The organism is Pseudomonas sp. CLCA07 (assembly GCF_053615335.1).
The window spans coordinates 6,528,419-6,643,305 of record NZ_CM132131.1 but is presented as its reverse complement, the minus strand read 5'-3'; the positions used below and the strand labels follow the sequence as shown (position 1 = coordinate 6,643,305).

Annotated in this window: 99 protein-coding genes (2 of these 99 running past the window's edge); 40 read left to right on the top strand and 59 right to left on the bottom strand. The window is 58.3% G+C overall.

Annotated features, from left to right (window positions below; all coding sequences use genetic code 11):
* Positions 1 to 866: the 5' portion of an aldo/keto reductase gene (locus ACWGZX_RS30395; RefSeq protein ID WP_452626711.1), read on the bottom strand. 148 nt of this gene lie to the left of the window's left edge; 866 of the gene's 1,014 nt are visible here — the first part of the coding sequence; the start codon lies at positions 864 to 866; the stop codon falls past the left edge of the window.
* A gap of 237 nt (positions 867 to 1,103) precedes the next feature.
* On the opposite strand from ACWGZX_RS30395, the gene ACWGZX_RS30390 reads away from it, so the two are divergent.
* Together ACWGZX_RS30390 and ACWGZX_RS30385 are read left to right on the top strand one after the other, a co-directional pair.
* Complete coding sequence (locus ACWGZX_RS30390) at positions 1,104 to 3,056, top strand: Ig-like domain-containing protein (RefSeq protein WP_452626710.1); 1,953 nt, start codon at positions 1,104 to 1,106, stop codon at positions 3,054 to 3,056.
* Positions 3,057 to 3,626: 570 nt separating this feature from the next.
* Positions 3,627 to 3,992: a DUF6124 family protein gene (locus ACWGZX_RS30385; RefSeq protein WP_452626709.1), complete on the top strand. Its 366-nt coding sequence runs from the start codon at positions 3,627 to 3,629 to the stop codon at positions 3,990 to 3,992.
* A gap of 249 nt (positions 3,993 to 4,241) precedes the next feature.
* Here ACWGZX_RS30385 and ACWGZX_RS30380 read toward each other — a convergent pair whose 3' ends face one another.
* Positions 4,242 to 5,552 carry an MFS transporter gene (locus tag ACWGZX_RS30380; protein WP_452626708.1) on the bottom strand — a complete coding sequence of 437 codons (1,311 nt, stop codon included), beginning with the start codon at positions 5,550 to 5,552 and terminating at the stop codon, positions 4,242 to 4,244.
* 168 nt (positions 5,553 to 5,720) lie between these two features.
* On the opposite strand from ACWGZX_RS30380, the gene ACWGZX_RS30375 reads away from it, so the two are divergent.
* From ACWGZX_RS30375 to ACWGZX_RS30365, 3 genes are all read left to right on the top strand, one after another.
* Positions 5,721 to 6,833 (top strand): sugar diacid recognition domain-containing protein, encoded by a 1,113-nt coding sequence (locus ACWGZX_RS30375; RefSeq protein ID WP_452626707.1) that lies wholly within the window; start codon positions 5,721 to 5,723, stop codon positions 6,831 to 6,833.
* Positions 6,834 to 7,121: 288 nt separating this feature from the next.
* A complete protein-coding gene (locus ACWGZX_RS30370) occupies positions 7,122 to 8,258 on the top strand; it encodes a glycerate kinase (protein WP_452626706.1) in 1,137 nt (378 codons plus the stop codon).
* Positions 8,259 to 8,438: 180 nt separating this feature from the next.
* Positions 8,439 to 9,626: a pyridoxal phosphate-dependent aminotransferase gene (locus tag ACWGZX_RS30365; RefSeq protein WP_452626705.1), complete on the top strand. Its 1,188-nt coding sequence runs from the start codon at positions 8,439 to 8,441 to the stop codon at positions 9,624 to 9,626.
* 127 nt (positions 9,627 to 9,753) lie between these two features.
* Here ACWGZX_RS30365 and ACWGZX_RS30360 read toward each other — a convergent pair whose 3' ends face one another.
* The 5 genes from ACWGZX_RS30360 to ACWGZX_RS30340 form a co-directional block, all read right to left on the bottom strand.
* Positions 9,754 to 10,731, bottom strand: coding sequence for an NAD(P)-dependent oxidoreductase (locus ACWGZX_RS30360; protein WP_452626704.1), 978 nt, complete (start codon positions 10,729 to 10,731; stop codon positions 9,754 to 9,756).
* Positions 10,732 to 10,752: 21 nt separating this feature from the next.
* On the bottom strand, positions 10,753 to 12,051 hold the full coding sequence (locus tag ACWGZX_RS30355; RefSeq protein WP_452626703.1) for an MFS transporter: 1,299 nt from the start codon (positions 12,049 to 12,051) through the stop codon (positions 10,753 to 10,755).
* A gap of 94 nt (positions 12,052 to 12,145) precedes the next feature.
* Complete coding sequence (locus ACWGZX_RS30350) at positions 12,146 to 13,123, bottom strand: sugar kinase (RefSeq protein WP_452626702.1); 978 nt, start codon at positions 13,121 to 13,123, stop codon at positions 12,146 to 12,148.
* A complete protein-coding gene (locus tag ACWGZX_RS30345) occupies positions 13,116 to 13,898 on the bottom strand; it encodes a sugar phosphate isomerase/epimerase family protein (RefSeq protein WP_452626701.1) in 783 nt (260 codons plus the stop codon). The genes ACWGZX_RS30350 and ACWGZX_RS30345 overlap by 8 nt, the downstream gene beginning before the upstream one ends.
* A 156-nt stretch (positions 13,899 to 14,054) precedes the next feature.
* Complete coding sequence (locus tag ACWGZX_RS30340) at positions 14,055 to 15,080, bottom strand: LacI family DNA-binding transcriptional regulator (RefSeq protein WP_452626700.1); 1,026 nt, start codon at positions 15,078 to 15,080, stop codon at positions 14,055 to 14,057.
* A 248-nt stretch (positions 15,081 to 15,328) separates the two neighbouring features.
* On the opposite strand from ACWGZX_RS30340, the gene ACWGZX_RS30335 reads away from it, so the two are divergent.
* The 3 genes from ACWGZX_RS30335 (at position 15,329) to ACWGZX_RS30325 (ending at position 20,714) form a co-directional block, all read left to right on the top strand.
* Complete coding sequence (locus tag ACWGZX_RS30335; protein WP_452626699.1) at positions 15,329 to 16,150, top strand: hypothetical protein; 822 nt, start codon at positions 15,329 to 15,331, stop codon at positions 16,148 to 16,150.
* Positions 16,151 to 16,243: 93 nt separating this feature from the next.
* Positions 16,244 to 18,238: a hypothetical protein gene (locus tag ACWGZX_RS30330; protein ID WP_452626698.1), complete on the top strand. Its 1,995-nt coding sequence runs from the start codon at positions 16,244 to 16,246 to the stop codon at positions 18,236 to 18,238.
* Positions 18,239 to 18,464: 226 nt separating this feature from the next.
* Positions 18,465 to 20,714, top strand: a complete 2,250-nt coding sequence (locus tag ACWGZX_RS30325; RefSeq protein WP_452626697.1) for an autotransporter outer membrane beta-barrel domain-containing protein — start codon at positions 18,465 to 18,467, stop codon at positions 20,712 to 20,714.
* A gap of 74 nt (positions 20,715 to 20,788) precedes the next feature.
* Here ACWGZX_RS30325 and ACWGZX_RS30320 read toward each other — a convergent pair whose 3' ends face one another.
* The 5 genes from ACWGZX_RS30320 to ACWGZX_RS30300 all read right to left on the bottom strand — a co-directional run bounded on the left by ACWGZX_RS30320 (position 20,789) and on the right by ACWGZX_RS30300 (position 27,702).
* Positions 20,789 to 21,289, bottom strand: coding sequence for a hypothetical protein (locus ACWGZX_RS30320; protein ID WP_452626696.1), 501 nt, complete (start codon positions 21,287 to 21,289; stop codon positions 20,789 to 20,791).
* Positions 21,290 to 21,576: 287 nt separating this feature from the next.
* Positions 21,577 to 22,446 (bottom strand): hypothetical protein, encoded by an 870-nt coding sequence (locus tag ACWGZX_RS30315; protein WP_452626695.1) that lies wholly within the window; start codon positions 22,444 to 22,446, stop codon positions 21,577 to 21,579.
* Positions 22,447 to 22,584: 138 nt separating this feature from the next.
* Positions 22,585 to 23,223 carry a DUF1345 domain-containing protein gene (locus ACWGZX_RS30310; RefSeq protein WP_452626694.1) on the bottom strand — a complete coding sequence of 213 codons (639 nt, stop codon included), beginning with the start codon at positions 23,221 to 23,223 and terminating at the stop codon, positions 22,585 to 22,587.
* Between the two features lie 207 nt (positions 23,224 to 23,430).
* A complete protein-coding gene (locus ACWGZX_RS30305; RefSeq protein WP_452626693.1) occupies positions 23,431 to 26,529 on the bottom strand; it encodes a multidrug efflux RND transporter permease subunit in 3,099 nt (1,032 codons plus the stop codon).
* Between the two features lie 15 nt (positions 26,530 to 26,544).
* Complete coding sequence (locus ACWGZX_RS30300; protein ID WP_452626692.1) at positions 26,545 to 27,702, bottom strand: efflux RND transporter periplasmic adaptor subunit; 1,158 nt, start codon at positions 27,700 to 27,702, stop codon at positions 26,545 to 26,547.
* Positions 27,703 to 28,007: 305 nt separating this feature from the next.
* Between ACWGZX_RS30300 and ACWGZX_RS30295 the strand changes: the two genes are divergently transcribed.
* Together ACWGZX_RS30295 and ACWGZX_RS30290 are read left to right on the top strand one after the other, a co-directional pair.
* Positions 28,008 to 28,709: a response regulator gene (locus tag ACWGZX_RS30295; RefSeq protein WP_452626691.1), complete on the top strand. Its 702-nt coding sequence runs from the start codon at positions 28,008 to 28,010 to the stop codon at positions 28,707 to 28,709.
* 4 nt (positions 28,710 to 28,713) lie between these two features.
* Complete coding sequence (locus tag ACWGZX_RS30290) at positions 28,714 to 30,015, top strand: ATP-binding protein (RefSeq protein WP_452626690.1); 1,302 nt, start codon at positions 28,714 to 28,716, stop codon at positions 30,013 to 30,015.
* A gap of 159 nt (positions 30,016 to 30,174) precedes the next feature.
* On the opposite strand, the gene ACWGZX_RS30285 is transcribed toward ACWGZX_RS30290, so the two are convergent.
* The 3 genes from ACWGZX_RS30285 to ACWGZX_RS30275 are packed head-to-tail and all read right to left on the bottom strand — an operon-like array spanning position 30,175 to position 32,033.
* Positions 30,175 to 30,942 (bottom strand): anti-sigma factor family protein, encoded by a 768-nt coding sequence (locus ACWGZX_RS30285; protein WP_452626689.1) that lies wholly within the window; start codon positions 30,940 to 30,942, stop codon positions 30,175 to 30,177.
* A complete protein-coding gene (locus tag ACWGZX_RS30280; protein ID WP_223513891.1) occupies positions 30,939 to 31,436 on the bottom strand; it encodes an RNA polymerase sigma factor in 498 nt (165 codons plus the stop codon). Before ACWGZX_RS30280 ends, ACWGZX_RS30285 begins: the two co-directional genes overlap by 4 nt.
* A gap of 54 nt (positions 31,437 to 31,490) precedes the next feature.
* Positions 31,491 to 32,033, bottom strand: coding sequence for a tetratricopeptide repeat protein (locus ACWGZX_RS30275; protein WP_452626688.1), 543 nt, complete (start codon positions 32,031 to 32,033; stop codon positions 31,491 to 31,493).
* A gap of 396 nt (positions 32,034 to 32,429) precedes the next feature.
* Here ACWGZX_RS30275 and ACWGZX_RS30270 point away from each other — a divergent pair, with 396 nt between their 5' ends.
* Positions 32,430 to 33,242 carry a crotonase/enoyl-CoA hydratase family protein gene (locus ACWGZX_RS30270; protein ID WP_452626687.1) on the top strand — a complete coding sequence of 271 codons (813 nt, stop codon included), beginning with the start codon at positions 32,430 to 32,432 and terminating at the stop codon, positions 33,240 to 33,242.
* A 6-nt stretch (positions 33,243 to 33,248) separates the two neighbouring features.
* A complete protein-coding gene (gene nudC / locus ACWGZX_RS30265; protein WP_452626686.1) occupies positions 33,249 to 34,079 on the top strand; it encodes an NAD(+) diphosphatase in 831 nt (276 codons plus the stop codon).
* Here the strand turns inward: nudC and ACWGZX_RS30260 are convergent.
* The 3 genes from ACWGZX_RS30260 to ACWGZX_RS30250 form a co-directional block, all read right to left on the bottom strand.
* Positions 34,047 to 34,826: a TSUP family transporter gene (locus ACWGZX_RS30260; protein WP_223513583.1), complete on the bottom strand. Its 780-nt coding sequence runs from the start codon at positions 34,824 to 34,826 to the stop codon at positions 34,047 to 34,049. The two genes, nudC and ACWGZX_RS30260, sit on opposite strands and share 33 nt — an antisense overlap.
* A 251-nt stretch (positions 34,827 to 35,077) precedes the next feature.
* On the bottom strand, positions 35,078 to 35,554 hold the full coding sequence (locus tag ACWGZX_RS30255) for a nuclear transport factor 2 family protein (RefSeq protein ID WP_452626685.1): 477 nt from the start codon (positions 35,552 to 35,554) through the stop codon (positions 35,078 to 35,080).
* A 56-nt stretch (positions 35,555 to 35,610) separates the two neighbouring features.
* Positions 35,611 to 36,174, bottom strand: a complete 564-nt coding sequence (locus ACWGZX_RS30250) for a TetR/AcrR family transcriptional regulator (protein ID WP_452626684.1) — start codon at positions 36,172 to 36,174, stop codon at positions 35,611 to 35,613.
* A 230-nt stretch (positions 36,175 to 36,404) separates the two neighbouring features.
* Here ACWGZX_RS30250 and pssA point away from each other — a divergent pair, with 230 nt between their 5' ends.
* The gene (gene pssA / locus ACWGZX_RS30245; RefSeq protein WP_452626683.1) at positions 36,405 to 37,748 is read left to right on the top strand and encodes a CDP-diacylglycerol--serine O-phosphatidyltransferase; all 1,344 of its coding nucleotides are present in this window, start codon (positions 36,405 to 36,407) and stop codon (positions 37,746 to 37,748) included.
* Here pssA and ACWGZX_RS30240 read toward each other — a convergent pair.
* Positions 37,705 to 38,922: an MFS transporter gene (locus ACWGZX_RS30240; protein WP_452626682.1), complete on the bottom strand. Its 1,218-nt coding sequence runs from the start codon at positions 38,920 to 38,922 to the stop codon at positions 37,705 to 37,707. The genes pssA and ACWGZX_RS30240 overlap by 44 nt on opposite strands.
* 323 nt (positions 38,923 to 39,245) lie before the next feature.
* Here ACWGZX_RS30240 and ACWGZX_RS30235 point away from each other — a divergent pair, with 323 nt between their 5' ends.
* From ACWGZX_RS30235 to ACWGZX_RS30210, 6 genes are all read left to right on the top strand, one after another.
* Positions 39,246 to 40,262 carry an AraC family transcriptional regulator gene (locus ACWGZX_RS30235; protein ID WP_452629089.1) on the top strand — a complete coding sequence of 339 codons (1,017 nt, stop codon included), beginning with the start codon at positions 39,246 to 39,248 and terminating at the stop codon, positions 40,260 to 40,262.
* 254 nt (positions 40,263 to 40,516) lie between these two features.
* A complete protein-coding gene (locus tag ACWGZX_RS30230) occupies positions 40,517 to 42,181 on the top strand; it encodes an AMP-binding protein (RefSeq protein ID WP_223513588.1) in 1,665 nt (554 codons plus the stop codon).
* Positions 42,182 to 42,197: 16 nt separating this feature from the next.
* Positions 42,198 to 42,959 carry an SDR family NAD(P)-dependent oxidoreductase gene (locus ACWGZX_RS30225; RefSeq protein WP_452626681.1) on the top strand — a complete coding sequence of 254 codons (762 nt, stop codon included), beginning with the start codon at positions 42,198 to 42,200 and terminating at the stop codon, positions 42,957 to 42,959.
* Positions 42,960 to 42,970: 11 nt separating this feature from the next.
* Positions 42,971 to 44,164 (top strand): acetyl-CoA C-acyltransferase, encoded by a 1,194-nt coding sequence (locus ACWGZX_RS30220; protein WP_452626680.1) that lies wholly within the window; start codon positions 42,971 to 42,973, stop codon positions 44,162 to 44,164.
* Positions 44,165 to 44,326: 162 nt separating this feature from the next.
* Positions 44,327 to 45,454, top strand: a complete 1,128-nt coding sequence (locus tag ACWGZX_RS30215; RefSeq protein ID WP_452626679.1) for an acyl-CoA dehydrogenase — start codon at positions 44,327 to 44,329, stop codon at positions 45,452 to 45,454.
* A gap of 14 nt (positions 45,455 to 45,468) precedes the next feature.
* Positions 45,469 to 46,242, top strand: coding sequence for an enoyl-CoA hydratase (locus tag ACWGZX_RS30210; protein WP_452626678.1), 774 nt, complete (start codon positions 45,469 to 45,471; stop codon positions 46,240 to 46,242).
* Between the two features lie 126 nt (positions 46,243 to 46,368).
* On the opposite strand, the gene ACWGZX_RS30205 is transcribed toward ACWGZX_RS30210, so the two are convergent.
* Positions 46,369 to 47,520, bottom strand: coding sequence for an acyl-CoA dehydrogenase family protein (locus tag ACWGZX_RS30205; protein WP_452626677.1), 1,152 nt, complete (start codon positions 47,518 to 47,520; stop codon positions 46,369 to 46,371).
* 3 nt (positions 47,521 to 47,523) lie between these two features.
* Positions 47,524 to 48,630 carry an enoyl-CoA hydratase/isomerase family protein gene (locus ACWGZX_RS30200; protein ID WP_452626676.1) on the bottom strand — a complete coding sequence of 369 codons (1,107 nt, stop codon included), beginning with the start codon at positions 48,628 to 48,630 and terminating at the stop codon, positions 47,524 to 47,526.
* Positions 48,631 to 49,120: 490 nt separating this feature from the next.
* Here ACWGZX_RS30200 and ACWGZX_RS30195 point away from each other — a divergent pair, with 490 nt between their 5' ends.
* From ACWGZX_RS30195 to astA, 7 genes are all read left to right on the top strand, one after another.
* Positions 49,121 to 49,900, top strand: a complete 780-nt coding sequence (locus ACWGZX_RS30195; protein WP_452626675.1) for a transporter substrate-binding domain-containing protein — start codon at positions 49,121 to 49,123, stop codon at positions 49,898 to 49,900.
* Between the two features lie 62 nt (positions 49,901 to 49,962).
* The gene (locus tag ACWGZX_RS30190; RefSeq protein WP_223513609.1) at positions 49,963 to 50,688 is read left to right on the top strand and encodes an ABC transporter permease; all 726 of its coding nucleotides are present in this window, start codon (positions 49,963 to 49,965) and stop codon (positions 50,686 to 50,688) included.
* Positions 50,685 to 51,395 carry an ABC transporter permease gene (locus ACWGZX_RS30185; RefSeq protein WP_452626674.1) on the top strand — a complete coding sequence of 237 codons (711 nt, stop codon included), beginning with the start codon at positions 50,685 to 50,687 and terminating at the stop codon, positions 51,393 to 51,395. Before ACWGZX_RS30190 ends, ACWGZX_RS30185 begins: the two co-directional genes overlap by 4 nt.
* Before the next feature lie 62 nt (positions 51,396 to 51,457).
* A complete protein-coding gene (locus ACWGZX_RS30180; protein ID WP_223513615.1) occupies positions 51,458 to 52,219 on the top strand; it encodes an ABC transporter ATP-binding protein in 762 nt (253 codons plus the stop codon).
* 12 nt (positions 52,220 to 52,231) lie between these two features.
* Complete coding sequence (locus tag ACWGZX_RS30175; protein WP_223513617.1) at positions 52,232 to 52,711, top strand: Lrp/AsnC family transcriptional regulator; 480 nt, start codon at positions 52,232 to 52,234, stop codon at positions 52,709 to 52,711.
* 287 nt (positions 52,712 to 52,998) lie between these two features.
* Complete coding sequence (ctlX, locus tag ACWGZX_RS30170; RefSeq protein ID WP_452626673.1) at positions 52,999 to 53,937, top strand: citrulline utilization hydrolase CtlX; 939 nt, start codon at positions 52,999 to 53,001, stop codon at positions 53,935 to 53,937.
* On the top strand, positions 53,934 to 54,968 hold the full coding sequence (gene astA, locus ACWGZX_RS30165; RefSeq protein WP_452626672.1) for an arginine N-succinyltransferase: 1,035 nt from the start codon (positions 53,934 to 53,936) through the stop codon (positions 54,966 to 54,968). Before ctlX ends, astA begins: the two co-directional genes overlap by 4 nt.
* Positions 54,969 to 55,087: 119 nt before the next feature.
* Here astA and ACWGZX_RS30160 read toward each other — a convergent pair whose 3' ends face one another.
* From ACWGZX_RS30160 to argH, 9 genes are all read right to left on the bottom strand, one after another.
* Positions 55,088 to 55,795 (bottom strand): HPP family protein, encoded by a 708-nt coding sequence (locus ACWGZX_RS30160; RefSeq protein ID WP_452626671.1) that lies wholly within the window; start codon positions 55,793 to 55,795, stop codon positions 55,088 to 55,090.
* A gap of 161 nt (positions 55,796 to 55,956) precedes the next feature.
* On the bottom strand, positions 55,957 to 57,135 hold the full coding sequence (locus ACWGZX_RS30155) for an MFS transporter (RefSeq protein WP_452626670.1): 1,179 nt from the start codon (positions 57,133 to 57,135) through the stop codon (positions 55,957 to 55,959).
* A 166-nt stretch (positions 57,136 to 57,301) separates the two neighbouring features.
* Positions 57,302 to 58,651 (bottom strand): MmgE/PrpD family protein, encoded by a 1,350-nt coding sequence (locus ACWGZX_RS30150; RefSeq protein WP_452626669.1) that lies wholly within the window; start codon positions 58,649 to 58,651, stop codon positions 57,302 to 57,304.
* A complete protein-coding gene (locus ACWGZX_RS30145) occupies positions 58,648 to 59,535 on the bottom strand; it encodes a polysaccharide deacetylase family protein (RefSeq protein WP_452626668.1) in 888 nt (295 codons plus the stop codon). The genes ACWGZX_RS30150 and ACWGZX_RS30145 overlap by 4 nt, the downstream gene beginning before the upstream one ends.
* Positions 59,528 to 60,376 carry a polysaccharide deacetylase family protein gene (locus tag ACWGZX_RS30140; RefSeq protein WP_452626667.1) on the bottom strand — a complete coding sequence of 283 codons (849 nt, stop codon included), beginning with the start codon at positions 60,374 to 60,376 and terminating at the stop codon, positions 59,528 to 59,530. Before ACWGZX_RS30140 ends, ACWGZX_RS30145 begins: the two co-directional genes overlap by 8 nt.
* Positions 60,377 to 60,494: 118 nt before the next feature.
* Positions 60,495 to 61,319 (bottom strand): ABC transporter substrate-binding protein, encoded by an 825-nt coding sequence (locus ACWGZX_RS30135; RefSeq protein WP_452626666.1) that lies wholly within the window; start codon positions 61,317 to 61,319, stop codon positions 60,495 to 60,497.
* Positions 61,320 to 61,371: 52 nt separating this feature from the next.
* A complete protein-coding gene (locus tag ACWGZX_RS30130; protein ID WP_223513642.1) occupies positions 61,372 to 62,136 on the bottom strand; it encodes an amino acid ABC transporter ATP-binding protein in 765 nt (254 codons plus the stop codon).
* 10 nt (positions 62,137 to 62,146) lie between these two features.
* Positions 62,147 to 63,025 (bottom strand): amino acid ABC transporter permease, encoded by an 879-nt coding sequence (locus tag ACWGZX_RS30125; protein WP_452626665.1) that lies wholly within the window; start codon positions 63,023 to 63,025, stop codon positions 62,147 to 62,149.
* Positions 63,026 to 63,176: 151 nt separating this feature from the next.
* Positions 63,177 to 64,604, bottom strand: coding sequence for an argininosuccinate lyase (gene argH / locus ACWGZX_RS30120; protein WP_452626664.1), 1,428 nt, complete (start codon positions 64,602 to 64,604; stop codon positions 63,177 to 63,179).
* 308 nt (positions 64,605 to 64,912) lie between these two features.
* Between argH and ACWGZX_RS30115 the strand changes: the two genes are divergently transcribed.
* Complete coding sequence (locus ACWGZX_RS30115) at positions 64,913 to 65,878, top strand: LysR family transcriptional regulator (RefSeq protein WP_452626663.1); 966 nt, start codon at positions 64,913 to 64,915, stop codon at positions 65,876 to 65,878.
* A 252-nt stretch (positions 65,879 to 66,130) separates the two neighbouring features.
* Here the strand turns inward: ACWGZX_RS30115 and ACWGZX_RS30110 are convergent, their stop codons facing one another.
* The 12 genes from ACWGZX_RS30110 to arnB form a co-directional block, all read right to left on the bottom strand.
* On the bottom strand, positions 66,131 to 66,436 hold the full coding sequence (locus ACWGZX_RS30110) for a hypothetical protein (RefSeq protein WP_452626662.1): 306 nt from the start codon (positions 66,434 to 66,436) through the stop codon (positions 66,131 to 66,133).
* The gene (locus ACWGZX_RS30105) at positions 66,433 to 67,146 is read right to left on the bottom strand and encodes a DUF4225 domain-containing protein (RefSeq protein WP_452626661.1); all 714 of its coding nucleotides are present in this window, start codon (positions 67,144 to 67,146) and stop codon (positions 66,433 to 66,435) included. Before ACWGZX_RS30105 ends, ACWGZX_RS30110 begins: the two co-directional genes overlap by 4 nt.
* Entirely contained in the window at positions 67,134 to 67,628 is a 495-nt protein-coding gene (locus tag ACWGZX_RS30100; RefSeq protein ID WP_452626660.1) for an Hcp family type VI secretion system effector, read from the bottom strand. The genes ACWGZX_RS30105 and ACWGZX_RS30100 overlap by 13 nt, the downstream gene beginning before the upstream one ends.
* A 116-nt stretch (positions 67,629 to 67,744) precedes the next feature.
* Positions 67,745 to 69,280 (bottom strand): ArnT family glycosyltransferase, encoded by a 1,536-nt coding sequence (locus tag ACWGZX_RS30095; RefSeq protein ID WP_452629088.1) that lies wholly within the window; start codon positions 69,278 to 69,280, stop codon positions 67,745 to 67,747.
* 53 nt (positions 69,281 to 69,333) lie between these two features.
* Positions 69,334 to 70,713 (bottom strand): UDP-glucose dehydrogenase family protein, encoded by a 1,380-nt coding sequence (locus ACWGZX_RS30090; protein ID WP_452626659.1) that lies wholly within the window; start codon positions 70,711 to 70,713, stop codon positions 69,334 to 69,336.
* Positions 70,710 to 71,111 carry a 4-amino-4-deoxy-L-arabinose-phosphoundecaprenol flippase subunit ArnF gene (arnF, locus tag ACWGZX_RS30085; RefSeq protein ID WP_452626658.1) on the bottom strand — a complete coding sequence of 134 codons (402 nt, stop codon included), beginning with the start codon at positions 71,109 to 71,111 and terminating at the stop codon, positions 70,710 to 70,712. Before arnF ends, ACWGZX_RS30090 begins: the two co-directional genes overlap by 4 nt.
* Positions 71,108 to 71,452 carry a 4-amino-4-deoxy-L-arabinose-phosphoundecaprenol flippase subunit ArnE gene (arnE, locus tag ACWGZX_RS30080; protein WP_452626657.1) on the bottom strand — a complete coding sequence of 115 codons (345 nt, stop codon included), beginning with the start codon at positions 71,450 to 71,452 and terminating at the stop codon, positions 71,108 to 71,110. The genes arnF and arnE overlap by 4 nt, the downstream gene beginning before the upstream one ends.
* Positions 71,449 to 73,098 carry a lipid IV(A) 4-amino-4-deoxy-L-arabinosyltransferase gene (gene arnT / locus ACWGZX_RS30075; RefSeq protein ID WP_452626656.1) on the bottom strand — a complete coding sequence of 550 codons (1,650 nt, stop codon included), beginning with the start codon at positions 73,096 to 73,098 and terminating at the stop codon, positions 71,449 to 71,451. The genes arnE and arnT (ACWGZX_RS30075) overlap by 4 nt, the downstream gene beginning before the upstream one ends.
* Complete coding sequence (gene arnD / locus ACWGZX_RS30070) at positions 73,095 to 73,979, bottom strand: 4-deoxy-4-formamido-L-arabinose-phosphoundecaprenol deformylase (protein ID WP_452626655.1); 885 nt, start codon at positions 73,977 to 73,979, stop codon at positions 73,095 to 73,097. The genes arnT (ACWGZX_RS30075) and arnD overlap by 4 nt, the downstream gene beginning before the upstream one ends.
* Complete coding sequence (gene arnA / locus ACWGZX_RS30065) at positions 73,979 to 75,970, bottom strand: bifunctional UDP-4-amino-4-deoxy-L-arabinose formyltransferase/UDP-glucuronic acid oxidase ArnA (protein ID WP_452626654.1); 1,992 nt, start codon at positions 75,968 to 75,970, stop codon at positions 73,979 to 73,981. The genes arnD and arnA overlap by 1 nt, the downstream gene beginning before the upstream one ends.
* On the bottom strand, positions 75,967 to 76,986 hold the full coding sequence (arnC, locus tag ACWGZX_RS30060; RefSeq protein WP_452626653.1) for an undecaprenyl-phosphate 4-deoxy-4-formamido-L-arabinose transferase: 1,020 nt from the start codon (positions 76,984 to 76,986) through the stop codon (positions 75,967 to 75,969). Before arnC ends, arnA begins: the two co-directional genes overlap by 4 nt.
* Complete coding sequence (arnB, locus tag ACWGZX_RS30055) at positions 76,983 to 78,131, bottom strand: UDP-4-amino-4-deoxy-L-arabinose aminotransferase (RefSeq protein WP_452626652.1); 1,149 nt, start codon at positions 78,129 to 78,131, stop codon at positions 76,983 to 76,985. Before arnB ends, arnC begins: the two co-directional genes overlap by 4 nt.
* Positions 78,132 to 78,609: 478 nt before the next feature.
* On the opposite strand from arnB, the gene ACWGZX_RS30050 reads away from it, so the two are divergent.
* On the top strand, positions 78,610 to 79,455 hold the full coding sequence (locus ACWGZX_RS30050) for a site-specific integrase (protein ID WP_452629087.1): 846 nt from the start codon (positions 78,610 to 78,612) through the stop codon (positions 79,453 to 79,455).
* A 2-nt stretch (positions 79,456 to 79,457) separates the two neighbouring features.
* Here ACWGZX_RS30050 and ACWGZX_RS30045 read toward each other — a convergent pair whose 3' ends face one another.
* The 9 genes from ACWGZX_RS30045 to ACWGZX_RS30005 all read right to left on the bottom strand — a co-directional run bounded on the left by ACWGZX_RS30045 (position 79,458) and on the right by ACWGZX_RS30005 (position 89,882).
* Positions 79,458 to 80,528, bottom strand: coding sequence for an ABC transporter ATP-binding protein (locus ACWGZX_RS30045; protein ID WP_452626651.1), 1,071 nt, complete (start codon positions 80,526 to 80,528; stop codon positions 79,458 to 79,460).
* Positions 80,525 to 82,123, bottom strand: coding sequence for an ABC transporter permease (locus ACWGZX_RS30040; RefSeq protein ID WP_452626650.1), 1,599 nt, complete (start codon positions 82,121 to 82,123; stop codon positions 80,525 to 80,527). Before ACWGZX_RS30040 ends, ACWGZX_RS30045 begins: the two co-directional genes overlap by 4 nt.
* Before the next feature lie 3 nt (positions 82,124 to 82,126).
* The gene (locus tag ACWGZX_RS30035; RefSeq protein WP_452626649.1) at positions 82,127 to 83,140 is read right to left on the bottom strand and encodes an iron ABC transporter substrate-binding protein; all 1,014 of its coding nucleotides are present in this window, start codon (positions 83,138 to 83,140) and stop codon (positions 82,127 to 82,129) included.
* A gap of 526 nt (positions 83,141 to 83,666) precedes the next feature.
* Positions 83,667 to 85,412, bottom strand: coding sequence for a lipid IV(A) 4-amino-4-deoxy-L-arabinosyltransferase (gene arnT, locus ACWGZX_RS30030; RefSeq protein ID WP_452626648.1), 1,746 nt, complete (start codon positions 85,410 to 85,412; stop codon positions 83,667 to 83,669).
* Positions 85,413 to 85,529: 117 nt separating this feature from the next.
* Positions 85,530 to 86,153 (bottom strand): lipopolysaccharide core heptose(II)-phosphate phosphatase PmrG, encoded by a 624-nt coding sequence (gene pmrG, locus ACWGZX_RS30025; RefSeq protein ID WP_223513902.1) that lies wholly within the window; start codon positions 86,151 to 86,153, stop codon positions 85,530 to 85,532.
* A gap of 247 nt (positions 86,154 to 86,400) precedes the next feature.
* Positions 86,401 to 86,961: a PqiC family protein gene (locus tag ACWGZX_RS30020; protein ID WP_223513905.1), complete on the bottom strand. Its 561-nt coding sequence runs from the start codon at positions 86,959 to 86,961 to the stop codon at positions 86,401 to 86,403.
* 29 nt (positions 86,962 to 86,990) lie between these two features.
* The gene (locus tag ACWGZX_RS30015; RefSeq protein WP_223513686.1) at positions 86,991 to 88,652 is read right to left on the bottom strand and encodes a PqiB family protein; all 1,662 of its coding nucleotides are present in this window, start codon (positions 88,650 to 88,652) and stop codon (positions 86,991 to 86,993) included.
* Positions 88,633 to 89,289, bottom strand: a complete 657-nt coding sequence (locus ACWGZX_RS30010) for a paraquat-inducible protein A (RefSeq protein ID WP_452626647.1) — start codon at positions 89,287 to 89,289, stop codon at positions 88,633 to 88,635. Before ACWGZX_RS30010 ends, ACWGZX_RS30015 begins: the two co-directional genes overlap by 20 nt.
* Entirely contained in the window at positions 89,286 to 89,882 is a 597-nt protein-coding gene (locus ACWGZX_RS30005) for a paraquat-inducible protein A (protein ID WP_223513692.1), read from the bottom strand. Before ACWGZX_RS30005 ends, ACWGZX_RS30010 begins: the two co-directional genes overlap by 4 nt.
* Positions 89,883 to 90,125: 243 nt before the next feature.
* Between ACWGZX_RS30005 and ACWGZX_RS30000 the strand changes: the two genes are divergently transcribed.
* The 6 genes from ACWGZX_RS30000 to ACWGZX_RS29975 all read left to right on the top strand — a co-directional run bounded on the left by ACWGZX_RS30000 (position 90,126) and on the right by ACWGZX_RS29975 (position 97,520).
* Complete coding sequence (locus ACWGZX_RS30000) at positions 90,126 to 90,407, top strand: YtcA family lipoprotein (RefSeq protein WP_452626646.1); 282 nt, start codon at positions 90,126 to 90,128, stop codon at positions 90,405 to 90,407.
* Positions 90,408 to 90,423: 16 nt separating this feature from the next.
* Positions 90,424 to 91,476 carry a multidrug transporter subunit MdtN gene (gene mdtN, locus ACWGZX_RS29995; protein ID WP_452626645.1) on the top strand — a complete coding sequence of 351 codons (1,053 nt, stop codon included), beginning with the start codon at positions 90,424 to 90,426 and terminating at the stop codon, positions 91,474 to 91,476.
* Positions 91,473 to 93,518, top strand: coding sequence for an FUSC family protein (locus ACWGZX_RS29990; RefSeq protein ID WP_452626644.1), 2,046 nt, complete (start codon positions 91,473 to 91,475; stop codon positions 93,516 to 93,518). The genes mdtN and ACWGZX_RS29990 overlap by 4 nt, the downstream gene beginning before the upstream one ends.
* Positions 93,515 to 94,984, top strand: a complete 1,470-nt coding sequence (locus ACWGZX_RS29985; protein WP_452626643.1) for an efflux transporter outer membrane subunit — start codon at positions 93,515 to 93,517, stop codon at positions 94,982 to 94,984. Before ACWGZX_RS29990 ends, ACWGZX_RS29985 begins: the two co-directional genes overlap by 4 nt.
* A 142-nt stretch (positions 94,985 to 95,126) precedes the next feature.
* On the top strand, positions 95,127 to 95,744 hold the full coding sequence (locus ACWGZX_RS29980) for a dihydrofolate reductase family protein (RefSeq protein WP_452626642.1): 618 nt from the start codon (positions 95,127 to 95,129) through the stop codon (positions 95,742 to 95,744).
* A gap of 222 nt (positions 95,745 to 95,966) precedes the next feature.
* Entirely contained in the window at positions 95,967 to 97,520 is a 1,554-nt protein-coding gene (locus ACWGZX_RS29975) for a phospholipase D-like domain-containing protein (protein ID WP_452626641.1), read from the top strand.
* Positions 97,521 to 97,537: 17 nt separating this feature from the next.
* Here the strand turns inward: ACWGZX_RS29975 and ACWGZX_RS29970 are convergent, their stop codons facing one another.
* The gene (locus ACWGZX_RS29970) at positions 97,538 to 98,209 is read right to left on the bottom strand and encodes a class I SAM-dependent methyltransferase (protein ID WP_452629086.1); all 672 of its coding nucleotides are present in this window, start codon (positions 98,207 to 98,209) and stop codon (positions 97,538 to 97,540) included.
* 35 nt (positions 98,210 to 98,244) lie between these two features.
* Positions 98,245 to 99,660 carry a DUF2252 domain-containing protein gene (locus ACWGZX_RS29965; protein WP_452626640.1) on the bottom strand — a complete coding sequence of 472 codons (1,416 nt, stop codon included), beginning with the start codon at positions 99,658 to 99,660 and terminating at the stop codon, positions 98,245 to 98,247.
* A 493-nt stretch (positions 99,661 to 100,153) separates the two neighbouring features.
* On the opposite strand from ACWGZX_RS29965, the gene ACWGZX_RS29960 reads away from it, so the two are divergent.
* Positions 100,154 to 100,588: a hypothetical protein gene (locus tag ACWGZX_RS29960; protein ID WP_452626639.1), complete on the top strand. Its 435-nt coding sequence runs from the start codon at positions 100,154 to 100,156 to the stop codon at positions 100,586 to 100,588.
* A 544-nt stretch (positions 100,589 to 101,132) separates the two neighbouring features.
* Positions 101,133 to 102,524 (top strand): MFS transporter, encoded by a 1,392-nt coding sequence (locus tag ACWGZX_RS29955; protein ID WP_452626638.1) that lies wholly within the window; start codon positions 101,133 to 101,135, stop codon positions 102,522 to 102,524.
* Positions 102,525 to 102,678: 154 nt separating this feature from the next.
* On the opposite strand, the gene ACWGZX_RS29950 is transcribed toward ACWGZX_RS29955, so the two are convergent.
* Together ACWGZX_RS29950 and ACWGZX_RS29945 are read right to left on the bottom strand one after the other, a co-directional pair.
* Positions 102,679 to 103,113, bottom strand: coding sequence for a VOC family protein (locus ACWGZX_RS29950; RefSeq protein WP_452626637.1), 435 nt, complete (start codon positions 103,111 to 103,113; stop codon positions 102,679 to 102,681).
* A gap of 50 nt (positions 103,114 to 103,163) precedes the next feature.
* Positions 103,164 to 103,979 carry a helix-turn-helix transcriptional regulator gene (locus tag ACWGZX_RS29945; protein ID WP_452629085.1) on the bottom strand — a complete coding sequence of 272 codons (816 nt, stop codon included), beginning with the start codon at positions 103,977 to 103,979 and terminating at the stop codon, positions 103,164 to 103,166.
* Between the two features lie 96 nt (positions 103,980 to 104,075).
* Here ACWGZX_RS29945 and ACWGZX_RS29940 point away from each other — a divergent pair, with 96 nt between their 5' ends.
* Positions 104,076 to 105,032, top strand: a complete 957-nt coding sequence (locus ACWGZX_RS29940) for a threonine dehydratase (RefSeq protein ID WP_452626636.1) — start codon at positions 104,076 to 104,078, stop codon at positions 105,030 to 105,032.
* A 17-nt stretch (positions 105,033 to 105,049) separates the two neighbouring features.
* On the opposite strand, the gene ACWGZX_RS29935 is transcribed toward ACWGZX_RS29940, so the two are convergent.
* Together ACWGZX_RS29935 and gltS are read right to left on the bottom strand one after the other, a co-directional pair.
* Entirely contained in the window at positions 105,050 to 105,508 is a 459-nt protein-coding gene (locus ACWGZX_RS29935; protein WP_452626635.1) for a response regulator, read from the bottom strand.
* A 193-nt stretch (positions 105,509 to 105,701) separates the two neighbouring features.
* Positions 105,702 to 106,916, bottom strand: coding sequence for a sodium/glutamate symporter (gene gltS, locus ACWGZX_RS29930; RefSeq protein WP_452626634.1), 1,215 nt, complete (start codon positions 106,914 to 106,916; stop codon positions 105,702 to 105,704).
* 266 nt (positions 106,917 to 107,182) lie between these two features.
* Here gltS and nspC point away from each other — a divergent pair, with 266 nt between their 5' ends.
* From nspC to ACWGZX_RS29915, 3 genes are all read left to right on the top strand, one after another.
* Positions 107,183 to 108,280 (top strand): carboxynorspermidine decarboxylase, encoded by a 1,098-nt coding sequence (nspC, locus tag ACWGZX_RS29925; protein WP_452626633.1) that lies wholly within the window; start codon positions 107,183 to 107,185, stop codon positions 108,278 to 108,280.
* A 26-nt stretch (positions 108,281 to 108,306) separates the two neighbouring features.
* On the top strand, positions 108,307 to 109,551 hold the full coding sequence (locus tag ACWGZX_RS29920) for a saccharopine dehydrogenase family protein (RefSeq protein ID WP_223513740.1): 1,245 nt from the start codon (positions 108,307 to 108,309) through the stop codon (positions 109,549 to 109,551).
* A 200-nt stretch (positions 109,552 to 109,751) separates the two neighbouring features.
* Entirely contained in the window at positions 109,752 to 112,658 is a 2,907-nt protein-coding gene (locus ACWGZX_RS29915) for a sensor domain-containing phosphodiesterase (RefSeq protein ID WP_452626632.1), read from the top strand.
* Between the two features lie 36 nt (positions 112,659 to 112,694).
* Here ACWGZX_RS29915 and ACWGZX_RS29910 read toward each other — a convergent pair whose 3' ends face one another.
* Entirely contained in the window at positions 112,695 to 114,260 is a 1,566-nt protein-coding gene (locus ACWGZX_RS29910; protein ID WP_452626631.1) for a methyl-accepting chemotaxis protein, read from the bottom strand.
* Positions 114,261 to 114,630: 370 nt separating this feature from the next.
* On the bottom strand, positions 114,631 to 114,887 hold the end of the coding sequence (locus ACWGZX_RS29905) for an NAD(P)/FAD-dependent oxidoreductase (RefSeq protein ID WP_452626630.1). Its footprint extends 1,045 nt past the window's final position; the window shows 257 of its 1,302 coding nt (coding positions 1,046–1,302); its start codon lies off the right edge, out of view; the stop codon is at positions 114,631 to 114,633.

Below are 114,887 nucleotides of genomic sequence, written 5' to 3'. Positions count from 1 at the left end.
CACTGTTCCTCGGTACGCGGCCCGACAATGGCTGAAGTGACGGCGCTGTTGTTCAACACCCAGGCAATCGCAAACTCGACAATCCCCACGCCACGGTCCAGCGTGTACTGCTGGATTTGCTGGGCAATGCGCAACGACTCAACCCGCCATTCGGTTTCCAGAATGCGTTTGTCTGCCCGTCCTGCGCGGCTGTTGGCGTCCGGTTTCGCGTCCGGCGCGTATTTACCGCTGAGTACTCCGCGCGCCAACGGGCTGTAAGGCACCACGCCCAGACCATAGTTTTGCGCAGCGGTAATTTGCTCGGTTTCCACCTGACGGTTGACGATGTTGTACAGCGGCTGGCTGATCACCGGCCGGTCGATACCCAGTTGATCGGCCACCCGAATCACCTCGGCGATGCGCCAGCCACGGTAGTTCGACAACCCCCAATAACGAACCTTGCCCTGACGAATCAAATCGCCCATCGCCGACACCGTAACTTCCAGCGGCGTGTTGTGGTCTTCGCGGTGCAGGTAATAGATGTCGAGATAGTCAGTGCCCAAACGCGTCAGGCTGGCCTCGATGCCATTAAAAATGTGCTTGCGGCTCAGGCCGCTGCGGTTCGGCACCCCGTCCACCGGACCGAAGCCGACTTTGGTTGCCAGCACCCATTCGTGGCGATTGCGGGCAATCGCCTCGCCGACGATTTCTTCGGAACGACCGCCGGTATAAACGTCGGCGGTGTCGATGAAATTGATGCCCTGGTCCCAGGCCTTGTCGATGATTCGCAGGGAATCTTCGGTGCTGGTCTGTTCGCCGAACATCATGGTGCCCAGGGTGAGAGTCGAGACCTGTAGACCCGAATGACCCAGCGTGCGATAGCTCATGAGGAAATCCTTTTGCCGGTGGGGGAAAGGCTCAATCAAATAACAGAACCGATGCGCGGGGCAATCTGATTTGTGGCGGGATTTGCGAATGTGTACTGAGAACCCAGAGGCGTCAATGGGTAACCGCGTGTCGCTACTGTTAGATATGACAGTAGCCGGAGGTTGGCTAATCAGATGTGATGCAGTCCAGTGGCCTGAAAAATAGCCGCTACCGTCATTCGTATCTGGAGTGTTGCCATGAGCATTGAACAACTCGATGAAGCATCGCCTGACAATGCAGTATTAGTGTTGTATCCACCGGATCTAGTGGACAGCAACAAGTCGGTAGCCGGTGCAGATTGTGGAATAGCCATCAATTTTTATGACCTGACGCCTATGGGGGCGAAGGTGAGAGTTGATCCTTATTTTGACCAAGCACCGCTTGACACAGTTGCACTCCTTTTGAACGGGAAATTAGTTGCTAGCACACAAACGCAATCAACAAATGATGCCGTCATACTTTACATCCCGAAAAACGAGCTGAAGGCCGAGCCAGGTTTCGTCAACTACCTTGCCTATAGCGTGACCCGAGGCAGCCAGAATCAAGGCACTTCCGAACCACCGCTGGGAATCTTGTACAACGATATCCGTCCCGGCATTGAAGATCGTGTCCAAGGTGATGACGGGCACTCCGAACTCGAGCTGATCTTGCCTCAAGACGTACTTGAGGACGGTATAGACGCAGACCGTGCGGCGCAGGGCGTGCTTATCTGTTTTTCTTATCCGTATTGCCGGCCCTACGACAAAATTCATTTGAACTGCAATGGTCACGACGTTTACCGCGATGTGACAGCCGATGAAGCACCCTCCGTTCCGACCTCAGAGCCGACCAGGATTTGCCTCACGCTCGACAAAGCCGTCTTCGAACGTGCCGGCGACCACCCACAATTCGTGTTTAACTTTACGGTTTCCGATCAGATAGGAAACGGCGCGGACCCGGATTCGCCATGGTCAGCCTCAACGCTGGTAGAGGTTGATCTGAATGGCGTACGTTTGGTCGCGCCGGATGTCGCCGAAGACCCGGATGACCCCAACGATGCACCGGACACCATCGACCTCAACAAACTGGGTAGCAAAGACCTGACCGTGCAGGTGCACGCGTTCTCACCGGTATGGAGCGCCGACGACGTCATTCGCGTGAAATACATCGCGACCCCTTACGCTGGGGGGGCAGCGGTAGAGCACAGTGTCGAAACGACCGTTAACCGGATTCCCTTCACCTATAAACTGATGATCCCCAACGCCAAGGTCATTGCGGATAGCCAGGTCAAGGTGAGTTATGAACAAGTTCGGGGTGGGGAGGTTTTTGCAAAGTCCAAAGCCGCAAGAGCGCGAGTTATTTTGGCGCCGGTGATTACGTCGGTTAAAAATTCGGCGGGTGGTGAAATAGCAAATGGCGGGGATGTTTCTGACAATAAAGTCATGTTGATGGGCTCTGCGCTTGCAGGCACTACCTTGCGGATTTTTGATGGTGAGACGTTCGTTGAGGAGGTTCAAACGGGCGCGAACTATAAATGGCAGAGCACATTAATCCCCATTGTTGTGGGGCAGCATAGTTTCACAGCGCGCGAAAAAAGCGGTGAACAGCTTGTCTCTGGACCTTGGTCGGTTAAGCGGCTGGCTTTCTCTATCGACCGTACTCAAATGAACTTGAACGGGTTCTCGGTCAAGATTCCGCAATGGCCGAAGACGGGAGAGGACTCGGTCGGTAATACCGCCACCCGTAATCCAGTCGGGGGTGTTCCGCGTTACGAGTATGCGTCATCTGATCCGTCCACTGCTCCCGTGACAGCGACGGGGAAAGTGACTGGTCTGAAAAACGGGGTGGTCACTATTTATGTAACCGATCAGGAAGGTACAACCCTTACCTATCTGGTGGCCGTCACCAATGTTTTCAAACTGCAGATTAGCGATCAGGTGTTCACTTTTCTTGACGCCGAAAAATGGATGAACTCGTTAGGAGGACGCCATACCTATGACTATGTATTCCGGAATGACATTGTTCGGGTTTACTTGGTTCCAGCTCGTGAAACCAATACATGGACGTGTGCAATTTTCGGGGCATGGAGGGGGTACATTTTTCCCAACAATACTTTCCAGACTACGCGTGGTAACCCCGCGTTGACTTCATGGTGTCTGACCGCAATCTGATTCGCGGAGGTTAAGGAGGTTAAGGAGGTTAAGGAGGTTAAGGAGCTTAAGGGGGCGCATATATTTATCCGTTGCCGGGAGCCATCGAAAAATCAGCTCAATGATGGAGCCTGTGTAGGAGTGAGCCTGCTCGCGATGGCGGTGTGTCAGTAAGGGCAAAATTGACTGACACACCGCCATCGCGAGCAGGCTCACTCCTACAGGGAATTATGGTAATAAACAGTAATGTTTAAATGGTCTGGATGGATGGGGCTAGAGGCTACATAACCTTGCGCCGTTGCCTACGACTGCGCCAGAATCCGCCGGCTTGTGCGCCTTGGGGCTGGGCTCTATCGTTTGCTCGCCGCTGAAAAACAGCGGTCGGGTTTGGTAGCCCGGTTACCTGTCGCTACATGCACATGATGCAGAGATTCATTTCGTCCTCTGTATTTATGGCGGTCATGCGCAGGGCATCCTCGGATGCGCCGGGTCTTGCACCAGGTAACCGGTCTACCAACCTGCGTATGGCCGCCACCCTTCGTTTGGTAGCGAGGGTGATGGCTCCTTAATGTCTTACCTGGAGCATCATCTATGTTCAAGATCACACCCAACCCGCCAGAAACCGACACCGACGACGTTTCCCCGTACGAATCCACCGATCCCAAAAAACTCAACACCGCCGCCGACCGCGCCCTCGATTACTACCTCAAACCGGTCATCCCCAAAGACACCCCGCGCAAACCCAGCACTATCTACTTCGCCGCCCCCGACACCGATAACGAAACCCTGCTGGTGAACGCCTGCGAGTCATTGGCATCAGCGAGTGTCATGTTGAGCGATTTCGCCGGGCAACTGAACGGTACACAGCGCCACACCCTGCTCGGCATTCAACATTCCGTCATGCTGGGTGAACTGGCGGTGAACCGGATGCTCGACAACGTCGACCCGCATAGCTAAAGCGGCTCTATGGCAAGACCCTAACCTAGGGTGAGAAGGCTTTTCTGTGGCGAGGGGGCTTGCCCCCGTTCGGCTGCGCAGCAGTCGTCATTCAGATAAATGCGGTTTAACTGGAAGACCGAGGTGTATGGATATCGGGGCCGCTTCGCAACCCAACGGGGGCAAGCCCCCTCGCCACAAAAGCAGGCCTGAGCCAGAAACAGAAAACGGCCCGAAAGGGCCGTTTTTGTCGGTGCTAAATGTTAAGGCTTACACCCGCAATGTCCGCGTCATCCGCAGTGCCAGCAAGCTCCCACACACGATCACACCCGCCAGCAAATACAACGCCGCATCGGTCGAGCCGGTACTGTCCTTGACCCAGCCCACGAGATAAGGGCTGAGGAAACCCGCCATCTGCCCCATGGAGTTGATCAACGCCAGACCACCCGCCGCCGCACCTGCGCTCAGCAGCGCCGTCGGCACCGGCCAGAACATTGGCAGGCCGGTGAGGGCGCCCATGGTGGCGATGGTCAGGCCTAGAATCGCAATGGCCGGCGTCGTCGCAAAGTTCACCGCGATCAGCAGGCCGACCGCGCCCATCAGCATTGGCACCACTAAGTGCCAGCGGCGTTCTTTGCGAAGGTCCGCCGAGCGGCCGACCATCAACATGAACACTGCAGCAAGCAGGTACGGAATCGCACTCAACCAGCCAATCACCAGGTTATCGCTGAAACCCAGGTTCTTGATGATCGACGGCAACCAGAAGTTGATCGCGTACACACCGCTCTGGATGCAGAAGTAGATCAGACCGAACGCCCAGATCGCCGGGTTCTTGAACACCGCCAACAGTGAGTCGGTGGTGGTTTTCGGTTTGTTGGCCAGGTCTTCCGCATGATCCTCTTCCAGCACCGAGCGCTCAAACGGGGTCAGCCATTTGGCGTTGGCATAGCTGTCGCTCAGCAGGAAATAGGCGAGAGCACCAAGGATGACGGTCGGAATACCTTGCAGCAGGAACATCCACTGCCAACCCGCCAGGCCCGCTTGGCCGGCGCCAAAGTGGTTGAGGATCCAGCCGGAAAACGGGCTGCCGAGCAGGCCGGACACCGGGATCGCCGACATGAACAGCGCCATGATGCGGCCACGGCGGAAGGTCGGGAACCACTGCGAAAGATACAGCACCACGCCCGGGAAGAACCCTGCTTCAGCCGCGCCAGTGAACAGGCGCAAGGTGTAGAACTCGGTCGGGGTGGTGACGAACAGCAGACAGGTCGAGAGCGTGCCCCAGACGATCATCATCAACGCGATCCAGCGCCGCGGGCCGAATTTGGTCAGGGCCAGGTTGCTCGGCACGCCGCACAGCACGTAGCCGATAAAGAAAATCCCGGCGCCGAGGCCGTACACGGTTTCGCTGAATTTCAGCGCGTCGAGCATCTGCAGTTTGGCAAATCCAACGTTCACCCGGTCGAGGTAGTTGAACAGGTAGCAGATGAAGATGAAGGGGATCAAACGCAGGGTAATGCGCTTGTAGACGGCGTTTTTCTCGTCAACGATGGCCTGGGTAGCGGCGGCGCTCTGTGACATGGCGGCTCTCTCTTTATTATGATTTTTTGCGATGCAAGGGTAACGTTGATCGCCCAGAGAGTCTCAGCCACGCTCCTGCTTGTTGTCTTTGTGCCTGAGCACAGGGTTTTAGACCCAGGCCTGTGCGGGTGAACAACCCGTCCCACACCGTTTTCAAGGACCCCCGTTATGTTCGAACTCGATCACGACCTGGCCCAGGACATCGTCGACCGGGCGATGGCCATCCTGCCGTACAACGTCAACGTCATGGACAGTCAGGGATTGATTCTTGGCAGCGGCGAGCCGGAGCGCATCAATACCCGCCATGAAGGGGCGCAACTGGTGCTGGCCAACGGTCGTGTGGTGGAGATCGACGCGCAAACCGCGATTCATCTCAAAGGTGTGCAACCGGGCATCAACCTTCCGCTGCTGCTCGATGGGCGCTTGATTGGCGTGCTCGGCATAACTGGCGCGCCTGAGGCACTGCGCACTTACGCCGAATTGGTGCGAATGACCGCAGAGATGCTGGTCGGCCAGCGCAATCAGCAGGCCGAGCAGCAATGGCGGCGCCAGCGTTGCGATGATCTGCTGGCGTTGCTGCTGAGCGAGGCGGGGGATTCGCCACGATTGCTCGACGAAGCGCAGCAGTTGGGGCTCAAACCACAGATGACGCGGGTGCCTTATCTGTTTGAATTGGGCATGGAACACGGCCCGGCGCAAACCGTTGAAGCGCTGAGTGCCTGGCTGACCTCGCGTTACCCGGACAGTTGGTGCGTGAGTTCGGCGAAGTCGTCGTTGCTGTGGTGCCGACCGGCCTCGCAAACTATCGAAAATGAACGGCTGCTGGAAAAACTCGACGGCCTCGGCTGGAATATTTTGCGCATTGCCGTGGGCGGGCAGGCCGAGGGATTGTCGGGGCTGCGGCGCTGCTACCGCCGTGTCGGCGACTTGCTGGCATACGGGCGCGATGTGTTGCCGCGTTCGCGCTTGCTGACGCTCACCCGTTACCGATTACCGGTGATGCTCTGGCGGCATCGCAACGACGATGCGCTGGACGAATTGCTTAAACCGCTGCGCAAAGTCATCGCCAAGGACGGCAACGGCCAACTGTTGGCGACCTTGCGCAGTTGGTGTGATCACGATGGGCAGAGCCAGGCGTGTGCCGATGCACTGGGGATTCATCGAAACAGCTTGCGGTATCGGATGGAGCGGATTGCCGAGCTGAGTGGTGTTGATCCACTCAAGCTGGATGGGATGCTTGCGCTCTATCTTGGCGTCCAACTCCTGCCGCAATCAGACTGACCGAACACCCGTCCCGTAGCAGCTGCCGAGCCCGCGAGGCTACGTTCGGCTGCGCAGCAGTCGTAAAATAATGCACTGCGGTGTGTCAGGGAAATTGTGCTTGCCGGGTTTACGACGGCTTCGCCGCCGAACGCAACCTCGCGGGCTCGGCAGCTGCTACAACAAGTGTGTAGGTCGGTAGGATTTTGTGAAAATGAACAATAAACGCCATGCCTACTTGTGCAGCGGCCTGGCGTTATTGTCCGGGGCTACTGGCAGCATGGAACGCATTGGAACTGGAGAATTCGCATGAAAATCGTCATCGCCCCCGATTCGTTCAAGGACAGCCTCAGCGCCCAAGGCGTGGCCGACGCTATTGCGCTGGGTCTGGCAGACGTCTGGCCTGATGCGCAACTGCTCAAGTGCCCGATGGCCGACGGCGGCGAAGGCACGGTCGAGTCGATTCTGGCGGCCTGCGAGGGCGAATTGCGCCGCACCAATGTACGTGGTCCGCTCGGTGCAACGGTCAATGCCGCGTGGGGCTGGTTGCCGCACAACCACACCGCGATCATCGAAATGGCAGAAGCCAGCGGTTTGCAGTTGGTTCCGCCGGGCAAGCGCGATGCATGCATCAGCAGCACCTTCGGCACCGGCGAACTGATTCGCGCGGCCCTCGACGTCGGGGCGCAACGGGTGATTCTGGCGATTGGCGGCAGCGCCACCAACGATGGCGGCGCCGGAGCGATGCAGGCGCTGGGCATCAAATTGCTGGATGCGCAGGGGCAAACCGTGGCGCCGGGCGGTTTGGCGTTGGCACAACTGGATCGCATCGATCTCAGTGACTTCGACCCACGTCTGGCCGAGGTGCGCTTCGACATCGCTGCCGACGTTAACAATCCACTGTGCGGGCCTCACGGCGCTTCAGCCATTTTCGGCCCACAAAAAGGCGCATCGCCCGAGCAAGTGCAGCTACTGGATAACGCGCTTGGGCACTTTGCCGAACTGTGCGCCCATTCGTTGGGTCACGACGTAAAGGACGAACCGGGCAGCGGCGCGGCGGGCGGTCTTGGTTTTGCCGCGAAGGCATTTCTCGGCGCGCAATTTCAGGCTGGCGTGGAAGTGGTTGCCGAACTGGTCGGTTTGGCAGAAGCGGTGCAGGGTGCTGACCTGGTGATCACTGGCGAAGGGCGATTCGATGCCCAGACCTTGCGTGGCAAGACGCCGTTCGGCGTGGCGCGCATTGCCCGGCAGCACGGCGTGCCGGTGATCGTGATCGCCGGCACCTTGGGCGAGGGTTATCAGGCGTTGTACGAACACGGCATCGATGCCGCGTTTGCCTTGGCGAGCGGGCCGATAACGCTGGAACAGGCGTGCGCTGAAGCGCCACGATTGTTGCGTGATCGCGCCAGTGACATCGCACGGGTCTGGCGAATCGCCAAAGCCTGACGCAAAACTCGTAGCAGCTGCCGAGCCTGCGAGGCTGCGTCCGACTGCGCAGCAGTCGCAGGATTTAAACCGCCACCCATAAACTGTCGCGTCTGGCAGTGGATTTGAATGCCATGGTGGCGCGTTTCGTGATTTGAGATAGGGTGATGGCTGGGAGTCCGCGCACGACAGGAGAATCACATGCGCTATTCAGCCTTGACCAAACGAATTGCCGGAGACGGAGCGGCAGCCTGGCAGATTCATGACCGAGCGCTGGAAATGCGCGAGCAGGGTGTCGATGTCTTGCTGCTGTCGATTGGTGATCCAGACTTCGACACGCCACAACCCATTGTCCAGGCCGCCATCGACAGCTTGCAGGCCGGCGACACCCATTACCCGGAGGTGCGCGGCAGTCGAGGGCTGCGCAGCAGCATTGCTCGACGCCATCGCCAGCGCAGTGGTCAGGGCGTGGACGCCGACCATGTCATTGTGTTTCCAGGGGCGCAATGCGCGGTGTACTCGGTCGCGCAATGCCTGCTCGATCCGGGCGATGAAGTGATCGTCGCCGAGCCAATGTATGTGACCTATGAGGGCGTGTTCGGCGCCTGCGCCGCTAAAGTGGTGCCGGTGGCGGTGCGTCCGGAGAACGGCTTTCGTGTCGATCCGGCGGATATCGCGGCACTGATTACTCCGAAAACCCGGGTCATCCTGCTCAACAGTCCGAACAATCCGTCCGGCGCCAGTTTGCCGCTACACACTTGGCAAGAGCTCGCCGAATTGTGCCTGCGCCATGACCTGTGGCTGATCAGCGATGAGGTCTACAGCGACCTGTTGTTCGAGGGCGAGCACACCAGCCCGGCGAGTCTGCCGGGCATGGCCGAGCGCACTGCGACCATCAACAGCTTGTCCAAGTCCCACGCCATGAGTGGCTGGCGGGTCGGCTGGGTGATTGGCCCGAAACCCATGGCCGAGCATCTGGTGAATCTGTCGTTGTGCATGCTGTTCGGGATTCCGGACTTCATCCAGAACGCGGCCCAATTGGCGCTGGATCAAAACCTGCCGGAAGTGGCGTTGATGCGCGAGGAATATCGCCAGCGCCGGGATCTGGTGTGCGCGCGGTTGAGCGGTTGCCCCGGCATCAGGCCTGTGCGGCCGGATGGCGGGATGTTTGTGATGGTGGATGTGCGCCAGACCGGGCTGGGTGCCCAGGGTTTTGCCGAGCGGTTGCTGGAGGGCTATGGCGTGTCAGTGCTGGCGGGGGAGGCGTTTGGGCCGAGCGCAGCGGGACATATCCGGATCGGGTTGGTTGTGGATCAGGTGCAACTGGCGGATGCGTGTCGGCGGATTGCGCTGTGTGCGGCGGATCTTCTGGACGCGCGCCGGGCCTGAAAGATTTGCGCTGAGTTTGATGGCCCCTTCGCGAGCAGGCTCGCTCCCACAGGAGATTTGTGAACGCCACAGATCCAATGTGGGAGCGAGCCTGCTCGCGAAGGCTGACCAACAAACGACGAAAGATTCAGCCACGCCACGCCGATGCATTCACCAAATTCCTCGGTCGCTCACCCGCCAACGCCATCAGCAAATTATCCACCGCGCACGTGGCCATCGCCTCTCGCGTCTCATGCGTCGCCGACCCCATGTGCGGCGTCGCTACCACGTTGTTCAACGTCAACAGCGGCGAATCCACCTCCAGCGGCTCACGCTCAAACACATCCAGCCCCGCACCCCGAATCTGTCCCGCGCGCAGCGCTGCAATCAGCGCAGCTTCGTCCACCACCTTGCCCCGGGAAATGTTGATGAAAATGCTCTCCGGGCGCATCAAGGCGAACTCTTCAGCGCCAATCAACCCCTCGGTTTCAGCCGTCAGCGGCAAGGTCAGGCAAATGAAATCTGCCTCCTGCAACAACGCTGTCAGGTTGCGGTACTGCGCGTTGAAACGCTGTTCCACCGCCGGTTTCGGCGAATGGCTGTGATAGATCACCGGCATGCCGAACCCGAAATGCCCGCGTTGCGCCAAGGCCTCGCCGATGCGTCCCATGCCGATGATGCCCAGCGTCTTGCCATGCACATCGGTGCCGAAATGCTGCGGGCCGATGTTGCGTTTCCACTGGCCGTTGCGAACCATGTTCGCCAGTTCCACCACACGCCGGGCGGTCGCCAGAATCAGCGCGAAACCGGTGTCCGCGGTCGTTTCAGTCAGCACGTCCGGCGTGTTGCTGAGCAGGATGCGGCGCTCGGTGAGGTAATCGATGTCGTAGTTGTCGACGCCGACGGAGACGCTGGCGATGGCTTCGAGATTCGGCGCCAGGTCCAATAACTCCGCGTCCAGTTTCAGGCTCGCGCCGAGCAAACCGTGGGCGCGGGGCAGGGCCTCACGCAATTGCGCGAGGCCCTGCGGGTTGAGGTTGTCGATCAGCGTCACCTCGGTGTGCTCATGCAGGCGAGCCATGAGCAACGGCGAGAGTTTCTTGTACAGCACAACCTGCTTTTTCATCGTCATGTTCTCAATTTCAAATCAAGGGTGAGCAGCCGCTGGACGTTGTGCAGCAATCTTCTCCACGACCCGGTCACTGGCACCGGGCTTGAGGAAAATCGTCAGCACCACTGAGAGCATCAACGCGCCGCTCATCAGCAAATACGAAGCCCCCGGCGATCCGGTGCTGCTGTTTAAGTAGCCGACCAGATACGAGCCGCCAAACGATCCCAGCGCGCCCATGCTGTTGATCAGCGCCATGGCGCCGCCGGCGACGTTGGCCGGAAGAATCTCCGGGATGATCGCGAAAAACGGCCCGTAAGGCGCATACATGCAGGCGCCGGCAATCACCAGCAGGGTGTAGGACCACCAGAAATGTTCGGCGCCCAACGCGTAGGAACCGTAGAACGCGATGGAGGCGATCAGCAGCGGCGGCCAGACGAAGCGTTTACGCTTCTGCAATTTGTCCGAACTCCAGGACACCAACAGCATGCCAATCACAGCGGCCAGATACGGCAGCGCCGACAGCCAACCCGCCTCGATCATGTCCATCTGCGCGCCAGCCTTGAGGATCGACGGCAGCCACAACACGAAGCCATAAACCCCAATGCTCCAGCAGAAAAACTGCAAGGCGAGGATGATCACCTTCGGCGAGCGAAAGGCTTCAGCGTAATTTTTCACCGCTTTAATGCCGACCTGTTCGGCGGCGAGGGCGCTTTCCAGGTCCTGCTTCTCTTGATCACTGAGCCACGTGGCTTGTGCCGGACGGTCATCGGCCAGACGCCACCAGATAAACGCCCAGAGTACCGCCGGCAACCCTTCGATGATGAACATCCAGCGCCAGCTGAAATGCTGCACCAGATAACCCGACACCACTGACATCCAGAGCATGGTCACCGGGTTGCCGAGGATCAGGAAGGTGTTGGCGCGCGAGCGTTCGGCACGGGTAAACCAGTGGCACAGATAGATCAGCATCGCCGGCATGACGGCGGCTTCGACCACGCCGAGCATGAAGCGGATGACAATCAGCCAGTAGGCGTTGGAGACGATCCCGGTCAGCGTCGCGAGGCCGCCCCAGAGAATCAGGCTGACGAAAATCAGTTTCTTGACGCTGTGCTTCTGCGCATAGATTGCGCCCGGCACCTGAAAGAAAAAGTAACCGAGAAAAAACAGCGCGCCGAGCATCGACGACAGGCCGGGCGTGATCATCAGGTCGGCGGCCATGCCCGAGGCAGCGGCGAACCCGTAGTTGGCGCGGTCCAGATACGCCAGGCTATAGGTGATGAACACGATGGGCATGATGTACCACCAGCGGCGGGTGGGGAGTGAAGCTGTTTTCATGATGGTGCTCCTGAGCTTGTTGTTTTTGTCGCAGCAGGTAACGGGTTAAATCTTTAGTGACTGCAAGGGCGTCAATCGCGGGCAAGCCTTGCTCCTACAGGACCTGTAGGAGCAGAGCTTGCTCGCGATTGACGCCCTCAAATTCAGCGGACATTTCGAACCGGGTCGGCAAACCCTCCATATCCCCCCGACTCTGCACCGCGCGGCTACCAATCCAGTTGGCCCGCCGCACCGCGTCGGCAACGCTGTGGTTTTCCAGGAGCGCGCTGATCATGCCGACGGCAAAACCATCACCAGCGCCGACCGTATCGACCACGGTTGCCACCGGCACACCGGCGACAAATCCCTGATCTACAGGTGTGCGGTAATACGCGCCTTGTGGGCCCAACTTGATCGCCACCGCTTCAGCACCGAGATCAAGGTAAAACGCCGCAATATCCGCTGGGTCCTCAAAACCGGTCAGCAAGCGACCTTCACTCAACCCCGGCAGCACCCAATGGGCGAGGGCGGCAAGGCGGTTTATCTCGGTGATCATCAACCGCTCGCTGGCCCACAGGCTTGGGCGCAGGTTTGGGTCGAAGGACACACTGCGCCCGGCATGACGCATGCGGGTCATCAACTCAAAGGACATTTCCCGTGCGGATGCGGACAAGGCTGGCGGAATGCCGGTGGCGTGTAGGTGCCGGGCGCCGAGCAGTGGCGGGGCAATCGACTGCACCGACAAATGACTGGCCGCCGAACCGCGACGGAAATATTCCACCGCCGGATCGCCGCCATCGTCAGTGCGGGACTTGAGCTGAAACCCGGTCGGGTGCGCCGGGTCGATGGCGACATGGTCGCAATCCAGGCCTTCTTTGCGCAGCGTATCGAAAACAAATCGCCCCAACGAATCGGCGCCCACCCGGCTCAACCACGCCACGTTGAATCCAAGCCGTGAAAGGCCAATCGCTACGTTGCTGTCCGCCCCGGCAATACGTTTGTGGAACTGGCCGATGTCGGCCAGATCACCGCTTTGCTCGGCGACAAACATTGCCATGGTTTCGCCGAACGACAGGATATCGAACTCAGACATGAGCACTCTCCAACCGGGGTTGACCAAGGTGGGCGAGGGTGGCGACGTGTTCCCGGGTCAGTTGCACCAGGTCATCGCCTTGCAGCGGGTATTCCGCCGCGCGCATAACGCCTTGGGTCATGTGCCGCAACAGTTGTTCCCACAGTTGCACGTCGCTGGGCGTCGGCGGGATGGCAACCAGTTTGCCGTCGGCGCGGCGTGTCACGGCTTTGCAGTGCACGTAACCGACATGCCGACCGAGCAACCGCGCGGCGCTGGCGGCGGACTGGTCTTGCCATTGCCAATTGCCGATGTCGAAGGTCATTTTGATCGGCAATTGGTGTTGTTCGACCTCGCCGAAGAAGCGTTGAAACGGTTCGATACGGCCGCCGTGCAAGGTCTGGTCGTTTTCCACCAGCAACTGCACTGGGCTCTGAGCGAGGACGCGGCTCAATGTCTGCAGATCATTGTTGTCGGTGAAGTAACCCAGGGAGACCTTCAGCCATTTGGCGCCGAACGATTCGGCACGCTCAAGCGTGGTGAGCAGTTCGGGATTGGGTTTGGACTGACCGGCCAGCCACAGTTCCATCGGCGCGGAGTAGATGCATTCCAGACCTTGGGATCGGCTGTCGTCAGCCAGTTGCAGCGGGTTTTCATCCGTCAGCAATTCTTCGCGCCATTCAATTTGCGTGGCGCCGGCAGCGGCCAATATGTCGATAAAACTGCCTTGGCCGCGTTGGCGCACAAGGTCTGCGCCGTAGCTGGACAAGCTGATGGAAACGGGTGGTTTATTCATTGTTCTACACCTCTGAAACCGGTTTCATTTTTGTTCAAAAAAATGGCTGATTGGTTGATGTGTTGCTTTTTAGGGCCCCTTCGCGGGCAAGCCCGCTCCTACAGTTGAACGCATTCCAATGTGGGAGCGGGCTTGCCCGCGAAGGGGCCATAACAATCACCGCAAATTTCCAAGGGTCGACCCCCGCACAATCAACCGCGCCGAAAAATCCAGGGTCCGCACTGCACCGACATCCCCGCGCAACCGCTTGAGCAAACACTCAAACGCGCTCGCGCCAATTTCTTCCGTCGGCTGAGCAAGCGCGGTAATCCCGCTGCCTACCAACGGATACCAATCCAGATCATCCAGTGCGATCACCCCCACGTCCGCAAACAGATTGCATTGCAATTCACGCAGCGAATGAGTACTGGCCAGCGCGGCAATGCCATTGGCACAGAACACTGCTTTCGGGCCAGGGCCTGAGGTATTCAAGAATGTTTTCAACTGCGTGGTCAGCTCGCTGCCAGTCTCGACCACCGCACCTCTGAATGCCGGGCGCTGTGCGATCTGCGCCTTGAAACTGCTCACCCGCTCGATCCGCGCGCTGGTGCCGTCAAGCGGTTCCGTCACCATCAGCACATCGCGATAACCGCGTTCCTGCAAATGGGCGAGGGCCATTTCCACCGCCGCCGGGTTGTCCAGCCCGACCAGATCGCTCTCCAGCTGTTCGACCTTGCGGTCCACCAACACCAACGGCATTTCGCGATGCAGTTCGCGCAGCTCGTTGAGGTGATGGCCTAGGGTGTTCACGATCAAACCTTCGATGTTGTACGAGCGCAGCAGCGCCAGGTGCTGACGCTCCTGCTCGTCATCGCGGTCGGTGTTGCACACCACCAGGCTGTAGCCGTGTTGACGGCAAGCGGTTTCCACCCCGTGCATCACGGCGATCGAATAAGGGTTACGGATATCGGCCACCAGCATGCCGATCAGACGAGTACGCCCGCGTTTAAGACCGCGGGCCATCTGGTTGGGGCGGTAGCCGAGTGCGGCAATCGCCTGCTCGATGCGCAGGGCGGTGGCATCGGAGAGCAAGGCGCGGTCGTCGCCGATGAAGCGCGAGACGCTAGCCTTGGAGACACCGGCGTGTTCGGCGACGTCGAGCATGGTGACGCGACTGCGTTGGGCGGCGGAGAAATCGTTCATTCAAGCGACCTTGTTGTTGGAGTGGTTCGCATGTTGAAACTGAAACCTATGAAACCGGTTTCAGAAAACATCATTACCTGACGTTCGTCAAGGATGACGTAGCCAGTCGGCATAGGGATAACAGACGAACGGTAGCGGGACCTGTCAGATATGACAGTAGTCAGCCTTGCTCGCGCGGCGCTTAATTTACTTAACTCATGACACCCACCCGACGAACAATGCGCTACGGCCCGATGAGGATTTGTTAGATGCCTTCCCGCCAACCGCTTACTTACGACCCGCCGAAAGTAATTGGCGTCGCCGATCCTGACGTTGATCCGGCGGGACACATCCCTTTTGAGTTACTGGCCCGGGGGATTGATGTGGTTGTTAAGCTTTGGGATAACCCCGCCAAAGAGGATGGAGAGCGGGACATCTTGCGTGTTTATTTTGAACAGCCTGGACAGCCGCTGGTAATGATAGAAAATATCTACTATCCGGCAGATATAAAGCCAGAATTCATTATCCATATTGGACCGGAGTATTTGAAAGTAAACGGGCCCGGTAACTTATGGTATGTGCAATTTAACACGGCTGATAACCCGGCCCCCTCTTTTCGTCGAACACTCACCATCGATCATTCGCCAATCATTAAGGATCTTCCTGAGGCCGGTTTTCCCGACGCGAATGGTTGGGGATATATCAATTGCCAGACTGATCCGCCAATGTGGGATGGAATTAAAGTAAAAATTCCACCGCTCAAGGGGTTTGAAGTGGGAGATCGGTGTGAAATTGTATGGCGTGCTTATATAAGTCCGAACGGCAGCAGTATTCAGTTTCGTCGGGCTTATAAGAAAATCGAGCGACTTGTTATAAGTGTTCAAGATATTAAGGAAGGGTTTGTGGTGGTAATAGAACCCTATGATGTGCATATCAAACCTATGGAAGATAAAGCTTCCGCTCTAGTCAATTACATCATGTATCGCGGCAGAAAAAAACTAGGGCAGTCGACAACAGCGTTGCTCAGAGTAGACAGGGTTATTCCGGGTAATGGTCTATGTGGACCTGAATCGCGTAGTAAGCATAAGTAAAATGTCGAAATAAAGTGAATAATTGCGCACGACGTGGTCGGCTTACTGCTTGGTTTGTTGCGCTATCGATGCGGATAGATGGAGATCATATAAATGAACGCAAAAGTTGAGCTTGGCAATCGGACGAGAGCAGCATTCCTGCAGCAACAATACTCCAGGCCTGAGGGGGTGCTTGCGGATCCCCCACCTGCGTCTACGATTACACAACAAACGCTGTTGCCTGATTTGCGGATACCAATAGAACATTTGACAGCGCCATTGGAATACACCATTCCAAAGCCAACGGCTGAAGCTGTAGGAGATCTCATAGAGCTGTTTATCCGTAAGAAGGGTGCAGCTGATTGGACTGAGCTTGAGGATATGATAGCGCTTGATGACAATATTCCTACTCGGCAATGGCCATTACCACTATTAGTTCGGGTAAGTTTTCTAAAGGAAGAACTTGACCCGGAAACCCCAACCGAATATGAATTGCAGTATGTTTATTGGGCTGGCGGGACGAATGATGGACATTCTTTAATTACCACTTTCGCGGTGGATCTCACTGCTCCGTATAAAATAAAATCTTCAAACACAAACCTAACGCCAGCCGCGCCTACATGGCCTGTAGATCTGGAGCCGACTGACCCGATCGATGAGGATTTTCTCATCAGATATACAGATGGCGTCCCCGTTAAAACGGCTGCTTACGCCAATTATCATGCTACTGATGTGGTGAAATTTTTCTGGGGGGTAGCGCCTGATACGGAGCGTGATGAGCCAGTGTTTGAGGGGCCATTGCCCTCAACCTATGAAGTGAAGATCGCCACTGATGTATTCCGGAACGGGGATGAAGGCAGGAATTTGCTTGTCTATGTAGTGACCGATCTTGCTGGTAACAAAGGGAAAAGATCAAATGCCAGCACGCGGGAGGTTGTGTTTTTGCCGGAAATTGATCCAACGACGATTCATCCGCCAGTTCTTCCCCTGGCAAATGGTGTCGGTGGCGACAATTTAATTGATCTCGCCGACAGCCAAATCGCAACTGTTGTAGTTCAGGTGCCCAAGCCAAGTGCGCGTAAAGACTCTATTGTCGTCTATTGGGGCGGAACGCCAATTACTCCGGAGCAAGAGGTGGGGGCTAACACGGAACTGACCTTTACCATTCCGTACAACGTTATAAAAAGTGTTTATGGCAACACCGATGGGGAGGTGGAAACGAAAGTTAGCTATAAAATGTTTCGCCCTGGCAAAGGCGAAATTGCTACGCACTTTAAAGATATAAAAGTTGATATTTCATTTATTGGTCCTGATCCGATTCTGATTGGCCTTGAGGCTCCAACGCTTAAAACCACGAAAGGCAATGATGATAAAATATTGGAAGAGGATTATGGTGATAACGGCATTAAGGTCTCGATTAAACTCTTCGACACACCCTCTACAGAGGAAGGATGGCAGATAGATGTTTTGTATGATGATATCAAGGTTGGCGCGACCATTCCGTTAACGACGGGCCAGGAAGGCACAACGCTGAGCGTCGACCTTCCATGGCAGATTGTGCTAGATCAGCAAAGCGGAACCAAGGTTTTACGCTATGTGTTGTTTACAGCTACCGGTAATAACCCAACCCGCTCTCGTACAAAAGATATCGTTGTTGAAGAGTTTCCAATCGAAATGGCCGCGCCTGAAGTATTAAAGTTGGCAGGGCCAGCAAAACGTATTGGCTGTCCTACTTTGAACTTTGGATCGTCAGGGGACGGTGCCAATAGGCGAAACCTGCAAGTACTTATTCATAAAAATCAATTCACTGTGGATGGGGAAACCATTACGTTGACGTGGAAAGGAGTTACCTCTGACACTCCCCCCGTTGATATTAAAACTACCGCTACGTTTGACATAGATGGCGACTTTCCTGATGGCGGCAAAGTTATTGAGATAGGCGATTATTTGACCCACTTCAAACCATTGCATGGGGCGGATGGAATACTTACCTATTCGATTACCCGCGACGGAGGCGCTGATACACCAGATTCTCTACCGGCGACCCATCGCGTGTTTTTAACAAACAGTGAGTTGCAGTATTGCGAAGAGGTGGACCCTTTACCCTGAAATTTTGGTGTTGCAACAATGCGGCAGGCTATAACGCCTGCCGAATTGTTGCACCGTAATACTCATCTGTACTTAGCCTACATATGGAGCGATTTTACCTGCGTAAAAAAAGGATTAATCCTACAGAACTTTGTGCAGCGTCCAGATAGCCTAGCGACCCTCAAAAAGCAGGCTTGCTCGTGTTCGAGTGCGCCAGCCAAGTGCTATATCAAGGTAGGTGTGAATTATGCGAGGCAAATCTTCATTCATTTTCAAGCAACCGTCGCGGCGAGTATTACTGTGCCCTTCGTTATTGGCACTATTTACTTCGTTTTCAACGGCGGCGCCTGTCGTTGGAGGAAATGAAACAGTCAATGGCGGCACACCGGAAACCTGGTCCCTGAGCCAAAATGCCACGCTGACGGTCAATGCCAAAACATTAAGTATCACTTCTAATAATTCAACACTTAACGTAAATCCCGGCGGTGTCACGCAACAGATTTCTGCCAATAATGGTTCAAACGTCAACTTGAAAGGCGCGACGGTAACGGGTGTTGGCGGTCTTGCCGCAGTGCTGTTGAGCAATAGTAATGCTGTAATCGACAACAGCACGATTACCGGTAATCGACTCGGGTTGCAGGTCGTTCGAAACTCCGCCACTCAGACAGGCTCAACCGCTGTAGTGACCGGCAACAGCATCATCAGTGGTGTGTTGGGCGGTACATTGGTCAGTGCTTACAGCGCGCTGGATGTCACCGATTCCACTCTTCAAGGAACCGGCGCTACCAGCTATGGGTTGCAGTTGCAGAGTGGGCACGCAAACGCTACTAACAGCACCATTGTCGGAGGGCAAAATGGTGTGCTCATCCGACTTGACCCGAACGAAGTACAACCCGCGGTGCTTAACCTCGCCAACACGACTGTGCAGGGTACAAGCGGCCCGGCAATCCTTGTGGATTTCGCTAATGCCTCTACATCCACGGCGGCCATCACACTGAGTAACTCACGGTTAATCGCAGGAAACGACACGTTGCTTGATGTAAGAGGCGGTGCCAACACGACGATGGTGGTCAATGGCAGCACCTTGTCGGGAAATATAGTTAGTGACCAGAACAGTACGACTCGTCTGACGCTGCAAAACGATTCGGTGTTAACCGGTCGACTGGAAAACGTGAACAGCGCAACCATCAATGACAGTTCTAAATGGGTGCTGGTGGACAACAGCCAGGTTGAAAATCTGATTCTCAATAATGGCGGTTCTGTTGTTTTCGGTGCTGATAACGCGTTCTACCAATTGAATGTCACCAACCTCTCGGGCGATGGCCGGTTTGTGATGGGTACAGACTTCGCCACCGGGCAGACTGATCGGCTGGTTGTTTCGGGAAACGCCAGTGGGAACCATGAGTTGCTGATTTCCAGCAGCGGTGTGGACCCAGCGGCTGGCCAGCCTATTCGTGTGGTCGAAACCGCCGGTGGTGATGCCCGATTCTCTTTGTTCAATGGTGCGGTCGACCTGGGGGCCTTTTCCTATGGGCTGGCGAAAAGTGGTAATGACTGGATCCTCGATCCGACTACCCGGACGGTCAGCCCGGGCGCGCGCTCGGTGCTCGCACTCTTCAATACCGCCTCAACGGTTTGGTTAGGCGAGCTGACATCTTTACGCTCCCGCATGGGGGAACTTCGATACAGAAGTGGTAGCGCGGGCGCTTGGGGTCGTACGTATGGCAACAAGTACAATATCGCCGATGGCTCGGGTGTCGGTTATCAGCAAACCCAGCAAGGTTTCACATTGGGCGTAGACGCACCGTTACCCATCGGGGACGGTCATTGGCTGATAGGCGTGATGGCGGGGCAAAGCAAATCCGACCTGAACCTGGACGCCGGCACCTCGGGAGATGTGCAGAGCTACTACCTGGGTACCTATTTGACCTGGATTGATCCAGAAACCGGTCTCTATTTCGACGGTGTCCTCAAGGTCAATCGTTTTCGCAATGAAGCGAAAGTCAGTTTGAGCGATGGCACCCGTGCCAAAGGCGACTATGACAATACGGGGCTGGGTGGTTCGGTGGAGGTCGGGAAACATATAACCTTCGCCAACGGAAACTTCCTTGAACCCTTCACCCAATGGTCTGCGGTGGTCATTGAAGGCAAGAACTATTCCCTGGATAACGATTTACAGGCCGAAGGTGATCGTACCCGTTCCTTTATCGGTAAGGTCGGCGTGACCGCTGGGCGAAATATCGAGTTGAAGAATGGCGCTATGATTCAGCCCTACCTGCGGGCAGCATGGGCTCACGAGTTTTCGAAAAACAATGAGGTCCAGGTTAACAACAACGTGTTTAATAATGATTTGTCCGGTTCTCGTGCCGAGCTAGGTACAGGGGTTGCTGTGGCTGTGACAAAAAAATTACATATGCATGCTGACTTCGACTACAGCAACGGTAAAAATTTCGAGCAGCCTTTCGGGGTCAACGTTGGTGTTCGATATGAGTTTTAAATAATCCAGTTTGCTGATGAATTAAAAAAGGAAGCTTCGGCTTCCTTTTCTATTATCCTGGTTATTTGAAAAGTCTACGCAGCGACGGATCGTGTGCGAGAACGACTGGGCATTGCAGTATTCTTGTAAGCTGAAAACGTCATGTCTAATGTTAGTGTTTTGTGCACGTCATCGTCGTGGTTTTCAACAACAACGCTTGTTAGCTTTCCGGAAAAAACACCGGTGGTGACATCGTAGGCCAATTCGGCCTTCCCCCCTCTTTGGGTGTAAATAACCGGTTTGACCGGGTCGCTGAAGTCAGCAAAAGTGATGCGGACAATGTGTGTGTCGGGTGTCACGTCATAGGTGCCATTGGGCTGCGTCTTGGAAAAAGACAGCATGATTTCCTTTGTCGTGTGAGGGGGGAGAGTGGTGCGTTGCCGGGCAAGCATGACGTAAGCGGCATTATGAAGAGGTGGGTAGGTGTACTCGTATAGCGTAACCAGGCCTGCTTCATACACGTCACTAGTGTTAATCGTTCCGACACAGGTCCCGGCCATTACTGCCTGCCTGGTTGCTGGTGTATTCATCTTCATTTATGCGTTCTCCACAGTCATGACAATAGATATCCCGCTATTAAAGGCAGATTCCGGGATAGCGTATGAAAGCGCTTATTGGACGCCGCTGTAAACTGTCAAACATGACAGTTTACAGCGGCGTGCTAGTGTGTTTTTTATTGCAGTTTAAATAGCGGCATAACACTTTTATTAGCCGGCCCATACACTTAGCCACGCAGAACATGCCAGGAGTAACCCCATGGACCGATTGAGATTTCGACACCAAGCCAGCTGCGGGTCTACCAAGGGATGGCACTGATGGATAGTTAAACAAGCCAACGAAACGTGCCTTCTTTCACGGAAACCTTTTTATCGGGATCGCCTACGCCTTCGGCGTCGAACGAAAGACGGCCTTCAAGGTGCGTGACGGTAGGGTCGGATGCGAGGTAAAGCTCCCCACTGATCGCTGTAAAAACCTCGGGAGACTGATTGGGTGTGACGTAAGCGGCGCGGATAAGTGCTTTGTCCTCGGCGAAACTGTACCGCCCTGCTTTTACGCCGTCCTTGATGAAGAGGGTGATACGGTGCTGCCTGGTTGGGAGCGGTTCCCAAACGAAATGATCCGCAGTGAGTGCCAGCTCTTGATCGACTTGATTGACATTCATTGCGTCAGACACGAATTCCTGGCTGATACCACCTGCCAGGGTTGCGGTGAGTTGACCTTGTTTAGTCCGTGGGGGGAGATGTTTAGCATTCGTGATGCCGGTCAAGTCAAAGTTCGCATCGGTGATAGTGATGTTTTCACTTCCGAAACTCGCTGTGCAGTCGAAGCTGCCTTTCATTCTTTGCTCGACAGCATAATATTCCACCGTGCCCCCCCCTTTGATTGAGGTATACGGTGAACTCCCTCCGTTTTCGTAGCGCCAATACCTTGCCTTGGTCTCGTAGGGTTCCTCGAATTTGAAAGAGCGGGGTTGACCGTCTCCGGGAATGTCGCCTGGCAAATACAGATCAATACCCTTGAACTCGGTCGGCTGGGAACCAAGCCGCTGAGTGGCCCCCAAGTACCAAAGGCCTTTGTCTTTGTACAACTGCATTTCTAGTGGGGCACCCACGAAATCACCATCGACGTCACTTTTGGCTGTAAACGTGCCGGTTGTAGAATGTTTTGATGCATCAAGTTTTGTAGAAGGCATGATGTTGCTCCTTGGCCATGTAACCGGCAGGAAAAGGTTTCCTGCCTGCCCAAAACTAAGCCAGGCGCAATCGTAGCGAAACTGTCAAAGATGACAGGTATAAAGGAATGGTCTGCTATCGCGCTTCGAAATCAATCATCAGAAAAGCCCCGCAGCGATGTTGATCGAAAACCCGAGAATCGCTGTATTGAACACAAAGCCGATCAGCGACTGCGCCAGCACAATTTTGCGCATCTCCCGCGTTGCCACGCTGACATCCGAGGTCTGCACCGCGACGCCGATGGTGAACGAGAAGTACAGGAAGTCCCAGTAATCAGGGTTATCCAGCCCCTCCGCAAAGCGTAACGCCAAGTCTTTGCCATCCCATGTGTAAAACAAACGGGCGTAGTGCACGCTGAAAATCACCCCGATCAGCAGCCACGAGCCGATGACGCTTAGCGCAGTAAAGCCGTAATGCAGCCATTTGCGGGTGGCGTCCAGGTCTGTGCTGCCAGCCAGTTCGTAGGTGATGGTGGCAAGGCTGGCAAGCGCTGCGATGCACACCACAAACAGGACCAGCCCGGCGTTTTCGTCTTCGATCTCGGCGATGCGCTTCACGTCTGGCGCCTTGGCGCGGACTGCGAGCCACAGCATCAGGATCAAATAAGTCCAGACCCCGACATTCCAGCCGACGAGAATTTTACCAACGACCGTATCGGCAGGAACCAGAATGACTGTCGCAACTCCCAAGGCGGTGGCGGCAGACAGGCGAGGGTGGGTGCGGGCGAGGAAGGGCATGGAGGCTCGATGCGTCAGGGCTTTGCAAATACCTTAGCCCAGTGCAGTCGGTTGTGACCACAAAGGTCAGTGCAACATGACCCCATGTGGGAGCGAGCCTGCTCGCGATGAGGCCATCAGACATCACAATGATGTTGACTGAAAGACCGCTATCGTCGGAACGCCGCCCGGAGCCGGCTCGCTCCCACAGTTAGTCCGTGTTGTGGGTTAGTGATCTTTGTGGCGCTTGCGCACCAACTTCATCACCACCACAAAAAACACCGGCACAAACACCACCGCCAGCGTCGCCGTGATCATCCCGCCAATCACCCCCGTACCAATCGCTTGCTGACTCGCCGAGCTGGCCCCGGTGGCAATTGCCAATGGCACCACGCCGAGGATAAACGCCAGCGACGTCATCACAATCGGCCGCAGTCGCAAGCGCGCGGCTTGCAGTGTTGCATCGATCAGATCATGACCTTCGTCGTACAGGCTCTTGGCGAATTCAATGATCAGGATCGCGTTCTTCGCCGACAGGCCGATGATGGTGATCAGCCCGACCTTGAAGAACACGTCGTTGGGCATCCCGCGTAAGGTCACGGCCAACACCGCGCCGAGCACACCCAGCGGCACCACCAACAGCACCGAGGTCGGAATCGACCAGCTCTCATACAAAGCCGCCAGGCACAGGAACACGATAAGCAGCGACAGGCCGAGCAGAATCGGCGCCTGACTGCCGGACAAGCGTTCCTGCAACGACAACCCCGTCCATTCCTGACCCAATCCCGCCGGGCCAAGCGCAACCAGCCGCTCGATTTCCGCCATGGCTTCGCCGGTGCTGTGGCCCGGTGACGGTTCTCCGGAAATGGCGATGGCCGGGTAGCCGTTGTAGCGGGTCAGTTGCGCTGGACCTTGGGTCCATTTGGCCTGGACGAAAGCCGACAAAGGCACCATTTTTCCGGCGTTGTTGCGCACGTGCATCTTCAGCAGGTCAGCCACCTGGCTACGCTGATCGCCTTCGGCCTGCACCACCACCCGCTGCATGCGGCCCTGATTGGGGAAGTCGTTGATGTAGGCCGAACCGACGGTAGTGGACAGCACGTTACCGATGTCGGCAAACGAAACGCCCAGCGCATTGGCTTGCTTGCGGTCGACTTCCAGTTGCACTTGCGGCGCTTCGGCCAGGGCGCTTTCGCGCACGTTCATCAGGATCGGGCTTTTCTCGGCTGCGGCGAGCAGTTCACTGCGTGCCTGCATCAGCGTGGCATGACCGAGGCCGCCACGGTCCTGCAAGCGGAACTCGAACCCGCTGGAAGTGCCGAGGCCGTCAACCGGCGGTGGCAGAACGGAAAAAACCACGGCGTCCTTGATTTGACTCAGCGCGCCGTTGGCCCGGTCGGCAATCGAACTCGCTGAATCGTCACTGTCGCGTTCAGACCAGTCCTTGAGTGTGGCAAAAGCCAGCGCGGCGTTCTGCCCGCTGCCCGAAAAGCTGAAGCCAAGAATGATGGTGCTGTCGCCAATGCCCGGTTCCGTGGCGTTGTGCGCTTCAATCTGCTCTACCACCTGCACCGTCCGATTCTTGCTTGCACCGGGTGGCAGTTGAATGTCGGTGATGGTGTAACCCTGGTCCTCGACCGGCAGGAATGAAGAGGGCAGGCGACTGAAACACACCGCCAGACCGATCAGCAGCACGCCATAGATCAACAAGAAACGCCCGCTGCGTTTCAGTGCGTAGGCAACCCAACCTTGATAGCGTTCGGTCACGCGGTCAAAACCCCGATTGAACCAGCCAAAGAACCCGGACTTTTCGTGATGTTCATCCTTGGCAAGCGGCTTCAGCAGCGTCGCGCACAACGCCGGAGTCAACGTCAGCGCCAGGAACGCCGAGAACAGGATCGAAGTGGCCATGGACAACGAGAACTGCCGGTAAATCACCCCGACAGAACCTTGCATGAACGCCATCGGAATAAACACCGCCACCAGTACCAGCGTGATGCCGATGATCGCTCCGGTGATCTGCTTCATGGCCTTGCGCGTCGCCTCCTTGGGCGACAAGCCTTCGGTGGCCATGATGCGCTCGACGTTCTCCACTACCACAATGGCGTCGTCCACCAGAATACCGATGGCCAACACCATGCCGAACATGGTCAGCACGTTGATCGAGAACCCCAGCGCCAACATGGTCGCGAACGTACCCATCAGCGCCACCGGCACCACAAGCGTCGGGATCAGCGTATAGCGGATGTTTTGCAAGAACAGAAACATCACCGCAAACACCAACAGCATCGCCTCGCCAAGGGTGTAAACCACTTTGGTGATCGAGACTTTGACGAAGGGTGAGGTGTCGTAAGGGATCTTGTATTCCACGCCGGCCGGGAAGTAGCGCGACAGTTCGTCCATCTTCGCGCGCACCAACGTGGCGGTGCTCAGGGCATTGGCACCCGGCGCCAGTTGCACGCTGACGGCGGTCGACGGCTTGCCGTTCAGGCGGGTGGAAAAGTTGTATTCCTGGCTGCCGATCTCGACCCGCGCGACATCGCCGATGCGTACGGTAGAACCGTTGGGGTTGGCCTTGAGGACGATGTCGGCAAATTCTTGCGGCGTCGACAACTGGCCCTTCACCAATATGGTCGCGGTGATTTCCTGTGTGGTGCGGGTCGGCAGGTCGCCGATGCTACCGGCGGACACCTGGGCGTTCTGCGCGACAATGGCGGCATTGACATCCGCTGGGGTCAGGTTGAAACCGATCAGCTTCTGCGGATCGATCCAGATGCGCATGGCCCGTTCGGCGCCATACAACTGCGCCTTGCCGACGCCGTCCAGGCGCTTGATTTCGTTCATCACGTTGCGCGCCAGGTAATCGCTGAGCGCCACGTCGTCGAGCTTGCCGTCGCTGGAGGTGAGGGTGACCAGCAGCAGGAAACCGGCGGAGACTTTTTCTACTTGCAGGCCTTGCTGAATGACCGCTTGCGGCAGCCGCGATTCCACTACCTTGAGGCGGTTTTGCACATCGACCTGAGCCATTTCCGGGTCGGTGCCCGGTTGAAAGGTCGCTTTGATCGTAGCGCTGCCGAGGCTGCTCTGGGATTCGAAATACAGCAAATGATCGGCGCCGTTGAGTTCTTCCTCGATCAGGCTGACCACGCTCTCGTCCACGGTCTGCGCCGAAGCGCCAGGGTACACGGCGTAAATTTCGATTTGCGGCGGCGCGACGTCGGGGTACTGCGCCACCGGCAACTGCGGAATGGCCAGTGCGCCGGCCAGCAGGATGAACAAGGCAACCACCCAGGCAAATACCGGGCGATCAATAAAGAACTGCGGCATAAAAAAGCGTCCTGCTTACTGACCAGAAACCTGGGCAAGTGGAAGAGGGGTACTGTCGATCTGGACCTGCTCACCGGGGCGCGCGTGTTGCAGGCCTTCGATGACAATGCGGTCGCCAGGCTTGAGACCGCCGGTGACGATCCAGCGATCGTCCTGCACCGCGCCCAGTTCAACCGGTTGCAAGCCAACGCGCTCTTCGGCGTCGAGCAGCAACACTTGCGCAATACCGGCACTGTCACGCTGGATCGCCCGTTGCGGCACGCTGATGCCTTGCTGGTTCACCGCTTGTTCCAAACGTACACGCACGAAACTACCGGGTAGCAAGTCGAGGTCCGGGTTGGGGAACTCGCTACGCAGGATGATCTGGCCAGTGCCGGGGTCCACGGTAATGTCGGTGAACAGCAGCTTGCCCGGTAGCGGGTAGAGGCTGCCGTCGTCCTGAATCAACGTGGCTTTGGCTTGACCCTGACCGACTTGTTGCAACTGGCCGGAGCGGAAGGCCCTGCGCAGGTCGTTGAGTTCGCGGGTCGACTGGGTCAGGTCGGCATGAATGGGGTTGAGTTGCTGAATCAGCGCCAGAGGCGTGGTTTCGTTCTGCCCGACCAGCGCGCCTTCGGTGACTAGCGCGCGGCCGATGCGACCGGAAATCGGTGCGGTGACCGTGGCGTAACCGAGGTTGAGTTTCGCCCGCTCCACGGCCGCTTTGTTGGCGGCGACATCCGCTGCGGTTTGCCGCACGTTGGCACGGGCGTTGTCGTAATCCTGGCCGCTGATGGCATTGCCTTCGATCAACTGGGCATAACGCTGCTCTTGCAGACGGGCCTGGAACGCATTGGCCTCGGCTTTGCGCAACGCGGCTTCGGCGCTGTCCAGGTCAGCCTTGAACGGGGCCGGATCGATACGGAACAGCACGTCGCCTTTTTTCACATCGCTGCCTTCATTGAAGGTGCGTTGCAACACGACGCCGGCGACACGGGCGCGGACTTCGGCCATCCGCGGCGCAGCAATCCGCCCGCTCAATTCGCTGGTGATCGACAGCGGTCGGGCTTCGATGGTTTCGATACGCACGGTGGCCAGCGGTGCCTGTTCTTCGGCGTTGGAGGACTTGTCACAGGCGCTAAGCGTCAGCGCCAGTGCAAGCAGGCCGAACGCGGCAAGCAGATTCTTTGACATGGAAATACCCCAATATTGACCCCCCGCATCCTACGGGGAGCCGACGAGGGTAGCGGTGAAGCTTTGTTGGTGCTGTGTGAAATTGTGTAAGGGTTTTGCTCAGGCGGGGGTGAGGGCGTATATCCTTCGCAGCTTGAAACTTTTTGCGACGGTCAGGCCGCTTTCGCCGGCAAGCCGGTCTCGCTCCCACAGGTGATTGGGGCTGTTCACAGAATCTGTGTTCACACCAAATCCCTTGTGGGAGCGAGACCGGCTTGCCGGCGAAAGCGGACTATCAGTCGCCACTGCACTTTCTGGAAACACCCATGCCCAACATCCTCTTGGTCGAAGACGACACCGCGCTCTCCGAACTGATCGCCAGCTACCTGGAACGCAACGGCTATTCAGTCAGCGTGATCAGCCGTGGCGACCACGTGCGTGAGCGCGCGCGGGTCAATCCCCCGGACCTGGTGATCCTCGACCTGATGCTGCCGGGCCTCGACGGTCTGCAAGTCTGCCGCTTGCTGCGCGCAGATTCGGCCACGCTGCCGATCCTGATGCTCACCGCCCGCGACGACAGCCACGATCAAGTCCTGGGCCTGGAAATGGGCGCCGACGATTACGTCACCAAGCCCTGCGAGCCCCGTGTTTTGCTGGCCCGCGTACGCACACTATTGCGCCGCAGCAGTCTTGGCGAGCCGCAAGCCGTCAACGACCGTATCCTCATGGGCAACCTGTGCATCGACCTGTCCGAGCGCACCGTGACGTGGCGCGAGCAACTGGTCGAGCTGTCCAGCGGCGAGTACAACCTTTTAGTGGTACTGGCCCGACATGCCGGCGAAGTGCTGAGCCGCGACCAGATCCTGCAACGCCTGCGCGGCATCGAATTCAACGGTACCGACCGCTCGGTGGACGTGGCGATTTCCAAGTTGCGACGCAAATTCGACGACAACGCGGGCGAGGCGCGCAAGATCAAAACCGTGTGGGGCAAGGGTTACCTGTTCAGCCGTTCAGAGTGGGAATGCTGAGACGATGTTCAGGATTCTGTTTCGCCTGTACCTGGTGACCATCGTTTCGTTCAGCGCGGCGATTTACCTGGTGCCAGACTTGGTGGTCAAGGTCTTCCATGAGCGCTTCGTCACCTACAACCTCGACTATTCGCGCGGCTTGCAAACCCTCATCGTCAAACAATTCCACGCCGTGCCCGAAGCTCAATGGCCGGCAATGGCGGTCGAGATGGACAAGGATTTCGCCCCGCTACACATCGTGTTGACGCGCAATGATGATCCCGATTTCACCCTGTTCGAGCGCGAAAGCCTGCAGCGAGGCGAGAACGTGGTGCGCATCGGCGACTGGGGCTGGCGCACTTTGGCCGTGGCGCCGCTGAACGAGCAATTGGTCGTACAAATGGTTGTGCCGCCGGACCCAATGGACGTCAGCCTGTTGTACTGGAGCATCAACGTGCTGATCGGTGCGACCATGCTCGCGTGCCTGCTGCTGTGGCTGCGTCCGCACTGGCGCGATCTGGAACGCCTCAAACGCACCGCCGAACGCTTCGGCAAAGGCCTCTTGAGCGAGCGCACGCAGATTTCCCGACACTCCAACATCGGCAGCCTGGCCAATGTCTTTGACACCATGGCCGGTGACATCGAAAACCTGCTCAACCAGCAGCGCGACTTGCTCAACGCGGTATCCCACGAACTGCGCACGCCGCTGACCCGTCTGGATTTCGGCCTGGCCCTGGCGCTGTCCGACGATTTGCCCGCGGCCAGTCGCGAGCGCTTGCAAGCGTTGGTCGCGCACATCCGCGAACTCGATGAGTTGGTCCTGGAGTTGCTGTCCTACAGCCGCTTGCAAAACCCGGCACAGTTGCCGGAGCAGGTTGAAGTGTCGCTGGATGAGTTTATCGACAGCATCCTGGGGAGCGTTGATGAAGAACTGGAGTCGCCGCACGTCGTGATGGACGTGCGGCTTCACGGCCAACTCGAACGCTTCACGCTTGACCCGCGCCTGACCGCCCGCGCCATTCAGAACCTGCTGCGCAATGCCATGCGCTATTGCGAAAAGCGCATTCAGATTAGTGTGCAAGTGTGCGCGAAGGGCTGTGAGATTTGGGTGGATGACGATGGGATCGGTATTCCGGATGACGAGCGGGAGCGGATTTTCGAACCGTTTTATCGGCTGGATCGCAGTCGGGATCGGGCGACGGGTGGTTTTGGCCTGGGACTGGCGATCAGCCGTCGGGCGCTGGAAGCGCAAGGTGGCACACTGACAGTCGAACCGTCGCCGCTAGGCGGCGCGCGGTTCCGTTTGTGGTTACCCACTCAACCCTGACGCTTTCTTTGTAGCAGCTGCCGAGCCTGCGAGGCTGCGTTCGAGGACACAGTCCTCGTAAAATCAGGCAACCGGTTATTTCAGAAAAACCACACAACCCCGATTCGCGAGGACTACGTCCTCGAACGCAGCCTCGCGGGCTCGGCAGCTGCTACAGAACTATGTGCCAAGCCGGGTTCGCAACACTTTGGCCATGTCTTCGAGCTCCGATGCCGGGTTGTGTCCGATCAGCATCCAGGCGTGTTCCATGTCTGCCCAGTACACGACGTTCATGCCATGCCGGCGTTCACGGGCGAAGTGTCGACTGCCGCTGTTGGAACGGGTCGCGCACAGCGCAATCGGGCCATGCACCGGGTCCAGGTAGGTAATCTGCGCAATGGGCACACCCTCGTATTCAAGGATTTGCGCGCGCCGGAATTCGGACCGTGGCAGGACCAGTTTTGCCGGCGACAGGTTCAGGCCCAGGCGCGTATCGATGACTTGCAGTTGCGCCCTTTGCGTGGATTCATCACTGGGCAGATGCTCCAGGGTTTCTGGTACGTAGAGTGACATGTAATCCGCCACCAGCCCGCGCCAATTGGGCTTTTGCTGGCTCGATTGCCAACTGAGGAACAAACGGTCCGCCACCACGCTGCCGACCACCAGACTGGCCGCGGCCGCGAGAAACCAGCGGCGATTCATCGACGGGCGCTCAGGGGACGGTAATCTGTCGAGCATGAACTGCAATCGGTCCAGGGGCGCCTGTTGGCCCATTTCGGCATAAGCCTCCTTGAACGGCAGGCTGCTGCGGGCCAGCCATTGCAGGCGCAGGTTGAGCGTCGAGTCTTCGGCGAGGGCCGTGTCGATGCGAGTGCGTTGTTCGACATCGAGTTGGTCGTCGAGATAGGCCACGAGTTGCTCGTCTGAGGGTGTGGCGCGATCGTTCATCGACGTTCTCCCGTGAAAGGGTTCGGTACGGCATGCAGCGGTGGATATTCGGCCAGTTTTACCCGTGCAGCGGCCAGCCGGCTCATGACCGTGCCAATAGGCACTTGCAGCACCTCGGCGACTTCGCGGTACGACAAACCTTCGACGTACGCCAGGTACACCGTTTCGCGTTGGGTTTCGGGCAACGCGTCCACTCGCCGGATCACTTGAGCCGCGCGCACATGGGTTTGCGCCGCGTGCTCGCCGTCAAACGACAACTGGCTTTCGGCATCCACCAATCCCTGACCCTGGCGTACCCTTCGGGAGCGCACTTCGTTGAGCCAGATCGAATGCAGAATGCTCAGCAGCCAGCGGTCCATGCGCGTCTCGGGGTCAAACTGCCCGGCACGCTCAAGCGCCCGCACGCAGGTCGACTGCACCAAGTCTTCGGCCACATGCCGTTGCCGGGACAACAACAAGCCATAGCGCCACAAACGCGCTAAATGCTGGCCCAGTTCGGCCTTGATTGTTTGATCGCTGGCGATGGCGACCTCCGTCTGTACCAGGTGTCAGGTTTTCGATGAATCGTTAATGGCTTCGGCCAGGTCCTGGTATTCATCACAGGTGCTGCCGCAGATCGATTTGATGTGCTGCAACTGTTCTTGAGCCAGGTCCAGCCGTCCTTTGATCACATACGCTTCGCCGAGGTATTCGCGCACTTGCGCATACCGCGGATCGAGTTTGACCGATTGCAGGTAGTAACCGATGCCTTCGTCGGTGCGCCCCAGTTTACGCGTGGCGTAACCGCGATAGTTCAAGGCTTTGGCAGTATTCGGTTCTTTTAGCGTATCGAGCAGGGCCAAGGCTTCTTCGTAACGACCGTCCTTGGCCAGACGATAGGCATAATTGGTGCGGTCGTCATCCGGCACCAGACTGCTGGTTTGTTTGAGGCATTTTTGCGATCTGGAGTCGAAGACCTGGCCTTTAGGGCAGTTGGGTTTGGCGGGCGCGTCATCGTCGCCATGGGCCACGGCCAGCGAACTGGTCAGCGCAGCCGTCAGACAACCGGCAAGCAGCAGCGGGGCGGTGAAAACAGCAAAGCGCACGTTCATGGGCAAGGCTCCAAGGGTTACGGGTTTCGGTTAAAACCACGATCGTTTTGGGTCATGTAATAAGAACACCGCAGTGAGAACAATTATTCATTTCTATCTGGCGATTTTTGCAAGGAAAACGCAAACCTTGGCGCTGTGTTCGACAGCATTACTACCGCAGTGCCTTCGTTGGCGTTTGTGGGGGGGAAGGGCCGTTAAATCAGCGGTGTGGCCTTCGCGAGCAGGCTCGCTCCCACACAAATCCCCTGTGGGAGCGAGCCTGCTCGCGAAAGGGCCGGCCCAGACACCACAAAACCCTGCCGAGTCCCGCTTTTGGCCGAACCACTGCCTTACTCACCCCACCCATGCCTTGTTATAGTCCGGGCCTCATTTTTTGCCCGGTAAAAGGATCACTGCATGTCTCAGTACACTGCGTTCACCGTCGAACTCGCCGACAACATCGCCCATGTGCAGATCAACCGCCCGGAAAAGATCAACTCGATGAACGCCGCGTTCTGGAGCGAGATCATCGAGATTTTCCAGTGGATCGACGACACCGACGAAGTTCGCGTGGTGGTCCTCAGCGGCGCCGGCAAGCATTTCTCCTCCGGCATCGACCTGATGATGCTGGCCGGCGTAGCCAATGAACTGGGCAAGGATGTCGGCCGCAACGCGCGCCTGCTGCGCCGCAAGATCCTCGCCCTGCAAGCCTCCTTCAACGCTGTCGATAATTGCCGAAAACCGGTGCTGGCCGCAATTCAGGGCTATTGCCTGGGTGGCGCGATTGACCTGATCGCCGCGTGTGACATGCGTTACGCCGCCGAAGACGCGCAATTTTCCATCAAGGAAATCGACATCGGCATGGCGGCCGACGTCGGTACGTTGCAACGCTTGCCGCGCATCATCGGTGACGGCATGCTGCGTGAACTGGCTTACACTGGTCGCACCTTTGGCGCCGACGAAGCGCGCAACATCGGCCTGGTCAATCGCGTCTACAGCGACAGCGCCAGCCTGCTGGATGGCGTCATGAGCATTGCCTGGCAAATCGCCAGCAAGTCACCGATTGCGGTCACCGGTACCAAGGAGATGATCAGTTACATGCGCGACCATCGCATCGACGACGGCCTCGAATACGTCGCCACCTGGAACGCTGCCATGCTGCAATCCACTGACTTGCGCGTGGCCATGGCTGCCCATATGAGCAAACAGAAGCCCGAATTTCTGGATTGATTAAAAATGACTTCACGCTGGACCACCGCAGTACTGGACACCGATCAACCCGGCGGCTGGGCCGTGGCCCGCAGCCCGGAAGGCTTCCTGTTCGATGACAATGGCGCACTGTTTCCGCGCGAATGGCTCAAGCGTCAGGACCTTTCGATTCTCGCCGAGCATGGCATTGGCCATCTGGACGGAGAGGCGGTCTATCTGCTGGAACTGCGCAGTTCCAGCGACGTTGCGGGTTGCAATTGGAAAGGTCTGCGGGCGTTCATGCTTGAAGGCGATCACACGGTGTACAAGGTGCTTGGCTACGCCGCACAGATTGGCACCTGGTACCGTGAGCATCGCTTTTGTGGCAACTGCGGTCAGGCGGCAATGCAAGTTCCGCGTGAGCGGGCGATGTACTGCGAACCGTGTGATTTGCGCTATTACCCGCGCATTTCGCCGAGCATGATCGTGCTGGTGACCCGTGGTGATGAAGTGTTGCTGGCCCGTTCGCCGCGTTTCGTCAGTGGGGTCTACAGCACGCTGGCCGGGTTTGCCGAGCCGGGTGAGTCGGCCGAGGACTGCCTGATTCGCGAGGTTCGCGAGGAAGTGCAGATCGAGGTCAAGAACATCCAGTATCTGGGCAGCCAGTGCTGGCCGTTCCCGCATTCGATGATGCTGGGTTTCCATGCCGAGTACGCCGGTGGCGAGATTGTCTGTCAGGAAGACGAAATCGAAGACGCCCAGTGGTTCAACGTTCACGCGCTGCCGCCGTTGCCGGCGTCGCGCTCGATTGCCCGTTACCTGATTGATGTCTATGTGGCGCGGCGCTTAGGCCACGCTGAACCAGTGCTGCCAGGCTAAGCGCACGGTCAAGCCCAACACCACGGTGATGAACACCGGTCGAATGAACTTCGCGCCGCCACTGATGGCGGTGCGAGCCCCGAAGAACGCACCGACCATCACCGACAGGCCCATGCTCAGGCCGATGATCCAGTCCACCTGCCCGGAAAACACAAATACCGACAGCGCCGCAATGTTGCTGACGAAGTTCATGCTGCGCGCCACGCCGCTGGCCTTCACCAGATCGATGGGGTACATCAGCAGGCTGCTGACGGTCCAGAACGCACCCGTGCCGGGACCGGCCACGCCGTCGTAGAAACCGAGGCTGAAACCTTGGGTCGATTGCCACTTTTTCTTGATCGGTGCATCGCTGTCCAGCGGTGCCTTGGGTGTGCCGCCGAATAACAGATACACGCCGCAGGCGAAGACGATCACCGGGAGCATTTTGTTCAGCCACTCGGCCGGCAAGTAATGCGCGACCACGGCACCGGTTAATGCGCCGATCAGTGTGCCGACGATGGCGTGCACCCACTGCCGGGGATGGAATAGCTTGCGACGGTAGAAGGTAAAACTGGCGGTGGCCGAGCCGAAGGTCGAACTCAACTTGTTGGTACCCAGCACCAGATGCGGCGGCAGGCCGGCGGTCAGCAGTGCCGGGGTGGTCAGCAGACCGCCACCCCCGGCAATCGCGTCGATGAAACCGGCAATAAAGGCAACAACGGCCAAAATGGCCAAAGTGGTGAGGTCAACGCTGAGTTCGAAAGGCATGGAATCGGCTTATTCGGCGGGGTGCAGGAAAGGGCTGCGGGGAAGGGCCGGTATCTTACCTAGATCCGACTTCTGCGGCGACCCGTCTGGATCCCACATTGGATCTATGCCTCACCCGAATCCCTGTAGGAGCCGGCGGTGCGGCGATCCGACTTGCCCGCGATAGCGGTAACACATTCAACACTTCAGTTACTTGTGACATCGCTATCGCGGGCAAGTCGGATCGCCGCACCGCCGGCTCCTACAGGGTGCTATAGGCCGAGGTCAGACAGCCCTGGGTGATCATCCGGCCGGCGCCCCAGCGGCCAGTGGTATTTGCGCTCGCTTTCCTTGATCGGCAGGTCGTTGATGCTGGCAAACCGATTGGCCATCAGTCCGTTCTCGTCGAACTCCCAGTTTTCGTTGCCGTAGGAACGGAACCAGTTGCCCGAGTCGTCGTGCCATTCATAGGCATAACGCACGGCGATGCGGTTGCCGGTGAAGGCCCAGAGTTCCTTGATCAAGCGATAATCCAGTTCCTTGGCCCATTTGCGGGTCAGGAAACCTTTGGCTCCTTCACGGTTGTTGGCGAACTCGGCGCGGTTACGCCATTTGGTGTCCAGGGTGTAAGCCAGCGACACGCGTACCGGGTCGCGAGAGTTCCAGCCGTCTTCGGCCAAGCGAACTTTTTCGATGGCCGATTCACGGGTGAAGGGCGGTAATGGAGGACGAACTTCAGCGTTAGACATGTATAGTCTCCCAGTAAAATTAAAGTTCAAACACGTTGTCGGGCTTATATGAAGTGTTACAAGTCCAATAACTTTCGTGCCATGCATTGCGCATTATCGGCAGCACTGTGATCACCCATGACAAGCGCCACGGTAATGGCACCGTCGATCAGGATCAGCAGCTGTTTGGCCAACATGTCCGGGTCGGTAGCGCCATGTTCGGTGCAGAGCTCGCGCACGTAGTCGAGCAGCTTTTGTTTGTGCTCTTTGGCGACTAGGCGAACCGGGTCTTGCGGGTCGCCGGTTTCGCCGCTGGTGTTAATGAAGGCGCAACCGCGGAAGCCTTCCGAGGTGAACCAGCCCTTGAGCACGGTAAACAGGTTGAGCAGCCGGTCGGCGGGTGTTTCAGCCTGATCGACGGCGTTCTTGTACCAGTGCATCCAGCGCACATCGCGGCGTTGCAGGGCCGCGACGGTCAGTTCTTCCTTGTTGGCGAAGTAGCGGTAAATACTTTTTCTGGAGACGCCAGCGGTTTTCACCAGAAGGTCCATGCCGGTGGCCGCGATGCCACTTTTGTAGATCAACTTTTCGGTGACATCCAGAATGATGTCGCGTGTGTCGTTGCTGGTTAATTCGTTCATGTTGCGAACAGTAGAACGATCGTTCTCCATGGTCAACCTGAATTTTTAGTCGCCAGTTATGGCCCCTTCGCGGGCAAGTCGAATCGTCGCACCGCCACTCCTACAGGGGATCGCATTTCAAATGTGGGAGCGAGCCTGCTCGCGAAGGGGCCCTGAACAACACCGGAAGACCCGAACCGATCCATGGTGTAAGCTCATGAATTCTCCGGATTCGACCCACTGCGAGCCCTATGCCGTCGCTTTTCAAACGCTCTCTGCTGCCCAAACTGCGCAGTTTTCCGCTGACCGCCGATGCCGTCACCATCCTTTCCGGCGCTGCCGAGTTTCGTCGTTGCCTGCTGGAGAAAATCGCCCAGGCCACGCACCGTATCTATATCGTCGCGCTGTATCTGCAACAGGATGAGGCCGGCCAGGAAATTCTCGATGCCTTGCACGCCGCCAAACTCGCGCGTCCGGAACTGGACGTAGTCGTGGTGGTGGACTGGCTGCGCGCCCAGCGCGGCTTGATTGGTGCCGGCAAGCAACCGGGCAACTCGGCGTGGTATCAGGAAGCGACCCGCACCCACGCAAGTGAAGTGCCGGTGTATGGCGTGCCGGTGCAGACGCGCGAACTGTTCGGCGTGCTGCATTTGAAGGGCTTCGTGATCGATGATTGCGTGATTTACAGCGGTGCGAGCCTGAACAACGTTTATCTTCACAAGTTCGATAAATACCGATTCGACCGATATCACGTACTGCAGAACCAGGCGCTGGCCAATTCGATGCAGCATCTGATCCAGCACGGCTTCATTGCGTCCAAGGCCGTGCACCGTCTCGATTTGCCGAACCTGCCGACCACCCGTAGCCTGCGCCACGACATCGGCGACTTGCGTAGCCGACTCAAGCACGCGACGTACGACACCACGGCGGGCACCACGCTGAAGGGCGGTTTGTCGGTTAGCCCGTTGCTTGGAGTTGGCAAGAACAATCCATTGAATCGGGTGATTTGCGAGTTGATCGCCAGTGCCCAGCACCAACTGACCATCTGCACGCCGTACTTCAACCTGCCGTTGGCGGTGACCCGGGAAATCAACCGGGCGCTGGGTCGGGGCGTGAAGGTCGACATTGTGGTTGGCGACAAGACCGCCAACGACTTCTACATTCCGCCGAGCGAGCCGTTCAAGGTGATCGCAGCGCTGCCGTATCTGTACGAGATCAGCCTGCGACGCTTTGCCAAAAAGCATCAGCACAGCATCGACAGCGGCAAACTGAACCTGCATTTGTGGCGTGATGGCGACAACACCTATCACCTCAAAGGCATGTGGATCGACCAGCGTTATACCTTGCTGACCGGCAACAACCTCAACCCGCGGGCCTTCCGTCTTGATTTGGAAAACGCGCTGCTGATCGATGACCCGAAGGGCGAATTGCTTGAGCCACGCGAGGCCGAACTGGTCGAAATTTTCCAGAACACCAGCCGCATCGAGCGTTACCAAGACCTCGAAACGCTGCTGGACTACCCGCCGGCCGTGGCCAAGTTCCTTACGCGCGTCAGTCGGGTGCGGATTGAGCGTTTGCTCTATCGGATTCTGTAACGCTTAACGCTGCCGGGGGCTTTGGCCACAGGGCCACCAATAGCAGCAGCGCGGCGGCCACCAGGTAGGGCAGGCGTGGTTCGAGGTCATAGATCAACGTGGCCGCCAACGGCCCGATGACCACGCCAAACCCTTGCGCCGCGCCAATGGAGCCTGCGGTCGCGCCTTGCTCCGAGGCGTCCACGGCATTCGCTGCCAGTGCGGCGAATGACGGAAAAACCAGCCCCATCCCGCCCGCCGAAACGAAAAAGCACAGCCACAACCCCCACGCGGTATTCGCAAGGATGCTGCCAGCAAATCCCAGGGACGCCACCAGCGCACCGGCGCGGATCAACCGAAGCGGCGGCCATTCGAGACGGCGCACCAGCAATTGCGCAAAGATCAATGCAAAACCGACCATGGTCAGCGCAATGCCCGCCGTTTGCGCGGCGTCGGCCGGGCTCATGCCGAGCCGGTCCAGGGCGAAGAAACCGACGGTGATCTGCGCGATCGACACACACAGCATCGCCACAAATGCGACCGCCATAGGCCGGCGCAGGCGTGGGTCGTTCAGGCGCACCTTGCGCGGTGCTTGCCGCAGGTGCAGTTCCTGACCCTTGAGTTTGAAGCGCAACACCAGAAAGGCCAACAACGGCAGGACGGCCATGGCATAGAACGGCAGGCTCAAACTGAAACGCGACAGCAACGCGGCGATGGCCGGCCCGATCACCAGGCCGCAGGCGTTGGCGGCGCCCAAAGCCGCCATGGCCTTGGCACGGTGTTGCGGTTCGATGTTGTCAGCAATCAATGCGTTGCCACCTACCGGGATCGCTGCGTAGAACACGCCGATCAATCCGCGCCCGATCATCAAGCCGATAAACCCCAGCAGTGCCGACGGCAGTAAGCGCAAGGACGCGTCGATGAACAGGCACAAGGCCCAATAGGCGAGGGTGAAGCCAGCTGTGGCGATCAATAGAATACGTCGCCGACCATAGCGGTCACTGGCCTGGCCCCAAGGGCGGGCGAGCAGCATCCAGATCACCCCGGACACCGTCACCGCCGCACCGGCCTGCCAGGTGGCAAGGCCTAGTACCCGGGCAATCGGGCCGATCAGCGAGACGAACGCCATCATCGACATGGAGCAGGCCATGTTGGCGACCATTAAGGGGCGCAGGTCGAAGGCGGGGGTAGTCATGGGTGAGTCTTCCGTGAGCTTTTATAGTTTGCGGGGGATGGTAGCGCGGGTTAGGTGCAAGCTGGAGGAATATCGGTGGCAGTGATAATGCCATCGCGGGCAAGCCCGGCTCCTACAGTTGATCTCCAGTGTTCACACATCCCCTGTAGCAGCCGGGCTTGCCCGCGAAGGGGTCCTGTCAGTCACAATTGAAGTTGAATGACACACCGCTTTCGCGAGCAAGCTCGCTCCTACAAGGGTTCTGGCCCACAGCGGATCTCCCGCAGGGAGCTGCGTGCGGTAAGATGCCCGCACTCAAAAAACAACAAGGCTCACCGCGCTCAATGTCGGAAAAAGACACCATCTCCATTCAACTGGTGCGCGAAGCGCTGCTGCAGAGTTGCACCCCCGGCCAGGCCACCGAAGAGGTGTTGAACAAGGTCGGTATCGAACCAGCGCTGCTGCAAAACGCCAATGCCCGCGTCCCGGCCACCGCGTATGCGCGGCTCTGGCGCTTACTGGCCCGGCGAGGCGACGACGAGTTTTTTGGCATGGACCCGCGCAAGCTCAAATCCGGCAGCCTGGAGTTTCTGTGCCGCTGTTCGATGGTCCAGCCGAGCCTTGGCGCCGGGCTGACGTCAGGCCTGAGCTTTCTGTCGTTAATGCTTGAACACATGCCCGCGCAACTGGTTCGCCAACAAAGCCTGGCCGAAATCGTGCTGCTGGAAGACGACCAGGACCCGCGCCGCGCCTTCACCTATTTCACCTATTGGATGATCGTTCATGGCGTTGCCTGCTGGCTCGCGGGACGGCGGATACCGATTCTGGCGGTGGAATTACGCTGTGCGGCGCCGGATTTTTGCGATGACTATCAGGTGATGTTCTCCGAGAACCTGCGCTTCGACCGGCCGCGCACCCGGATGATTTTCTCGGCCGACTGCCTGGATTTGCCGATCAAGCGCAGCGCTGAAGAACTCAAGCGCTTTCTGGCCCATGCACCGGCCAATATTCTGGTCAAGTACCGTGATCCAGAGAGCCTGGCAAGCCGGATCAAACACGATTTGCGGCAACTCCCCGCCGCACAGTGGCCGGAAACCGAGCCGCTGGCGCAGCAACTGTGCATGTCGGCCTCGACCTTACGCCGGCGCCTGGCGGAGGAAGGGCAGACCTATCAAGGGCTCAAGGACAGCGTGCGCAAGGAACTGGCCATTGTCTGGCTGGCGGAGCCGAATATCAGCTTTGCCGAGATCGCCACGCGGTTGGGGTTTGCTGATGCCAGTTCGTTCTACAAGGCGTTTCGCAAGTGGTCGGGGTCTAATCCGGGGCATTACCGGAGTTTGATTCTGAACGAGGCGCACTGATCCGCCGTTGTCGTGCTTGTGCCGACGCCATCGCTGGCAAGCCAGGCTCCTACAAGATTTTTGGTGTGGCTTCTGTAGGAGCCTGGCTTGCCAGCGATGGCGTCCGCCCAGGCGATACATCCTTCAAACCTTGGCCAAACCAGTCAAGCAACTTGATAACTTTGACCATTGCCCAGTTCTGCCCACAGAGCGAGTATTTCTCTGGTTTTTTACGGTTCCCCCCAGCCTAATAAAAATACAAAGGGATTCTGGCAATGCGCGATTATCTGTCTGCTTCATCACAGTTCAATTATCAGCACACCGTCGACGCCGCGCTCAGCGGTTCCCTGCAAGCCCTCAACGCCTGCGTCGAGTGTTGTGACCGACATGCTTTGCCAGGGCGCATCGCGCTGTTCTGGGAAGGTCGCGACGGCGCCAGCGCCACGTACACCTTCAGCGACTTGCAGGACAAAGCCGCGCGCTTTGCCAATTTCCTGCTGGCCCAAGGGGTGAAGAAGGGCGACAAGGTCGCCGGTCTCCTGCCACGCAATATCGAATTATTGATCACCGTGTTCGCCACCTGGCGCATCGGCGCGGTGTATCAGCCGCTGTTTACCGCTTTCGGCCCGAAAGCCATCGAACACCGCCTCGGCAGCTCGGCTGCCAAAGTCGTGGTGACCGACGCGGTCAATCGCTCGAAACTCGCTGAAGTGGCCGACTGCCCGACCATCGTTACCGTCGGCGGCGCAAAAGGCCAAGGCATCGTCCGTGGCGATTACAGCTTCTGGGCCGAGCTGGCCAATTATTCCCCAGATTGCGAACCGGTGCTGCTGACCGGCGAAGACCCGTTCCTGCTGATGTTCACCTCGGGCACCACCGGCCCGTCGAAAGCGTTGTCGGTGCCGCTCAAAGCCATCGTCGCGTTCCAGAGCTACACCCGCGACGCCGTGGATTTGCGCCCCGAAGACGCGTTCTGGAACGTTGCCGATCCGGGCTGGGCCTACGGCATCTATTTCGGCGTGACCGGGCCGATGGCGATGGGGCATCCGATCACCTTTTACGATGGTCCGTTCACCCTCGAAAGCACCTGCCGGGTGATCAATAAATACGGGATCACCAACCTTACCGGTTCACCAACGGCTTACCGTCTGCTGATCGCTGGCGGCGACGAGTTCGCCAAATCGATCAAGGGCAAGCTGCGCATCGTCAGCAGCGCCGGCGAGCCGCTTAACCCGGAAGTGATCCGCTGGTTTGCCGACAATCTTGGCGTGGTCATCCACGACCATTACGGTCAGACCGAACTGGGCATGGTCCTGTGCAACCACCACGCATTGGAGCACCCGGTCCATGTCGGCGCCGCCGGTTTTGCTTCACCTGGCCACCGCATCGTGGTGCTGGACGACCAATACAAAGAACTTGGCGTCGGCCAGCCAGGCATTCTGGCCATCGACCGCACACAGTCGCCAATGTGCTGGTTCAACGGCTACGAAGGCGCGCCGACCAAAGCGTTCGTCGGCGACTATTATTTAAGTGGGGATACCGTGGAGTGGAACCCGGACGGCAGCATCAGCTTCGTCGGTCGCAGTGATGACGTGATCACCACATCCGGCTACCGCGTCGGCCCTTTCGACGTGGAAAGTGCGTTGATCGAGCATCCGGCCGTGATCGAGGCGGCTGTGGTTGGCAAACCCGATCCGGAGCGCACCGAACTGGTCAAGGCCTTCGTCGTGATTTGCGAGCAATACCGCGCCACACCGGAGCTGGCCGAGGAGCTGCGCCAACATGTGCGCAAGCGTCTGGCGGCGCATTCCTATCCCCGTGAAATTGAATTTGTCAGCGAGTTGCCGAAAACCCCAAGCGGCAAATTGCAGCGCTTTATCTTGCGCAACCAGGAAATCGCCAAGGCTCAAGAGGCCGCAGCGAAGAACGTTTCAGCTTGAATCCAAGGAAACAATGATGCAGATCGAAAACAAGGTTTTTCTCGTCACCGGCGGTGCTTCCGGTCTGGGCGCGGCAACGGCGGAAATGTTGGTCGCTGCCGGCGCCAAAGTGATGCTGGTGGACATGAATGCCGAGGCTGTTGCAGCCCAGGCTGAACGTCTTGGCGCGAAAAGCGTGGTCGCGGACATCAGCAACGAAGCGGCCGCCGAAGCGGCGGTGCAAGCGACGGTCAAAGCCTTTGGCGGCCTGAATGGGCTGGTCAATTGCGCCGGTATCGTGCGTGGCGAGAAAATCCTCGGCAAAAACGGCCCGCATGCACTGGCCAGTTTCAGCCAGGTGATCAACGTCAACCTGATCGGCAGCTTCAACATGCTGCGTCTGGCGTCTGCTGCCATCGCTGAAACCGAGCCGGATGCCGACGGCGAGCGCGGCGTGATCATCAACACCGCCTCGGCCGCCGCCTATGACGGCCAGATCGGCCAGGCCGCTTATGCCGCCTCCAAAGGTGCCATTGTCAGCCTGACCTTGCCCGCCGCCCGTGAGCTGGCGCGCTTTGGTATCCGCGTGATGACCATCGCCCCCGGTATTTTTGAAACGCCAATGATGGCCGGCATGACTCAGGAAGTCCGCGATTCGCTGGCCGCCGGCGTGCCATTCCCGCCGCGCCTGGGCAAACCGGGCGAGTACGCCGCGCTGGTCCGGCATATCATTGAAAACAGCATGCTCAATGGCGAGGTGATCCGTCTCGACGGTGCCTTGCGCATGGCCGCCAAGTAAGGAGATTTGTCATGACTATTGCCAACGATCCCATCGTTATCGTCAGCGCCGTCCGTACCCCGATGGGCGGTTTTCAGGGCGAACTGAAAAGTCTGACTGCGCCGCAACTCGGCGCAGCAGCGATCCGCGCGGCGGTCGAACGCGCCGGCATCAACGCCGAATCGGTCGAAGAAGTGCTGTTCGGCTGCGTACTGTCCGCCGGCCTCGGCCAGGCGCCGGCACGTCAAGCAGCGCTAGGGGCCGGGCTGGATAAATCGACCCGTTGCACCACGCTGAACAAGATGTGCGGTTCGGGCATGGAAGCGGCGATTCTGGCCCACGACATGCTGGTAGCTGGCAGCGCCGACGTGGTGGTGGCGGGGGGCATGGAAAGCATGTCCAACGCGCCTTATCTGCAGGACCGCGCGCGTAGCGGCTATCGCATGGGCCACGGTCGTGTGCTCGATCACATGTTCCTCGACGGTCTGGAAGATGCCTACGACAAGGGTCGCCTGATGGGCACCTTTGCCGAGGATTGCGCCGAAACCAACGGCTTCACCCGAGAAGCTCAAGACGCGTTTGCCATCGCCTCGACCACCCGCGCGCAGCAGGCGATCAAGGACGGCAGCTTCAATGCCGAGATCGTCCCGGTGTCGGTCATGGTCGGTAAAGAACAGGTGCTGATCAGCAATGACGAACAGCCGCCGAAAGCCAAGCTGGACAAGATTACTTCGTTGAAACCGGCGTTCCGCGACGGCGGCACGGTGACAGCGGCGAACTCCAGCTCGATCTCCGATGGCGCGGCGGCACTGGTGTTGATGCGCCGTTCCGAAGCCGAGAAACAAGGGCTGAAACCGCTGGCAGTGATTCACGGGCACGCAGCGTTTGCTGACACCCCGGGCTTGTTCCCGGTGGCACCGGTGGGCGCGATCAAGAAGCTGATGAAGAAAACCGGCTGGTCGCTGGACCAGGTCGATCTGTTCGAAGTGAACGAAGCTTTCGCCGTGGTTAGTCTGGTGACCATGAGCAAACTGGAAATTCCTCACGAGAAGGTCAACGTTCACGGCGGCGCGTGCGCCTTGGGCCACCCGATCGGTGCGTCTGGTGCGCGGATTCTCGTAACCTTACTCTCGGCCCTGCGCCAGAAAGGCCTGAAACGCGGCGTTGCAGCAATCTGCATCGGCGGCGGCGAAGCCACGGCGATGGCCGTTGAATGCCTCTACTAAATGAATGAACGCAACCACTGTGGGAGCGAGCCTGCTCGCGAAAGCGGATTCACATTCGACATCTTTATCGACTGATACACCGCTATCGCGAGCAGGCTCGCTCCCACAGGTTCAGTGTTTAACCAGTCATTTTGTACGACTGGCTTATTTTAAGGACTTGGCATGATTCCCAATGACGACCAACAACAAATTCGCGACATGGCCCGGCAATTCGCCGAGGAACGGCTGAAGCCGTTCGCCGCCGACTGGGATCGCGAACATCGCTTTCCCAAGGAAGCCATCGGTGAAATGGCCGCGCTGGGCTTCTTCGGCATGTTGGTGCCGGAGCAGTGGGGTGGTTGCGACACCGGATACCTGGCCTACGCCATGGCGCTGGAAGAAATCGCCGCCGGTGACGGCGCGTGCTCGACCATCATGAGCGTGCATAACTCGGTCGGTTGCGTGCCGATCCTCCACTACGGCAACGACGATCAGAAAGAGCGCTTCCTCAAGCCCTTGGCCAGCGGTGCGATGCTCGGCGCCTTTGCCTTGACCGAACCGCAGGCCGGTTCCGACGCCAGTGGCCTGAAAACCCGCGCACGCCTGGAAGGCGATCACTACGTGCTCAATGGCTGCAAGCAGTTCATTACCTCCGGGCAGAACGCCGGGGTGGTGATTGTGTTTGCGGTCACTGACCCGAGCGCCGGCAAGCGTGGCATCACCGCGCTGATCGTGCCGACCGACTCACCAGGCTATAAAGTCGCCCGCGTCGAAGACAAACTCGGTCAACACGCGTCCGACACCTGCCAGATTCTGTTTGAAGACGTGAAAGTCCCGATCGCAAACCGTCTGGGCGAGGAGGGTGAAGGTTACCGAATCGCCCTGGCCAACCTCGAAGGCGGCCGCGTTGGCATCGCTTCGCAATCGGTGGGCATGGCCCGCGCTGCGTTTGAAGCAGCCCGCGATTACGCCCGTGAGCGCGAGAGTTTCGGCAAGCCGATCATCGAACACCAGGCGGTTGCGTTCCGTCTGGCCGACATGGCCACGCAAATTGCCGTGGCCCGGCAGATGGTGCATTACGCGGCGGCATTGAGGGACAGCGGTAAACCGGCACTGGTCGAAGCGTCCATGGCCAAACTGTTCGCCTCGGAAATGGCCGAAAAGGTCTGTTCTTCGGCGTTGCAAACCCTCGGCGGTTACGGTTACCTCAACGACTTCCCGCTGGAGCGGATTTACCGCGACGTGCGGGTCTGCCAGATCTACGAAGGCACCAGCGATATTCAGCGCATGGTCATTTCGCGCAATTTATAAGAAGGAGTCCACTTGTGAGCTACGAAACGATTTTGCTGGAAACCCAGGGCCGCGTCGGCCTGATTACCTTGAACCGTCCGCAAGCGCTGAACGCGTTGAACGCGCAGATCGTCAGCGAACTGAACCACGCCCTCGATGGACTGGAAGCCGATTCCAACATCGGCTGCATCGTGCTGACTGGTTCGAAAAAAGCCTTCGCCGCCGGTGCCGACATCAAGGAAATGGCCGAGCTGACCTATCCGCAAATCTACATCGACGACTTGTTCAGCGACAGCGACCGCGTGGCCAACCGCCGCAAGCCGATCATCGCGGCGGTCAACGGTTTTGCCCTGGGCGGTGGTTGTGAACTGGCACTGATGTGCGACTTCATCCTGGCTGGCGACAACGCCAAATTCGGCCAGCCGGAAATCAACCTCGGCGTGCTGCCGGGCATGGGCGGCACCCAGCGCCTGACCCGCGCCGTGGGCAAGGCCAAGGCCATGGAAATGTGCTTGAGCGGGCGTTTGATCGATGCCGTGGAAGCGGAGCGCTGCGGAATCGTCGCGCGGATCGTCCCGGCGGATGAATTGCTGGACGAAGCGCTGAAAGTCGCGGCGTTGATCGCGAAGAAGTCGCTGCCGATTGCGATGATGGTCAAGGAAAGCGTCAACCGCGCGTTTGAAGTGAGCCTGTCCGAAGGCGTGCGCTTTGAGCGTCGGGTGTTCCATGCGGCGTTTGCGACGCAGGATCAGAAGGAAGGGATGGCGGCGTTTATTGCCAAGCGTGAGGCTGAGTTCCAAGGTAAGTAATGCGGCGTTTTCGATGACGCCTTCGTCGGAACGCCGCCCGGACCAAGCCCGGCTCCTACAGGTTATACGCAATCCTGTAGGAGCCGGGCTTGGTCCGGGCGGCGTTCCGACGATGCTTTTAGGACTTCACACCAAGTAGTTTTTGAGTTCGCGGGCAATCACCATCCGTTGAATCTCGCTCGACCCTTCGTAAATCTGCGTAATCCGCGCATCCCGGTAGTACTTCTCCACCGGATAGTCTTCCAGATACCCATAACCGCCATGAATCTGAATCGCGGACGAGCACACCTTCTCGGCTATTTCCGAGGCGAATAGTTTGGCCTGTGATGCTTCCGACAGGCATGGTTTGCCGGCTGTGCGCAGACGTGCCGCATGCAGGATGAGCAATCGCGCGGCGTTCAACTGCATGTGCATGTCGGCGAGCATGTTGGCGATGCTCTGGTGTTCATTGATCGTTTTGCCGAACTGCACCCGATCCCGCGAATACGCCAGCGCCGCTTCGAATGCTGCACGGGCAATGCCCAACGCTTGCGCGGCGATGCCGATGCGGCCGCCTTCGAGGTTGGACAGGGCGATGGCCAGGCCTTTGCCACGTTCACCCAATAGGTTGGCTTCTGGAATGGTGCAGTTGTTTAGCGTCACCGCGCAGGTATCCGAGGCGCGGATGCCCATCTTGTGTTCGGTGCGATCGACGATAAAACCGGCGGTGTCGGTCGGCACCAGAAATGCCGAGATACCGCGCTTGCCCAGGTCCGGATCGGTCACGGCAAACACAATCGCCAGTTTCGCCCGTTTGCCGTTGCTGACAAATTGCTTGGCGCCGTTGATCACCCACTGACCGTCGCGCAGTTCGGCGCGAGTGCGCAGGTTGTGCGCTTCGGAACCCGCTTGCGGTTCGGTCAGGCAAAAGCAGCCGATGGCCTGGCCGCTGGCGAGATCCGGTAGCCAGGTCTTTTTCTGTTCTTCAGTGCCGTAATTGAGGACCGGTCCGCAGCCGACGGAGTTATGGATACTCATCAGCGCACCGGTAGCACCGTCGCCCGCTGAAATTTCTTCCACCGCCAGCGCGTAGGCGACGTAGTCGACATAGGTGCCGCCCCATTCTTCAGGCACCACCATGCCTAGCAGGCCCAGCTCACCCATTTTCGCCACCAGACCGTCGTCGATCCAGCCAGCCTTTTCCCAGGCTTGTGCGTGGGGCGCGATTTCGCCGCGGGCAAAATCCCGGGCCATGTCGCGGATCATGACTTGCTCTTCACTCAATTCGATATCGTGCATGGCTCAGTTCCCGCTTTCATCAAGGCCGGTGAAGAAACTCGCGACGTGCTCGGCGTCCAGCGCCTGTAAGGTCGGCGGATTCCAGCGCGGGCTCTTGTCTTTGTCGATCAGCAAGGCGCGCACGCCTTCGATCAGGTCGCCGCGCTCGAACCACTGACGGTCCAGGTGCAGTTCAAGGGCGAAGCAGTCCTCCAGACTCAAGTGCCGACCACGACGGAGCATTTCCAGGGTCACACCCATGGCCAAGGGCGAACGGCTTTGCAGCAAGTCGGCGGTGGTGACCGCCCACTCACGGCTATCAGCAATCGTCACCTCACGCAGTTGCTCAACAATACTCGGCACATCGGGCAAGGCGAAGAAGTGGTCGATGGCCGGGCGCAATGCTTCTAACGGTGCATCGGGCAGTTGCTGTACCGCGAGTTTGGACAGCAAGCCCTGGAGGTCTTTGAGCGGCGTGTCGTGCCATTCGAGCTGATCGAGCTTCTCGTCGAGCGTGGCCAGCTTTTTACTGTCCAGATACCAGTCGGCAAGCCCGCAATACAGCGCATCGGCTGCGCGAATCTGTACGCCGCTGACGCCGAGGTACATCCCCAATTCGCCGGGGATGCGTGGTAAGAAGTAGCTACCGCCCACATCCGGGAAATAACCGATGCCAACTTCCGGCATCGCCAGACGGCTTTTTTCGGTGACCACCCGCAAATCCGCGCCTTGCACCAGGCCCATACCGCCGCCCAGCACGAAGCCGTCCATCAAGGCGAGCACAGGTTTGCGGTAGTGGTGAATCGTCAGGTCGAGGGCGTATTCCTCGACAAAGAAATCCTTGTGCAGCGTGTCACCGCTTTTGTAGCTGTCATACAGCGAGCGAATATCGCCACCGGCACAGAAGGCTTTCTCGCCGGCACCGCGTAACACCACAGCGTGCACCTGAGAATCCTGAGCCCAGGCGTCAAGCTGACGTTGCAGGTTGCGCACCATGTCCAGGGTCAAGGCGTTAAGGCCGGCGGGGCGGTTGAGGGTCAGGTGACCGATGTGGTTGCGAACCTCGGCCAGCACTTCGTTTTGCGTGGCGTCCATGGACAAAGTCCGCGGAGAAGAAACCTGAGCAGTCATCACTAACTCCCTGCTTTTATTGTTCTTTATAGAGATGCTCGCGCGCGAGCGATGCTGGATCGTACCAGTGCAAATTTGTGATGTACAACCCGGATATATGCAGGTTCTGTCTGCGTTTTTGCCTTAAGGCTAATCGAAGGTTTGCAGCCTTCGGCGGCGCCTGTCTTGACCTGTAGAGGCTGTCGAAGGCTTCTTTGATGACCGACGACAGAATCGGCTGTGAAACGCCTGCGTTCAGCGCAGTTGAGCTGTCTGGACCGGGCCTTACGACACCAGCGCCGTCCCGGCAATTGGCATTCTGGCGGTCCGTTTCAAGCACAACTGCGCTGCGCTTGAAGCGGCTGCACCCCGACGACTGGCTCTACCGGTCGATAACAACAACAAATACGGCTGCGGTGAATGCCGCATCAACTCTCTGCCCCTGTCAAAAAGTGTGGTTCGGCGCCAGCGCCAGGCCGCGATAACTCCAAATAATCCGGGACTCAAGAAGATGAACATCAAATGGCTGACCTTGCCGGCACTTGCGTTGCTGTGCTGCTCCACTGGCGCCAGCGCCAAGGAATGGAAAGAGCTGCGCTTCGGCGTCAACCCAAGCTACCCACCTTTTGAATCCACCACCGCGGAAGGCGGTGTGCAAGGGTTTGGCGTGGACCTGGGCAATGCGATCTGTGCCGAGCTGAAGCTGACATGCGTGTGGGTCAGCAATGATTTTGACGGGCTGATCCCGGGCCTCAAGGCCGGCAAATTCGATGCGATCGAGTCCTCGATGACCGTCACCGATACACGCAAAAAACAGATCGACTTCACCGACCGCCTGTATGCCGGGCCGACCGCCATCGTCACCCGCAAGGACTCCGGGTTGCAGCCCACCGCCGAGTCCCTGCGCGGCAAGACCATCGGTTACATGCAGGGCACGATTCAGGAAACCTACGCCAAGGCCAAACTGGGGCCGGGCGGCGTGAAGCTGCGCGCTTATCAGAATCAGGACCAGGTGTACGCCGACCTGGTTTACGGCCGTCTCGATGCGTCGATCCAGGACAAGCTGCAAGCGCAAATGAGCTTCCTGATTTCGCCTCAAGGCGCAGACTTCCAGAACAGCGAAGGCATCAGCGACCCCTTGGTGCCGTCGGAAATCGCCATCGGTGTGCGCAAGGACAACGAAGAACTCAAAGGCATGCTCAATGCCGCCATCAAGGCCCTGCATGACAAGGGCATCTACGCGCAGATCCAGCAGAAACACTTCGGCGATCTGGACCTCTACAACAACTGATCCTCGCGCCCCGGTCGCTGTGTCGCAGTGACCATTGGGGCGCCTCAAGACAGGTGACTGGCGTGAATTCCTTCCTGAATCTGATCGGGGTCGATCTCTCGGCCTTGCAAGGCTATGGCCCGTTGTTGCTGCATGGCACCTGGGTCACCCTCAAACTGGCGGCGCTCTCTTTGCTGGTGAGCATGGCGCTGGGGTTGCTCGGTGCGGCGGCGAAGTTGTCGCCGCTGAAGCTGTTGAACCTGCCGGCGACCTTTTACACGACGCTGATTCGCGGTGTGCCGGATCTGGTGCTGATGCTGCTGATTTTCTACAGCTTGCAAGGCTGGCTGAGCAGCCTGACCGAGGCCATGGGCTGGCCCTACATGGAAATTGATCCGTTCGTGGCGGGCATCGTCACCCTCGGTTTCATCTACGGTGCGTATTTCACCGAGACCTTTCGGGGGGCGATTCTGAGCGTGCCACGCGGTCAGCAGGAAGCCGCCGCATGTTTTGGCTTGAACCGCTGGCAGCGCTTCCGCTTTGTGGTGTTCCCGCAAATGATGCGCTTCGCATTGCCGAGCCTGGGCAACAACTGGCTGGTGTTGCTCAAGGCCACGGCTTTGGTATCGATCATTGGCTTGTCGGACCTGGTCAAAGTGGCGCAAGAGGCGGGTAAGAGCACGTTCAACATGCTCGACTTTTTGCTGCTGGCAGCGGCGTTGTATTTGCTGATCACCAGTGCTTCGAACTACGTCTTGCGCGTGTTGGAGCGGCGCTATAACCAAGGCGTGCGGGGGATGGCGCGATGATCGAATTGATTGCCGAATACTGGAAACCCTTCCTGTTCACCGACGGCGACACACTGACCGGCCTGGCCATGACCTTGTGGTTGCTGGTGGCGAGCATCGTGATGGGGTTCTTCCTGTCGCTGCCCCTGGCGATCCTGCGGGTTTCGCGATGGGGCGTGCTGCGCTGGCCGGTGCAGTTGTTCACCTATGTGTTTCGCGGTACGCCGCTGTATATCCAGTTGCTGATTTGCTACAGCGGTATCTACGGCATCGCGGTGGTACGTTCGCAACCGCTGCTCGAAGCGTTCTTTCGCGACGCAATGAACTGCACGTTGCTCGCGTTCACCCTGAACACCTGTGCCTATACCGTCGAAATCTTCGCCGGGGCGATTCGCAGCATTCCCTACGGTGAAATCGAGGCCGCCCACGCCTATGGCCTGAGCGGATGGCGCCTGTATGTGCAGTTGATCCTGCCTTCGGCGTTACGCCGGGCGCTCCCGTATTACAGCAACGAAGTGATCCTGATGTTGCACGCGACGTCGGTGGCATTCACCGCCACCATTCCGGACATCCTCAAAGTCGCCCGGGATGCCAATGCCGCGACCTTCATGACCTTTCAGGCCTTTGCAATTGCCGGTCTGCTGTACCTCACGCTGTCTTTCGGCCTGGTCGGGGCATTCCGGCTGGCGGAGAAACGCTGGCTGAGTTTCCTGGGCCCGGCTCACTAATTCATCCCTCCAGAACAGAGCAGAGCCACGTCGAGGCCGGCGCGGCTGCAGGAGTTTTTCGCATGTACAAACTCACGGTTGAAAATCTGTATAAACGTTTTGGTGACAATGAAGTGCTCAAGGGCGTCTCGTTGAATGCACGGGCAGGGGATGTGGTGAGCATGATCGGCGCCAGCGGATCGGGTAAGAGCACCATGCTGCGCTGCATCAATTTTCTGGAGCGCGCGGACGAAGGCGCCATCGAACTGGACGGCGAGCGCATCATCACGCGCCAGGGCGCCGGCGGCATGCGCGTCGCACATCCGGCGCAGTTGCAGCGTTTGCGCACGCGGTTGGCGATGGTGTTTCAGCACTTCAACCTGTGGAGTCACCTGACGGTGCTGGAGAACATCGTATTGGCGCCGTGTCGGGTGCTGGGGGTGAGTCGCAAGGCAGCCGAAGACAGCGCGCGGGCCTATCTGGACAAGGTCGGCTTGCCGCAACGGGTCGCCGATCAATACCCGGCATTTCTGTCTGGCGGGCAGCAACAGCGTGTCGCGATTGCCCGGGCATTGGCCGTGGAACCGGAGATCCTGCTGTTTGACGAACCGACCTCGGCACTCGATCCGGAACTGGTGGGCGAGGTGTTGAAGGTGATTCAGGCGCTGGCCGAAGAAGGCCGCACGATGTTGATGGTTACCCACGAAATGGGCTTCGCCAGGCAAGTGTCCAGCCAAGTGTTGTTCTTGCATCAGGGACGGGTTGAGGAGCAGGGTGATGCAACGATGCTCGATCAGCCCAAGAGTGAACGTTTACAGCAATTCCTATCGGGTCGTTTGAAGTGAGGCAAGAAGTACATGTCGGAAATCCGCGATCTGTCGATCGTGCTTGATCGTATCGATCAGGCAATCATCGAGGTGTTACGCCATGACGGGCGCATCACTTATCAAAAGCTTTCCGAGCGCGTTCACCTAACGCCCAGGCCCTGCCTGGAACGGGTGCGCAAGCTCGAGCAGCTCGGGGTTATCCGTGGTTACGGCGCGATTCTCGATGAGAAGAAACTAACGCCCGGCTTGTCGTTGCTGGTGTTGGTGGCGCTGTCGAACCAGAGCGGGCGGGCAGCGCAAAAGGCGTTCGAGGCCAAAGTCCGTGCATGCCCGCAGGTGCTGGAGTGTCGCTTGATCAGCGGCGCGTTCGACTACAGCCTGCGCATGCGTTGCCGGGACATGGAGCATTACCGGGTGCTGACCGAAGTCTGGTTTGACGATCCGGATTTGCACATCGACAAGTTGGTGAGCCATCCGGAACTGGCGATGGTCAAGACCACGATGGAGTAAAGCCGCCCACGATCGTTGTAGCAGCTGCCGAGCCTGCGAGGCTGCGTTCGGCCGCGCAGCGGTCGTGAAATCAGGCGACGCGATGTTTCAGTAAAACCGAGTGCACAGGGTTTACGACGACTTTGTCGCCGAACGCAGCCTAGCAGGCTCGGCAGCTGCTACAGAATCGGCTGGTGGATCGTGAATCTTCAGCCGTTTTCATCATCCCCACCCCCCCTTATCAACCGGGTTTTCCGCGCGCCGAAACAGACAATGAGTCCCTCTCAACCCTCATTGAATCCGTGCCCATGCAAACCACCAATACCGTTTTGATGATTCGCCCGACACGTTTCTCCTTTAATCAGGACACGGCGGCGAACAACCGTTTCCAGCGTCCGGCAGCGATGTCGGAGGATGTCCAGCTCAAAGCCTTGCAAGAGTTCGATGGCTACGTCGCCGCGTTGCGTGAGCATGGCGTCGAAGTCGTGGTTCACAACGACCGCGAAGCGCCGCATACCCCGGACTCGATCTTCCCAAACAACTGGTGGAGCAGCCATCCTGACGGCACGTTGGTGCTGTACCCGATGCAGGGCCATAACCGGCGGCTGGAACGGGACAAAGGGGTACTCGACTGGTTGCGCGACGAGTATCGGGTGGAGCAGATGCTGGACCTTTCCAGCCTCGAACAGCAGGAAGTGTTCCTGGAGGGCACCGGCAGCATGGTGCTGGATCGTCAGCAACGGATTTGCTACGCCGGTTATTCCACGCGCACCCATGCGCGTGCGCTGGATCAGTTGGTCGATCATCTGGGGTATGAACTCTGCGCCTTCAATGCGGTTGACCGCCAGGGCGTCGCGATTTACCACACCAACGTGATGATGAGTGTCGGCACGCGGCTGGCCGTGGCTTGCCTTGAGTCAGTCACACAACCCGGCGAGCGCCAGGCCTTGCATAAACGGCTGGAAGACAGCGGCAAGCAAGTCATCGCTCTGAACTGGGCGCAGCTGGAATCCTTCGCCGGCAACATGCTGGAAGTCCACAACACCGCGGGCGAACCCGTGCTGGTGATGTCGCGCACGGCCTGGCAATCGCTGGATGCCGGCCAGCGCCGCTTGATCGAAACCCACACCACACCGTTGCCGGTGAATATCGACACCATTGAACGCATTGGTGGTGGCAGCGCCCGCTGCATGCTGGCCGAAGTCTTCCTGCCCAAACACCTGGCTACCAAGGAGCAACTGCAATGATCGTGCGTCCCGCCACTCCCGCAGACTTGCCGGCACTGCTGGCCCTGGCCCATAGCGCCGGTACCGGCTTGACCACCTTACCCGCCGATGCGACGCGCTTGCGCCAGCGTCTGGAATGGGCCGCGAAAACCTTCTCAGGCAAGGCCGAACGAGCCGATGCCGACTATCTGTTTGTGCTGGAGAACGACCAGCACGAAGCCATCGGCATTTGCGCGCTGGCCGGTGCCGTCGGCCTGCGTGAGCCCTGGTATAACTATCGGCTGGGTCTGTTTGTCGCCGCATCGAAAAACCTCGGGATCAATCAGCAACTGCCGACCTTGTTCCTGGGCAACGACATGACCGGCCATTCGGAGTTGTGTTCGCTGTTCTTGCATGCCGATCACCGCAGCGGGCTGAACGGCCGGTTGTTGTCCAAGGCGCGTTTCCTGTTTCTGGCGGAGTTTCGACAGCACTTCGGCGACAAGGTCATCGCCGAGATGCGCGGTTACTCGGACGAAGAGGGTGTGTCACCGTTTTGGGAAGGCCTGGGGCGGCACTTCTTCAAGATGGACTTCGCGGATGCCGACTACCTCACGGGCCTTGGCAACAAGACATTCATTGCCGAACTGATGCCCAAGTTTCCGCTGCCGACCTGCTTGCTACCCGAGGCGGCACGAACGGCGATCGGCCGGGTGCATCCCAACACCGAACCGGCGCTGGGCATGCTCAAGGCTGAAGGTTTCGAGCATCGCGACTACATCGACATCTTCGACGGTGGACCGCTGATCGAATGCGCCACCGGGGATATCCGTGCGGTGCGTGACAGTCAGGTGCTGCAATTGAGCATCGGCACCCCGGGAGAGCAGGCTGCGACTTACCTGATTCATAACCGCCAATTTGCCGAGTGCCGGATTACGGCGGCACCGGCGCGAGTGGCGGCGGGTACGTTGATTGTTGATGCGCAGACGGCGCAAACCCTGGGCCTGAATGCGGGTGCGTCGGTGCGTGCGGTGAGCCTGGCGGTGCCAGTGCGGCAATTGTCAGCGGCCTGATTTTTTTAACCTGCACCGACCTGTGGGAGCGAGCCTGCTCGCGAAAGCGGAGTGACAGCCAACTTCGATGTTGAATAGTCGTACGCTTTCGCGAGCAGGCTCGCTCCCACAAGGATCCGTCAGGCTCTATTGCTGAGTACTTCGCTGATACTGCGCCGTTTGGCGTGCAATTCACTGGCATGGATCAGTTGTTCGAGGTCTTCAGGGGTGACGTCGAAGAACGCTTCCATGTCTGCCAACGCCAGTTTCAGGTCCTGGGCGGTGATCGCCTGGTTGTCGATGGGCGGGTGGTCGGCGGGTATCACGGCCACCGGTTCGCTGGCGCGTTTCGGGTAGCGAATGCGCGTCAGGTTGTTGTAGGCCAGGGCGCTGAGCAGCATCGCTGAGGCGCCGAGCATCACCGGGCCGAGGGCCTTCCAATCCATGGCGATGGTGGCCGGGTCGGCCAACACCAGCGTCAACGCCAAAGCGCCGGCTGGTGGATGCAGGCAACGCAGCCAACACATCAGAATCAGCGCCATGCCCGCCGCCAGGCAGGCGCTGCCGAGGGTGCGTCCAAGCACGTGAGCGACCAGCAGCGAGACCACCGCGGCACTCAAGTAGCCGCCAAGAATCGACCACGGCTGGGCGAGGGCGCCGGAGGACACGGCGAACAGCAACACCGCCGAAGCGCCCAGTGGACCGATCAGGTGCAGTGCCACTTCGATGCCAAACACTTGCCCGCAAACCCAGACGCTGAGCATCGTCCCAAGCGCCATGCCGATGGCGGCGCGGCTCCATTCGGAAGGTCGGGTGTTAATGGCGGCAGGCAACCAGCGAGCGAGCATGATGAAATCGATCCGTTGGCAAAAACTTGAGCAAAAAAAAAGGCTTGGCTGGGATACCCAGAAAGCCCTTGAAGTTGTTCCAACTATTGGGGGAGGAACGGGGCACAGTGTGCCGTTGATTCCAGACTCTTACAAATTCATATTAATGAAGCTTCAGTGCATTAATTTTGCAGTATGGCGACCCGCCGTCCGCTCATGAAACAGAGGAAACCACCCATCGCGGTCAGTGTGCTCAGGGCATAGAACATCGTGGGCGCGGGCGTGTGCATCAGCAGGAAGCCGCAGATCACCGGGCTCAGTGCGCCGCCGAGCGCTGCGAGGTTCTGTGCGCCGTAATAGCTGCCGCGTAGTTCTTCCGGGGCCAGGGTGTCGACGAAGAGGAATTCGGCGGGGTAAATGATCATCTCGCCGAGGGTGAAGATGAACATGGCGACGCACCACGACACCAGGCTGTCCGCGAGGCTGAAGCCAATCAACCCGACGATGAACAGGCTCGTGCCGCCGGCGATCCAATAGCGCAGTTGTTCTCGCTTGAGAAACCGGCCGATCTGGTACTGCAACAGGATCACGCTGATGGCATTGCAAGCGAGCAGGGCGGCCATGGTGTCCAGGGCCCGTTTGGAGTCGTGGGTCACCAGAAGGTATTGCGACAGGTACAGGGTGAACCGGCCGTGCACCACGGTACTGAGCAGGCAACCACAGGTGAACATGATCAATGTGCGGTCGTTTTTCAGGGTGGTCAGCGTCTTGAGAAAGCTCTGGGGCTGGCCGATGGCGGGTGCCGGGGCCGAGTCCTTGGGAATCCCGATCATCAGGAAGATGCTGAAAAACGCGATGCCGCCGGCGATCAAAAACGGCGCAATCGGGTACACGCCGGCAATCACCACGCCGAGCATCGGCCCGGTGGCATAGCCGATGTTGGTCAAGGTGTAGCGCAGCGAAAAGGCTTTGGCGCGCTGGCCCATGGGCAGGTTTTCGCTGAGGATCGCCTTCGATCCGATCAGGAACAGCGCGGAGGCGGTTTCGGTAATCACCAGTGTGGCGGTGGTCAGGTAGAGGTTTTCGGCGAACGTCAGCAAAACAAAGCCGATGGCACTTGAGAGCATGGCGAGGATCAGCAGACGGCGCTTTTCGAGGCGGTCGATGATGTAGCCGCCGTAAAGCGCGAGCAGGGTCGCGATGAATACCGCGATACCCAGCAGCAGACCGACGTCCTGTTGGTTGAGGCCGAGTTTGTTGCTCAGGAACAGCGTGAGCAGCGGGCTGGTGATGGCGCGGCTGACGACAATCGTCAGGGACACGATCATCAACCGGCGGATAACGAGCGAGTAAGTGGCCACGGTGGGGCAAATGTCCTTATTTAGTTACTGTAGTGTTCGGCACTGGACCGAGGCGCGGCCATTCGCGAGCAGGTCGAATCGTCGCACCGTCGCTCCCACAGGGGAATGCATTTCAAATGTGGGAGCGAGCCTGCTCGCGATGGCGTCAGCCGATTCAACACCTTGATCAAACCAGCCACCGATCCAGCGAACGAACCGATTCCATCTCATCCAGCCGCCACAATTGCCTAAGCAACGTTGCAGCCTGCTCCTGCGACATCACCCGCCCAGCCAGACTGAAAAATTTCTGTTCCAGCGCCGCATCACTCAGCGGATTGCCCGGCGCACCCAGCGGCACTTGAACACACAGACTCGCCTGCCGACCGTCCACGGTTCGCAAGGTGACGACGGGCTCGCCATCCTCTGACAGCTGCGGGTCCACTTCAAGGCAAATGCGCGACACCCAGCGCGCGATGCGCGGATTGTTACGCTGTGCCTCGTCATACGCTTGCAGCCGGCAATGACCGTGAACCAAGCGTGCAGCCAGGGCATACGGCAAGCTCATCTGCGCCGCCGCCAGTGTGCTCACCTCCTGGCCACCGCACATATTTTGAAGAAACCCGCACAGCGAAACATGAATGTCTTCCACTTGATCGACTTCAACCTGCAATTGATCCAGCAACAGCCCCAATGCGTCGATGGCTGAATGTGTTCCCCGGCAGGAGGCGTAAGGCTTGATCGAGCAGCGGGCGAGTTTCCAGACGACGCCGAGATCTGCATCCAGCGACTCGGGTTGTGAGGTCACACCGGCGAGGGTTTTCAGAAAACCGCCCCAAACATCATCGAACAACATCGTCGGCCCGCTGATGCCTTGCTGGGCAAACCGCGCCGCCAGCAATCCACCTTCAGCGGCCCGGCCGCTGTGCAGTTTTTTGCTTTGCGAACCGTCGTGGATAAAGGCCCACAACCCGCCACTGAAACTGCCGGCGATGCCCAGCGCCGATAACGTTTGCTGAATATCCAGGCGCAGAATACGTGCGCTCGCCGCAGCGGCACCGAACACACCGCACGTTGCGGTGGAATGCCACCCCGCGCCGTTGTGCGCCGAATAACCGCCGCAGGCTTCGAGCACCCGACGGCCGACTTCGTAGCCGATGACCACGGCGGTGATCAGTTCGCGGCCGCTCACAGGGGTTGGCGACATCGATACCGCCGCCATGACCGCCGGCAGCACCACCGCGCCGGAATGGTCACAGCCACCGGTGTCGTCCAGTTCCAGGGCATGGGCAGCGACTCCGTTGAGCATGGCCGCCTGAATAGCCCCGACCCGCTGTCCAGTGCCCCAGACCAGGGTTTCGCCGGTTTCACCCGCGAATACGTGCTGCGCCAGTTTCGCCACGTCACTGATAGAACCGGCCAACGTCGCACCGAAGGTATCGAGGATGTGCCGTTTGGCTTGCGCCACCAAGGCCGGTGGCAGGTCCTCATAGCCTGTATCGACGCAAAACTGCGCCAGTCGCTGCATGCGTTCGGTCATATCAAGTAGTCCCGATAATGGCGCTCATACACGCAGGCCGGGTGATCCTCGGTCACTGCCTGTGCCGAGTCAGCCCACCATTGTGCGACCTCACCGGCCGTGGCGATCCACACGTCATCGTGCTGCGCAATGCCCTCAAGCAATTCGCGCAGCACACCGATTCGTCCAGGCGTGGCAATGATCTCCGGGTGCAACCGCAGCACGTAGCACAGACCAAACCGGTGGAATCCGGCGAAATCCATTTGCAGGTTGCCCAGGGTGTGGCTGTAAGAAGCGATCCGTGATTGTGCCGGGGGCACGGCCGGGCTGAGGTTGAAGGCGAAGTAGGGCTCGTCTTCCATTTCATAGTGCAGCGGCAGTTCAATGACATCGGGCGCGGTCGGGTGTGCGAACGGCAAGTCATCGCCACGCCACGACGAGGACCAGCGAATGCCATGATCCCTCAATGCCTCGATGAAACCCGGCGCACCGTTGCCGGCCGGGATGCGAAATCCCGTTGGGCGCTGGCCAGTCAGCGCCATCAGCGCCGCGCAACCTTTGGCAATCTCGGCGCTCTGTTGGGCGAGATCGAGCGTGTCGTAGTTCTGATGGCGATAGCCTGAGCAGGCAATTTCATGCCCGTCTGCCTGAATCGCGCGGATGTGCTCGGGGTTTTCCTCGGCGACGATACCCGGAATGCACCAGCTGCTGGACACCCCCAATTCGTTGAATAAACCAAGCAAACGCTCGACACCGCGCTGAGTGCCATAACGCCAGACGGACAGCGTCTTGTCGCGCCCGGCTACTTCAGGCGCCTGAGTCAGAATGCCGTGGATGTCGTTGTAGTCAACGGTCAGCACTACGGCGCAGCGTTTGCCTTTGGGCCAGACAGTGGAATCAGCCATTGTGATGCTCCTTCAGCCACCACTGGGCGACGTCGCGGCACGTGGCGAACCACACGTCATCGCGCTGGCGCATGTGTTCGAAGAGTTTTTCCAGTAACAGGATTCGCCCCGGTTTACCGGTGATCTTGGGGTGGAACAGGGTGGTCAGGCACAGGCCTTCGTTCATCGCGCCATCGTATTCGCGACACCAGTTGTCGAGGGTCAATTCGTAGCTGGCGGTGCGATCCAGGCCGCAAGGGAAGTCCGGGGCGCGTGTGTAGGCGAGGGAGGCGTAGTCGTCCATTTCCCAGCGACCGGGGATTTCCACCAATGGCGTGTCGTGGCCGGGCACCTTGACCAGATACGGTCTGTCGTCGCCGCGCATGCTACTGGAATAGGTCACGCCGGCTTCTACCAGCATCGCCGGGGTTTCGGCGCGCCAATCACCGGACGGGGTGCGGAAGCCTGCGGCGCGGATGCCCAGGTGTTTCCAGAACACCTCGCGGGATTTCTTCATGACGTCCTTTTGCTGATCCAGCGTCAGGGCGTAGAAGGATTCGTGTTTGTAGCCGTGGTACGCCACCTCATGCCCGCGCTCGACAATCGCCCGGCACTGTTTCGGCCAGTTCTCTACCACCCAGGCCGGGACGAAAAACGTGGTCGGGATCCGGTACTCGTCGAGCACATCGAGGATTCGCGGCAGCGCCCGGTAAGGGCCGTAACCGCCGAAACCGAAGTACTCGGGCTTGTGCCAGATCGAGCCGTTGAGCATCGCATCACCGGTCGGGCCGTCGAGGTCGAAGGCCAGGGCGAGGCAGGCTTTGTGTTGGTCTGGCCAGGTGGGTTGCAGCGAGGAGGACATCTTTGCGCTCCGTACTTGAACAATGTTGACGCAACCGAACCTGTAGGAGCGTGGCTTGCCCGCGATGGCGTCCTCTGGTGCGCCATCGCGGGCAAGCCATGCTCCTACAGGGCAAGCATTACTTGCCGGCGTTAATGGTCACGGTTTTGATCGCGCCCAGTTCCAGGTCCCATTTCTTCAAAATGGTCTGGTAGCTGCCGTCATCAATCATGCTCTGCAACGCAACCTTCACCGATTCACTCAACTCAGGCTTTTTCTTGCTCACGCCCAACCCGGTGAACTGCACGGAAATCGGCAGGCCCAGCGTTTTGTACATGTCCTTTTCCTGAGTCTTGAGGTACGGCAGGGTCTCGCTGCCCTGCATCGCCGCGTCAATACGGCTCTGACGTAGTTGCGCGCGGGCATCGGCCGAACCTTCGGTGCCGATCACATTGATCGCAGGCTTGCCGGCGGCTTCGCAGTTGGTTTTGCTCCACTCGGCAATTTCCGCCGGGAACGTGGTGCGGCGGCTGGTGCCGACTTTCTTGCCACACAGGTCGGTGATTTCGTTGAAGTCCTTGTTCTTCTGCAAGGTGTAGAACTGTGGACCGCTGGTGAAGTAGTCAACGAAGGTCACACTCGCTTGACGCTCGGCGGTGTCGGTCATGCCGGACATCACCATGTCCACGCGGTCTGTGGTCAGCGCGTTGATCATTTGTTCGAAACCGGTTTCCTGCCATTTGATCTTCACGCCCAGCCGCTCGGCCAGGGCGTTGCCCAAGTCATAGTCGAGCCCGGTGAGGGTGTTGGTGGCAGGGTCCTTGAAATCCATTGGCGGGTAGTTCGGCATGATCGCTACCACGATCTCGCCCTTGTCCTTGATGCTGGCCGGCAATTCGGCCGCCACGGTGAAGCCTGAGGCCATAACGCTTGCGAGTACTGCTGGAATAACGAAGTTCTTCATGGTCGTTCTCTATGTGTGTTGTTACGCAGCTCTTGGTTTCAGAGACCGGCGCTTAGGTTCGAACGGCAGAAATGAAGCTTTGGGTGCGAGGGTTTTGCGGACTTATTAGTATTTCTTCGGGGCTTCCAGCCTCCACGATCTGTCCTTCGTCCATGAACACCATGCGGTTGGAAACCTCGCGAGCGAAGCCCAGTTCATGGGTGACGACGATCATGGTCATGCCGGTTTGCGCCAGATCGCGCATGACCGACAGCACCTCACCGACCAGTTCCGGGTCGAGTGCCGAAGTGGGTTCATCGAACAGCATCAGCTTGGGGCGCATGGCCAGGGCACGGGCAATGGCCACGCGTTGTTGCTGCCCCCCCGAAAGCTCGATCGGGTAGCTGTTGCGTTTGTCGGCCAGGCCGACGCGGGCGAGCAGTTCCACGGCTTCTTCGTGCGCCTCTTTGGGCGAACGCTTGAGCACCTGGCACGGCCCTTCGATGATGTTTTGCAGCACAGTCATGTGCGGGAACAGGTTGAAACGCTGGAACACCATGCCGGTGGCCAGGCGTTGACGGGCAATTTGCGACTCGTTGAGTTCATGCAGTTTGTTACCGACGATCCGGTAACCAACCAGTTCGCCGTCGACCCAAAGGCCGCCCTTGTCGATTTTTTCCAGTTGGTTGACGCAACGCAGCAAGGTACTTTTGCCGGAGCCGGACGGGCCGATGATGCACAGCACTTCGCCTTGCTCGACCTCGATGTTGATGTCCTTGAGCGCGTGGAAATGGTCGTAGTACTTGTTGAGGCTTACGGCCTTGACGATGCTTCTCATGTGGGGTTCCTCAAGAACGCTTGCCGGCGCCGCGAGCGAATCGACGCTCCAGACGGCTTTGACCAAAGGACAGCACGGTGACCGTGGCCAGGTACCAGATACCGGCGACGATCAGCAGCTCCATCACGCGGGCGTTGGCGTAGTAGATGTTCTGGGCGTTGTAGAGCAGTTCCGAGTACTGGATAACGCTCGCCAGGGAGGTCATTTTCACCATGCCGATGAACTCGTTACCGACCGGCGGAATGATGATGCGCATGGCCTGCGGCAGAATGATTCGGCGCAGTGCTTGCAGGCGCGGCATACCGATCGACTTGGCGGCTTCGTATTGACCGGTGTCCACCGACAGCAGTCCGGCGCGCACCACTTCAGCGGTGTAGGCGCCCTGGTTGATGCTCAAGCCGAGCAGCGCGGCCGCGAACGGAGTCATCAGGCTCACGGTGTCCATTTCGAACAGGCCGGGGATGCCGATGGTGGGGAAAATCAACGCCAGGTTGAACCACAACAGCAGCTGCAGGATCAGCGGCGTGCCGCGAAACAGCCAGGTGTAAGTCACTGCCACGTAGCGCAGGATCGGGTTGGCCGACATGCGCATGACGGCGGTGATCACCCCGAAAATAATGCCCAGCGCCATCGCCAGCACGGCCATGACGATGGTGTTGAGCAAGCCCCACATGATCGCTTGGGACGTCAGGAACTGGCCGATGTACGACCATTCGATCTTGCCTTCGGCAAAGGCCCGCACCAGAGCGAGAATGGCGATGACGATGACGGTGGCAAAGAAAAACCTCCCGTAATAACGCCGCGGCACATGCTGGTACTGAGTGATGTCGAACTGGTTTTCTGCCAGTTTGCGCTCCGACTGGAGTCGTTCTGCCTGGGTCTGGCTCATGTTGTTTCTCCGTAAGCGGGTGTATCAGGTCAAGCACAATCCCTGTAGGAGCCGAGCTTGCTCGCGATAGCGGTCTGACATTCAGCATTGATGTTGTCTGACACACAGCCATCGCGAGTAAGCTCGGCTCCTACAGGTTTTTCGTTGTCGATCAGAGACGGAAACCTTGATAGTTCTCGGTCCATGCGTGCTGAGTGGCGAGGGCGGTTTTCAGGCGGCCGATCTGCTCGCGCACCTGTTGCGGTGCGGTGCCGCCCCATCCACTGCGTGCGGCGATGGCGGCTTCCAGCGTCAGGCTGTCACGCACTTCAGGCGTCAGGCGCGGGTCGATTTCAGACAGTAATGCCGGCGAGGCTTCCCACAATTCGATGTCGTGTTTCTCGCAAGCCTGGACCAGCGCGCCGGTAATCTCATGCGCTTCCTTAAACGGTACGCCGCGCATCGCCAGCCAGTCAGCGACTTCGGTAGCGAGAGTGAAGCCGAGCGGTGCCTGTCGTCGCAATTCTTCGACGTTGACCTTCATGGTCGCGACCATCCCGGCCATGGCTGGCAATACCAGCAACAATGTGTCGACGCTGTCGAGCACGCCGTTTTTGTCTTCGCTCAAGTCGCGGTTGTATGACAGCGGCAACGATTTCAGCGTGGAGAGCAGGCCGGTCAGGTTACCGATCAAACGCCCTGCCTTGCCCCGGGCCAGTTCGGCGATGTCCGGGTTTTTCTTCTGCGGCATGATCGAACTGCCGGTGGCGTAGGCATCGTCCAGGGCGACCCAGCGGAATTGCCGCGATGACCACAGGCAGAATTCTTCGGCGAGGCGGGAAATGTTGATCCCGAGCATGCTCGCAATAAACAGGAACTCGGCAACGTGATCGCGGCTGGCGACGGCGTCGATGGAGTTTTCACAGACGCCGCTGTAGCCCATTTCCCTGGCCGACTGCTGCGGCAGCCGAGCGATGGCGGAACCGGCCATGGCGGCGGCGCCGAGTGGCGACAGTGAGGTGCGCACGTCCCAATCCACCAAGCGTTGCACGTCACGCAGCATCGATTGGGCGTGGGCCAGCAAGTGGTGAGCGAAGACGATCGGCTGCGCTTGTTGCAGGTGAGTGAAACCAGGGCAGATGCTTTCAATGTGTTGCTCGGCCTGATCGACCAGTGCCTGTTGCAGGGCCAGCACTTCAACGGCCAGGGTGCGGACGTGATCACGCAGGAACAGGCGCAGGTCGTTGGCGGTCTGGTCGTTGCGCGAGCGGCCGGCGCGCAGCTTGCCACCCAAGGCACCGAGGCGTTCGGTCAGCAGGCGCTCGATGAAGGTGTGGACGTCTTCATCGTCTAGCGTCGGTGCAATGCGGCCGGCGCGGAAGTCATCACCGATGCGCTCCAGCGCTTCGAGCATGGTGAGGGTTTCTTGCTCGTCCAGCAGCCCGGCACGTTGCAGTTCACGGGCATGCGCCTTGGAACCGGCGAGGTCGTAAGGGGTGAGGCGAAAGTAGCGCTCGGGGCAACGGGACAGGGCCGCGAGGGCTTCGGACGGGCCGCTTTTGAAGCGAGCACCCCAGAGACGGTCGGTGGTTTGGGACATTGTTGTTTTCCTCGTCAGTAAAGCGAACTGAAATCGGTATGCCGGGCCCGGAACACGCGTCGAAAATCATTCGGGCGAGGTTCGGCCTAATCAATAATTCAAGGGCAGGGGATAAGCGCAGTTGCGAAGTCACGAGAGCTGATCGAAGTGTCAGCTTTTAGTCGTTGGACATCAGTGTGTTGGCACTGAAGTACGGAATTTATTGGCGGTTGCCAAGCCTGGTTTTCTGTGGTCATTATTATTTACCGGCACTATTTTTGTTGTTGGACACAGGTTGTTGAATACGGCGCCAGAGGTAAATAAGCATTATGGAAACCCCACTTTCCAATTCCGGAAACCCGCCGCCAAAACCGCTGCAACGGGCGCCGCTGGCCCTCAGTGGGCTGGACTTCAAACTGCTCAAAGTATTCAAGGCGGTGGTCGAGGCCGGGGGCTTTAGTGCTGCGCAAAATGAGCTGAACGTGGGGCTGGCCGCTATCAGCAAACAGATCTCCGACCTTGAAATCCGCATCGGCATGCGCCTGTGTACCCGGGGTCGAGAAGGCTTTCATCTGACCGAAGAAGGCAGTTTGGTGTATCAGGCTTCGATCGACTTGTTTGCCTCTGTTGATAACTTTCGAGATCGACTTAGCTCTGCTCAAAATGAACTTATCGGCGACCTTGGTGTGGGCGTTATCGATAATACGATTTCCGATGCCAATTCGCCGTTAGTTGCCGCGCTTAGAAAAATTAATGAAGAGTCTCCTAAAGTAAGGTTTCAACTTCAGGCCTCTCAACTGGATGAAGTGGAAAGGGGGGTAGTAGAAGGACGATTGGTCGCGGGTATCGTGCCGGTGTATCAAAAAAGAGAAGAGTTTGATTACTACGCGTTGTATGAAGAACGCTCGGAAGTTTATTGCGCCGTCGGGCACCCGTTGTTTTCGATGCCGGACGCCGAAATGGGCAGCGATGTGCTCAGGCATCATGAGTGCATCAACCATCGCTACGCGATTCATCGGGACAAGCTGAACTTCGCTCACTACGACAGCTTCTCGGCGTCCGCCACCCAGGTGGAGGCCGTGGCGCTGTTGATCAAGACCGGTCGTTTTGTCGGTTTCCTGCCGCAGCATTACGCGGCGTCCCTGGTGGCTCAGGGACAGTTTCGCGCGGTACGCCCGGACCTGATCAACATCGTCACGCCGTTCAATCTGATCCTGCGCCACAACACTGTGCGCAGTCCGTTAGTTAAGGCGTTTGCGCAGGCGTTGGGGGTTGATTTGAGGGTAACTGGTTAAGGTGAATCGTGCGAAAATCGGGTCCAGATGAAACTGTTGGTGCAACATAAAACTGTTATCTAGCTTCAAGCTTTTCAAGTTCCTTGTACGTTAATTTGAAACAACAAATCAGCACGATAGCAAAACAAACACCTCCGACTACTCTAAACGTTTCAACATTCATTTCAAGAAAGTAATTAAGTACTAATAGAATCCATGCTGTGTGAAAAGCCGAGCAAGAAATAATAAAAATCGATCTAATTATCGCCGCGATTATTTTGTTGAGAACCAAGATTTCACCTCCCGGTTTACAGGGCGCGCCAACAAATGAAGAAAAATACAGACAAACGCCATCCAACCAATAAACGGGTTGTCTGAAATAATGTCCGGACGATAACCCAAAATTGGATATTTGCTATATTCGATAATGCCCATGTAAGAAATGATAAATATTGCGTTGAACGCCATTCCCAAGCAGAGCTTGGCATGATTCAGGTTATCACCAGATAGGTGTATTTTCAGAAGGTACGCTGTAGCAACACCTAAACACGCAAGCAGTGGAAAAATCCAGGCGATCATTTTTCGATCTCTTGTTGTACTTGCTTCATTGTCTGAAAATTTGTGTGCGCTTCCAGAATCCGTGATCCTGGCCCCATGTTTTTATAAGCGCGTACATAATCTGTTCTGACATATCTAAACAATCGCCATGCATCCGGCTTCAAAGTAAGCCGAAAAGCCCCATATATTGACGTGGCAATGTCAGCGGTGCCATAGGCGATATTGCCTTCTCGATCAGACTTTCCGGCCCAGTTCGCTATCGCTTGATAGGCCTTCCGGGTCGGACCTTCTGTATCGTCGCGACTCTCCAATAAATTACGCCCATTCTCATAAATATTATTCGCTCCATGAGCCATCATCGGCACGCCACCTATAAGACAAAGGGTGCCAGCCGATCCATAGCATATTCCCGCACCAGTTAATATTTGCACCCCCCCAGCAATCACCCCAGCGCCTTTCTTGGCAATTTCCCACGCCTGACTGAGCAAACTACCCTGTTCGCTCTTTATCTCTTTCAAACCCTGATCAGCGCTCTTCCGTCCCTGCGCCACATCATTAACAATTCCCCTCGCGTAGTAAGACACCTCTCGATTGAATTGCAGGCGCAGCGTCCCGTCGTTGATATAACGGGCGCCCAACGTGCAGGCTTGTTGGGTCAAGTTAGCTGCCGCTGTGCTGACGGCCCAGTAATCGCAACTGCTTGCTTCGCAGCGCGGCTTCAACTGTCCCATTCGCTGTTCCCCCAAGATCCGTGCCCGCTGGTGCCTGCGAGGTGGTGCCTCCAGGTGATTTCGCGATAACGAATAGCCACATGCTCTTGGGGTTCGACGTCGTTTTGTAAAACAACATGGGGCATATCAAGTGTCAGGTTGGCAATAATGCCGCCTTCGATTTCAATGCTGAAAAATTTCTCTTGAAGACCAAACGAAGAAATTCGATAGAAATTTATCGCGCAGCTTATTTCCTCTCTACTTGATAGCGCCTGCGCGAGTAAAGGGGAGGATTTGTCGACATTTTTTGTGATGACGAGAGGACTGTGTGTAGGCTTGTTGATGTTGCCTATATTGGCCATGTTGTGGCTATAGGACAGCACCATGATTTCGTCTGTATGTCCCGTCTGACATTTATTGCCAATGGATGCTTGAGTGGAACAGCCCGCCGAGATCAGTCCTTGGGTATCGCCTGTGATGGTCATGTAGCCGTGATTGGCCATAGGGGTGCCGCTCCTTTTCGTCGGAGGGGCACCTTATTGAAAATGTCTCGGGGGGGATGTAGGAGGTTTCTGAGTTTTCGGTGGGACGAGAGTGTTTTACGTAGGGCGTTGCCGCGTTACTGCACTAAGTGCAGCAACACGAAATCGTTCTTGTCGAAACGCCCGCTCAACACCGGTTGCAAGTTACCCAGGGGAGTGCCGTGCAAGGCGTTGTAAGCGTTCAGGTCCATCATCAACCACGCCGGTCCGGAGAGACTTTGCAGTTCCGCAATTGAGTCGGTAAACAGCGGCTGCAAGTCATGCGGGATGTTGATCATGAACTTGATGGCCTTGGCGTCTTTGCCCATGCCGTGCAGCACCAGCGGCGCCGGGGCAGCTTGAACCTGTTCATAGACGGCGAGGCTAAACGTGCGGGTGTCATAGAGCCGGCGCTCGACCGGTTCAAACACGCCCATATAAACCGACCACACCGCCAGCACCGCGCAAAAAGCTAGTGTCTGTGCTCGCCAACGGGGCCTGAACAGCGTAGCGAGAGCGATGATTTGCAGGGCGCCGAGCATGATCACTTCCAAATGAATCGACGTCACTTGCTCAGGAAACCGGCGCTCGGCGACCAGCAACCCGATCATCAGGAGCAGCGGGGTCAACAACCACACCCCTTGCATCAACCCTCGCAGCGCGGCAAACAACCGACCCTGCGCCACCTGAAACGGATACGCCGCGATGATTGCTGCCATCGGCAACATCGGCAGTAGATAACGGGCCTTTTTCGCCTGCGGGATCGACAACCCGATCATCACAATCAACCCGGCCGCCACGCAGTACTGCAACAGGCTCCATGCCGGACCTGCCTGCCGCGGCTTTGTCAACGCGACCGCCGCCAACACCAGCAAGGCCAGCGGATAGGCGAGCGCATAGTTGCCCATCGAGCTGGTGAAGTAATACAGCACGTCACTGGCGCCTTCGCTACCGTCCATGCGGCCCATGAACTGCATGCGCACCACGTCCTGCATGAAGGCCGGGCCGCCATCGGTATCGGCCAGCCATAATAATGCGCCGACACACAGCGCCAACAGCGCCGCTGCTGCCAGGCCGAAGCCAAACACGTGGCGCCATTGGCGATTGAGCAAGAAGTAGCTGCACAGGATGCCCGTCGGCACCACCAGCCCAATCGGTCCGCGAACCCCGAAGCCAAGGATCAACAGTGCAAAGATCAGCCACCAACGGCGCCGTGCCGCGAAGTGGTCGGCGGCATAACCCAGGTAAAACACCGAAAACGCGACCGCAGCGAGTATCAGGTCCTGGGACACGGCGCGGGCTTCGGTGATGAACGTGTTCGTCATCAGCATCAAGGCGATGCTGAGCAGCGCCCAGCGTTGCGAGTAGGGCGCCAGCAAGCGGTACATCAACGTGACAATCACCGCACCGGCCAGCGCGCTCGGCAACCAGGCACTGAGGGTGTTGACCTGCCCGAATGGCAGGGACAGCACCCAGATGAACAGTGTCGAGACCGCCGAGTAGTCGGCGTAAGGTTGGCCATAGGTGGTCGGAAACACCGATGGCCCGTTACGCAGCATTTCCTGGGCGAACATCACGAATCGCGAGTCGAATCCGATGGCCGCCTGCTGGTAAACCCCGGCACTGAACAGAATCAGTGCCAGTAACCCGACGCCCAGGGAGTGCTGTCGGGTCGATGATGATGGGATCAAGCGACGACCGAATCAGCGGGCCATTGCTGATGTGGAATCGGCAGGTTGCGCGACTCGCCACGGCCCATCGGGAAGTACTTGAAGCCAAAGTGTTCCAGACGTTCGGCGTCGTACAGATTACGCCCGTCGAAAATCACCGGCGCGTTCAGACGCTGCTGGATCAGGTCGAAATCCGGCGCCTTGAACTGCTGCCACTCGGTGCAGACGATCAAGGCGTCGGCGCCCGACAGGACGGATTCCGGTGTGCCCATCAGCATCAGTTTCGACTCGTCAGGGTACAGCCGCTGGGTTTCCTGCATGGCTTCCGGATCGTACGCTCGCACGTTGGCACCGGCAGCCCACAGCGACTCCAGCAGGACCCGGCTCGGTGCATCGCGCATGTCATCGGTGTTGGGCTTGAACGCCAGGCCCCAGACGGCAAAGGTCTTGCCGCGCAGGTCGCCACGGTAGAACGCGTTGATCCGTTCGAACAGCTTGTGTTTCTGGCGCTCGTTGATTGCTTCCACTGCTTGCAGCAGGTCGCTGGAGCAGTGCGCTTCCTGGGCGCTGTGAATCAGGGCGCGCATGTCTTTGGGGAAACACGAGCCGCCATAACCGCAGCCGGGGTAGATGAAGTGGTAACCGATACGGGAGTCGGCGCCGATGCCCAGGCGTACCGATTCGATGTCGGCGCCCAGGTGCTCGGCCAGTTCGGCAATCTGGTTGATGAAGCTGATCTTGGTGGCCAGCATGCAATTGGCGGCGTACTTGGTCAGCTCGGCGCTGCGCAGGTCCATGAACATGACGCGGTCGTGGTTGCGGTTGAACGGTGCATAGAGGTCGCGCATCACTTCACGGACTTCGTCACGTTCACAGCCAATGATGATCCGGTCCGGGCGTCGGCAATCGGCGACAGCCGAGCCTTCTTTCAGAAACTCGGGGTTGGAGACGATATCGAACTGCAGCACGCGGCCGACTTTGACCAGGCAATTGTCGATATGCGCGCGCAACGCATCGCCGGTGCCCACCGGTACCGTGGACTTCTCCGCCAGAATCACCGGCTGTTCACGATGTCGCGCCACGGCGTCGCCGACCGACATCACGTAGCTCAAATCTGCCGAGCCATCATCCCGGGACGGCGTGCCCACCGCAATAAACAGCACCTGGCCATGCTGCACGGCCAGTTTCTCGTCGGTGGTGAATTGCAGCCGCTTGGCTTCCAGGCTGTCGCGCACCAGGCTTGCGAGCCCCGGCTCGAAAATGCTCACGTGGCCTTGTTGCAGCAATTCGACTTTCTTCTCGTCAATGTCCATGCAGATCACATCGTGACCGACTTCAGCCAGGACGGCTGCCTGGACCAGGCCCACATAACCGCTACCAAATACACTGATTTTCATGACGCATCCCTGAGTTCGGTCTCGCGAACTGAACGAGAGTTGATGATGATGACCCCGAGCATGACCAACGCCACTCCGGCGGTTTTTGAAAGGCTGAATGATTCGTTAAACAGCGGCAGGCTGGCGGCCAGCAGGTACACCAGCGCGTAGCTGATGCTCAGCAGCGAATAGGCCCGCCCCAGCGGCAGGTCGCGAAGGGCGGCCAGCCAGCAGAGCATTGAAAGGGCGTAGGCCACAATTGCGCTCAGCACGATCACCACCGCGACCGGATCGATCCTGGCCGCTAACCAGTGGTCGGGTGAAGGCAGGCGAGTCATGCTCCAGCGCATGCCCAACTGTGCGGCGCTGACCAGCAGCACACTGCCCATGGCGAAGGTAATTCCGCGACGCAGGCTCATGCGTGTTGCCCCAGCAGAACCACGCCACCGATCACCAGTGCCACACCCAACCAGTGTTGGCGGTCGATCGTTTCATGGAAGACAAAACGGGCGACCAGTGTGACCAGCACAAAATTCAGACTCAGCATCGGGTAGGCAATGCCGACTTCAAGTCGCTGCAAGACCAGCAGCCAGACCAGCAAACCCGATCCCAGCGCGGCAAGCGCCAGCCACAGCCAGGGCGAGCACAGTTTTTCGGACCATCCCGAAGTCTGGCCGCGCCAGCTCTCTACGGCGAATTTCTGAGCGATCTGACCCAGGCACGTCAACAGACACGCGACCAGAACCAGTACCAGGCTCATGGCGCCACCTGAGGGAAAATCAGAATCACCAGATTGCCCTGTTCATAGCGTTTACCGTCCTTGGGCAACCGTTCGAGTTCCTGCAACTCTTGCTCACCCTTGACCCGCATGACCACACCGACGGAGCCGTTGCGGCGGGCGTTTTGCATCCACAGCTCAACCTGCCCGACGGTGACTAGCTGCTGTGCCGAATCAGGATAGGCAAGACCGTATTTCAATTCGCCTACCGAGCTGTAAAGGAACACATCCGGGTGCTTCATGCGCCAGGCCAGCGCCGACGCGGCGCCGAGATCGTTGCTCAACAGCTTGCCGGTTTGCGACAACTCATCCATGTGATGGAGGATGAATTGGTCGGGCGTCTTGTTGGCGACCACTGAATTGGGCAGCCCGGCCGGGATCAAACTGACCAGCAGCAAACTGCCGAACGCCGGTGCGGCCCAGCATTGCAGTGGTCTGAAGGCTTGCAGCAGGTTGGCCATGATCCAGCCGATCAAGCCAATGAACACCAGCACCAGGTTGTGCAGTTCATGGTCGTACAGCGGCTTTTTCAGTTGCAGGTAGACCAGGGCAATCAGGACAACCAGACCCAGTACAAGGTTCAGCAATCCGTTGATGCCCAGCACCCGGCCCTGTTCCAGCTTCAGTCGGTCAGCCAGCGCGTTCCCCAGCAACAAGGCCAGGGGCAGCAGGCACGGCAGGATGTAACTCGGCAATTTGCCTTTGCTGATACTGAAAAACACCAGCGGCATGACCAGCCACAGCAAGAGGAAACCGATGTTGGCCTGGCGTCGGGTTTGCCAGGCTTGTTTCAGTGCCGACGGCAACAACGCCACCCACGGCATACTGAAGGCGACCAGCAGCGGCAGGTAGTACCACCACGGCTCGTCATGCTGTGCGTCGTCACCGGCAAAGCGGCGAATGTGCTCGTGCCAGAAGAAGAATCGCCAGTAATCGGGCTCTTGCGAGTGAACCGCCCACGCCCAAGGCAGGCACACCGCGATGGCCACGACAACTGCCACCGGGCCGAAGATCAGCAGTTCTTTCCAGCGTTTTTGCCAGACCATATAGGGCAGGGCCACCAGCACCGGCAGCAACCAGGCAAGAAACCCCTTGGTCAGGAAACCCATGCCGCAGGCGAGTCCCAGCACCGCCCAACTGATGAGCTTCTGGCCGCGGCCGGCGCTGTCCAGCGCGAACCATAAAGCCACCAGACTCAGGTTGACCCAAAAGGTGAACTGCGGATCAAGGTTGGCATAACCGGCCTGTGCGGCGATGACGCTGAAACTCATGTAGAGCAGCGCGCAGGCAAAACTCTTGCGCGGGTCGTTCCACAACCGGCGGGCGATCAGGAAGCACAGCAATACGCTCAGGCCCAGGCTCAGGGCCGAGGCAAACCGCACGCCAAACAAGTTCTGACCGAACACGGCCTGGCTTGCAGCGATCATCCAGTAACCTGCCGCCGGTTTTTCAAAGTAACGCACGCTCATGAAGTGCGGCGACACCCAGTTGCCGCTCAGGAGCATGTGCTGACTGATTTGGGCGTAGCGGGTTTCGTCCGGAATCCATAAACCATGGGTGCCCAGCGGCAGCAGATAGGCGAGGACGAACAGGACCAGCAGGAGGGGTAGTGCCCAGCGTTTGCTCATGCTCCTTGCACTCCCAACCAGCCTTCGCGGCCTTCAAGCGCGCCGCGTACGACACGTCCTGAGGGCAAGGTGTTGGGGGCGTCGGGCAGCAGATCGCCCAAGGGCTGGAAATGAATGTCACGCTGGCGTGCATCGGCCAGCAGCTGACGGAAATCGTTGGCCATCAGAATCCCTTCTACTTCAGCATGAATGGTGTAGACGTTGAGTTTTTCGGGGGAAAAGCGCTCAAGAATGAACGCGTTGAAGTCCTGGGCTGCGACAGTTGGGCCGACCACCTCATCGAAGGTCGGCAGATCCACCGGTATTTGTGGTGCACCTAAACCACCGCCTGCCAGAGTCGGTTGAAACAGGCTCCGCCCACGGCAATCGCTGTTGTAGCGGAAGCCGAACGCTTCTTTGGCTTCGATCACACGTTCGTCCGCGCGCCAACCGGCAGCGGCCGAACAGTCGACCTTTTGCCCGAGGATGTCGCTGAGCGTGTCGACGCCCTGGCGGATCTGCTCGATCAGCTGTGCGTCGCTCCAGCGTCCGGCGTTGGCCTGCCAACCATGGTGATCCCAGGCGTGCAGACCGACTTCATGCCCCGCGGCCTGAGCCTGGCGCATCAAATGCCCCAGATCCCGGCCGATGGGTTTGCCCGGCCAGGCGGTGCCGGCCAGCAAAATGTCCCAGCCGTACAGGCCGGCAGCATTGGAACGCAGCATTTTCCAGAGGAATTGCGGGCGGATCAGGCGCCACAAGTGGCGCCCCATGTTGTCCGGCCCGACGCTGAAGAAGAACGTCGCCTTGACCTGCGCCTCGTCGAGGATTTCCAGCAGCCGAGGCACCCCCTCACGGGTGCCTCGGTAGGTGTCGACATCGATTCGAAGGCCTGCCTGCATTAGCGCTTGTCCGCGATTTCAAGCATGGCCTCGCGCAAGAAGAAGTCCAGCGTGTTGCCAATGGTCTCGCTCATCTCCACGGTTGGCGTCCAGTCCAGCAGACGCTTGGCGTTGGCGATGCTTGGTTTGCGGTGGGACACGTCCTGGTAGCCGGTGCCGTAGAACGCTTTGCTTTCTACGTCGCGGAAACCGGCGAACGGCGGGAAGTTGTCGCGCAGCGGGTGAGCTTCGAACTGACGCAGCAGTTCTTCGCCCAACTGACGAATGCTCGCTTCGTTCTCCGGGTTGCCGATGTTGATGATCTGACCGTTGCAGGCGTCATTTTCGTTGTCGATGATTCGCGCCAGGGCTTCTACGCCGTCAGCAATGTCGGTGAAGCAGCGCTTTTGCTCGCCGCCATCGAACAGGCGAATCGGTGTGCCTTCCACCAGGTTCAGGATCAACTGGGTGATAGCCCGGGAGCTGCCGATACGCGCCGAGTCCAGACGGTCCAGGCGTGGGCCCATCCAGTTGAAAGGGCGGAACAGGGTGAAGTTCAGGCCTTTCTGGCCGTAGGCCCAGATGACCCGGTCGAGCAATTGCTTGGAGATCGAGTAGATCCAGCGTTGCTTGTTGATCGGGCCGACGACGAGGTTGGAGGTGTCTTCGTCGAAGTTCTGGTCCTGGCACATGCCATAGACTTCCGAGGTCGACGGGAAGATCACGCGCTTGTTGTATTTGACGCAGTAGCGAACCAGTTTCAGGTTTTCTTCGAAATCCAGCTCGAATACCCGCAGCGGGTTGCGCGTGTATTCAATCGGCGTGGCAATTGCCACAAGCGGCAGGATCACATCGCACTTCTTGATGTGATACTCGATCCACTCGGAGTGAATGCTGATATCGCCTTCGACGAAATGGAAGTTCGGATGGCTGCGCAGGCGGTCGATGGCGTCCGAACCGATGTCCAGGCCGTAAACCTCATACTGGTCGTCGCGCAGCAGGCGCTCGGACAAGTGATTGCCGATGAAGCCGTTGACGCCGAGGATCAGTACTCGGGTGCGGCGTGGCTTACGCCCGGATTCGGCGCCGCGCAGGACGGAACCGTCGACCAGGCCCAACTCGTTGGCCAGTTGCGGGCCGCTCAGGTACAGACCGTTGTCGTTACGCTGACCGGCGGTGATCACCAGCGAGTCTTCGCCGCAAGCGATGCGCAGTGGGTCGACGCTGATCACTCGGCCTGGTGCCAAGCCTTCATTGCCCTTGGCAACTTCGGCGCTCCAGACAATCAGCTTGTGCTCGCCCACATCGCAGAACGCGCCCGGATACGGCTGGGTCACGGCGCGGACCAGGTTGAACAGTTCTTCCGCTGGCTTCTTCCAGAGCAGTTTGCCGTCGGCCGCAGTGCGGCGACCAAACACCGTGGCTTTGGATTCGTCCTGAGCCGTTTCGGTGACTTTGCCTTGCAGCAAGGCGGGCAGGGTGTCGCGCAACAGGTCGGAGGCGGCCACGCGCAGTTTGCCATGCAGGGACAGCGCGGTGTCGCTACGCTCGATGGCAACCGCTTGCTGGGCGATGATCGCACCGGCGTCGGCACGCTTGACCATACGGTGCAGGGTCACGCCGGTTTCGGTTTCACCGTTCACCAGCACCCAATTGGCTGGCGCGCGGCCACGGTAGCGTGGCAGCAACGAGCCGTGCAGGTTGAACGCGCCGTTGCGGGCGGTGGCCAGCAGCGGTTCACTCAACAGGTGGCGGTAGTAGAACGAGAACAGGTAATCGGGGTTGAGTTTGGCGATGCGCTCGATCCACAGCGGATGGTTGGCATCTTCAGGAGCATGCACCGGGATGCCTTTTTGGGCACACAACTGCGCAACGGAACCGTAAAAGGCGTTTTCTTTCGGATCATCGGCATGCGTAAACACGGCGGCAATTTCAAAGCCGGACGCGAGCAGGGATTCGATACCGGCACAACCAATATCGTGGTAGGCGAAGACAACAGCTTTTACGCTCATGAGAGAACCTGATCGGAAGAAGTGGAAGTAAGGCCGTCAACGGTGACAACGGGAGCGGGCGCGGCGGGTTGGCTACGCAAAACTTTTTCGACAAAGAAGCGCGGGCGAGCGCGGACGTCGCTGTACATGCGCCCCAGGTACTCGCCCAACAGACCCATGCCGATGAATTGCCCTCCGGTGAAGACGAATAGCACGGCGAACAGCACGAACGAACCGTCGCCGGCCCACTCAGCGCCGAACACCAGGCGCAAGATAATCAACGCGAACGCGAACAGCACGCCCAGACCGGCCATGGCGAAACCGACGATGCTCAGCAGCCGCAAAGGCGTGGTGGTCATGCAGGTGATCAGGTCGAACATCAGGTTGACCAGGCGCATGGGGCTGTACTTGGATTCACCGTGTTCACGCTCGGCATGCAATACCGGGATTTCGGTGGTGTGCCGGGCAAAACTGTTGGCCAGGATCGGGATGAAGGTGCTGCGTTCACGGCAGGCCAGCATCGCGTCGACGATGGTCCGGCGGTAAGCGCGCAACATGCAGCCGTAATCGCTCATGGCAACGCCGGTCGAGCGCTGAACGGCGAGGTTGATCAGTTTCGACGGCCAGCGACGCAGGGCCGAGTCCTGACGGTTATTGCGCACCGTGGCGACCACGTCATAACCGAGTTCTGCCTGGGCAACCAGTCGCGAAATTTCTTCGGGCGGGTTTTGCAGGTCGGCATCGAGGGTGATGACGACATCACCTTTGCAGTGTTCGAAACCGGCCATGATTGCCGCGTGTTGGCCATAGTTGCGATTGAGTATGACCGCGACCACCGGGCTGCCCTCGCGACTGGCGGCATCTTCGAGGAGTTGCGCCGAATTGTCGCGGCTGCCGTCGTCCACCAGGACGATTTCGTATTCATGGTGCAACTGCTGGCACGCCGCTTCGGTACGCCGAAGCAATTCCGGTAGGCTGTCTTGTTCGTTGTAGACCGGGATAACGATCGATACGCAACGGATTGGGTAAGGTTTCACTGAGATCTGTCCATAACGTTTTCAATGGCATCGACCACACGATTGACATCATCGGTGGTCATGTCCGGGAACAAGGGAATCGAACACAGCCGTGCCGAATTCCATTCGGTGTTGGGCAGGTAAATGTTCGGGAAACGCTGACGATAATACGTGTGCAGGTGCGTGGCTATAAAGTGGATGCCGGTGCCGATGTTCTGTTCCTGCAAGCCCCTCATGAAGGCTTCACGGTCTAAGCCGCAGCGCTCGGCGTCGATGCGCAGAATGAACAGGTGCCAGGCGTGTTGCTGCGGATAGGTTGGCACCGCCAACGGTTGCACGGCAGAGCCTTCCAGGCGTTGCAGGTACGTTCGCGCCAACTCGGTGCGTTTGGCGTTGATGTCGTCCAGACGCTCCAGTTGCACCAGGGCGATGGCGGCATTGATGTCGGCCAGGTTGTATTTGAAACCCGGTTCCATCACTTGCGCCTGAGGCTTGCGGCCGTGGGTCATGCGGTCGTAGGCGTCGACGCCGAGGCCGTGAAACTTGAGCATGCGCACCCGGCTGGCCAGTGCTTCATCGTCGCTGACGAACATAGCGCCTTCGGCGCAGGTCATGTTTTTGATGGCGTGGAACGAGAAGATCGCCGTGCCTTTGGAGCCGACGTGACGACCTTTGTACAAGGTGCCGGCGGCGTGGGCGGCGTCTTCGATAACAGCAATGCCGTGTTTGTCGGCCAGCGCATAGAGCGGGTCGAGGTCGAAGGCGGCGCCGGCGTAGTGCACTGGAATGATGGCTTTGGTGCGCGGAGTGATGGCTGCCTCGATGCTTGCCAGATCGCTCATCAGTGTGTCGCGGTCAACGTCGACGAACACCGGGGTGGCGCCCAGCAGGCAGATCATGTTGGCCGTGGACACCCACGTCTGCGAAGGGGTAATGACTTCGTCGCCTGGGCCAACGCCCAATGCCAGCAACGTAATATGCATACCACCGGTGGCCGAAGAAAGTGCAACGGCGTGCCGGCACCCGACATAGTTGGCGAACTGCTCTTCCAGTTGCTGGTTTTTTGGCCCGGTGGTGATCCAGCCGGAGCGCAATACTTGCTCTACCGCTGCAATTTCTTCATCGCCGATACTGGGGCGGGAGAAGGGGAGAAACGCCTGACTCATGGGTACCTCGGGCTTGAATTGAACACTCAGTGTTACCGGATTTTTTGGATCCAAGGCAAGCGTAGTCGATAAAAAAGAAGCTGCTTCAATCGGTTACACAAAATACGTTACAAACCGCATCAATTGACTTTTTCTGTTCCGGTCGGCACGTTGGAGGCTTGTGAGGGACCGTCGCGGCTCATTGAGGGTAAGCTCTATTTCGTGAAAGGAACATGAAAAACCGGTCGGCAAATCGTTTATCCGAGGGTTATACAGGCGCTGTTCAGACTCTTGCCGCTCATCGCTGCTTTATAAGAAAAGTCCTTCAGAAGTCTTCGCTTTACATGAGGGATGTTTTCAATCCTTAGTTGTATTACTGCAATGTTTTTACTCAAGGCCGTTTCGTTTGATTGACTTACCTGTTACCCATCCTGTTGCTTCAACGACCAATCCGTTGACTTTGTACCTGGCCCGGCTCGCACCTTCCAGTCAGCTGACCATGCGTTATGTTTTGCAGGATGCCGCGGACCGTTTGGGCTTCGACGACATGAATGTCGAGGAAATCCCTTGGCATCAGCTTCAGCCAGAAAGTGTCATTGCGCTGGTCGCAGCGTTACGCGAAGACGGCTACGCGCCCAACACCTCTTCGCTGTACGTTAATGCAGTACGCGGGGTGATGAATGAGGCGTGGCGCATGAGCCTGATCAGTCAGGATCATCTGCTGAAAATGCGCTCGGTCAAAGGGATTGCCGGCACCCGTTTGTCCCAGGGGCGTAACTTGCGGCGCACGCTGATTCAGGAGTTGATGGCGGTGTGTGCCGCCGATCCACGGCCACAAGGATTGCGCGACGCGGCAATCATCGGGATTTTGTACGGTTCTGGTATGCGCAAGTCCGAGTCGGTGAACCTGGACCTGTCACAGGTCGATTTTGCCGAGCGCAGCCTGCGGGTCACGGCCAAGGGCAACAAGCAATTGATCAAGTACGCGCCGGCCTGGGCCTTGGCCAAACTGGAGGCCTGGCTGGCGTTTCGTCGATCACAGCTCAAGGAAGGCGAGGTGGACGACCCGTTTCTGTTCAACCGCATCCGTCGTGGCAGCCATATCACCCGCGAGCGAGTGACCAAACATGCGATCTATTACATTGCGCGCCAGCGCGGTGCCGAAGTCGGGGTGAAGATCATGCCGCACGATTTTCGCCGTTCGTTCATTACCCGCGTCATTGAAGAGCACGATTTGTCGATCGCGCAGAAACTGGCGCATCACAGCAATATTCAGACAACCGCCAATTACGATGTGCGCGATGACAATGAGCGGCGCCGCGCAGTGGACCGCTTTGACCTTTAACGTTATGACCCGCTGAGCACGTGGGCATGGCCAATGGTCGAGACGTGGACCGCGCTGCCGGCAGGGGGTGCATACATGCCCGAACTGCGTACCGTTAATGACCGGCCGGACTGTTCGCCGCAAGTGGGTGCCTGTAATTCCACGGTCAATGTGCAGGTGTTGCCGCTGAAGTCGCGCTCAGTCACTACAGCGCGGCACCCGGCCATTTCGGTGGGGCTCGGCTGGATGCTGACGAGTTGTAATTGCTCGGGGCGCAGCATGATCTGCGCCGAATGGTTGTTGCGGTGGTTGTTCACCGGTATCCGGCCGAGGTCGCAATGCGCCCAGCCAGCTTCGATTTTTGCGGGCATGACCACGGCATCCCCGAGAAACAGCGCAGTTTGTTCGTCGTCGGGGTAGCGGTACAGATCCAGTGGATGGCCTGACTGCACGAGCCGGCCGCCGCGCATCACCGCCAGTTGATCGGCAAACGACAGGGCTTCGCTCTGATCATGGGTGACCAGGATGGTGGTGACACCCGCATCGGACAGCAGTCGGGCGACCATTTTGCGCATGGCGCTTCGAAGGCCGGTATCAAGGGCGGAAAACGGTTCGTCCAGCAGCATCAGGCGCGGCTGTTGTGCTAACGCCCGCGCCAGCGCCACCCGCTGTTGCTGGCCGCCGGAGAGTTCATGGGGCCAACGGTGGGCCATGCTTGCATCCAGAGCCACGCTGTCCATCAGCTCAGCGACACGATGGTTTTTTTCGCCGCCCTTGACCGAAAGCCCGAAACCGATATTGGCAGCCACGGTCATGTGCGGGAACAGGGCGCCGTCCTGGGGGACGTAGCCAATCAGGCGCTGATGCGCCGGCACCTCGTGAGTGGCGTCGACGAGCGTCTGGCCATTGAGTGAAAGACGGCCGGAGTCCGGGAATTCGAAGCCGGCGATCATCCGCAACAACGTGGTTTTACCCGAGCCGGACGGGCCGACAATCACCGTCCGGCTGCCAGCGGGCACCGACAGGTTGATGCTCTCCAGCGCCTTTTGGTCGCCGTAAGATTTGGATATGGCATGCAGTTCAAGAGCGTTCATCGGCCAGCCGTTCGTTTGGATTGGTGATAAAGAAGTCCGGTCAACGGAAGCGACAGCAGGATCATCAACAGGGCATAGGGGGCGGCAGCGGCATAGTCGATTTCGCTGGTCATGGCCCAGAAACCGGTGGCCAGGGTGCGCGTCCCATTGGGCGCGAGCAATAGGGTGGCGGTGAGCTCGTTGGTGATCGCCAGAAATACCAGCGCCGCCCCGGCGGCCGCCCCCGGCGCGGCCAGGCGCAGAGTAATCAGCCACAAGGCCCGACCCGGCGAGCGGCCGAGACTGCGTGCGATGTTTTCCAGTTCCACCGGTGCCTGGGCAATTCCCGCCCGTAAACTCACCAGGGCACGGGGCAAGAACATCAGCAGATACGCCAGCAGCACGGTGATCGTGGTCTGGTAAATCGGTCGGGCGAAATGGATGGTGAACGTTACCAGGGCCAGGGCGACGACAATCCCGGGCAACGAGCTGGTGATGTAGTTGCATCCTTCCAGCACCCGTTGCAAGCGGCCTGGAGAGCGAATCGACAGCCAGGCAATCGGGATCGCGGCGCAGGTGGTCAGGACTGCGCCTGCCGCGCCGAGCTGCAGTGTCTGTTGCAGCGCCGGCATCAGTTCGTCCAGTTGCCAGACCTGTGTGCCGCCAGCGATCAGCCACTTGCCCAGGGTGATCAACGGCACACCCAGCGCCAATGCGCAGGTGAAGGCTTGCAGCAGCAGGCCGAGCATTTTTGCCTGCCAGCCCAGGCGCACAACCCTCTGCGCGCGAGCGCTTCCCGACCCGACCCTGGCGTAACGCGCCGTGCCGCGAGCAGCAGACTCTGCGGTCAGCATCGCCAGGCAACACAGGGCCAACACGCTGGCCAGCATGTTGGCGGCAGGACCGTTGAAGGTGGATTTGAACTGGTCGAAGATCGCCGTGGTAAAGGTGTCGAAGCGGATCATCGCGTACAGGCCATATTCGGCCAGCAAATGCAGGCCCACCAACAACGCTCCGCCGCAAATGGCCAGACGCAGTTGCGGCAGTACCACACGGAAAAAAACCGCCCACGGCTTGAGCCCCATTGATTCGCCAACGTCTTCAATAGCCGGGTCAAGCCGGCGCAGAGTGGCCGCAATCGGAAGGTACAGGAACGGGAAGTAGGCAATGACCGAGACCAGGACGCCAGCAGGCAATCCGTGAATCGATGGCACCAGGCTCACCCACGCATAGCTGTGAACGAAGGCCGGCACGGCCAGTGGCGCCGTCGCCAACAGTGACCACCAGCGTCGACCTGGCAGGTTGGTGCGCTCTGTCAGCCAGGCCAGCGCCAGGCCGAGCATGACGCACAACGGAATGGTGATCACCACCAGCAACACGGTGTTGATCAGTAATTCAGCGACACGAGGTCGAAAGACCAGCGGCACAATGGCCGTCCAGCCTGTCTGGATCGACACGCCGATCACGAAGGCAATCGGCAACAACGACAGGAGCGAGATCAGTACGGACAAACCGATCACCCACGCGCCGCCGCGACCCGCGAAGACGCCCCGTGAGCGTCGTCGCAAGTTCGAGGGGATCGCTGGCGCGACCCCTCCTGGCAAGGTTTCAGGCATCAATTAGAGCAGTCCCGCCTGAGTCATCAGCTCCACGGCTTTTTTACTGTCGAGTTTTGAGGCATCGACTATCGGCGCGTCGAGCTGCTGCAAAGGCACCAGTTTGGGGTTGGAGGGTGCGTTCTTGCCCACGGCGTATTCAAACGATTTGCCGGTTTCCAGGACTTTCTGGCCTTCCTTGCTGGTGATCCACTTCAGCAGCGCCTGAGCGTCTTCCTTGTGTTTGCTGGAGGCCAGAACGCCGCCACCGGAAACGCTGACAAAAGCGCCCGGGTCTTTGTGTTTGAAGTAGTACAGGGCGGTGTTTTTGCTGTTTTCACCGGTCTTGGCTTGGTCGCCGTAGCTGTAATAGTGATAGATCACACCGCTGTCGATCTGGCCGGCATTAACCGCTTTGAGCACCGAGCTGTTGCCACGGTAGGCTGTGTAGTTGGCTTTCATTCCTTTGAGCCACTCAAGGGTGGCTGCTTCGCCCTTCAGCAAAAGCACCGCGGCAACGATAGCCTGGAAGTCAGCACCGGCAGGCGATGCGCCCCAACGGCCTTTCCAGTTTGGCCCGACCAGGTCCATCAACGATTTCGGTAAATCGGCTTCAGGCAGTTTGCTTGGGTTATAGACGAACACCGTGGAGCGTGCGGCGATCCCGACCCATTTGCCATGCGCCGGGCGATAAGCCGCGTCCACTTGCTCCAGGGTAGTCGGCGCTACGGGTGCAAGCAGGCCCGCGTTGTCTACCAGCACCATGGCCGGGGAGTTTTCGGTCAGAAATACGTCGGCCGGGGAGGCGGCGCCTTCCTGCACGATCTGATTGCCCATCTCGGTGTCGTCGCCGTTACGCAGGGTGACTTTGATCCCGGTTTCCTTGGTGAACCCCTCGACCCAGGCCTTGGTCAGGCTCTCGTGTTGGGCGTTGTAGACCACGATACCGTCGGTATCAGCGGCATAGACATGTCCGGCGGTCAGCAGTGCAGTGGTCAGCAATGCTGTTTTGAGGAACGAAGGGATGGAGGGCGTCATTAGGGGGGGCAGCTCCTGTTCTTTTTAGTAGTCATGCACGCCGATTCGCTAGCAAATCAATGCGAATCATTTGCATGTTTTGAGTCGCAGGGAATGTAGAACGTAAAATGAGAAAAAAACGTCAAAGAAACCGTTAATACATGTCATTTTCATTCAGATTAGCAGTCCCTCAGCTACTTGCCCGACGGATCTGATGTTAATGGAAGTTATCGATCAGGACAGGCATTCGAGCACAACGTCGGGTTTGTCCACCAGCAGGATTTTGTTCTGCGTACCAAGGTTTGAGCAACCGCCCCCCAATGTTGCGGGCGGTTGCTGAAACCAGAATAGTGGCGAAAGGATAGTACCGTGATCCAGGGGGCGTCTGGAAATTGGGCCATCCGATTCAATTCTGCGTTGGGGACGACTGTGGAATAAACGCCACGCTTTGGTTTTCACGGGAGTGAAACATCCGTTCACCACAGAATCAATGCGGTCACGCCCAGCAGGAGCGTTAGCCTGCCCTTGTCACTGGCCCAGAATTTCATCACGGGTTTTCAGTCGGTACTTTGGCAGAAACACTGTCAGTGCCGGTTTTCGGGAATATCAGGATGTGCAGATTTCCACGCTGATAGCGTATGCCGTCGATAGGCAACAGTTCGACCTCCTGCACTTCCTGGACACTGTTCACCCGCATGACAACACCGACCGCCCCTTTTTTACGCGCCTCGGTCATCCAGTTTTCGATACCGTCCCTGGTGACTTTGCGTGAGTCCATGGCGGGGTCAGCGAGGCCGTATTTCAGCTCGCCGATGGTATTGAACAGGTCAACCTGCGGTCGCTTCAAACGCCAGGACAACGCCGAGGCCGCGCCCAGATCGTTACTGAGCAATGAGGAGGTTTGCGCCAATGCATCAAGGTGTTCGGCGATAAACTGATCCGGCATCTTGCTGTTGACGATTTGCGCGGGCATGGCGGCTGGCGCCAACGCAACCAACATCCAGATACCGATCGCCGGCATGGTCCAAAACACCCGTGGCTGCATGACTTGCAAGGCGTTGGTGATGATCCAGCCGAATAACACAATGAACACCAGTGACAAGCTGAACATCTCGGTGTTTTCGTAGATTTCCTTGCTGCTTTGGACGTAGAGCAAGGCAATTAGCGCCGTGGTGCCCAGAATGACGTTGATCACCCCGTTGATGCGAATCGCACGAACTTGTTTCTGCTCCAACAGCCCGGTCACGGCGTGTCCCATCAGCAAGGCCAGCGGCAACAGACACGGCATGATGTAAGTCGGCAGTTTGCCACTGCTCAAGCTGAAGAAGGCCAGTGGCAACAGCAGCCAAAAGAGCATGAAAGCAATGGCCGGTTGGCGTTTTTGCTTCCAGGCCTTGATGAACGTGCTCGGCAGCAACGCAGCCCACGGCAGGCTTGAAGCAACCAGCAGCGGCAGATAGAACCACCATGGCCGCGTATGCTGCGCATCATCGGCGGCGAACCGGCGGATGTGTTCGTTCCAGAAGAAAAAGTTCCAGAAGTCAGGTTCCTGATGCTGTATGGCGAGTACCCACGGCAAGCACACCACGGCTGCGACCAGCACGGCCAATGCACCGTAACGCACCAACTCGCCCATGCGCCGTTGCCAAAGCATGTAGGGCAGGGCGATCAATACCGGCAACAACCAGGCGAGAAAGCCTTTGGTCATGAAACCCATGCCACAGGCAAAACCCAGCAGCACCCAGGCGCCTGCTTTGCTTCGAGGGGTATGACTGTCGATGGCAAACCAGAGCGCGACCAGGCTCAGGTTCACCCAGAGGGTGAATTGCGGATCTAGGTTGGCGTAACCGGCCTGACCGGCAATCAGCCCGAAACTCATGTACAGCAACGCGCAGGCAGCGCTTTTGCGCGGGTCGTTCCAAAGCCTGCGGGCGATCAGGTAGGTCAACCAGACACTCAGCCCGGTACTCAGCGCAGAAGCAATACGCACACCAAACAGGTTATCGCCAAAGACCGCCTGACCGATGGCGATCATCCAGTAGCCGGCAATAGGCTTTTCGAAGTAGCGAATGCCCATGAAGTGCGGCGCGACCCAGTTACCGCTCAGAAGCATTTCCTGGCTGATCTGGCCGTAGCGGGTTTCATCGGGGATCCACAACCCGTGTGTCATCAGCGGCAGGAGGTAGAAGACAACAAACGCCAACAGCAGGCCGGGCACGATCCAGCGTTCGACAGGCGCAGGAGTGCGAGATAACTGACCCGCAGAAAAGGGCAATGGCTGATGTAAAGTCATGACTCGTCCTTGGCGCAATACCGCGAGAGGGTAGCGTGGGTGGCGAAGTTCAATGGGCAATGCGCCAACTCGAATTGAGTCGACGGCTGCTGTTTACGGTTGGCAAGTAGCGGTTGTTTATTTTCCCTGCAAAGCGTTCCAGTCTTCGGGATTAACAATGCCCAGCACCTGAAGTTGCCCGTTAGTGTCAATGCGCAAGAACAGTGAACTGCCATATTCACTCTTTGCCGCGTGCGGGAAACCGGTATCGGCTAAAAAGTCGCCAATGCAGCCACTGTGAGAGACCAGTACCAGATTACGATGGGCTTGCTTGTGCGCCACCACATCGTTGCGCAGTGTTTTGCCACAAGTGACCAGCCATTCCTGACTCACCGGGTCTGTGCCGAACATGGCGTGCGACGTTTGTACTGTCCGCGTTGCCGGGCTGCTCAACACGTCGGTCTGCGCCATGCCCAGGCGCATAAAGTGCTGGCCTACCGCAGTGGAAGACTCGTTGCCGAACCGGGTAATACCATCGGCCGGCCCCAGGCAAGGGTTACTGGATTGGTCGCACCGCTCGGCGTGACGAACCAGCGCTACCACTTCGCCAGCCTGCCAGTCTTTCAAGAGTTCTGCCTTGGCGGAGGGATTTGCGTTGGCCAGGTGGGTGGGCGATTTGGTCCACAAGACAAAGCCTGTGACCACTATGACAGCCACCACGGTTGCGATCAGCGATGCCAGTTTTACTCTGCGCGAAGTCATGTTTCATTCGTTATCTATTGTGGGAAAGATGCGGGCAACACTAGAGATGTACAGGTAGCGGAGGAGTGAAACGAATGTGAAAAAATTGCGCAGCAGGATGGCAGGCATACTTACCTGGTTATTGAAAACCCTTGCCTTTTACCAAGTTGTTTGAAACGCAGGGCTGTCGAAATAAAAACACCACACGATATTGTTCAGTGGTCGCAGTGGCACCGCTGAACAATACCGGGGCGCGCAAGAAGTGGCGTCAGGCAGGGGGCGGGCAACTTTGTTGTGTCCCCTTGGCCGCCTGGCCGATCAGCGCAGCCAGGCGCTTGACGTTATTTTGCTGAGCCAGGGCCAGATCTTCAATGCTCCCCCCCGAAGGCGTTTGCAGGATGCTACGACAGGTGATAGACGCGCCATTGACTTCATTGGCGGCGCGCAAGCGCCAAGTCACATCAATCAGCCCGTATTGCCCGGGAAAGGAATCAAAACGCAGTACATCGATGCGCAGCGACAGCTTGCGCTGGGGGTTGAGGTTGGCCAATTGATCCACCAGGGCACTGCGGAACTCCTCTCCCAGCGATGCCCCCCACCATTCGGATTCAAGCAGCACCAGGCCGCTGTTGCCTTGGCGAATAACCACCTGTGGCCGGTCGACTTGCGCCGGTACACTGAGGCTCTCAATCTCGATGACCACAACGTTACTGTGCGTTGCACCAACTGTGTGTGGTGGCATCAGGGTGTGGTAGTGAACAGGTTCACTGCGGCAGGCCGCGAGCAGCAGGAGCGCAGCGACCAAGGTGAGCTTCGGCGAAAAAGCCATACATGTTGCTCCTTTCTTCTGCTGCGCGGTCATTGATTCAGGTCCTGTGCCGAGGCGTTTTTCGGTCGACCACGAATCAGTGACTCCGGATGCCGGATCAGGTAATCCGCCAGTCCACGCAATGATCGCGCCGCGCTTTCCAGCTCTTCCAGAGTCTGCCCGAGCTTCTCCCGTGATGGCGAACCCTCGGTAATGGTGGCGTTGGCCGATTGCAGGGTCGAGTTGGCCGACAGCAAGGTCTTGCTGACGTCCGACAGGGCAGTATCGACGCCGGGCAGTGTCTTGCTGTTGAATTTGACCAGCCCTTTGCGCACTTCCACCAGGTTGCTGTCGAGGTTGCCGGCAATGCGCTCGATCGGCAGTTTGTTGACCTTGTCGACCATGGATTCGAGTTTTTCCTGCAATTGTTCGAGGCTGCCCGGAACCGTTGGGATCATGACCGGGCGCGCGGTCGCATCGAAGGCCACTTTGTCTGCTTTAGGGTAGAAGTCCAGGGCGATGTACAACTGACCGGTCAACAGGTTGCCAGTGCGGGCCTGAGCACGCAGGCCGTTTTCGATGAAGGAGCCAATCATCCGAACGCCAGCGGCTTCGTCATTGGGGTCATGATTGAGCGCCTTGATCATCTTGGTGTGGGCCTGACCCAGACGCTGCGGGTAGATCACGATGCCGACATTGACCGGAAAACTGCGTTTTTTCTCGTCGAAATCCAGATTGACCGACACTACCTTGCCGATTTCGATGCCCAGGAATTCCACCGGCGCATCGACCTTCAACCCACGCATGGCCTGATCGAAACGCAAGGCCAGGAATTGCGCCTTGCCATTGGGCGGGGCTAGGGCGCTTTGCTGATCCTCGAACAGCTCGTAGGCATACTCTTCGGGGGCAGGTTTGTCGTTGGGGTTGTATTCCGGCGCGCGGAAGGCAATACCGCCCACCAGCAAGGAGGACAACGATTCAGTTTTGACATCAACACCGTTGGCATCGATGCTCACGTCCACACCGCTGGCATTCCAGAATCGGGTGTTTTCAGTGACGTATTGGTCATTGGGCGCATGGATGAACAGGTCGATGTTCACCCCTTTGCCATCCGGGTCCAGCGCATAGGCCACCACCTGACCGACCGGAATCTTGCGGTAATACACCGGCGAACCGACGTCCAGCGACCCCAGGTCCTCTGTGTGCAAGGTGAAACGCTTGCCCGGTTCGCCATAAGTGATGGCCGGCGGGATTTCCAGGCCCTTGAAGTTTTTCGCGCGGTCATTGGCCTGACCGATATCAGCGCCGATGTAATCCCCGGACAGCAACGTATCAATCCCCGAAACCCCACCGGCACCGATGCGCGGACGCACGACCCAGAACTGCGAGTCTGAACGGGTGAAACCTTCGGCCTGTTTGGTCAGTTTGATCGTGGCGTTGACACTCTTCTGGTCGCTGCTCAACTCCACGTCCGAAACCTGGCCGATAACTACACTGCGGTATTTGACCTCGGTCTTGTTGGCTGTCAGGCCATCTCCGGTCTTGAACATGACGGTGATGGTCGGGCCTTCCTGCAAAATGCTGTGGACCACCAGTGATATACCCACCAATACCGCAACAATTGGGACGATCCAGACCAGCGAGACGCTACGACCAGTCTTGACTGGGGCCTGGCCGGGGGCTTGTGGACCTTCAGTGGCTTGCGACTTCATCCATGACCTCCTCGTTTTGGGGGTTTCCCCGTGTTTTATCCCAAATCAGGCGCGGGTCGAAACTCATCGCCGACAGCATGGTGAACACCACCACCAAACCAAAAAACAGAATACCCGCGCGCGGTTCGATGTCGGCCAGGGCTTTGAACTTCACCAGTGAGGCCACCAGTGCCACCACGATCACGTCGAGCATTGACCAGTAACCGATGACCTCGACGACGCGGTACAACTGTGACCGCTCCTTGCGCGCCCAGAGGCTGTCGCGATGCACGGACACCAGTAAAAACGTAAGGGCTACGAACTTGATGCCCGGCACCGCGATGCTGGCGATAAAAATGATCAGCGCGATGTCCCAGGCGCCGGCCGCCCAAAACTCCAGTACACCGCTCATGATCGTGCTGTCGGCGCCGTTGCCGAGCATCTGGGTGTTCATGACCGGCAACAGATTGGCCGGGACGTAAAACGCCAGGGCCGTGAACATAAAGGCCCACGTGCGGGCCAGCGAATTGGTTTTACGCCGATGCAACGGAGCGCCACAGCGTTCGCATTCGTGTGGATTATCGGTCATGTCGCAGGTCTTGCCGCAGCTATGACACAGGCACAGGTTGAGATCGCTGGCGACCGGGGGCGTGTTCATAAGATGTCCCATAATTCGCGGATATCGCGCCCGGCGATGCGGATCATCATCAGGCTGAGCACGGCCAGGGCAAACAGGCCGATGCCCGGCAGCACGTCGAGAAATCCGGCGAGTTTGATGACCGCGACCATCGCCGCCAGAAAGCAGACTTCCAGCATGCTCCAGGGCCGAAGGGCTTCCAGCCAGCGCATGCAGAATTTAAACCCGGGCGAACGTCGGTGCGTGAGGGCGAAACCCAGGACCCAGATCAGCAGCAAGAGTTGGAAAATCGGCGCGAGGATCATCGCGATCGCAGCGACCAACGCGATGAAGGTGATCGGCCCAAGGCTCAAGGCCAATACCGAATCCCACAGTGTTGCGCTGTTTCTAACGCCTTTCAGGCTGATGGTCATGACGGGATACAGGTTGGCGAAAATCCATAGCATCAAGGCCGCGAAGGTCAACGCCAGTCGTTGCTCCACCGTCATGCGGTTATAGCGCTGCAGCACGGCGCCGCAGCACGTACACAGGGTTTTCTGGTGTTCAACGAGCGTGACTTTTTCATACACACAGTCGCAGTGCTCGCAGATGATCAATTGATCAGTATTTGCCATGGGCCAAGGCTCAACAGGAGGCAGGAAGTTCAGAGCACCCCCTCAATATAGAAGTGCCTTGCAATTGAGCAAATCGAAAGTCGAAACGGTGGCGCAGTGTAGCAATGAAACTCCCATCTTTGTGAGCTATAAAGAACGCTCGCGCCCAAGACACGACCATGAAATGACCAAGCGACGTACACTACTGAGGCCGTAGTTCGTCGTCTGTTAATACTCGGGTTTTCCTGCGGTGGAGAAGCCTTGATGAGCCATAAGGGAAAGAAGACGAGTAGCTGGCACGGCGGCATTGTTCTGCTGTCGCTGGCGCTATCCGCCTGTTCCAATGCGTCTTCGGTGCCCGTGCTGGGAGCGTTTTTCCCTGACTGGCTGTTCTGCATTCTTGGCGCTGCGCTGCTTGTCCTGATTATCAATAAATTGCTGGCTCGGCTCGGCTACAGTGCCTGGCTGGCGCCCCCAGCGCTGTTTTATCCCATGCTGACTGCGCTCTTCGCCTTGAGCGCCTGGCTGCTGTTCTTCCAGTCCTGACCGGGAGTCGCCGACCATGAGCGAAAAAGCTGTAAAGCCGCTGCCCCGGCGCGTTCTGGTACTGGTGCTGCTGGGGCTGACGCTGGTCCTGCTGATAGGGGTGGTCTGGCGGCTCGACAATGCGCCACGCACCGATGACGCCTATGCCTACGCCGATACCATCAGCGTCACCCCCGAGGTGAGCGGCAGCATCGTCGAGCTACCGGTGCACGAAAACCAGCAGGTGAAGCAAGGGGATGTACTCCTGCGCATTGATGCACGTCCCTATCAGGACGTCCTCGACCAGACTCAAGCGTCGATGCAAGCGCTGAACCAGGAAATCATCCTCAGCCAGCGCCAGGTCGATGCCCAGCAATTCAATTCTGACGCCGTACAAGCCAGCATCGAACGGGCCAGAGCGACTGCGGCCCAGACCGCGGACACCCTGCGCCGGATCGAACCGCTGCTATCACGCGGCTACGTGTCTGAGGAGCAGGTGGACCAGGCGCGCACCGCCGCCAAGAGCGCCCGAGCCGAATTAAACGCCGCGCAGCTACAGGTCAAACAAGCCGCCTCTGCCGTCAGTGGGGTTGATGCGTTAGTGGCCAAACGAGCAGTGATCCAGGCGCAAATAGCCCGCGCCGAACTGGATCTGGAACACAGCGTCATGCGCGCGCCCTTCGACGGCCGAATCGTCGGTCTGACGACCTCCGACGGCCAGTTTGCGGCCGCCGGGCATCCGTTGTTCAGTCTGATCGATACGCGGCACTGGTACGTAGTAGCGAACTTTCGCGAGACCGAACTGCACAACATCCATACCGGCAACCGCAGCACGCTCTATCTGATGAGCGACAGCGGGCGTGCATTCAGCGGTACCGTCGACTCCATAGGCTTTGGGGTTTTTCCTGACGATGGCGGCGCTCAAGTCAGTGGACTGCCCAAAGTCGCGCGAACCATCAACTGGGTGCGGGTGGCCCAACGTTTTCCGGTGCGCATTCGAGTCGATCAGCCCGACCCGGAGTTGTTCCGTATCGGTGCATCGGCGGTGGCCGTGATCCATACCGATAGCGGCGAAGGTAAGCGGCAATGACTATTGTAGATGGCTGGTTTAAGCGGTTCTGGCGCTTTCTCGTCGCGGAGTTGGCGGCCTTTCCCGGGCGCAGCAACGCATTACTGCGCAATCTGCTGGCGTGTACGCTGGTCATCATTCTTTCGATGAGTCTTGAAGTACCGCTGCTGGCACTGTCACTGATCATGGTGTTCTTCGTCAGCCAGACCAACGTGGTCCTGACAAGGATGGCCGGCATCCTGTTCATCGTCAGCGCGACGCTTGCCATCGGTATTGCAATCCTTCTGCTCAAGTTCACTTATGGCTATCCGCTGCTGCGCATCCTTTGTGCCAGTGCGGTCTTTCTTGTCAGCCTGTTCGGCATGCGCGCCACGCGCCTTGGCCCGCTGTTTTTCGTGGTCGCTATCGTCACTATTTACGTCCAGAGCCTGGTAGATCTCGTTGCGCAGCCCGAGTTGCTGTTACGGGGTTGTCTGTGGGTATGGATGGCCGTGGTTTATCCGACGCTGGTCACCCTGCTGGTCAATACGTTGCTGTTGCCACAAGAACCGCAGCAGCTATTGCGCGAGGCCATGCAGCGGCAGTTGGCGAAGGTCGAGGCGTGTCTGTTCGCGTTGGAGGAGGGGCGGGCGAAGATTCCTGTGATCAGCGCGACTGACGTGCAGCAGGGCGTGCTAGGCCTGCACAGACTGCTGAAGTTTGCGAGCATGCGTGATGCTGGCTATCGCGCCCATGAGGTGCAGCATTTGGCGCTGATCATCTGTGTAAGCCGGTTGCATGCCGCTGCCGCGTCCTTGAACGGCGTCGTCTCTGATATCGAGGCGCTGGCGGCGTTACGCCAGGATTGCGCGGCGCTGGCCAAGGCCATCGAGGTTGACCCCATTGCGGCGCTGTTGTTGCGCAGCACGGCATTGGCGCGACCGCTGATGCCTCCAGCGCTGGAGGAGATGCGCGACGCATTGCGCACCCTGGCCGTGAGCGAGCGTGAGATCCCGGCCAGCAACACGCCGGTGAAGGAACCGCTATTGGCAAGCGATGCCTTCAGTAATCCCAATTACCTGTTTTTTGCCTTAAAAACCTGGCTGGCTACGCTGTTTTGCTATGTGTTCTACAACGCGGTGGACTGGCCGGGCATCCACACCGTGATGCTGACCTGCGTGATCATCGCCTTGCCCAGCCTCGGCGCCTCGACCCAGAAAGGCGTGTTGCGCATTGGCGGTTGTCTGCTGGGGAGTGCGATGGCACTGCTGTGCATGGTCTTTGTCATTCCGGGCGTCGATACGTTGGTCGGCTTGTTGCTCATGAGCCTGCCGGTGATCGGTCTCGGTGCCTGGGTTGCGGCGGGTTCTGAGCGCATCAGCTATGCGGGTTTGCAGATCATGTTTTGTTTCGCACTGGCCTTGCTCGAACAGTTCGGACCGACGACCGATCTCACCGAGATCCGTGACCGTCTGGTGGGTATTATTCTCGGTGTTCTGGTCAGCACACTGGTGCATGCTCTGCTATGGCCGGAAAGTGAGGGTGACAGTTTGCGTCGGCGCCTGAGCGCAATCCTGCAGAGCATCGCCGGATTATTGCGAGCACTCGCGTCCAGTGCATCGACGCAAACTTTGCACGAATCGAGTTTGCGCAGTTGGGGTCAACTGGCTGATTGCGAGGCTATGCTCGCCCGGGTCGCGCTGGAGCCTGGTTGCCAACAGGGTGAGCACGAAGAACTGACTCTGTTCACGCAGACGCTGTTGGCCAAGGCACGGCAGATCCTTTTGTTGACTGGCCAGTTACAGCGCAACCGTGCGGCACTCAACGCCGAACTGCCGATGTCGCTGCGGGCCTGGCTGGACCAGCATCAGGCGCAATTGGGGGCATGGCTGGTCAGCTACGCGACTCACATGCTGGATCCGGCGGTTGCGCTGGGTGCCTTGCCGCCATTCGATCCGCCAATTGAAGAGGAACCGGGCGGTGACGCGCTGTTACTCGAGCTGCAGGAGCTGCGTCGTCAGTTTGATTCCCTACCGGATTGGCAGTCATTCGAAACGAGGACGCTGGCGGAGCTGCGCTCATGAACGCCGGTGCTCGTTTGTGCGCGCTGCTCGGCATCAGCCTGATTTTCGGCGGATGCGCACTGATTCGCGAGGAGGGCGAGCTGGTGCCGCAGCGCAACCCGGCCAGTATTCGGCTTTCGGATGACCTGCACCTGGCCCGCGAAGGTTGGCCCGAGGCGCGTTGGTGGGCACGCTATCAGGACCCGCAGCTCAACCAGTTGATCGACATGGCCTTCGATCAGGCTCCGGGCATCGCCATTGCTCGCAGTCATATTGATCAGGCCCGCGCCCAGGCAGCCTCGGTGAAATCCCTGACCGGCGTGCAAGTCGAGCTGGTCGGGCTGGTCAACCGCCAGCACGTCTCCGCCAACGGCTTTCTCGGTCCTTTTGCGCGAAACGAACCGCACCTCGGCCTCACTGGCCCCTGGTACACCGAGGGCATAGTGGGACTCGGCGGCACGTACCAACTCGATCTCTGGGGGCGCCAGCGCGCGCAAGTAGACGCGGCCTTGGGTGTGCGCAATGCGCGTCAGGCTGAAGCGGCCTGGGTCGAACTGGAAGTGTCCAGCGGCGTTAGCCTACTGTATTTCCAGATCCAGACAGCTCAGCAACTGCTGGCCAACCTTGAACAAATGTCGACCATTGCCGCCGAAGTGGTGGCCGCGCATCAAGCGCTCATTGAGCGTGGTCTGGAGGCGCAGCCGCAGAAGCAACTGGCACTGAGCAACCAGGCATTGATCGATCGTCAGATTGCCTCTTTGCGCAGCCAGACGCAGCAACTGCGCGAGGCCATGCGAGCATTGCTCGGCGTCGGCGCTGAGGTCTCGCTGCCATTGAAGCCGAGAACACTGCCGGAACATGCCTATGGCGTGCCGCAAAGCCTGGGTTACGAATTGCTGGCGCGACGTCCGGATTTGCAGGCCATGCGCTGGCTGGTGCAGTCGTCTTATTCAAATATCGATGCGGCCAAGGCAGCCTTTTATCCGAGTTTTGACATCAAGGCGTTCTTCGGTGCCGACGCCTTGCACATGGGGGACCTGTGGGACCACGACAGTCGACAAATCAATCTGATCCCGGGCGTGACCCTGCCAATCTTTGATGGCGGTCGCCTGAATGCCGAACTGGCAAACACCCAAAGCCTGAGCAACACCCTCGTGCAACAGTACAACCAAGCGGTGCTTGACGCCGTTCGTGACGTCGCCGTAGCCGGAAGCAAGTTGCAAGGGTTGGACGCGGAGGAGAGGTTACAGCAAGCTCGAATCGGTAATTTTCTGTTCAACCGTGACAGTGCCGAGGCGCATTATCAACGCGGCCTGTTAGGTCGGGTCGTGGCATTGGAAGCGAACCTGCCGCTGTTGGCCGAGCAGAGCAGCCTGGCCTTGTTGCAGGGTCAGCGTCTGGAAAGCGAGGTGGCGCTGATCAAGGCGTTAGGCGGTGGTTATCACTCCAATCCTTCCACATCCATGAGTGAAGCGAGCCGAATGTAGTGTTCGGATAGTCAGGTGTGATCCGTGCATCGCGCTGTCGATTTCGCAGCGGCTTGTTCGACTATCCATCATGGAATGAGGCTGTCGGGTTACTGTGACCCCAGGCTTTCCCTGTACGAGTACTCACTGGGAGAAGAAGGCTATGCGCAAGCTTACCGTTGCCGCATTCATGAGTCTGGATGGTGTTATGCAAGCGCCCGGCGGGCCTGAAGAAGACACCAGCGGCGGATTTCGCTTGGGTGGCTGGATCGTGCCCTACGCCGACAACGTCTCCGGCCAGGCCATACAGGACCTGTTCGCGAAGCCGTTCGAGTTGCTGCTGGGGCGGCGTACCTACGACATCTTTGCCGCTTACTGGCCGCACAGACAGGCCGATTCAAAAAGCCACGCCATTGCTGATCTGTTCAACAACGTGCCCAAGCACGTCGCTACGCATCACCCCGATACGCTCGATTGGCACAACAGTCATGCTTTGCAGGGAAATCTGGCCGACGCGATACGCGCGCTCAAGCAGGAGGACGGCGCTGATCTCTTGACGCAGGGCAGCGGCGATCTGGTGCGCCAACTGCTTGCCGCCAGGTTGGTGGACGAGCTCAGGCTTATGATTTTCCCCGTGGTGCTGGGCCGCGGCAAGCGCTTGTTCGACGACACTGCACAAGCGTTGGCGTTCACGCTGGCGCATTCGATCAGCACGCCAGGCGGTGTGCTGATCGCCCGCTATGTCAGCCAGGGCGAGGTGCGCACAGGGGCGTTTGAATAAGTTGAACAGTTCCCGTGACGTACGCGCGAATCGCCCCCGGAACTCATGCCAGCTGGCCCAGGGTGGTTTCATGCTCTGGGAGAAACCACCGGTAAATATCGACACGCTTCGCTCGAACCGGGCTTTACTGGAATTAGGTCTGCAGAGTGCCGTGGGCTGTATTTTTTCGGCATAGGTCAAGTACCGTCAAAACTACACCCGTTGAGGTTGAGGACGAGCCCCTTGTCCATCTCCTGGTTTCTCCCCGCACTGTTGCTCGCACTGCTGGTTGCCGGCTGTGCCACAACGCCCTTGCCACACGACTTCAGCGAGACAATACCTGCCGATGATTCGTCATTCGGGCGCTCCATTCAGGCGCAGGCCGCGCCGCATGAGGGGCGCTCGGGTTTTCGCCTGTTGCCTAACAGCAGTGAAGCGTTCCGTGCGCGCGCCGAGTTGATCCGCAATGCGCAGAAAAGCGTCGATCTGCAGTACTACATCGTGCATAACGGTCTCAGCACCCGGGCACTGGTGCGTGAATTGTTGTTGGCAGCCGATCGCGGCGTACGGATACGCATCTTGCTCGATGACACGGCCAGCGACGGCCAGGAAGAAGTCATCGCTACCCTGGCCGTGCACCCCAACATCTATATCCGCGTCTTCAACCCTCTGCATCTGGGGCGCAGCACCCTGGTGACCCGAACCATGGGCCGTCTGCTTAATCTTTCCCAACAGCACCGGCGCATGCACAACAAACTGTGGGTGGCCGACAACAGCGCGGCCATCGTCGGCGGACGCAACCTGGGGGATGAATATTTCGACGCCAAGCCCGATCTCAATTTCACCGACATGGACCTGCTATGCATCGGCCCGGTCGCCGAGCAGTTGGGCCACAGCTTCGATCAGTACTGGAATAGTTCCCTGAGCCAGCCAATCAGTGACTTGGTGCTCAACAAGCCAACCGCTGAAGACTTGCTAAAGAGTCGCCAACGCCTCGAACAATCGCTCCAGCTTGCACGTACCGAGAACAAGGCCTTGTACGACCACCTCATGACCTACCGGACTCAACCGCAACTTAATATTTGGCGTAAGCAGTTGATCTGGGCCCATAGCCAGGCGATGTGGGACGCGCCGAGCAAGGTACTGGCTGACGACGAACCGGCCCGCTCTCTATTGATGGCCACACAACTGCGACCTGCGCTCGACGGCGTCAGTAAGGAGTTCATCCTGATCTCGGCCTATTTCGTCCCGCAAAAGCCGGGCATGAGCTACCTCATTGGTCGTGCCGATGCCGGTGTTGATGTGCGCCTGTTGACCAACTCACTGGAAGCCACCGATGTACCGGCGGTGCATGGCGGCTATGCGCCTTACCGCAAGACCCTGCTCGAACATGGTGTGAAACTCTATGAACTGCGGCGCCAGCAGGACGACCCCAGTGGCGGTTCTTTCCGTGGCTTCAGTGGTGGCTCGGACTCCAGCTTGCACACCAAGGCCATGATCCTGGACAAGCAAAAGGTGTTCATCGGCTCCTTCAATTTTGACCCGCGTTCAGTGTTTTGGAACACTGAAGTCGGGGTGCTGGTCGACAGCCCTGAATTGGCCGGCTACATGCGCGACCTGGCGCTTGAGGGCATGGCACCAGCCGTGAGTTACCAGGCCCGGCTGGAAAACGGCGAAATTGTCTGGATCGCCGAAGACGACGGCCGCCGGCATACCTTGCATGAGGAGCCGGGCGGCAAATGGCGCAGCTTCAAGGCCTGGCTCAGCGACAAGATCGGCCTGGAGAAAATGCTCTAGATTGAAGCCGGCGGCTCTTACCCCCGTTGCTCGGCCACCAGCAGCAGCGACTGCGGCACAGGACTTTGCGGGTGCTGCGGCTCTTGCAAGCCGACCAGGCGAAAGCCGCCTATATCCAGCGCATTCAGCCAACTGGACAAGGTGCGAAAGTACCACGGCATGGGTTGCCACAGCCCCTCGAACCCGGCGAAGGTCTCTTCCCGCCAACCATCCTGATAGTCGCCCGCCGCTGCGGTCCACGGATGCAGCGTCTGGATCACCAGCGTGCCGCCAGGGACGAGCAGGGCGTTCATGGCGGCGAGCAGGGGGATAATGTCCTGGTGCAACAGTGCGAAGTTGGCGCAGATCAGGTCGTAGTCGCGGCCGACGTTCACCTTCGCTTCCACCAACGCTTCATAGCTCGCCAGATGGACCGGTGAAGAACCCGCTGCCCGCGCCGCTTTTACCAGTGTCGGATCACCGTCCACACCGATCGCCGTGATACCCCGTCCAGCCAGCGCCCGCAACAACCACCCCTCGCCGCAGCCGAGGTCGAGCACGTTCTCGGGCTGGCGGCCTATAACTGCCAACAGGATGGCCTGGTCGGTGACTTTCAGACGGCTTTCGATGGCGCCGGTGCGGATGGCTTCGATCCAGGATTGGGCGTTGTGCTGCCAACTTTGGAGAAGAGCGAATTCGGGGGCGGGCATATCGATGTCTGGAGTTGTCAGTTGGATCGGCTTCATCACTCTTCTTCTCTCAACGCATTGATCCGCCCTGATTTTTCGGCGGCCACCAGCGCGCCATGGTCCTGTGCATTCTGATCGGCATAAGCGATGGCAAATTTTCCTATAGCCTGGTCGAAGGAGTCCGTCTTGCCCAGGTAACCACTAATGAGCGCTGCATCTCCTGATTTGGCGTGGGCACGGGCCAGGGTAAGACCGCACCACTCGGCATACATCTTCATCCGTGCGGCAGATATGCCTTCGATGGGCGCGGACATTTTCATGTCTCGCAACTGACGTACAAAGAAGTACCGGCCGTTTTGGCCGCGTGTCCAGCCCAAAAAGATGTCGCTGGACGACTGCATCAGACGTTGCCCCGTGACCACACGCTGCCCCTGGTTCTCGTAGTCGCTCTTGCCTGCATAGGGTGCCAGTACCGAAGGACAGGCTTCCTTGAATTGCAGGAGCAAAGGGTGGTTTTCCGCGGAAAAGAACAGACCGACGAAACAATAGGTACCGACACTGCCGATGCCCACCGCTTTGACGGCAATGTCTTCGAGACGGTAGCGATCGAAGAGCACGCGCCGTTCATGGGGCAGCGACAATCGATAATCTTGCAGCGCCAACTGGACGCTCCGCGCGAAGCCCTTTTCATGCACATGAAAAAGTATGGGGGGTTGATCGATCAGCCGCCGCCGCCCTCCGACTTCGCCGCTGATCTTGGGATAGAGGTAATCGCCAACGCGCATCTTGGCCTTTGCGACCAATTGTTCGCGGATTTTCTTGATTTCAGCATTGGGCGACATATCAATGATCGCTTGCGCATCCAGGCGGTCATACCAGACATCCATCGGGTTCATCTTCGAAAATTTGCGCAGGTACACACGGTAAGCACGAACGCATTCGGCGGCTATGCCCTGTGCACTTTTATCGTTGAGGCGGTTATCGCGTGCGGCCACGGCAAAACTGATCGCCAAGCGTTTTACATCCCATTCCCAGGGGGCGGGGAGTGTTTCGTCGAAATCGTTTATGTCAAAAATCAGATTGCGCTCAGGTGTTGCAAACAACCCGAAGTTCATCAGGTGACAATCTCCACAGGCCTGCACCTGAATGCCGGTGGTCGGGAGAGTGGCCAGGTCATGCGCCATCAATCCCGCAGAACCGCGTAAAAAGGTGAATGGACTGCGCAACATGCGACCGTAGCGCACAGGTATCAGATTAGGCAGTCGATAGCGGTTGGACTCTTCGAGGAGTTTGATCGGGTCACGGTGTTTGCGTGCGGGTTTCCATTCAGCGTGAACTGCATGCGGCAGACGCTCGCGTAATAGCTCACCTTCGTACAGACGCTCCTTGCGCGAGTGAAAGACTCGCTCGTCCCCGTTGTCTTCCGATTGCCCTGCCTTGCTGTTGGCAAACCTGTTTTTGCGGGGGGCCATGTCCACTCCTTTGCTCAACGAAATTTGACTCGCTTGGGCACAGGATCGGGTAATTCGACTGTTCCATCAGTCACAGAGAACACGTGCGCCAGAAGGCTAAAAAGCGCCAAAGCTAATGATTCAAGCGTAGCAGTTCTGATTTTGGGTGCTGCATTGAGCGTGTGTTTACGTTGAACTTGAGCGGACAGCACTTATCTATAAAAAATGTGGGAATACTTTCCCACTCATCGATGCTAACTGGCTCTGAAGGATCGTGCGGAACCGCAGTTGCTCGTTAATGCTGCATATTTATGACCGCGCCGGTTAGCTGGCCGCTCCAATGGGTGGCCAGGAACTCACTGGTGATTGCGTTCGATACGGAGATGACGACGCAACGCCAAGCGGAGGTGCATCATGCTGCTCAAGAAATGTTTATTGGCGCTCGCAATTGGCGGTGTCCTGTCGGCATCGACTGTCCTGGTACCCGATTACATCGGTAGTTTCTCCAGCGTATATGCCAAAGATGGCAGCAGCGGCGGAGGTGGAGGCAGTGGTGGTCACGGTGGTGGCTCCGGCAGTGGAGGTTCCGGAGGCAGTGGTCACGGTGGCGACGGCGGAGGCTCAGGAGGCGGTCACGGTAGCAGCGGCCATGGAGAGGGTGGCGATCATGCTGCTGGTCATGACGGTGACGATCATGGAGGCCCGGGACGCGGCGACGCTGACCATGACGCTAACCATGACGCTAACCATGGCGGTATTGCCGGGAACAGAGGCCCAGGCAATGCGCATGACAACGACGCTGACGATGCCGCAGATGCAGCCAGGGACGCTGCCAGAAACGATGCAGATGCAGCCCGAGATAATGCCAAAGCTGCCGCAGATGCAGCTAGAGATGCGGCCCGAGCTGATGCGGATGCCGCCAGGGATGCTGCAAAAGCTGCAGGTGTAGCGGGCGCAGATGCAACCAGAGATGCTGCGCGGGCTGCCGCAGATGCGACCAGGGACGCCGCTAAGGCTAACGCAAATGCCACCAGAGATGCGGCGAAGGCTGCTGCAGATGCGACCAGAGACGCTGCCAAAGCTGATGCGCGCGCAGCCAGAGGGGCTATGGCGGACGCCCCAGACGCGCCGGACAGGGACGTGGCTGAGGTACAAAAATAGGCCTGCAAGTTCCGCCATGAACACGGCAGGCATAACAGCAGAAAACGTCCCGCAAGCTTGAGGGACGTATCGGCAAAGAGTCGCAAGCCCTGGAGAGTCACCGGGTTTGCGACTTTTTTTTCAAAATTGACTCGAACGGCCCGAAACACCGACGAGGATGGCGGCAGCGAGGAAAGATGAGCGTTCAAGCGCGGTGCTGCATTTTATCGAGGAGGCGCATGGGTGGGGATAACCGTGCCCGTGGCGCAGTTTTAACCGCTGTGTGTCTGGTGTTGTACCCCTCATTCGATAGTAAAGTGTCGAGCATTGTCGTAGCTAAACAGGGATGACCGATGTCTCAACGCCGCTCAACATTGATTGCCCTGTTGGTAGCGGTCACCTTCTTTATGGAGAACCTCGACGCTACGGTGATCGCCACCGCGCTGCCGGTCATGGCCAGGACGTTTGGTGTGCCAGCGGTGGATGTGAGCATTGGTATGAGCGTCTACATGCTCGCGGTTGCGGTGTTCATCCCCATCAGCGGCTGGTTGGCTGATCGCTTCGGCTCACGTCTTATATTCAGTTCGGCGATTGTGCTGTTCAGCCTGTCTTCATTAATGTGTGGGTTGAGTGATAGCCTGGAAACCTTTGTTGCCGCACGCGTGCTGCAAGGCATCAGCGGAGCGATGATGGTACCGGTAGGGCGCTTGGCAGTGCTTCGCACCACCGAGAAAAAAGACCTCGTGCGGGCGATCTCTTTTATTACCTGGCCCGGTCTGGTCGCTCCGATACTCGGGCCTCCCTTGGGCGGTTTCATCGTCACCCACGCGTCCTGGCCGTGGATTTTCTACCTCAATCTTCCGCTAGGCGTGCTGGCCTTGATTGCCGCGCTGGTATTGATTCCCAGGCAAGACCACATTGTTGCCCGGCCATTCGATTTCAGTGGTTTTCTGCTCGCCGGCGGCGCCAGCGCTGCGCTGCTGTTCGGGGTAGAGATGCTGGGGCAAAGTCATGCCAATCTGTTGCCGGCACTGTCACTCAGTGGTGCAGGCGTAATACTCGGTGTTATTGCGTGGCGACATCTGCGTCGGCATGCACAACCGTTACTGGCGCTGGGTGTTTTGGGAATCCGTACCTTCAGTGTCTGCCTATTGGGTGGCTCGATTTTTCGGATCGCCATCAGCACCTTGCCGTTTCTCCTGCCGCTGATGTTTCAACTCGCCTTCGGGCTTTCTGCATTGGATGCGGGGCTACTGGTATTGGCCGTCTTTGCTGGCAATCTGGCCATGAAGCCGTTCACCACGCGGGTGATGCAACGTTGGGGGTTTCGCCCGGTGCTGATGTTCAACGGCATCCTCGGCGTACTGGCGATAGCGGCCTGTGCATTGCTGGATGAGCACATGAGCCGGGTGCTGATTTTGTTCATTCTGTTTGTCGGTGGCTTGTCACGATCCATGCAGTTCACTGCGTTCAACACGCTGGGTTTTGCCGATGTTCCGAAGGAGCAGATGAGCGATGCTTCAACCTTGTTCAGTATGTTTTTCCAACTGAGCATGGCGATGGGGGTTGCAACGGGCGCGTTGCTGTTACGTTTCTCCATAAGCATCCATGGCAACACTGAGCTCGCAAATACAGCCGACTTTCAGCTGACGTTCCTTTGTGTTGCCGTGATTGCGGGGATTGCATTGCTGGACAACTTGAGACTGCCACCGAAGGCAGGTGAGTCGGTATTGCAGCGAGCATAAGAAAAAGACAGGCCTTCAGGTGTTGAGCGCTTGCGCCTCAACACCGTGTCAGCGTCGAACCCTTTTTACCCCGTTCAAACTTCGTGGTAGGGAATCCATTGATGTTGGATCTGAAGCGATTGTGTGGTGGTTGTCGTGCGCGAGCGAGCCGCCCTTAGCCAAGTTGCTCGGCAAGTCCGACGATGATGCCCTCAGGCCCACGAATATAGGCGAGCCGGTACGATTTCTCGTACTGCGTCTGGCCAATGAGTTCTGCGCCATGGGCCTGCATCCGCGCAACGACAGCATCGATGTCATCAACGGCAAACATGATGCGACGAAGACCCAAAGCGTTCACTGGCGCGTCCACGGGCCCAAACCTGACTGCGTTTGGCGTGTGGAATTTGTCCAGTTCAATTCCCTGCCCATCGGGAGTCCGCAGCATCGCGAGGGTGGCTCGGACGTCTCCAAGCCCTATGAGGCTCCCGACAGATGGCCCTTCAACCGTGGTTTGACCCTCAAGCTCGAGGCCCAATTCGATAAAGAACGCTTTCACCGCTTCGAGATCGTCGACAACTATCAGGACGTTGTCCATTCGCTTGACTGTCATGTCCTTCAGTCCCTCTTTCAACGGTGTCGCGTATTTGGGGGATTTGTGTTTTATCTGATGGGTATTCGCAGCTGTGCCGGACTCACGCCAAGACGTTGCCTGAACGTGGTCGCCATGTGCGCCTGGGAGTTAAAGCCGCAGCTCTGGGCGATTTCCGCCAGCCTGGCTGTCGAATTGCGCATCAGTGCGCGGGCCTTGGCAAGGCGTCGGTCGATCAGGTAACTGTGCGGGCTTTTGCCCGTCGCGTTCTTGAATGAACGAATGAAATAGCCTTCGGACAATCCAAGTAACCCTGCCATCGCCTGTATTCCCAACTGGCCGTCGAGGCCTGCATCGATGAATTCGTCGAGTAGACGCATCCTGCTACCGGTTATAGAGCCTTGGGGTGGCGCCGATAACGCTTCGTTGTCCTGCGCCCGTTCCGCCAATGCGAGTGCCCAGGCCTCCCAATCGTCTTCCACTGAGGCGTGTAACAGCGCGGCGCGCATGCGCAGCGCCAGGGTAATGGCCTGTTGATCAATGCGATTGTTGAATGCACGGTCGCCTGCCAACGCAACGCCGTCGGTGCGCATGACCCGCAGGTATTCACCGCCCTTGGGTGATTCGGACAACACGTCACAACCGACGGGGACGAATGCCAAGCCGTTGGGCGTGGCGTCGAAGGGATGCACTCGGTCACTGCCGATGGCGTGCAGACCTCGCTGGCTATCGAAGGCAAAGCCGATCGTCGCCTGGGTGGCTACATATCGGGTCGCGTAAGCGGCGCCGGGTAGCAACTCGATCGCCCACGGCCCGGCCTCGACCCGACGGATCGGTTCAGGCGGGAGCGGGGGCAGGTGGCGGTTTCGATGGCTCATGAACACCATAGTAATAAAGAGGGTACGCAAAAGTCAGGTCAGTTTTCTGAAAGCCCGCGTGATGCGCTCGTGTCTAGACTGGGCAAAACCTCAGGGAGACTCCTCATGCACAGACTGACCCGCGACGATATCGAACAAGCGGCTTGCCACGTGTACCAGGTAATGCCTGCCACCGCCCAGTACGCCTGGCCCCTGCTGGCCGAGCGGTTGGGTTGCACGGTGTGGGTCAAGCACGAAAACCATACACCTACCGGTGCTTTCAAGGTACGTGGTGGCATTACCTTCATGAACTGGCTCAAACGCGCGCATCCAGACGTCAAGGGGATTGTCACCGCTACCCGCGGCAACCATGGTCAGAGCCTGGCGCTGGCAGCCTGCGCGCTGGGTCTGAAGGCGTTGATCGTAGTGCCGGAAGGTAATTCGGTTGAAAAGAACAATGCCATGCGTGGCTTTGGTGGCGAAGTAGTCGAGTTTGGCCTCGATTTTGATGAGGCCCGTGAAGAGGCCGTTCGTCTGGCGCAAGTGCATGGCCTCTATTTGGTTCCGCCGTTCCATGTCGAGTTGGTCAAAGGCGTGGCCACTTATGCGCTGGAGCTGTTCAAGGCCGCGCCGGATCTGGATACCGTCTATGTGCCGATTGGCTGTGGATCGGGTATTTGTGCGGTGATCGCCGCCCGGGACGCGCTGGGCCTGAAAACCCAAGTGGTGGGCGTGGTGTCCAGTGAGGCAGCGGCAGCCAAGATGTCGTTTGAAGCGGGAGAAATCCTTGAAACCGCTACGGCGAATACCTTCGCTGACGGCCTCGCCGTACGTAAACCGGTTCCCGCCGCCTTTGCCATCTACGGCGCGGCTGCCGCACGAATCGTCTCCGTTAGCGAGGAGCAGATTGCCGAGGCAATGCGTGTGTTTTACACCGACACCCACAACCTCGCTGAAGGGGCCGGTGCGGCGGCCTTGGCGGCGCTTATTCAGGAGCGTGAAACAATGGCGGGAAGGCGGGTAGGGGTGATTCTATCCGGCGGGAATGTTGATCGATCGGTGTATGCAAGAGTGATTGAGTGAATGACCGCCAAATTTGGCTAAGGACATTCGTCTGGCCTGAGTCCCAGTTGAAGTTGAACCAGGGTGATCAGTTCATCCGGATCGATCGGCTTTAGTAGAAAGTCCACGACACTCAAACGCATCGCCTCGATGGCATCTCGAACTCCAGCATCTCCAGAAATGATCACAATGGGCAGGTCGGCCCACTCCGACTCGCGGATTTTTGAAATCAACTCCAGGCCATTGAGCGGGTGCATACGCAAATCAGTAATGACCAATCCGATTGAACTGTCGATGCTCAATGAGTGCATGGCATCTGCTGCACTTCTAGCCTCAAGGCAGAAGATGCCATTGACTTGAAGAATTTCAGCCAACATCTCGCGAGTGCAAGGGTCATCCTCGACGATCAAGACTTTTTGAGCCAATAGCCCTGGCTCCTGCATTGCGGCATTGATTGCCTCGCGCTCAGCGGCAGTCAAAAGATCGTGATCGAACATCATTTCCAACCATTTATGAGCCAATGAAACCCTGTATGCCGGCCGTCTAAACAGGCTTGGGGGCAGGTCTGTCTCCTCCAACCTGCGCCCCCAGTAACGCATTGCGTCAACAAAATTGCTCTGAAATGGCCTGATTTGTACTCCTCAGAACGCTGAAAAACGCTGAAATCTGTGATCAGCGTGGAGGCGGTCGCTAGATTCCACTGAACATACCAATGATCACGGCATTGATCAGGTCGATGAAAAAGCCACACACCAGCGGCACGATCAGGAAGGCTTGGTGAGCGGCGCCGTACTTTTGGGTCACGGTCGTCATGTTGACGATGGCCGTCGCAGTGGAGCCGAGGGCAATCCCGCCGAACCCGGAAGCAATCACGCTGGCTTCGTAATCGCGCCCCATAAAGCGGAAGACCACAAAATACGTATAGAGCACCGTCAGCAGGATTTGCAGGGTCAAGGCGCACACAATGAACAGCAACACGCCGCTGAGCTGCCATAGCTGAAGCCCCATCAGGGCCATGGTCAAAAACATGCCCAGGCAGATATCGGAGATCAGCGACAGACCCAGGCTGGCGCCGCTCCAGGATTTCAGCCGCTGATCACCCACCAATGCGAGAACGATGTGGTGAATGACGATGCCCGCAAACAGGCAACTGACGAATTTTGGCAGGGTGATGCCAGCATCGACCAACAGCAGGTTGAGCCCATAGCCGACCATCAGGGTCAGGTTGAGCCACATCCACGCCCAGAGCACGTCGTAGTAGTCCAATGGCTTGCTCGGTTGATCCTCGAAAATGCCGACTTCCAGCGCCGCATCCCCGGAAGTCTTTAGTCGATAGCGACGTATCAGTTGGTTGGCGATTGGACCACCGATCACGCAAGCGGCAATCAGGCCGACGGTGTTGCTGGCCATGCCCAGTTCATGCGCGTTATTGATGCCCAGCTTTTCGATGAACAGCGGTGCCCAGGCCAGGGTGGTGCCCGCCCCACCTGTGAGGGAAATGGAGCCCACCATCAAACCGGCCTTGGGATCGAGTCCGAATGCTTCGGCCACACCCATGCCCAGCGCGTTTTGCAGGATAATGAACACCCCGGCGAGTACCAGCAGGATCAGCAGCGGGCGCCCACCCTTGAGCAGTTGGCGCATATCCGATTTCAAGCCAATGCCGGCAAAGAAATAGAGCAGCAGGGTGTCGCGAATTTGCAGATCGAATTCGACCTGGATATTAAGACCGAAGTAAAGCAGGGACGTCACTGCCGCACAGACGAAGCCGCCGACGACCGATTCGGGAATACAGTATTGACGGAGTAGGGCGTTGCGATGAACAAGGGTTTTGCCGAGGAAAAGCAGGAGGATGGCGAGGGTAAAACTCACGAGACCGTGAACCGAAAAGAGCTGGGGCGTCATTCAAAGCCTACCTGAAATCTGAAAAATTCATTATCACGAGTTGACCGTTCAGTGTTTTGAGCTGTGTCAATAAACGGTGGATGGAGCATAGCAGGAAGGTTAAAACCTTCCTCCAGCCCCCCATTCACTCGATAAATATCTGATATTTACGGGTTTCAAGTGAGCCGTGCTTCGCGTCGCGAGCACTTTCTGTACTTTCGATATATCGCCAGTGAAGGCACAATGCGCATCCTTTTTTTGGCTGGCCTTGCCGGAGGCGCCTCGAAATGATCAAAACGCCGTACTACCTTATCGATAAACAAAAGCTGCTGGCGAACATGCAGAAGATTGCCTATGTGCGCGAACAGTCCGGGGCCAAAGCGCTTCTGGCACTCAAGTGCTTCGCCACCTGGTCGGTGTTCGACCTGATGCAGCAATACATGGACGGCACCACGTCGTCGTCGCTTTACGAGCTCAAGCTTGGTCGGCAGAAGTTCGCTGGCGAGACCCACGCCTACAGCGTGGCCTGGGCCGACGACGAAATCGAAGAGATGCTCGAGAACTGCGACAAGATCATCTTCAACTCCATCAGCCAATTGCAGCGCTACACTGAAGCTTCAGCAGGCAAAGTGCGCGGTCTGCGGGTCAATCCACAGGTGAGCAGCTCGGATTACCTGCTGGCCGACCCGGCGCGGCCGTTCAGCCGTCTGGGCGAGTGGGACCCGGTGAAGATCGAGCAGGTTATCGAACAGATCTCTGGTTTCATGTTCCACAACAACTGCGAGAACGCTGACTTCGACCTGTTCGACCAGATGCTGTGCACCATTGAAGAGCGATTCGGTCATTTGCTGCACAAGGTCGAGTGGGTCAGCCTCGGCGGCGGCATCCACTTCACCGGTGACGACTACGAGCTGGATTCGTTCTGCGCTCGCCTCAAGGCCTTCTCGCAAAAATACGGCGTGCAGGTCTATCTGGAACCGGGTGAGGCGGCCATCACTCAGAGCGCGTCGCTGGAAGTCACTGTGCTCGACACCCTCTACAACGGCAAGCACCTGGCGGTCGTTGACAGCTCCATCGAAGCCCACATGCTCGATCTGCTGATCTATCGCCTGAATGCCAAGCTGGCGCCGAGCGAAGGCGAACACACCTACATGGTGTGCGGCAAATCCTGCCTGGCCGGAGATATTTTCGGTGAATATCAATTCGATCGTCCGCTGGCCATCGGGGATCGGCTGTCGTTCATCGACGCAGCGGGTTACACCATGGTCAAGAAGAACTGGTTCAACGGCCTGAAAATGCCGTCCATCGTAGTGAAACAACTCGACGGTAGTGTCGAGGTGGTTCGTGAGTTTGGTTTCAACGACTACCTGTCCAGCCTCTCGTAAGCTGGCAGAAAGGAGATATAAAAAAATTGAAGAAAAACGTACTTATCATTGGTGCAGGAGGTGTCGCCAAGGTGGTGGCCCACAAGTGCGCACAGCACAACGACGAACTCGGTCGTATTGCTATCGCGTCGCGCAACATCTCCAAATGTCAGGCCATCATCGACAGCGTCAAGTCCAAGGGCAGCCTCAAGCAGCCCGCCGAAATCAAGGCGTTCTCGCTGAACGCTATGGATATTGAGGCGACCAAGGCGCTGATCCGCGAAACCGAATCGCAGATTGTCATCAACGTCGGTTCCGCTTTCCTCAACATGTCGGTGCTGCGTGCCTGCATCGATACCGGCGCGGCCTACCTGGACACCGCCATTCACGAAGAACCGGGCAAAATCTGCGAGACGCCGCCCTGGTATGGCAACTACGAGTGGAACCACCTCGAAGAGTGCAAAGAGAAGAACATCACTGCCATTCTCGGCGTGGGTTTCGACCCGGGTGTGGTCAACGCCTATGCAGCACTGGCCCAACAACAGTATTTCGACCGCATTGATTCGATCGACATTCTCGACGTCAACGCCGGTTCCCATGGCAAGTATTTCGCCACCAATTTCGACCCGGAAATCAATTTCCGCGAGTTCACCGGACAGGTGTGGAGCTGGCAGAACAGCCAGTGGACCAGCAACACCATGTTCGAAGTCAAACGCACTGACGACCTGCCGGTCGTCGGGGCGCAGAACCTGTACCTGACCGGCCACGATGAAGTGCACTCTCTCTCGAAGAACCTGGGCGTGCCCAACGTGCGTTTCTGGATGAGCTTCGGCGAGCACTACATCAATGTGTTCACTGTGCTGCGCAACCTCGGCCTGCTCTCCGAGCAACCGGTCAAGACGGCCGAAGGCCTGGAAGTCGTTCCGCTGAAAGTGGTCAAGGCCGTGCTCCCTGATCCGAGCTCGCTGGCGCCTGGCTACACCGGCAAGACCTGCATCGGCGATCTGGTCAAGGGCACCAAGGATGGTCAGCCGCGCGAGGTGTTCATCTACAACGTGGCCGATCATGAAGACGCCTACGCCGAAACTGACAGCCAGGGCATTTCCTATACCGCAGGCGTGCCACCCGTGGCTGCTGCTCTGCTGGTCGCTCGCGGCGAGTGGGATGTGCAACGTATGGCCAACGTCGAAGAACTGCCGGCCGAACCGTTCCTCAAGGCGCTGGATGTGATGGGCCTGCCGACCCGCATCAAAGACGAGAATGGAGACCGTCCCTGGAACGGCAACGCCTGAGGCGCCAAAAATCCAGGTGAATCTCGTTTGCCGCTCTAAACGCAAAAACGCCGCTCTTTGAGCGGCGTTTTTGTTTGTGCGATCTCGTAAAACGAATAAAACCATTGAAAAAAATTCGTATTCACTATAAACGGGAAGCACACCAGCACATTGCAAACAATACAGTAAGTATCGCCAGCTTTTTGGCTCAGGGAGCGCTGATGAGTGTTCGTCCATTGACCGACTCCCCGCGGCAATCGAACGATTGCGACGTTGTCGCAACTCAACTGAAAGGGAACTCGGATACTGTCGGCATGACTTACGCCGGCAACGAGGACACGATCGAACAATTGCTGGACTCAGCGCGCAGCTGGGCTCACACCACTGCGTGGGCGGTTTACCGCGCCGGTGAACAAATGCATTGGGTCGGGCAGGGCGACCCGCAGGTGCAGTGGCCGTCAAGCGTTGCGAATGAGCAGTTTGAAGCCTTTTGCCTGAGCTTGCGCTTGCACCGCTGGCCGACCGGCAGAGGCGAAAGTGAGCTGGGTTGGCTACTGGCACCAGCCAACGATGCCGCGGAACCGGCGCTCGCCGAGTTTGCCCGGCACCTGGGCATTCAGCTACAGACCAATACCCTTGCCCGTGCGCAGATTACTCAGCGTGTGCTGTATGAAATTACCTACCTGGCCAGTTCGACCCGCGACCGGTCAGTGTTTCTGGTGGGGGTTCACCAACTACTGGCCAGCCTGATCGACGCCGAGAACTTCTATCTCGCGCTGTATGACCCGCGCAGTGGCAAGATTGATTACCCGTATTACGTCGACATCATCGACGTTGATGCCGTGGAGTCCCAGCACTACGAATACCTTGACCCTTCGCACCTGTCCTTGACCGGCCAGGTATTGACCACCGGCCAACCGTTGCTGATCGACGCCGCCGGTATTCTCGCGGCTCAGGCCGAGAACCGTTTCTACTGCGTGGGTGATCGTCCCGAGTTCTGGATGGGCGCACCGTTGAAAAATGCCTCGGATGATGTGTTTGGCATGCTTGCCATGCAGGTCTACGACGTTTCTCGTACCTACAGCGCTGAAGACCGCGCGCTGTTTCTGGTGGTGGCGCGCCACGTGGCCATGGCGCTGGACCGGATTCTGCACCGCGAGGACCTGGAAGAGACGGTGATGCGTCGCACCCTGGAGCTTTCGGCACTCAACGACGCATTGCGCCAGGAAGTGGCAGACCGAGAGCGCGCCGAACATTTGCAGAGCGCGCTGTTCCAGATTGCTGAACTGTCGAGCCAGCCTGGCGACATGGCTGAGTTGTTTCAAACCTTGCATGGCATCGTCGGTGATCTGCTGTTCGCGAAGAACTTCTACATTGCGCTGTTCGACGATGCGATCAGTGAAGTGACCTTTCCGTATTATGTCGATGAGCGGCAGATCACCTGCCCGCCGGCACGGCGTGGATGCCGGGGCTTGACTGAGTACGTTATCCGTCAGCGTCGACCTTGCCTGATTGACGCCGGCGAGGCTGAACGACTGGCTGCGCACGGTGAAATCGAACTGGCCAATGAGTCTGTCCGATCCCACTCCTGGCTGGGCATTCCATTGTTCGATGGCGATGTGGTGCGTGGCGTGCTTGCGGTGCAAAGCTATACCTCGCAGGTGCAGTACACCCTGCGAGACCAGGAACTGCTGACATTCGTGTCGCGCCACATCGACACCGCGCTGTCGCGACGCACGGCCGCCGAAGCGATCCATGCAGCCAACCTCAAACTGGAAGCGCGGGTGCAGAACCGCACCCGCGAACTCGATCACGCCAATGCCAAGTTGCAACACGAAAACTCCCACGACTCGCTGACCGGGCTACCGAATCGTACCTACCTGCAACAACGCCTCAGCCAGGCTTGGTCGCGGTTCGGCAGCGAAGGCGGGCACCTGGCGGTGATGTTCATCGACCTCGACCGTTTCAAGATGGTCAACGACAGCCTCGGCCACCATTTTGGGGACCTGCTGCTGATGCAGGCCGCCCACCGGTTACGCGGTTGTCTGCGCGAGACCGACATGCTGGCGCGCCTGGGGGGCGATGAGTTTTCGGTACTGGCGCCCGAAGCGCCGCTGGAAGTGCTGATCGAAATCGCCGAACGAATCCTGGTGGCGTTTGACCTGCCGTTTTTCATCAATGGTCATGAAGTTTTTTCGTCCTGCAGCATCGGTATTGTCAGTGCCGACAGTCAGTTCCATCACGAGCCAGCCGACTTGCTGCGCGATGCCGATGCAGCGATGTACCGGGTCAAGAGTGCCGGGCGCGACAGCTACGCGGTGTTCAACCAGGAAGTGCGCCGTGAAGTTTCGGACCAGGTGGAGCGAGAAGGGGCCTTGCGCAATGCGCTGAAACGCGCTGACGAACTGCTGCCGTATTTCCAGCCGATTGTCAGCGTCGAAAGCGGCGAATTGTTGGCCCTTGAGGCGCTGATCCGTTGGCATCAGCCGGGCGGCCGGGTGATCGCGCCAGGCGAGTTTTTGCCGGATGTCGAGGGTTTGCGCCTGATCGGGCGACTGGACTTGTACATGCTCACCAGCGTTGCGGCAATCCTCGCACAGCCCCAGCATGCCAATTGGCCTGCGGTGCACGTCAATTGCTCCAGCTACAGCATGACGCGCCCGGACTTCGCCAGTGATGTGCTTGCACTGTTGGAGCGGCACGGGGTCGCGCCGTCGCGAATCTGCCTGGAGTTGACCGAAGGTGCGCTGGTGGCGGAGCCAGCGATTGCCCGACTGACCATGCAACAACTGGCCGATAACGGCATGTCGGTGGTGCTCGATGACTTCGGTGCAGGGTTTTCATCCCTGAGCTATGTGCATCAGTACCGTTTCAGCGGCTTGAAAATCGACAAGTCGTTCATCCTCGAACTGACCACCAGCGCTCGCAGTCGCGCAATCGTCCGGGCAATTGTGCGGATGGCCGAATCGCTGGACCTGAGTGTGGTGGCTGAAGGCGTCGAGGATGAAGCGACACTGGACTTGCTGCGCGAAATGGGCGCTGGACAGGCCCAAGGTTACTATTTTGCCAAACCGATGGGGTTGGAGGCGTTGTTGGCGAGTTCGCTGATCGTCCCTGTAGGTGGCTGACCCACTTCCCTGTAGGTCGTCAACTGGAACTTACGGCTACCGGTTAAAACGCTCAGCCAGGCTGTGCAGATATTCAGCCATTTCTTCAAGGTCCTGGCTAATCGCGGCGCCTTGCTTAGCCTGTCCAGCACTGTGGTCACACAACTGGGCAATCCGCGTGATCTGTTGATTGATATCTTCAGTCACGTGACTTTGCTCTTCTGAAGCCGACGCCATTTGCTGGCTCATGTCGGTGATCCGGCTGACGGCTTCACTGATGCCGACCAGAGCCGACTGCACCGCCTCGACACGCTGCATGCTGTCGCGGGAAATCTGCTCACCCTTACTGGCGGTTGATACTGCGCGATCGGCACCGCTATTCAGTGAAGCGATGATGCCGTGGATCTGCTCGGTGGAGGTGCGGGTGCGTTGTGCCAGGGAGCGCACCTCGTCGGCCACCACTGCAAAACCTCGACCTTGCTCACCTGCCCGGGCCGCCTCGATTGCCGCATTGAGCGCCAGCAAGTTGGTCTGTTCGGCAATCGAGGTGATGACATCCACGACGCTGCCGATTGATTGCGTCTCGCTCGCCAGTGCGTTGACCGCTTGGCCGATTTCGTTGACGGCCTCATTCATGGCTTCCATGGCGTGCAGACTTTGCCGGGCCAGTTCACTTCCTTCCCTGGTCAACTGGTCGGCTTCGGACGCAGCATGCGCAGTAGTGATTACGTTTTGAGTCACTTCCTGATTCGTTGCCGCCATCTGCGCGATGGCAGCGGCAGACTGGTCCGTTTCACTGCGCTGGCGGTCAAGCGACTGGGCTTGCGAACCGGAAAGTTCGGAGGACTGTGCCGCCTTGGCCTTTACATTGACCCCGGCATCGACAAGCCTGCTCAAGGCTGTTTGCAAGCGAGATTCCTCACTGAGCATGGCCATATCCAGCCGGCCTTGGGGGCCGTAGTTGTCGCTAAACGTGAGCGCTACTAACGGATCGGAAAATGCTTTCGGATGCTCGGCCAGGGTGCGTTCGATGGCCCGGCGATGTCGGGACTCGATCAGGTACCAGGCAATACTCAGGCTCGCCACCAAGGCTCCCTGCGCCGCTGTTTTTGGTAGCCACTGATAACCCAGCAGTGAAGCCCCGCCTGCCATCAGTAATGGCCAAGCGTGTTGCAGTGGCCGGAAAATCCGCGCGCTCAGCGCAACGATCGGCTTGCCGGCCCGCATCCTTGCATAGAGTGCAGTTGCCCGACGGACCTGGTCGCGGCTGGGCACCGAGCGAACCGACTCGTAACCACTCATGCGTGCGTTTTCATAGATGGGCGTCACGTAGGCACTGACCCAATAGAAATCACCATTTCTCGAGCGGTTTTTCACAATACCCATCCAGGGTTTGCCTTGCTTGATGGTGTGCCACATATGAATGAATACCCCAGGTGGCATATCGGGGTGTCGAACCATGTTATGGGGCTGGCCGATCAATTCGTCGTAAGTGAAACCGCTGATGGCAACGAACGCGTCATTGCAGTAAGTGATTCGGCTATCCAGATCGGTGGTGGAGATCAATCGTTGTTCGGCGGGAAATACTCTTTCATGCTCGGTGACGGGCAAGTTCACACGCATAAAACGCGATCCTTATTCGGATTATTATTAGGATTTGAGGCATATAAATCTGAGCTTTTAAATCGGAGCTATGGCGCAACGGCATCATCCAGCAATGCCTGCTGGTGACTTCTACGCCCATTTTTCGGAGGGGGAGCATTCATTCGACGACAAACTCTTTTCATTCAATGACAACTTCATTGCCACTCATGAATTAAGTTGAGGGTGATGGGGAGGCCTTGACTAGGCTTGAACGGGGGGAGAGGCGACGTTATCGGGTATTGCCTGATGCCGGGGCGACACCTGCCAACCGAAACTGGCAGGAGGCGACTCGGCAGACTGATCACGGCGAGAGGCAAGCCCCCTCGCAGAAGCGTTCAGATAAACGCCATCAACCCAATATTTCGCGCATCCGGTACCAGAGCATACCCAGCGCAAGCAGTGGCGAACGCAGGGCCCGGCCGCCAGGGAAAGTCATGTGCGGCACGGCGCTGAACACGTCGAAGCCTTGGCTGTGCCCGGCGTGAATGGCTTCGCCCAACAGTTTGGCGCACCAATGGGTGACGTTCAGGCCATGGCCGGAGTAGCCCTGGGCGTAGAACACGTTCGGGTGCTGGCTCAAGCGACCGACCTGAGGGAAGCGATTGG

What these genes read in the sequence shown, in the direction of transcription:
- ACWGZX_RS30390 (WP_452626710.1), top strand. Translation starts at nt 1,104, where the DNA reads ATGAGCATTGAACAACTCGATGAAGCATCGCCTGACAATGCAGTATTA.
- ACWGZX_RS30385 (WP_452626709.1), top strand. Translation starts at nt 3,627, where the DNA reads ATGTTCAAGATCACACCCAACCCGCCAGAAACCGACACCGACGACGTT.
- ACWGZX_RS30380 (WP_452626708.1), bottom strand. Translation starts at nt 5,552, where the DNA reads ATGTCACAGAGCGCCGCCGCTACCCAGGCCATCGTTGACGAGAAAAAC.
- ACWGZX_RS30375 (WP_452626707.1), top strand. Translation starts at nt 5,721, where the DNA reads ATGTTCGAACTCGATCACGACCTGGCCCAGGACATCGTCGACCGGGCG.
- ACWGZX_RS30370 (WP_452626706.1), top strand. Translation starts at nt 7,122, where the DNA reads ATGAAAATCGTCATCGCCCCCGATTCGTTCAAGGACAGCCTCAGCGCC.
- ACWGZX_RS30365 (WP_452626705.1), top strand. Translation starts at nt 8,439, where the DNA reads ATGCGCTATTCAGCCTTGACCAAACGAATTGCCGGAGACGGAGCGGCA.
- ACWGZX_RS30360 (WP_452626704.1), bottom strand. Translation starts at nt 10,731, where the DNA reads ATGAAAAAGCAGGTTGTGCTGTACAAGAAACTCTCGCCGTTGCTCATG.
- ACWGZX_RS30355 (WP_452626703.1), bottom strand. Translation starts at nt 12,051, where the DNA reads ATGAAAACAGCTTCACTCCCCACCCGCCGCTGGTGGTACATCATGCCC.
- ACWGZX_RS30350 (WP_452626702.1), bottom strand. Translation starts at nt 13,123, where the DNA reads ATGTCTGAGTTCGATATCCTGTCGTTCGGCGAAACCATGGCAATGTTT.
- ACWGZX_RS30345 (WP_452626701.1), bottom strand. Translation starts at nt 13,898, where the DNA reads ATGAATAAACCACCCGTTTCCATCAGCTTGTCCAGCTACGGCGCAGAC.
- ACWGZX_RS30340 (WP_452626700.1), bottom strand. Translation starts at nt 15,080, where the DNA reads ATGAACGATTTCTCCGCCGCCCAACGCAGTCGCGTCACCATGCTCGAC.
- ACWGZX_RS30335 (WP_452626699.1), top strand. Translation starts at nt 15,329, where the DNA reads ATGCCTTCCCGCCAACCGCTTACTTACGACCCGCCGAAAGTAATTGGC.
- ACWGZX_RS30330 (WP_452626698.1), top strand. Translation starts at nt 16,244, where the DNA reads ATGAACGCAAAAGTTGAGCTTGGCAATCGGACGAGAGCAGCATTCCTG.
- ACWGZX_RS30325 (WP_452626697.1), top strand. Translation starts at nt 18,465, where the DNA reads ATGCGAGGCAAATCTTCATTCATTTTCAAGCAACCGTCGCGGCGAGTA.
- ACWGZX_RS30320 (WP_452626696.1), bottom strand. Translation starts at nt 21,289, where the DNA reads ATGAAGATGAATACACCAGCAACCAGGCAGGCAGTAATGGCCGGGACC.
- ACWGZX_RS30315 (WP_452626695.1), bottom strand. Translation starts at nt 22,446, where the DNA reads ATGCCTTCTACAAAACTTGATGCATCAAAACATTCTACAACCGGCACG.
- ACWGZX_RS30310 (WP_452626694.1), bottom strand. Translation starts at nt 23,223, where the DNA reads ATGCCCTTCCTCGCCCGCACCCACCCTCGCCTGTCTGCCGCCACCGCC.
- ACWGZX_RS30305 (WP_452626693.1), bottom strand. Translation starts at nt 26,529, where the DNA reads ATGCCGCAGTTCTTTATTGATCGCCCGGTATTTGCCTGGGTGGTTGCC.
- ACWGZX_RS30300 (WP_452626692.1), bottom strand. Translation starts at nt 27,702, where the DNA reads ATGTCAAAGAATCTGCTTGCCGCGTTCGGCCTGCTTGCACTGGCGCTG.
- ACWGZX_RS30295 (WP_452626691.1), top strand. Translation starts at nt 28,008, where the DNA reads ATGCCCAACATCCTCTTGGTCGAAGACGACACCGCGCTCTCCGAACTG.
- ACWGZX_RS30290 (WP_452626690.1), top strand. Translation starts at nt 28,714, where the DNA reads ATGTTCAGGATTCTGTTTCGCCTGTACCTGGTGACCATCGTTTCGTTC.
- ACWGZX_RS30285 (WP_452626689.1), bottom strand. Translation starts at nt 30,942, where the DNA reads ATGAACGATCGCGCCACACCCTCAGACGAGCAACTCGTGGCCTATCTC.
- ACWGZX_RS30275 (WP_452626688.1), bottom strand. Translation starts at nt 32,033, where the DNA reads ATGAACGTGCGCTTTGCTGTTTTCACCGCCCCGCTGCTGCTTGCCGGT.
- ACWGZX_RS30270 (WP_452626687.1), top strand. Translation starts at nt 32,430, where the DNA reads ATGTCTCAGTACACTGCGTTCACCGTCGAACTCGCCGACAACATCGCC.
- nudC (WP_452626686.1), top strand. Translation starts at nt 33,249, where the DNA reads ATGACTTCACGCTGGACCACCGCAGTACTGGACACCGATCAACCCGGC.
- ACWGZX_RS30260 (WP_223513583.1), bottom strand. Translation starts at nt 34,826, where the DNA reads ATGCCTTTCGAACTCAGCGTTGACCTCACCACTTTGGCCATTTTGGCC.
- ACWGZX_RS30255 (WP_452626685.1), bottom strand. Translation starts at nt 35,554, where the DNA reads ATGTCTAACGCTGAAGTTCGTCCTCCATTACCGCCCTTCACCCGTGAA.
- ACWGZX_RS30250 (WP_452626684.1), bottom strand. Translation starts at nt 36,174, where the DNA reads ATGAACGAATTAACCAGCAACGACACACGCGACATCATTCTGGATGTC.
- pssA (WP_452626683.1), top strand. Translation starts at nt 36,405, where the DNA reads ATGCCGTCGCTTTTCAAACGCTCTCTGCTGCCCAAACTGCGCAGTTTT.
- ACWGZX_RS30240 (WP_452626682.1), bottom strand. Translation starts at nt 38,922, where the DNA reads ATGACTACCCCCGCCTTCGACCTGCGCCCCTTAATGGTCGCCAACATG.
- ACWGZX_RS30235 (WP_452629089.1), top strand. Translation starts at nt 39,246, where the DNA reads ATGTCGGAAAAAGACACCATCTCCATTCAACTGGTGCGCGAAGCGCTG.
- ACWGZX_RS30230 (WP_223513588.1), top strand. Translation starts at nt 40,517, where the DNA reads ATGCGCGATTATCTGTCTGCTTCATCACAGTTCAATTATCAGCACACC.
- ACWGZX_RS30225 (WP_452626681.1), top strand. Translation starts at nt 42,198, where the DNA reads ATGCAGATCGAAAACAAGGTTTTTCTCGTCACCGGCGGTGCTTCCGGT.
- ACWGZX_RS30220 (WP_452626680.1), top strand. Translation starts at nt 42,971, where the DNA reads ATGACTATTGCCAACGATCCCATCGTTATCGTCAGCGCCGTCCGTACC.
- ACWGZX_RS30215 (WP_452626679.1), top strand. Translation starts at nt 44,327, where the DNA reads ATGATTCCCAATGACGACCAACAACAAATTCGCGACATGGCCCGGCAA.
- ACWGZX_RS30205 (WP_452626677.1), bottom strand. Translation starts at nt 47,520, where the DNA reads ATGCACGATATCGAATTGAGTGAAGAGCAAGTCATGATCCGCGACATG.
- ACWGZX_RS30200 (WP_452626676.1), bottom strand. Translation starts at nt 48,630, where the DNA reads ATGACTGCTCAGGTTTCTTCTCCGCGGACTTTGTCCATGGACGCCACG.
- ACWGZX_RS30195 (WP_452626675.1), top strand. Translation starts at nt 49,121, where the DNA reads ATGAACATCAAATGGCTGACCTTGCCGGCACTTGCGTTGCTGTGCTGC.
- ACWGZX_RS30185 (WP_452626674.1), top strand. Translation starts at nt 50,685, where the DNA reads ATGATCGAATTGATTGCCGAATACTGGAAACCCTTCCTGTTCACCGAC.
- ACWGZX_RS30180 (WP_223513615.1), top strand. Translation starts at nt 51,458, where the DNA reads ATGTACAAACTCACGGTTGAAAATCTGTATAAACGTTTTGGTGACAAT.
- ACWGZX_RS30175 (WP_223513617.1), top strand. Translation starts at nt 52,232, where the DNA reads ATGTCGGAAATCCGCGATCTGTCGATCGTGCTTGATCGTATCGATCAG.
- ctlX (WP_452626673.1), top strand. Translation starts at nt 52,999, where the DNA reads ATGCAAACCACCAATACCGTTTTGATGATTCGCCCGACACGTTTCTCC.
- astA (WP_452626672.1), top strand. Translation starts at nt 53,934, where the DNA reads ATGATCGTGCGTCCCGCCACTCCCGCAGACTTGCCGGCACTGCTGGCC.
- ACWGZX_RS30160 (WP_452626671.1), bottom strand. Translation starts at nt 55,795, where the DNA reads ATGCTCGCTCGCTGGTTGCCTGCCGCCATTAACACCCGACCTTCCGAA.
- ACWGZX_RS30150 (WP_452626669.1), bottom strand. Translation starts at nt 58,651, where the DNA reads ATGACCGAACGCATGCAGCGACTGGCGCAGTTTTGCGTCGATACAGGC.
- ACWGZX_RS30145 (WP_452626668.1), bottom strand. Translation starts at nt 59,535, where the DNA reads ATGGCTGATTCCACTGTCTGGCCCAAAGGCAAACGCTGCGCCGTAGTG.
- ACWGZX_RS30140 (WP_452626667.1), bottom strand. Translation starts at nt 60,376, where the DNA reads ATGTCCTCCTCGCTGCAACCCACCTGGCCAGACCAACACAAAGCCTGC.
- ACWGZX_RS30135 (WP_452626666.1), bottom strand. Translation starts at nt 61,319, where the DNA reads ATGAAGAACTTCGTTATTCCAGCAGTACTCGCAAGCGTTATGGCCTCA.
- ACWGZX_RS30130 (WP_223513642.1), bottom strand. Translation starts at nt 62,136, where the DNA reads ATGAGAAGCATCGTCAAGGCCGTAAGCCTCAACAAGTACTACGACCAT.
- ACWGZX_RS30125 (WP_452626665.1), bottom strand. Translation starts at nt 63,025, where the DNA reads ATGAGCCAGACCCAGGCAGAACGACTCCAGTCGGAGCGCAAACTGGCA.
- argH (WP_452626664.1), bottom strand. Translation starts at nt 64,604, where the DNA reads ATGTCCCAAACCACCGACCGTCTCTGGGGTGCTCGCTTCAAAAGCGGC.
- ACWGZX_RS30115 (WP_452626663.1), top strand. Translation starts at nt 64,913, where the DNA reads ATGGAAACCCCACTTTCCAATTCCGGAAACCCGCCGCCAAAACCGCTG.
- ACWGZX_RS30110 (WP_452626662.1), bottom strand. Translation starts at nt 66,436, where the DNA reads ATGATCGCCTGGATTTTTCCACTGCTTGCGTGTTTAGGTGTTGCTACA.
- ACWGZX_RS30105 (WP_452626661.1), bottom strand. Translation starts at nt 67,146, where the DNA reads ATGGGACAGTTGAAGCCGCGCTGCGAAGCAAGCAGTTGCGATTACTGG.
- ACWGZX_RS30100 (WP_452626660.1), bottom strand. Translation starts at nt 67,628, where the DNA reads ATGGCCAATCACGGCTACATGACCATCACAGGCGATACCCAAGGACTG.
- ACWGZX_RS30090 (WP_452626659.1), bottom strand. Translation starts at nt 70,713, where the DNA reads ATGAAAATCAGTGTATTTGGTAGCGGTTATGTGGGCCTGGTCCAGGCA.
- arnF (WP_452626658.1), bottom strand. Translation starts at nt 71,111, where the DNA reads ATGAGCCTGCGTCGCGGAATTACCTTCGCCATGGGCAGTGTGCTGCTG.
- arnE (WP_452626657.1), bottom strand. Translation starts at nt 71,452, where the DNA reads ATGAGCCTGGTACTGGTTCTGGTCGCGTGTCTGTTGACGTGCCTGGGT.
- arnT (WP_452626656.1), bottom strand. Translation starts at nt 73,098, where the DNA reads ATGAGCAAACGCTGGGCACTACCCCTCCTGCTGGTCCTGTTCGTCCTC.
- arnD (WP_452626655.1), bottom strand. Translation starts at nt 73,979, where the DNA reads ATGCAGGCAGGCCTTCGAATCGATGTCGACACCTACCGAGGCACCCGT.
- arnA (WP_452626654.1), bottom strand. Translation starts at nt 75,970, where the DNA reads ATGAGCGTAAAAGCTGTTGTCTTCGCCTACCACGATATTGGTTGTGCC.
- arnB (WP_452626652.1), bottom strand. Translation starts at nt 78,131, where the DNA reads ATGAGTCAGGCGTTTCTCCCCTTCTCCCGCCCCAGTATCGGCGATGAA.
- ACWGZX_RS30050 (WP_452629087.1), top strand. Translation starts at nt 78,610, where the DNA reads ATGCGTTATGTTTTGCAGGATGCCGCGGACCGTTTGGGCTTCGACGAC.
- ACWGZX_RS30045 (WP_452626651.1), bottom strand. Translation starts at nt 80,528, where the DNA reads ATGAACGCTCTTGAACTGCATGCCATATCCAAATCTTACGGCGACCAA.
- ACWGZX_RS30040 (WP_452626650.1), bottom strand. Translation starts at nt 82,123, where the DNA reads ATGCCTGAAACCTTGCCAGGAGGGGTCGCGCCAGCGATCCCCTCGAAC.
- ACWGZX_RS30035 (WP_452626649.1), bottom strand. Translation starts at nt 83,140, where the DNA reads ATGACGCCCTCCATCCCTTCGTTCCTCAAAACAGCATTGCTGACCACT.
- arnT (WP_452626648.1), bottom strand. Translation starts at nt 85,412, where the DNA reads ATGACTTTACATCAGCCATTGCCCTTTTCTGCGGGTCAGTTATCTCGC.
- pmrG (WP_223513902.1), bottom strand. Translation starts at nt 86,153, where the DNA reads ATGACTTCGCGCAGAGTAAAACTGGCATCGCTGATCGCAACCGTGGTG.
- ACWGZX_RS30020 (WP_223513905.1), bottom strand. Translation starts at nt 86,961, where the DNA reads ATGGCTTTTTCGCCGAAGCTCACCTTGGTCGCTGCGCTCCTGCTGCTC.
- ACWGZX_RS30015 (WP_223513686.1), bottom strand. Translation starts at nt 88,652, where the DNA reads ATGAAGTCGCAAGCCACTGAAGGTCCACAAGCCCCCGGCCAGGCCCCA.
- ACWGZX_RS30010 (WP_452626647.1), bottom strand. Translation starts at nt 89,289, where the DNA reads ATGAACACGCCCCCGGTCGCCAGCGATCTCAACCTGTGCCTGTGTCAT.
- ACWGZX_RS30005 (WP_223513692.1), bottom strand. Translation starts at nt 89,882, where the DNA reads ATGGCAAATACTGATCAATTGATCATCTGCGAGCACTGCGACTGTGTG.
- ACWGZX_RS30000 (WP_452626646.1), top strand. Translation starts at nt 90,126, where the DNA reads ATGAGCCATAAGGGAAAGAAGACGAGTAGCTGGCACGGCGGCATTGTT.
- mdtN (WP_452626645.1), top strand. Translation starts at nt 90,424, where the DNA reads ATGAGCGAAAAAGCTGTAAAGCCGCTGCCCCGGCGCGTTCTGGTACTG.
- ACWGZX_RS29990 (WP_452626644.1), top strand. Translation starts at nt 91,473, where the DNA reads ATGACTATTGTAGATGGCTGGTTTAAGCGGTTCTGGCGCTTTCTCGTC.
- ACWGZX_RS29985 (WP_452626643.1), top strand. Translation starts at nt 93,515, where the DNA reads ATGAACGCCGGTGCTCGTTTGTGCGCGCTGCTCGGCATCAGCCTGATT.
- ACWGZX_RS29980 (WP_452626642.1), top strand. Translation starts at nt 95,127, where the DNA reads ATGCGCAAGCTTACCGTTGCCGCATTCATGAGTCTGGATGGTGTTATG.
- ACWGZX_RS29970 (WP_452629086.1), bottom strand. Translation starts at nt 98,209, where the DNA reads ATGCCCGCCCCCGAATTCGCTCTTCTCCAAAGTTGGCAGCACAACGCC.
- ACWGZX_RS29965 (WP_452626640.1), bottom strand. Translation starts at nt 99,660, where the DNA reads ATGGCCCCCCGCAAAAACAGGTTTGCCAACAGCAAGGCAGGGCAATCG.
- ACWGZX_RS29960 (WP_452626639.1), top strand. Translation starts at nt 100,154, where the DNA reads ATGCCAAAGATGGCAGCAGCGGCGGAGGTGGAGGCAGTGGTGGTCACG.
- ACWGZX_RS29955 (WP_452626638.1), top strand. Translation starts at nt 101,133, where the DNA reads ATGTCTCAACGCCGCTCAACATTGATTGCCCTGTTGGTAGCGGTCACC.
- ACWGZX_RS29950 (WP_452626637.1), bottom strand. Translation starts at nt 103,113, where the DNA reads ATGACAGTCAAGCGAATGGACAACGTCCTGATAGTTGTCGACGATCTC.
- ACWGZX_RS29945 (WP_452629085.1), bottom strand. Translation starts at nt 103,979, where the DNA reads ATGGTGTTCATGAGCCATCGAAACCGCCACCTGCCCCCGCTCCCGCCT.
- ACWGZX_RS29940 (WP_452626636.1), top strand. Translation starts at nt 104,076, where the DNA reads ATGCACAGACTGACCCGCGACGATATCGAACAAGCGGCTTGCCACGTG.
- ACWGZX_RS29935 (WP_452626635.1), bottom strand. Translation starts at nt 105,508, where the DNA reads ATGTTCGATCACGATCTTTTGACTGCCGCTGAGCGCGAGGCAATCAAT.
- gltS (WP_452626634.1), bottom strand. Translation starts at nt 106,916, where the DNA reads ATGACGCCCCAGCTCTTTTCGGTTCACGGTCTCGTGAGTTTTACCCTC.
- nspC (WP_452626633.1), top strand. Translation starts at nt 107,183, where the DNA reads ATGATCAAAACGCCGTACTACCTTATCGATAAACAAAAGCTGCTGGCG.
- ACWGZX_RS29915 (WP_452626632.1), top strand. Translation starts at nt 109,752, where the DNA reads ATGAGTGTTCGTCCATTGACCGACTCCCCGCGGCAATCGAACGATTGC.
- ACWGZX_RS29910 (WP_452626631.1), bottom strand. Translation starts at nt 114,260, where the DNA reads ATGCGTGTGAACTTGCCCGTCACCGAGCATGAAAGAGTATTTCCCGCC.